Genomic DNA, 115343 nt, shown 5'->3' on the forward strand with positions numbered 1-115343 from the left:
AAAAAATAGAGCATTCCGTTAGCCGGAAGCGGCGATGATTCGTCATAATCGGTTACTTCTCTCAAATGGAGTTGAGCAAGAAATGTCATAGGGATGCCGTCGCTTGTCATCGGCCACTTCACTTGGCTCGGTAAATCAGGGTCTCCACCGACTCTGGACTCGCAAGAGCTAACATAGTCTGCAGCCCCGTCTTTCGTTAACCGGATGGTGGATCGGGTATTCTCGATGATATATTGGGAGGCATGGGCGAATCCGTGCTCCACAATTAAGCTCTCCAGTTGGATTCTCTGATGTTCATTCCAATTCACTGTTAACCTCCCACACGTTTCAATATCTTTATTTTAAAAGATTCTTCCATCTGCTTCCATAATTCCTTGTACCTAGGTCAAAGCAACCAATTGGACTAGGCCGGACATGCAATGCAATACCATGGGCATGGTTGGAATATTATAGTAAGTACAAAATCTATTTAGAAGTTGTTGATACTATCGGATATAATAGAATGTATTGCAACTTGTACATCCAAGTCCATTTTGCCTACTTTATTTCTAGGAGGGTAACCATGGTTAACTTTATAGCTCCTCCAGTAATGCCTTAACAGTAGAATCTGCTGTCAAGGTACTTACTGCAATTTGCTAGTCCTTTCCGTAGATTCTACTGTATGCATGCAAGCGGCCGAGAACATCTCATTGCCAGCACATCATATAAGTAGAAGGCGGGAATAACCCAATGAAAGAAAAATTGTATTTCATATTGTCGATGATCATCTTCGGTGCAGTCGGAGTGTTTGCTAAGTTTATTGATATGGCTTCAAGTGAAATAGCTTTATTCATGAGTCTTATCGGCGGCTTGCTATTGCTCATCATCAGCATCTGCACGAAGCATACATTCTCTTGGAATAGGATCAAATCCAATATCATTGCTCTCTTCTTGGCAAGTTTCGCATTATGCGGCAACTGGATCTTTCTTTTTCAATCCTACAAGGAAACGACCATAGCCAATGCTGCGTTAAGCTATTATTTTGCTCCTGTTGTGGTCATCATGCTGTCGCCTCTTGTACTGAAAGAAAAGCTTTCATTCCAAAAAGTGAGTTGTGTCGCAGCCGCTCTGTTCGGTTTGTATCTCATTTTGCCAAACGGCGAACTGGAAGCTGATGAGCATCATCTGCTCGGTATCTTCTATGGACTGATTGCTGCGGTCTTTTACGCCGTCCTAACCCTAGTTAACAAATTTATCCGTAACTTGCATGGGTTGGAGAACACTTTGATCCAGCTAGTATTATCACTTGTCCTGCTATTGCCTTATGTTATTTATACAGGGGGCTTTACGTTATTTCAGTTGGATGGAGATTCTGTTCTTTTGATGCTGCTTTTGGGGATTCTTCACGGGGGAATAGGATTCTACCTGTTTTTTACAGGAATGAGCGGTCTCAAAGGGCAAAGCATTGCCATCTTAAGCTATATCGATCCGCTAACTTCATTGTTTATTTCAGCCATAGTTTTGGATGAAAAGATGTCAGTACTGCAATTGATCGGCGCTGCCTTGTTGTTGGGCTCAACGTTTGTCGGTGAAGTCAGCATCAAAAGGAAAGATCGCAGCAGGTAAAAAAAGCTTTTGTTTAGAGCTGATCCGCAGCTCTAGGTCAGGCTCAGTAAGCTGGCGTCCGTTACTAACGGCGTCAGCTTTTTGTGCTGCAAGCATTACAAAATATTAACCTTTTTCCAGCCAAGGCCATGATACTATGACCTTATCTTGTTTAGCTAAGGAGGATCCCCTATGCTTACTTTACAGTCGCATATCCCCTATCTTGAATCCCGTTCCTACCCCGTGCGATACGGGAATGCCGTCCATCCGCTAGTAGACAGCGCTCCGACCTTTAGACGCATCTGTGAGGCTATTGAAAATGCGCAGCAACGTGTCTGGCTCTCGGTTACTTTCATGGCGCCGGATTTCCAGATGCCTGATGGCCGCGGTACCATACTGGATGTGCTGGATCGAGCGGCAGCGCGCGGACTGGACGTCCGGCTTCTCTCCTGGCGTCCTAACCCCGAGAGCAGCGGTTACGGACAAGCCTTTGCAGGCACCAAGGCAGACCGGGAAATGCTGGCGTCACGGGGATCGCGTTTTCGCGCTCGTTGGGATCGAGCACACGGTTACTATTGTCAGCATCAAAAAATTTGGCTTATCGATGCAGGCTTGCCATCCGAGACGGCCTTTGTCGGAGGAATTAATCCGACCTTCAAGACCTTCGAGCCCGGTCATATTGGAGAAAATCAACGCCACGACATTTATGTCGAAGTGACGGGACCGTCTGCGACGGATGTTCACCATAACTTCGTCCAAAGATGGAACGAATCCAGCGAGAGACATGAAGCCGATGGGGTCTGGGGCCATACCGGCGAGGATGAGCTGCCCTTTCCAACTCTAATATCCGCTCCTCGAGGAAGCACGCCGGTACAAATACAGCGGAATATTTATGCGGGTCGCTATCACAGCAGTCATCCTGCTCCCGGAGGGGACCCGTATCCTCTTGCTGAAGGCGAGCACTCGGTTTCTGAGCAGTATCTGAAGGCGATTGATGCCGCTCGCAGCACCATCTATATCGAGAACCAGGCGCTTCCCATTCCGGAGATCGCTGCCAGGCTGGAAGAAGCTCTGAAGCGAGGCGTCGACATAGTTCTGCTTGTTCCTGCCGATCCCGAGGAGCATGTTCGTGCAGCGCGCAGGAATCCGGAACGCAAAAGTTTTTTCGAGCCTATAGAGGCGCTCGGCCGCTATGAGAACTTTACTTTGGCAGGAATTGCCGGTCCGGACGGCCAAGGCGGACGAAGCAGCATTTACGTTCATGCCAAAGTTATGCTGATAGACGACGTGTGGATGACTATCGGCTCGTGCAACCTGCATTCGAACTCGTTCTTCGGCCACTCGGAAATGAACGCGGCGATATGGGATGAGGGAGCGGTGCGCAAATTCCGCCGGCAGCTTTTGACCGAGCATCTGGACCAGGATACCGGACATTTGGAAGATCGCGCTGCTCTGCAGCTTTACCGGAAAGTTGCAGAGGAAAACCGCCTAAAAGCAGAACGCGGAGACTTTCACTGGCAGGGACTAGCTTTTAGACTGGAACCGACAGCTTATGGTGAATAATTAATTGTACGGCATCTTGAACCATGATGGTTTAAGGTGCCGTATGAATTATCTTCTAAAAGCACGGACGATTGGGGTCAGGGAGATATCCGCAGAACGGAACGATTCTCTCTTGGAGGCGTCGCCAATACAGCCATTCCATACGTCTTCATACCCATCTTCTCCGTTCTTACTCATCAAAAGAAAAGAATATTTCTATATTTTCCCATTCTATCAGTTCAATTAATGGATTGCTACTTTTCCAGCTGCAGATTCCAAGGTGGGTAATAATCCCTCACTGCAGGCAGAAAAAAATAGGCAGCCTCCTTAACGGCTGCCTATAATAAGTATGAAGCGGGCACCAAGCTAATCCCGCCGCTGCGGCTGACCACTCTTCTCACTGCTTGATTTTACAGCCTCCGGATTTGTGTCGACACGCTGACCGGATATTTTCCTGGCAACCACGTCAGCAATAGCGCGGTACCCTGCCTCATTCGGATGGATGGTATCCTGCATGAACGGATGCTCCGGCCGTACCTGACGTCCGAATACAAGGCTCGGGATATCGAGTATATCCACGCGCGGATCATAATTCCGGAAGCTTTGGTATACGTTCCACAGCTGATCAGAGTACAGCTGGGCCTTTTCTTCTATTTTATCCAGCTGGATATAGCTCCACCGGTTCACGGACAGGAACGGATTCGGTATTCGAAGCAGTACCACGCCGCGAGTTTCCTTCAAGAGCCTGTCCACGGCGAGCTTCAGATCAGCTTGGATAAGCTCGGGACTGCTTTCCCTAATGTCGTTAATCCCATAGGATACGATATACAAGTCAGCCTGGTCTTGAATCACGCGATCAAGCGTGTTGCCGTGAGAAGCGATTTGGTTCACAAAATGATGCAGCGTGTTGCCGCTGGAGCCTCGATTGCGGATATGCGCCCCTTCCAATAGGCCTCCAGGCGCTCCATAGATGGTGGCCAGCTGGTCATAGAGTCCATCCGCCGCTTCGGTTGTGCTGTCGCCGACGAAATCGATCAGCTTGCCTGATTTGGGGATTTGATAAAACTTCTCAATCGACGCGGCAGGCTCCGCGGAGGACGAATAAGGAAGCAGCAATGTCAAGATTACGGTGAATGCCAAGCATCGTCTCCACATGCTATGAATCATCCTGAACTGTCCTTTCTTGGTAAAAGTTGCGATGTCATTTGTTTCCTCATGTACTAAGGTTCCCTGCTGGAGTCACTTCATACCAAGCATGATGTGTTTGTACAAATCCTATCTTTCCTAGCTGTAGCCGCAAAAAAAGCTGCCGGTTGCCGACAGCTTTTATCGAACCAATTTATTTTTTACGGATTCGCTGTACCTTTAGTCGGCACGGCCTGCAATGTGACCGGAACCGCAGCGTTCCCGGCAGCATCAACCGCCGTAATCGTAATGTCGTTCATCCCCGGATGAAGCTGGATCGGCGCAGACGTAAAGACCCGTTTGTCATCCACTTGCGCACGGATACTATTGACGCGTACCTCCGCCCTCTCGTTTACAGTCCCGCCAAGTATCCAAGGTGTTATGTCAATATTATAGTGATTGCCTGTCTTTTTGCCGATCGGCTGAAGCGAAATCTCCGGTGCCATTGCATCTTCGACTCTCTTCATATCTCCGACATTCAGCGATTGACCATCGGCTGTTTGCGAGCTGTTACCTACAACCTTCACATAGACACGATTCTCAAAATAGCCGATAGTATTTGCCGTCTTCAGCAAATTCAGCGGCCAGGAGCCTCCCCAGCTATAGCCGTTACGGCGCTCAGCCTCGATCTCCAAAATATTATGCTTGATGATACCGTCCCGTCCAGAGAAAATAGGCAGGTTCGTTCCAATTTCATAAAAGCGGTACCATGAGGTGCTCGCGGGGTCCGGAACGAAATACACATTGTTCTTATCGCCGGAAACATACTTGATCCCGCTAAGCTTATTAGCGTCAAACCATTGTAAAGCGCTCTGGATGGCTGCGCTCACTTCCGGAGTTTGATTAGGCTGCGCCATCAAATACTTGACGATCTCCACCGATTCGGACCCGGAAATCGACGGATGCTCGTAAGCTCGCGCCTCCCGCGGCTCGTAGGTGACCGGATCATGCTGTGCGCACCATGCAGTGAGCACGCCATTTGCCGAAATCTGTGATTTCAGAATATAATCCAATCCGCGGTCCAAACTTTCCTGCAGCTTGCTCACCGACTCATTCGCTACAATGTCGCTGTTAAACGGATAATCCCGTTTCTTCGCCATCGTAAGGACATTCATTACACGCATCATCGCATTATCGTTATATGTGACATAATCGGAGTAATTGCCACGCGCCGGATACACTTGCGGCCAGCCTCCGCTCGGATATTGCATCGTCAGAAGAAACTCCAGCCCTCTGTTCACAGCTTCCTTATAGCGGGCATCGCCTGTCTGCTTATACATGGCGGAGAGGAACAGAATTTCATTCGTAGTGGCATTATTGTCGATAGTGCCGATATCCTTGCCTTCTTTGGTCCGCCAATCGGACTTGGCTTCCTGACCGTCCCAAGCACGTCCGTATTTATCGTTCATACCGTACTTGTACCAGCCGCCTTCCGCCGTTTGCCACGTAAGCAGGAAATCCGCCTGCTGAATATCTTTGGCTGCGTCACCCGAGTAATAGGCTGCCTTCTGAAATGGCACGCTTTTCGGATTCTCCTTCACCGGTCTCGTGATGGTAGCGTCCGGATTCATGGCTTCTTGGGTTTCCAGAACAACTGTTGTTCTTCCCTGTGCATCCGTCTCCTCTGACGCATTCACAACTGTAAACGCTTTCGTAAAACTCGGATTTAAAGTGTACCAGTCTCCCATAGCCGCCTGCAGCTCTAGATCGGCTGGATTAAAGCTGCTCAGCTTGCCGTTTAAAGTCACTTTTACTTTCGTCGGCGCGATAGCTTCTGCCTTGACGATCTTCGGTGCTTCGGCTGCGAAAACGTTGGATCCCGTAGTAACCGGTTGGGCGGAAAGCATCAGCATTCCGAGCGAACACATCGCTGTAAGCAAAACTCGCTTCTTGATTGGTTTCGACAACATCATTAAACCTCCTAGACAATAGTATGAACCGCAGCAAAGAATTGGTTGCCTTGCCTTGTCAGCCGCTAAACCTGATAAGGCCGCCCTCTCATTGTAATGGATAATTCAGATGAAATTCTTGCCATAAATTTGTTCATTCCTGCCATTTATTTAATATATTTGTCCATTTATTCAAAATGAAAAGCCGCTCCGAGGAGCGACTTTATTCATTATTACATGCCTTCAGCCTGCGAAGCCGGATAGACTACAGGAAAATGCGGACCTTGCAGAACAGCTCCCGGTTCCACTTCAATATAATTGTTCATGACATGATTGCCGACCGGTTCGTATCGCGTATACCCGGGCATATAATGAACGGCTATCGCACGCCGCTTGCGTTCGGATCGGTTGTGCGGACTTCCATGCCAAGTCATGGAATGATGATAGCCGACCTGGCCTTTCTTTATTTCAAAAGGTACCGCGTTGATCTCCGCATCGGGCGGAAGCAGTTCAGGCCGCCGGTGGACCGGCATAAAATTGGCGTCGGCGGCCAAATAAGGCTGGTGGTTGCCCCAGCGATGGCTGCCCGGCACCATCCACATGCAGCCGTTCTCTATGGTGGCATCGTCCAAGGCTACCCAGGCGCTTACCAAATCCGGCGGCTGAATGATCGGCCACAACGGATGATCCTGGTGCCATCGGGTCGGCCCGCCGATAACCGGCGGCTTGTATTGGATCTGATCGTGCCAGATGCGCACGGTGTCGGTGTCGCACAGCTGAGCGATTTCCTCGCAGATGACGGAATTAGCGGCATGGCGGTAAAAAGCGTCGCTGGCCATCCAGATGTTAACAATTTGAATGACCGTACCGGTTGTGGACATTTTCATTCCATAATCCGGATTTTTGTCATTGAGCAGATCTCTTTGAAGCGCCGGCTTTTTCACGGACTTTCCGTCGATAACAGCGTCCAGCTCCTCGCGAAGCACCTCTACCTCATTTTCACTTAATACCACATCGCCTTTGATGAACCCGTTGATGCGAAACTGCTCGATCTGCTCTGACGTCAACATTCGATAATCCCACCTTTTCTTGATATTGGTTGTTGATTTATAATTGAATTATAAGCCCCGGCAGCTGCAAAATCGTTACAGTTTCCACGGCACAATTTGCACTTTTCACAGATTTCAATGCCTGTTATCCCACGAGGGGGTTCCATTAATGAGCAAACCGTTTATGCATTTGGGTGAGCTGTCTTTGCTTCAGCCGACAGTCCATTTCATACGCATCACCCGTTCGAAGCCCGGTCAATCATGGGGACCCCGGACGATATCCGATTGCCACTTGATCTATATGCTCTCAGGGGAAGCAACTGCAGTAGTTGGTGATCAAAAGTGGAGACTGCAACCGGAGCAATGTCTTTTCTACGGAACTGACAGTGTGTCGGAGATCGTGGCTTCGGAATCGGATCCTGCCGCTTTTTACAGCCTTCACTTCGACTGGAACGCACCGACCCCGGCGCCGATGTCCGAGCCGCAGCTGCTGGCGGGCATCAGCAAAAGCACGCACAACGACCTTGGGAGCCCTGCGCTCACCTACCAAGTTCATGTTCCTCCGCACGGCTTGATCACGATACCCCACTATTTCCGCTTTCCCGGTGCCGAGTCTATACTCGAGCTAATCAAGCGGGAATTCGATGCTCAGGAGCCGGGCTTTGAATTGGCGCTGCGCGGCTTGATGGGACGCCTCATTGCGGTGTGGGTCCGTCTGCAAATAATGCACTCCGAACTAAACGAAGAAAATAAAAAAATCGCCCCGGCGCTCAAAGCTGTGGAACAACAGCCTGAAGCGGATTGGACGATCGGTGCGTTGGCGGAGCTATGCGGTTACCATCCGCACTATTTTGCGGAAATCTTCAAGGAGGCAGTGGGAATGACACCTAAAGCTTATCTCATCGGCCTGCGAATGAAACGAGCGAAGCTGGTTCTTCTGGAGGAAGAAACGATCGAGCAGGCTGCTTTTAGAATGGGATACCGAAGCCTGCATTATTTTTGCCGCCACTTCAAGGAGGAAACCGGACTCACTCCGTCCGAGTTCAAGAAGCAGTTTCGCGACCTGTAGCTTCCGTCTAATTGACATGGCGCTCCCGGTACTCTTGCGGGGTCAGCAGCATCTCTTTCTTGAACACCTTCGAAAAGTAATACGACGTTTCAAAGCCGACCTGGACGGCAACCTCATGAATTTTTAGGTGGGTGTGAACGAGCAGCTCTTTAGCTTTATTTAAGCGAACAGTTTTGATGTAATCCGAGAGACGCATTCCCATCGATTGTTTATACAACCGGGATAAATAAGCGGGATGCAAGGCTACGAGATCGGCCAGCACGTCGAGGGACAAATTGTCCGCAAGATGCTGCTCGATGTACTGATTTACCGATGTGAGAATTCGGCCTGTTCGATTACGCTGCTCATGTCCCTTCACCGAAAACAGCAGGTCTGCAAGCTTGGTGAAATAGGTCTCCGCCTCTTCCCACGATTGAAAGCAGCGTTTGCCCAGCAGCGGCTCCATATTCATTCGCTCAGACAGGGTCTGCATCAGCTCCGATTGATTGATATGCGATAAATAGGCGGCAATTAGCGCATGCTGAAGCTCGATGACATAAGGGTGGTAATCGGAATTTGCCAAGCAGGAATGTGCGAGTTCGGTTATCTCTTTGTACAATTCTGCAAACGGTTCCTTATCCCCGCTCTCCAAGCAGGTTTGAAGCTGCTTCACTTTTCTCAAATGGAGGACGACTTCCTGCTTGATCCTCCCCATTCCGTGAGCGCCGCCGCCACCATGTAAGGACTGCGAATCTTGCTCCGACACGATGATTCCATCCCCCGGTCCGAGCCCCATCCACAACGACTGCTGCAGCTTAACATACTGCACGGGGACGTCCAGCCAATCTACAGGAGCGCTGCTGACTGATAATGAAATCGGCAGCTTCATCAGCTTCTCATAGGTCGACTGGATATCCGACATCGTTCCCTGAACGAAGGTCACGCACGCTCTCCACTCCGCCTCCCCGATTTCACCCTTATTGTTCTTCGGTTGAATAAACCATACAAAGTTGGATGTAGGAAAAGAGCAAATCATATGCTTCGTCGAATCCAGATACTCGACCGCGATATTTTCCAGCGCATAATGCAGCAGCGATTTGTCGGTCGGGCGCGTGCCGTCCGGCCACTGATCGATGCGTCCGGCGACCAGCATGACCTTGGCATGGCGGGTCAAGGGAAAATAAAGCTCCTGGAACCGTTCCGAAGTCACTTGGCTTCGCGGCATCTCCCCTTGCAGCAGGCTCCACAAATATTCCTTCTGGAGCATGGGTCTTGCCGCTTGCAGCTGCTGCTCCGCACGGTACATATATTGCTCCAGCACCATCTCGTTTTGCAAGCTGGTTAATGCTTTATTCACTGCAGCGATAATGGCGTCATCCTCTTCAATTTTCAGAATAAAATCAAACGCGCCGTTGCGCATCGCTTGCTGAATATAGTCAAAATCATTATAGCCTGTCAAAAAGATCACCTTGCAGCGGGGCCATAGCTTGTTAATTTTTGCTTGCAGCTCCAAGCCGGTGATGCCGGGCATATGAATATCCGTGAGCACGATATGGATCTTGGTCGACTCGATGATCGACAGAGCTTCCGGCGCGGAATAAGCGCGATACACCTCCAGCTCGACGAGACGCCAGTCCAGCAATTGCTCATACAGCATATTGACGATCCTGGGTTCGTCATCAACGATTAGAATATGATACATGGGCGTACCTCCTTAATCCATGGGAATGATCAGCTCCACCTTCAGTCCGCAGCCGGGAGCATTCGTCAGCTGAAGCGCGCTCAGGCCGCCGAACCGCAGCTTCAATCGGCGGTGCACGTTAACCAGGCCCGTCGTTTCCATGTCCTCGCCTAGCTTCGCCAGTTTCCGGTTCAGGTCGGCAAAGCCTTCTTCATTCAACCCTTCCCCGTTATCTTGAACGGTTATAACCAAGCAGCGGTCATCCCGGCAGCCGAAGCTCACGTTCAATAAGCCGTCTCTTACTTTATTGCGCATGCCGTGCTCGTATACATTTTCCACAACGGGCTGCAGGATGAGTCTGGGAACTCGGAGATGCTCGAACTGCGCAGGCAGCTCGTCGAACTCGGCACGGATTCTTTCTTCAAACCGGAAATTCTGGATCTGCACATAGGTTCGGGCATAATTGACCTCCTCTAGCAGGATCACCTCGTCAATATGCGTTTTCGTAATAAACCGGAAATAAGAGCCCAAATAGCCGGAAAGCCGGTTAATGTTGTCATATTCCTCATATTTGGCCATGCGGGACAGAACAAAAAAACTGTTATACAAAAAATGCGGGCTAATTTGCGATTGAAGCTGGCGAAGCTCCGATATGTTCGCGCGGTACTTCTGCTCGACGACCTCATGAATTAACTCGTTGATACGTTTTACCATAACGTTGAATTGCTTATATAAGTAGTGAAACTCATCGGAGCGGTCCTGTTTGATGCTCACGGACAGATTGCCGCTCTCCACGCTTTGAAACGCGCGGACGAGCTGTCTCATCGGCTGATGAATTTGCCGGAAGATCCAGTAAGAGAATACGAAGATGACGAGCAGCGAAATGCCGGAAAGCTTCCAGAACCATTCCCGGTACCGGTGCTGGGACCCGAGCATCTCGGCCTCCGGCATATACATAAGCAGCGTAATCCCCAAGCTCGGGGACGACTCGTAAGAGATCCAGTAGCGCTCACGGTTCAATTCGACGACACGGAAGCTTCCTTCGGCAGACTCGGTCGGAGTCAGCTCGATCAGCGGTTTAATGGATTCAGCCATCTCGGCGTCCGGATCGCTGGATACGGTCCAAGCGCCCCCTTTTCCGATGACCATAGCCCCGCCGCTCCCGTCGATCTTTAGCCTGCTCAGCACTTCGGTGAGCTCTGGCTGAGATAGCTCGGCGCTCAACAGAAAGATCGGATCGACCTTGTTAATCAGCGCCAAATCCGAATAAGGGAAGCTGATAAACAGTCGGTCCCGCCAATAGACAAACGGATTGCTCAGCTCCTTGCTCGCCGCCTTCAGCGCCTCGTACTGCTCGGCTGGAAGCTTATCATACAGGGTGAGCGAGGAAATCATCCTGTCCTCTGAGGGAAGGAACGCGGTAGTTTCTGCTATGTAGATGCTGGAATTCATCATCGCCTTCATTCTCGTGTTGACAGAATAGACGGCTTCCCGGAACTCGATGTCGCTAATGATCGACGCGGCTGTGCTCAGCTTCCGCAAATCCTTATCGTTGACGAATTCCTTTTGCATATGGACGATGCGGTTAAATTCATTCTCCAGCAGCCTTATATAGAAATGAACGCGCGATTGCATGGAATTTTCGACTTCTTTTCGGACCGTTTGCTCTCCGAATTCATTCATTTTCATGCTGATAATATAGATCGGCGCTATGACAATCAGAAAGGTGAATATCAGCTTCGGATAGATGCTCAACAGCTTGGTCCGCAACACCAACGCCTCCTTTATGCCATAGCGATTCGACAAAAAACAGGAATGTCCTTTTCCTTGGAAAGGACACTCCCGGACTTAACGAGAAATTTACATTGGCATGGGTCTCCTATGGGTATTTTGCTGCAGCTCAATTTGCTAACCGATCCGATGGATCTCAACGGTACCCTGCACCCCATCCGGCAGACGGGCTTCCACATCGACTTGCTCAGGAAGCCATATTTGGAGCTGCATATTCCCTTTGTCATCAAGCCTCCAAGCTACGTCAACCGTTCCTTCCCGAGGCAGCGGTACGCTTCCCCTTGCCCATGAAAGGCCGCAAACCTTCGGCTCAACGGCAATTTGATTCCAGCCCGAACGCTTAGCTTTGACCCCAAGAACATGGGCCCCCAAAAAATAGCCGGGCGCCGCAGACCAGGCGTGACAATGGCTGCGCGTAAGCTCTGTCGGAATGATCCGGCCGTCGCTTCGTTTCGGATACATCTCCCAGCAGGCGGTTGCCCCGTACTCAACCATAGTCCCATATTGTTCTCTTATATCGTCGATCATTTGCTTATGTAAGCCCGCATTCACAAGCGCCTCATAATAAAAGAACGACATGAAGGGGCTTCCGATCGGAACGAAGTGAGCCGGCGGCTCAAGAAGATACCGCTCCAGCCGCTCCTTGCGTCCTCCTTCCGCCAAACCGCATAAATAAGCGACTACCTGCGTTTGCATACTGAATACGGACGAGCGGCGGCCGTCCGCGTGAATGCAGTCCAGATAAGCTCCTTCCTGCTCCGACCACAAATGGGTTTGGATGGCCGCAGCAAGCGCTTCGGCTGATTTCGTATATACGTCTGCTTTTTCCGCGTCTTTTTTGCATAAGTCATGCGCCAATTGGGCTGCACAGCGCAATGCCTTGACGAGAAACATATTTTGATGCGACACGATGCCTTCCCTCGGCTGATCCATCGGCGCCCAGTCAAGGAAATTCCACGCATTCATATATAGCAGCCCTTGTTCATTCAGGTGCACCAAATAATGATCCAGCGTATATTCGATATGGGGCCATATCGTCTCGGCGAATATAAGATCACCCGTACGCTCCACATATTCTTGACAGGCTTGAATCCAGAAGAACGTCCAATTCGGGATAACGCTGCTCCAGCCGCTTGGAACTTGGTCTGCGTAGAGAGGAGTTTGGCTTTTGGAGCCGGGAACGAGCTCCAGGCATCGCTTGACCAGCTCCTCGGCTCCAAATAAATAGTAGCCGATCAATGCCTCATTGCGGCTGTCCCCCACCCAGAAGGTCTGCTCGTATGCGGGACAGTCGACAAACGTATCCTCCATACACAGCTTCGTCGTATGCCGGCTGATCTCCCAAATATCATTCAGCAGCGGATCAGAACATTGAAATTGTCCGATTTCCGCTACAGGGAAATGACTGAGCTCGGCTCTTACGCTATACAACTTCACAGGCGTGGTTGCCCCGCGAACCGTAACCATGAGATAACGAAAACCTCGTCTGACCGGTGAATTATACTGCTGGCGGCCTTGACGGCATACATAACGCAGCGAGTTCTCCAGATAGTAAGTATGCTGGATCCAGCCGTCCCGCATATGCTCAAACCCGTAAAAGTCGATAATCGTCCCCTCTTCGGCCTTCAGCTCGAACGTAATATAACCGCTTATTTGACGTCCGAAATCCATGATCAATTCGGTATCCGCATTAGCGTAGACGGGGATCTCGGCAGGAATCGAATGCGCCATTACGGCATTCTGCAGCTGTTTGGGCAGTGCAATCTGTTCGGATTGTTTCTTCATCATCGCGAGAGCCAAAACGGATTCCCTGCTCACGTAATCCAATGCAACCGGACGCAAGAAGGAGTTGCAGCGGCTAAGCTCACTGCAATCCGTAATCTGCCGGACTGCCCGAAACTCCTCAATGATCCTCCGATCCGAGATCGTCAGATCATCCGGGAGGTGTCCGTCGGCCCGGGCGCATAATTCAATCAGTCTTTGCTTGGACTTAGCCTCTTGATCATATTGGTGATCCAAATACTCGAAGCTCTCAAACGGCCCTATGGAAACAAAGGGAGACTCGTTATCTATCGGAATATCAATTGGAGAACGGAGAGCAAACGGTTGATCGCAATCTAGAGCCATAAAAAGTCCTCTTCCGTGGTCGCTGCCCGCCAATTCAATGATTAGAAGATTGTCACCCGGTTGAAGCTCCACGTCCAAATATTTTTCCGATTTATTGCTTCTAAAGGCTCCTTTAGGATAATGAACGCCATTCATAATGATACCGTTCCATAGCGGAGGCGCGTAAGGGAAGCCAAGTACCGCTTGGGCCGCCGCCCCTCCGAACAACACAATCCTTGTCGCCATAAATCCGGCGTAGACATAAGCATTGGCATGGTCCTCACAGCCGGGGAACATGTGATTACGCAGATCGAGGCAGGCCGTCCAAGGTACAGGAACGGTTCGGCTTAAGGACGCTACCCGTTTCGGATATACGGTCTCCTCCGTTAGCGGCGGAATATCCCGCGGTATTAAATCGTGCCAAGGCGCCATACCCGCAGGACCGATGATTCTGGCCCCCTTCCACTCCAAATCCTCATACCCGTGCTCAATCCACGATTCGTCCCATCTCCCGGCATCGATTCGTTCCGCGAACGCATGCTGACAGGACATACGCTGCGCTCTTGGATCTTGACCGAAGTGACGCGATGCCTTCCATGAATCGTCGGTTCCTACCGTTTGCAGCGAACCGTCCTCTGCCTTTAAGTCCAGTTGTGCCAGCAATCCCCCTCGTCCGCGGACATAATAGAAGGTCGACACGCCGAAATGCTGCACCATTACGGCAATCGTATTCAATTGCCCCGGCTTCATCAAATAGCCGACGTCATAAGTATCATAAGCAAGTTCAAAGGGCCAGCTCCGCACGGGTCCTCTGCCTACACGAACCCCGTTCACATACAGTACGTATCTGGAATCGGCCGTAATCGATAACCTGCCTTCGGGATTCTTATCCGGGCAAGTAAAGGTTTTGCGGAAGCACCACCATGCATTCCTCGGACTTTCCTCACCTTCACCCCAAATCCACTGCGCTTTCCACTTCGTCTCCTCATGCTCTCCCATCTCTTATCCCCTTCCCAACCCGATCGTCGGGCAGCCCTTATTCCTTGACACTGCCCAGTACGATCCCTTTCATAAAATACTTTTGCAAAAACGGATAGACGAGCAAAATCGGCAGCGAGCCAAGAAATATTTGCGCTGCACGGGTTGTTCTTTCCGAAATCGTCTCCGCTTCCCTAAGCGCATCCTCATTGCCCAGCGCGGTAAAGTCGAGTTTAATAATGATCGTCCGTAAAAATGTCTGCAAGGGATAATGCTCCGGAGACTTCATGAAAATCATGCCGTCAAACCAGGCGTTCCAGTGACCCACTGTGGAAAATAAAGTTATCGTTGCCAACGCCGGGAGCGAAAGCGGGATCATGATCCTGCTGAGCATAGTCCAATGTCCCGCTCCGTCCATAAATGCCGCCTCCTCCAGCTCTTTGGGCAGCTGTCGGAAAAAATTCAACATCAGCACGACATTAAATACCGGAACCGCTCCAGGTAAAATCAGAGCCCAAATCGTGTTCATAATGCCGGTCTCTCTAACCGTCATATATAACGGGATGAGCCCGCCATGGAATAGCATCGTGAACACGACAAACCACACATATGCCGTACGCCATGGAAATACCCGAGGGTCCTTGGACAGCGGATACGCCATAAGGATGGTAAGCAGCAAATTAATAGGTACCCCGAGCAGCACCCTTTGGACGGTAACTCCCAAAGACCGGATGAAATCCGGTTTATCAAGCACGAACCGATAAGCGTCCATAGTGAAATCGACGGGCCACAGAGTGACGAAGCCCGAGGAAGCGGCTTGGTTGGAGCTGAACGAAATCGCCCATATATGGATCAACGGTAAAATACAGAGTAATGAAAGCGCTATTAATATTACATAAATTGCTGTGCTAGCCGATCGGGACAGCCAGGTCCGGTCTTCTACCAAGGAAGCCCCTCCTCTCTAAAAGATGCGGTAATTCGCAAATCGGTATGCAAGGTAATACGAAACCGAAATGAGAACAAGCGAAACAACCGATTTGAATAACCCTACCGCCGTCGCCAGTGCATACTGTGCTTGCACTAGGCCGATGCGATATACCATCGTATCGATGATATCTCCTGTTTCGTAAACCGTCGGACTGTATAAATTGAATACCTGCTCGAAGCCGGCGTTAAGGATTTGCCCGAGACTGAGCGTAGCCATCAGAATGATAATTGGCGACATGCCGGGCAGCGTAATGTGCCAAGTTTGCTTCCATCGGCCTGCACCGTCCATTACGGCTGCTTCGTACAGATTGGGATTGATACTGGTCAGCGCGGCCAAATAGACGATGGTGCTGAAGCCGAAATCTTTCCACAGATCTGAACCTACGAGGACGTAAGGGAACAGCTTCGGCTCGCCCAGGAAATAAACCGGCTCCAGCCCGAGCATTGTTAGAAACTGGTTAACAATACCCTTGGTCGGCGAGAGGACATCGATCATAATCCCCCCGAGTATGACCCAAGACATAAAATGCGGCAAATAGATGAGTGTCTGCACACTTCGTTTAATAAAACGGATTCGCACCTCATTGAGCATGATCGCGATAACAATAGGAAACAATTGGCCCGCAATGACTTTCATCACCGAAATATATATCGTGTTCCAGATGACTTGGTAAAAGTTCGGCAGCGATAACAGGTAGCTGAAATTTTCCAGCCCAACCCATTTGGAATGAAACATCCCCTTGGCCGGAATAAAGTCTTGAAACGCGATGATAAATCCGACGAACGGCCAATAATGGTAAACCAGGAGCAGGATCGCTCCCGGCAGGAACATCAGGTGAAGCGGCCATCTGGAATACATGGATCCCCTGCGCCGGGGAGAAGCGGCACTGCTTTCGGCTTCTCCCGGCGGGGCGACAGCTGTTTTGATCGTCATGGGACGGTATTCACCTCGCTCATTACTTTTTCTGTTTGGCGTACCAATCGTTTACTTCCTTGGTGATTTCAGCACCACCCAGCTTATTCCAGTTGTCAACGAAAGAATCGAACGTATCGATCGGCGCGCCGAGAATAATTTTCATGAACGTTTGCTCCACCAAGTCCCCTATCGTACTGTTTCGCTTGACCATGGCACTGGTAGGGATGCCGTAATAAGCGTCGGGCAGCAGCAGTTTCTCGTTGACATATTTATTGACGATGCCGAGCGAGCCCTCCGGACCGAATATTTTGGCATAGTTCCACATCGATTTGTCTCCGTCCAAATATTGCTTCACTTGCGTGAAGTTGCCGACCTGCTCGGGGTTCAGGATGCTCTTGTCTCCCGTCTTTAAGGCCTGATTGATTTTTAAATAATTATCTAGGTTTTTTCTCGCGCCATAGGTCCGTACCGTGAAATATTTGTGAGTCGGGAAGTTGTTGTCGTAGGCATATTTGAATTCGGCTGTTTTGCCAAAATATTTCTCTACCCACAAATTCATCATTTTTACGATGGCTGCCGGATTTTTGGATTTTTTGTTCACGACGAAGTATACTGGTGGCGCCGACGATATTTGTGCCTTTGCCGGAGTGTTGTCGATGGATGGCAGCGGGTAGCATTCCCAGATCGCTTTAGGGTCGTTTTTCATCGATTTCGCCAGGTTGGATAAAGGATCGGCCATAGCTCCGTATACCATACCGACTCTTCCGGATGCCACATCTTCCTGCAGCTGCGGCGTTCCCTTCACAGAAAACTCTTTTTCAATCTCGCCGGCCTTATACATTTCCTGCAGCTTAGCCAGAGCCTTCTTCATCTCAGGCTGTACGATGCCTTGGACCAAGCCGCCTGTTTTCGGATCGACGACCCACTGATTTTTGTATGCATGGAATCCGTTGAAAAACCCGGTCATCCCGCCGAAAGCGCTGAACAGATCTTTGCGGAAGCCGATGCCGACCGTATCGTTCTTTCCGTTTTTGTCCGGATCGTTATTTTTGAAGGCGGCTGAGATTTTATAGACGTCATCCATCGTTCGCGGCTCGGGCAAGCCCAAATTATCGAGCCAATCCTTACGAACCCAGAGCATCGTCGCCCCGTCCATGGCAGCTGTGGTATAAGGAAGTGCCATCATTTTCCCGTCGAATGTCGCCGAGCGAAAACCCACATTGCCATCCTCTCGCAGCTTTTCATCCGCGAGCGGCGATATATGCTTTTTATACACCGTGGTTAAGTCGGCCAGCATATCGGCATCTACCAGCTGCTGCAGCTGGGTCGGGGTGACTTGGAATATGTCCGGCAGCTCGCCGGAGGCTATAGATACGTTCAGCTTCTCGTTATACTGCGTTTCATCCACCGTCCAGTCACTCTTGATCTGGATGCCGTACTCCTGCAGCAGTGTCCGCGTCCATAAATTGTTGCTCATCGAATCGCCTTCGGGAAACGTCGTATTAACCGCTTGCGACAGCACCATGGACACTTGAATTGGCGGGTCGTATTTGCCGACAGGTTCCGTATCGGCTTGTGTACTGGCGGTAGAGGGAGCTTTCGGGTCTTCTGCGGAACTGGAGCAAGCAGTCAGTATGGTCAATAGAGCCAGCGAAGAGGCGAGCATCGCCGAATAGGTTCTTATTTGTTTCAAAGAAATTCCTCCCACACATTATTGGTCCTTCCAGCCTGGAGTCCTTACACTACCTAAGTGTAGCGAATGCATGGCAGCGGAACTAGAGAAATATCTTTACAAACGATGTACTTTCTTAACCTGGCGTTTAGATTTATTGTAAATATGGGCTATGCTCCGATTTCGTTCTTGATTCATTGCATGCAAAAAAGCAGGCAGCCAATACGGCCGTCTGCTTAGCTTGTCGAGAACCCTGTGATATTGACAAATCTTTTTAAACCCTGAGCAAAGTCCCGAAGCTGCAAGGTCCTGTCCGACCTGGTATTATGGCAGCAGCTTACGGTAAATCCGCTCCAAATCCGGAATGCTGAGCTCCTTTCGATTGTTGCTCATGAGGCGTGTCACCTGGGACGCTGCAGCGGCCAGCGCGCTGATATCCGAATCGGTGACTCCGAACTCGCTTAAATTTTGCGGGATTTGCAGCTCCTTCGTCCAAGCTTCGATCTGTTGGACGACGCGCTCGGCCACCTCGCTTCGCGAATCGCCAGCCGATCCAAGCCCCATCGCTATACCAACTTCCATCAGCCGCTCTTCAATCGCATCCAAAATGTAATTCATCACATGCGGCAGCAGCATCGAATTGGCAACACCGTGAGGGATATGATATTTCCCGCCCAATGGATAGGCCATGGCGTGTACCGCAGCCGTGCCGGCCCCCGTCAATGCCATGCCGCCGAGCATGGACCCCATCAGCATGTCCCCGCGGGCGCGCACCGAGCCGCCTTCATGATACGCGGACGTGATGCTGCCCGATATCAGCCGGATGGATTGAAGGGCGAACGCATCGCTTAGCGGATTCGCTTTGTTGGAAATATAGGATTCCAACGAATGTGTGAATGCATCCATCCCCGTCGAAGCCGTAATGGCTTTGGGAAGCTCCAGCGTAACCAGAGGATCAAGCACGGCCAAATGTGGGAGCAGCCATTTGCTTACCGCGCCTATCTTCAGCTCTTCCTTAGGCAGCGTGACGATAGCGTTTGGCGTTACTTCCGAGCCGGTGCCTGAAGTCGTGGGAATCAGCATCATCGGAATGCCTCTGTTTGGAATCTTATCCACACCCAGCATTTCAGTAACCGGCATAGGATTGGTAAACAGGACCGATAACAGCTTGACCGCGTCCAGAACGCTACCGCCTCCAAATCCGATGAGGGCGTCCGGGATGTCCGATTGGATATCACTGAAGATTTCGGTCAGCTGCTCGGCCGTCGGCTCAGGTTTGATTTCCTTATTCACTTCCCAGCTGATGTTCAATTCATCCAGCTGCTTGGTAAGTAAAGCGACATACCCCAGTCTCTCGACGCTGGGTTGGGTAAAAATGAGAACTCTCCTCAGTGGTCCCAGCTCATGAATATATTCCTTCAACGACTGCAAAGACCCTGCACCGCTTATAATTCTACGGGCGGTTTGAAAGCTGTAATTTGGCATTACTATTCTCCCTTCAGGCAAAGATATCTACTTCACTTTGATATATGTTATATACAACATGTATTGCTCCCATTCAGTTTAGATGCAAGCTTCCTGACTGTCAATGCCCAATCAGGCATGTTTGCTCCTCCACTAGCTATTCGTATTCGCTGATGCCGCCTTCCTTCTGAATTTTGATGGTCTCCTCGATCCCTTTGTTCATCGAATCGTTGGTCATTCGGAGGGCGGTAAGACTATCTTTGGATTCTGTCGAGATGAGCTTCCACACCATGTCCGTATTTTCGTTGATAAAGGTAAGACCCGGCTTCCGTAACGGCGGCTTCGCACTGTTCAAAGCAAAGAGCGATTGGACTCGCTTGCCTCTCCACTCCGGCACGAGTTGTCCATAAGCTTGCTGAACGGCGGGATCCAGCAGCGGTGACATCACGCCTTGCTTGGACATTTCAATCTGCACCTCCGGAGATAACAGGTAAGCAATCACTTGAAACGCCAAGTCCTTCTTGGTCGATTGATTCGTAATGAACATTCCGTTCGTATTAGGCTGAAATTTGGACTTCGGAGCTTCCGGAAATACGGGCACGGAGGACATATCGAAGTTCAGTTTTTTATTACCATTGACGATTTTGGTCACATTTTCCATCGAATCGACGATCATCGCAATTTTTTCCTTGGCAAAATCATTCGTCTTCACCAGCTGATTGCCCGGGATATCATAGAACCGTCTAATATTGTCTGCAATTTTCTTCCAGTTATCCGTCACCATGGAAGCCTTATTCTCGTTAGGATCGAGTCCGGGCTCCGACAGCTGATTAAATCGCAGATAATGGGCTGGATTCATCTGAAATCCTTTGTAAGTGATGTCTCCGTCCTGCCTTGTCAGCTTTTTGGCCAATTCGTAAGCCTCATCCCAAGTCATACCGTCTTTGGGGTAATCGACTCCGAACTTGTCGAAAATATCCTTGTTGTACAGCAGGACCCACTCGTTAGAGTTAAAAGGAAGCGAATACAATTTGCCGTCCGACGTATTGATGGAATGCTGCATATCGGCCGGGTTCAGCTTGCTCGTATCAAAGTTGTATTTCTTAATCATCTCGGTCATGTCATATTCCATCTTGAACCTGCGAACTTGGCGGTACGTATTGCGGCGGACCTCATCGAAGACGATATCGGGAATCGTGCCTGCTGCAATCAGATCTTCATACCGTCTGCCGGGGTTATCCCAGGCTACATGCTTGATTTTAATATCCGGAAACTTCTTCTTAATAAATTGGCCGACCTGCTGTTCGAAGATCTCTTCCTTGACGAAATAAGCGGGCCAGGCGGTAAAAATGAACAATTCATTCTCTGCCGGAGGCAAATTGGTTTGTGTTGAAGCCGTTTCGGCCGTTCCTCCTGCCTGACCTCCTTCTCCGCCGTAGCACCCTGCCAAAAGGACGAGCGCAGAGCCTATCAAACAGCTATTCTTCCATACCTTTTTCATTAATCGATCCAACCTCCTGATTCTTAAATTCGCTGCCTATTAATACGATCTTACTCGTATGACGGCGGGATGGTAACGGTAACATTTTAAGAAAAGTGGACTGAATTAATCTCTTTCTCATGATTTCTTTTATAGGCAGCTGCCTCTCATGTCAGCTTACCGGTGAAGCCTCTGAAATTCTCCCGGCGTCGTTCCTGTCATTTCTTTGAACACGCGAGAGAAATATTTGGCATCCGAATACCCTACCCGCTCTGCGACTTCAAATGTTTTTAGCCCGCTTCCGATCAGCAGCTGCTTAGCTCTAGTAATTCTAGTATCTTTAAGAAACGCTGTAAAAGATATGCCCAGTTCCTTTTGGAACAAGGAGCTTAAATACTCGGGAGTAATGTGCAAGGAATGAGCCAATGCCTCCAGCGTGATGCCCGAATGATACCGGTCTTTAATAATCTTCAGGCATTTGTTGATAACAAGGCTATAGGATGATGGGGTCCGATCGAAGGCTGCGCCAATTCTATCGACAGTTTCTCTTAGGACGCAGCGAAGTTCGTTTGGGGTTTGAACTAGTGACAGCCGGTGGTAGATCTCCCCCGGTCCAAGCGCTTCGCCAAGTACCGCACCTGCTACATGAAGCATCGCCGAGACCAGACGAATGCCCGCGTCGATGACATCTTGCGGATCTACAGCCTCGCTCATGCATTGACTAACAAAGCAGTCCGCCTGCTGCATCAGCTTCTCTTGATCGCGATTGGAGACCGCTTCCTTAATGCTCCACTCCTTCTGTGCCGGATAGGCGAATGGTTTGTCAGGAAGCTTCTCAATGAATTCGCGGTTGTAACAACGGCAGTTCTGAACAAGTGACCATTTGCGAATGGCTCTCGCTTCCAAGAAGGCTTCTTTCAGCTGACGGAATTGGGGTACATGCGCCCACGTCACCACCAAATCATCTAATGACAAAGACCGAAGCTGCGCATGCAAGTGTTCCCACAATACATTCGGACGATACGATGCCGAGAATGGCGTACGTTGCAAATAGATCATGATTTCGCTATGCTCAGGAAAATTTTCCATCACAACCTCCTGCACACTTGGTTCTTGTTTCAAGGCGCTGCGCAACCTTTCTTTTACCACCGTCACAGACTGTTCGTACTCCTTGCCTAGATAGACGGATGCTGTATAACCGTCCACAGCCGCATCGTCTGCCAGCCACGGTTTGATGCTAGGAGGAACATGATCCCAATCCCACTCCGCTTCCGCAAGAAGCTGCTTGATCCAGTCTTCACGATCCGGCGAACGTCCGTCTATATACGATGACGAGCATTCTGCTTCCGCTCTCAATAGAGCCTGCTTTAAATCATCCGCTGTAACCGGCTTAAGCAAATATTCAATCACTGTACCGAATTGAAGCGCCTTGCGGGCATATTCAAAATCGGAATAGCCGCTCAAGATGATCGTCCTAGGAGGTGATCCCCCGCCCTCCTTCAGCTTCTCCAGCATCTCAATCCCGTTCATGACCGGCATCCGAATATCCGTAATGATCAAATCCGGCTTCAACCTCCGGATCGTGCCCAGTCCAACATCCCCGTTCTCGCACTCCCCGACTACCTGATAGGCATCGCTTACTTTATGGATGAAACGGACAATGCTATAGCGTATTTTCTCTTCATCCTCCACGATTACGATTCTCATTATCCATCACAGCCTCCTTCGGATTATCGAATTGTATGGGTAACAGCAGCGTTACTTTCGTGCCGCAGCCCTTTTGACTCATGATCCTGCACTCCGCCGCTTCCCCGTAATAGAGATGCAGCCGGTCCATAACATTGCGGACGCCGATACCGCTGCCTGCAGCATCCGACTTATCGGGATCAAGGCTGCCATGCTGCATGCTGCTTACCGAAGCTTCATCCATCCCGCAGCCGTTGTCTTCTATTTCAATACATAAACGCTGTATTTCTGTGATATAAAAACGGATATGGAGCTCTGCTCCTGTCTTCATTCCTGCAAAACCATGCACAAGCGAATTCTCCACAAAAGGCTGAAGCAGCAGTTTATATAGCTTGGCTTCATTCAGTTCAGGCTTCAGATGGACGTAATATTGAAAGGAATCGTTGAAACGATGCTTTTGCAAATACAAATAATGCTCGAGCCACTCCAGCTCCTTGGCCAGCGGGACCATCTTGTTGCTGTGACTGATACTGTATCGAAGAATGAGCGCAAGCCCTTTCAGCATACGGCTGATGTCATGCTCGTCTTTTTCAATAGCCATCCAGTTGATCGAGTCCAGCGTATTATACAAAAAATGCGGGTTGATCTGTGCCTCCAAGGAACGGATTTCCGATTCTTTCTGCTTTTGCACAGCACATTTCGTTTCTTCCATCAGTTCGTTGATCGTCTCCATCATTTTATTGTAGCTTGCAGCAATAATGGATATTTCGTCGCCGGTGCGCTCCTCGACCTTTACATTCAGATTGCCATGCTCCGTCTGCTTCATTGCGTTGACGATGGTATGGATCGATCGGGTCAGCAGTCCCGAGAAATAAACGATAAGCAGCGTGGAAAACAGAAAGACTACGCTCCCCGTCCAAATGTTAAGCTTCTGCATGGCGTACAGCTCTGCAAACATCTTCTTTTCACTGGTAACGTTTACAATAGTCCATCCGGTTTTCTCATTGGGATAATGGTTGAGAACGGAGGCCTGCCCTAGAATGACGGCTGCTTCAGGAAGACTGCTGTCCGAAAAACGCATCGTTGTGTCGTCCAGCAGATCATCAAATCGGGCTCCGATCTTACTTTTATCAGGAGAAGAGACGATGATGTTATTCGCGTCAATGAGGTAAATGGTACTATCGATGCCATTTGGCGATGAAGCTGCTGAAGTGTTGCTGATCGCGTTCGCCAAAACCGACTCCTCCAGCGTCATGACGATGTAGCCCATCCTCTCCAGCCGGCCGGATGAAATGCCGAACAGTTTCCGGGCAATATGAAAGCCGTATTGCGCATCCTTGCTGTCCGTTTTCAGTTTTTCCGCAGCGGTTATGAGAGGTTCCTCCTGCATGCCGTTAAGCTTCATGATCAAAAGAAACGGCGTGCCTTCCCGTTCCGGATTCCAGGTCATATCCGTGTCCTTATCGTACGATAACAGGATGTTCCCATTCTTATCGAAAAAGGTGAAGCCGCGAATCCCGGCTTTGGAATTCGTATATCCTTCGAATATTCGTTGCAGCGTATCGGAGTTAACCAACTGCTCAAAATCAGAGCCGTACAGCATTTTTTTAGTAGAATGGACAACCTCTTCGTTTAACATTAATTGGTATAGCGTATCCTCATACATGGATAAGGTAGCGTTCAAATGCTTGTTCGTTTGAATCAAATGATGGGTTACGAGATCGTTGATTTTCGTTTTCATCGTTTGCGTTGAATTCATGTAGGTGATGTAATGCATAACTATGGACGGCAAAAACACGACCAGAACAAAGGTAATGATAAGCTTATTACGATAGTTTAATTCAAGCCTATTGAATTTGAACATCAACTGCCTCATCAATTCATCTTTTTCTACAATAATAATACTTGCCGCTTAACTTACTATAGTGGATTTCGTTCATTTTAGTCTGCGATACTATCATTTTTTGACTTCAAAAAGCAGGACAGACAGTAAAGCGACCCTTCCTGATATCAGAAAGGATCGCTCTGTTTTAGATGCTATTAAAATATGCTGTCGGAAACGTAATAAATTTTCTGGGTATTTTGTTTATTTACCGGGTCTGTAACGATAGTAAAATATACATTTCCGTTCTTTGTCTGTACTCCCTCGATTTCGTGAGTTCCCACATTGGTGATGTTCGCCAGGGTTTTGTAAGCGCCGGTGTTGGACATCATCGCAATCTGCGGAGTATCGCCTTCCGCGCCGCCCGACGTATAGATTTCCGTATTGCTGAGCATATCCGCCCCCTGGAAAGAACCGTTCGGTCTGACAATAGCACTGCCGGTCTGCGAAAAGCTGGTAATGCATGCGCTGACAGCCGCTGCACTGTCCAATCGAATCTGTTCATTGCTGTCGAGAAGCTGGTTCAGCTTTACTGTGTCGTAGATCGACCAAGTTACTTTACCGTCGGTAGTTTGTACACGGAATACCGTATGCGTGCTGTTGCCGCCGCCATCGACACGGTAGGTTGTTCCCAAGCTTGTGCCGGTCTCATTGGCGTAGTTCATATACGTAAACCGATGAAGATCCGTATAATCATAGGTGGCTCCGGCCGAGTACTGAAGTCTTGCTACCTGGAGAGACCAGTAATATGATGTTGAAGGATCCGCTTTAGAGCTGAAATAAAAGTAATTGATTCCGTTATAAGTATACATGTCAAGCGTCTGGCAATGCCCGGCATTGGTGACTGTCATTTCATCCACGTAAGTAGCGTCGTTTCCGTTAATGAGCAATCTTGACAGATAGCACGTTCCTCCAGAGCGCTGTGTAACGTAAACATATGTCGAAGCGATATATGCTTTCTGAATGGCCACGTTGTGTTTAAGTCCCTTGAGGTTGTATGCGAGGGTTGCCGATGCGTTTACTGTTTTCCCGGGAGTTGCCGCAAAGACAGGCAAAACGGGCAGTGCCGAAATAAGAATCGCCAGGACAAACGACGCGACAAATTTGAACTGCTTTTTCATAAAGCGGAAAGCTTGAACATTAACCATACTGATACCTCCTAATGGACTCATATTATGGGACTCGGAGTTGTCTTCATGCTGTATCAAAAAGACATGTAGTCTCGCTTGTTCAGCCTCTCCTCCTTTCTGCAGGTAACAAGCCCGATGAAATAAAAAAACCGGACATTAGCACCCTCACCTCAAGGCGAGAATGTAACATCCGGGTTTTCTCATGGACTCTACCCGTTACCTGATACCAGCATATGGAAATCGCTTACACCCCATATTTTCCTTTAAACCGCCGGAAGTGTCAAGATATTAAATTGTAAAGAAGGAGAAAATGATGGTGACCTTCTAGGAAGTCATTTCCAAAAAAGCGACGACTTGATTTACTTTTTCTAAGTCATTAGGAGCCATCTTCAAAGTCGATGCCGGCTCCCCCGTACCGCCGTAAATAAACGGATAACGGAAAAGTCCTCTATCAACGATACAAGGCAATGAAAGGACTAAAGCAACACTCCCTACAGCATAGCCGGTTATCTGTTGAACTTCTTTCGGGGAAGCCATTTTCAGCTGGCTGCATCCAATTAGCCCCACGATATCTTCAAAATTCACTCGACCGCGATCGCCGGAAACAATCACTGCAAAGTAGCCTTTGTCTGACTTGAGAACTAAAGTTGGTGCGGTTTGGCCTAATTCAATACCAAAATAATCGGCACCTTCCTGTGCAATACGGATTGGTTTATCGTGATGAATGATTTCATATTGAACTTCTTTTTGTTGCAAAATGGTTTGTAATATTTCCATAAATAGGTGTACTCCTTATCGAATAGTTGAAGCCAATAACCATCATATGGAAATATAATAACGAATTTATTCTTGCTCTGGCAAGCTATTAAACGCTTTATATTTCCTTCATCCATTGAAAGGAAGGCTCCTACTGCTGGAAAAACAACAATAGCCCAGATGATAAAAGATCATCTGAGCTTCCCTTTAAGCAACCAAGCTCCAAAACTTCCAAAGCTTCTAACTTTGTTCTCGTTAAGGAATATTCCAGATAATGGATGTAATACCAGGTTATGTCGCGCATTAACAGTCGGAGTCATCATCTTGTTAACTGCCCTAAACTTGATTGACTCAGCAGCTCCCTGGCTGTCCCTGCGAGGCGGGCCAACTACGCGTTTGGCTGTTTCTGCCGCCCCCGGCTTGCTTTCCTTGCGAGCTGGGCCGACTACGCGTTTGACTGTTTCTGCCGCTCCCGGCTTGCTTTCCTTGCGAGCTGGGCCGACTACGCGTTTGACTGTTTCTGCCGCTCCCGGCTTGCTTTCCTTGCGAGCTGGGCCAACTACGCGTTTGGCTGTCTCTGCCCCTCCCGGCTTGCTCTCTTTGCGAGGCGGGCTTACGACGCGCTTAACTGTTTCTGCCCCTCCCGGCTTGCTCTCTTTGCGAACCGGGGTCACGACGCGCTTAACTGTTTCTGCTGCGCCCTGCTTGCTTTCCTTGCGAACCGGGCCGACTACGCGCTTAACTGTTTCTGCTGCGCCTGGCTTACTCTCTTTGCGAACCGGGGTCACGCTCACGACGCGCTTAACTGTTTCTGTTGCTCCCGGCTTGCTCTCTTTGCGAGCCGGGGTCACGTTCACAACGCGCTTAGCTGTTTCTGTTGCTCCCGGCTTGCTCTCTTTACGAACCGGGGTCACGACGCGCTTAACTGTTTCTGCTGCTCCTGGCTTACTCTCTTTGCGAGCCGGGGTCACGCTCACAACGCGTTTGACTATTTCTGCCGCTCCCTGCTTGCTCTCTTTGCGAACCGGGGTCACGCTCGCGACGCGCTTGAGCAATCCGGACTCTCCAAGAATGCTGCGCAAAATATCCAACTGGTATTTCACCCTATCCTGAATAGGCAGACTGATTCCGGTCTCCACCGTAATGGCCTTAGCTTTCAAAAAATGAAACGCGGCAGATCGTCCTGAACCTGGCAAATCATGTCTAAGCAGGTTAAAATGCCGCACATTTTGTTTGATGGACCGATTCACTTTCGCAATAACCTTGCCAGCGGCAGGCCCGGCTTTGCCGGACGGATTGATTATTAGTGTTTGCCCTAATGCACCGCGTTTTTTTTGCGATAATCCGGTTGCTTCATGAAGATCAATGTACCATGCCGGCTTGTTTTGCATGGCCAAACGAAATAACGCCGCCGATAACGGGTGTCTCGCTGTATTAGACCCGATCTTAGGGAACGTGCGGTTCAAATCGGGGTTCCCCCGTCTACGCTGCTTTGCTGCTATCTGATTAACGATAGGAACGATAATGATCCTGCCGCCGTGAATTTGGATGACCTTCTTTTGAAGCAGCTGAACGAAACGATTGGCTGCCAGCATGCCCGCCCGTTCCGATCCGTGAACACCTGCTGTTATCATGACGGTAGTTCCTTTGGAATCGCCGTTTATAAGATAATACGTTGTCCTGTATCTTGTATTTTGGGCTAACATACGCTTGGATATGGACATAGCCGCTCCACCTCCCCGGTACTACCAAAATACGTAGCGACATCCGTCATGGGAATAGCCGAATTCATCATAAATCAGCATTCCACCGAAAAAAATTGTGGGAAGCATAGCCCATTCCCTTTTATTGTCCCAACATACTATAACTCATAAAGCATAAGTTCGACACATTCGTGCCAGAAAGACAAGAGTATGATTATCAATTGGCCAAGGTGGTGAAGAGGTGAAGCCGTATCGTGTTGTATGGGTAGGACCCATAAACAAAGCTAGCGGTCTCGGAGTTGCGAGCAGGTCTTATGCGCGTGCACTCCGAAGACAAGGTGTTGCTGTGAAAACAGGCGGTTCCAAGCATCGCGCAACCGCATCCGGAGGTAAGAAGGTACTCATTTACCACCATAATCCCAGCCGTTTTCCTTGGAAGAAACGACTGGCCGCCTACGATAGAATTATTTTAAATACGGTATGGGAAACAAGCAGAACACCCAAAAACTGGCTATCCTCCATGAACAAATTTGATGCGATCTGCGTGCCGTCCCTCCATAATAAAAGAGCTTTGAGGAGAAGCGGCGTAAAGGTCCCGATCTTTATCGTTCCCCATGGGGTAAACACCAGAGCATTTCACCCGAAGAATAGAAAGATGCGTCTTGCGAGAGCAGGCAAGAGGTTTACTTTTGTATCCATTTTTACATTTCAACACCGAAAAAATCCGGAAGGCCTGTTAAGGGCGTATTGGCGAGAGTTTTCCGCAAAAGATAAAGTGGTTCTTGTGATAAAAACGAATGGATTTGCTCGATATGAGAATGAAAGGTGGGTTAAAAAGAAAATAAGCCGATACAAAAAGAGGCTAGGTATTAAAAAAGCAACGGCTCCCGTTGTCGTTATCGGCCGCCGGCTCAAGGAAAGACAACTGAAAGGCCTATATACGCTTGGAAATGCCTTCGTCCTCCCCTCTCGCGGCGAAGGTGTCGGTTTGCCTTACTTGGAATCCTTGGCAAGCGGTGTGCCCGTAATTGCTACAGGCTGGGGCGGGCAAATGGACTTTTTGACCAGGCGCAATTCGTTTCTGGTTCCATATCGGCTGCAGAACCCCTCCGTCAGCATGAGAAGCAAGCACAGCATCTCCAGAAAATTCAGCAGCCTGTTTGCACAGAAGGGACAACAATGGGCTGAACCCAATTTGAATAGTTTAAGAAAAATCATGAGGAAAGCATACAAAAATCCTAGGCTGTGCAAGCAGAAAGGCCGCCGGGGACGTAGAGACGTGACGCGCTTAAGCTGGAACCGGGCTGGCGTACTCATGAAGCGGACGATTGAGCGTGTGCTGCGATCCAAAAAGAACCGTCGTCGTCACAAATAAAAAGCTGGCGTATGCTTCTTCAGCTGTGCCAGCTTATCTTCATTCCAACTATCCTGCTCTATCTCCGAACGCGAAGCACTTTTCCCATTCAAAAGTAAAAGACCCGAGGGCAAGCCTTAGGTCACGGGTAATCGATCTATTTCTTCCAAATAAACAGGCCGGTTACTTTCCATCGAACGATAGGCGGCGAAGACGGTCTGCAATGTAATCAGATTGTCTGCAGCGTTGTTCACCGGTTCTCTGTTTTCTTCAATGGCACGCATCAGCTCCCCCATCGTTCCCATGAAAGCATGCGGAAACCATCGTCCCTCTAGATTCGGCGTATACAAGCATCCCTTCTCTAGACGTTCGCTGTAGAGACTGATCGTATCCTCCTTCCCCGTGGGATAGTTGTATAGCGCACCGTTCGTTCCTTTGACGATTCCTTCCGTTCCTTCGAATCGGAAGGTGGCATACCAATCTTCCTGCGGCATCCGATTGTTATGATTATCGTGGATTAGAGCCCGGACCTCTCCCGGGAATTTCAGATGAATCAAGGTACGCGTCTCTCCGCGATAAGGTTGTCCGGGAAATCGGGCGCCGTCGGCATATACATATTCCGGCTGAAGTCCGAGAACATAGCGGATTGAATCCAAATAATGAATGCTGTGATACATAACCTCCAGCGTTGAAATGTGTGTAAGCCAAGGCCAATTTTCCCACGGAGTATGAACATTGACTTGAATGGCTGCCTGCAAAGGCTCACCCAACCATCCTCGCTCCATGATCGAGCGGCTGGCCTGAATGCCCGGAGACCAGCGCATCTGCTGATTGACGGCGGCTTTAATCCCGTGCGCGGCGAATACTTCAACGAGCTCCTTTGCTTGTTCATAGGTCTCGGCAAGCGGCTTTTGACACAGCAGATGCTTTCCTTGCCGAGCCGCCTGCTTCGCTATTTCCGGCTGATGCCCTGCGGGAACGGCGATATCGACGATTTGAACGTCCGGGTGCTCAAGGAGCGCTTCCAAGGAAGCGAATACGAGCATTCCCGGATAGCCGCTCACCGCCGATTCCGCTTTGGCATGATCCTTATCATAGATGCCGATGACGTGAAACCCTGCCATTCGGTAGGCGGGAAGATGCGCGTGAATGACAATTTCCCCCGCTCCAACTATTCCTATCCCTTTGGTTAGATCTCGCGGCAGTTTAGGCTTATAGTCTATATCCAGGCGCCCAGCGGTTCCCTTATCGGCATACATTTTCTATTCCTCCTTGTTTTGACGATAACCGGACCGCCTCAATATATCATCTACCTGCCCGGCTGCCCTTGAGAGTGCCTCCGGCACTTCCAAGCGAAGCTGCAAAGCATCGTCAACCATCTGGGAGAGTACCTCGTTAATGGCCGGATATTCCGGAATCGGCAGCGGGCTCTTCACATTCTGATGTACCGCCTCAATCTGCTCATAATACGGGAATTGCTTCCTTACTTCCTCATCTCTCCACGTGGACAGACGCGTACCGTTGCCGCCCGACATCGAGGTCACCTTATCCATGGCTGCCGAAGCCGTCTCGTTCAAGAACCGGTAGGCCATCTCCGGTTGAGTGCTGCCTGCTGCAATACCAAGAATCCAATAAATATTCAGAGACATATGCCGTCCGCCAGGCCCATCGCCTTTTGGAATTAGACCGGTGCGAACTTTGCCGGCTATACGTGACATTCCCGGCATTTCCGCTACGGCGGCAAAGCCCGCCCAGTTCCACATCATCGCAATGCCGCCCTGGGCAAAATGATGCCCGCTTCGGACACTGTCCATCGTAAGAGCCGCCTTGGGTACTACTTCATATTTGTGGATCAAATCCACCAGAAATTGCAGCGCTTCCCGACCAGCAGCTTCGTGAAAGGCAGGCTGCCAATCCGCCGTGACCAGCTCGCCTCCGCGACTCCATAGATGGATCAAAAAATCATACACATTATTATGCCCATCGGGATACGATGCCGTTAATGCGCCATACATCTCCTTCTCGGGACGGGTAAAAAACTGCGCGACATGAACAAACTGCTTCCAGGTCACTGGCACGTCGAGCGGATACCCGAATCGGCTTGCAAAGCTTTCCTGCTCCGACGGGTCGGTGAACCAATCGCTCCGATAAATGAACATCTCGGGTCCATCATGGTAAGCAATACCGTAAACCTTGCCGTCATCTCCTGTTTGAAGGCCTCGCATACTGGGTGCCCACGCATCAGGCCAGCCTTCCGGCGGATTTTCGCGGATCAGGTCGTCAAGCGGAAGCAGCAGCCCTTGCTCTATCGCCTCCGGCAGCCAATCCGTGACGCACAGGAACAAATCGTGTCCGCCGTTTAACGCTTCTTTCCCCGCAATCATCCGGTCATAGAGCCTGTGGATTTCTTCGAATTCCCGCTCCACTACGCAGCCGGTCAGCTTCTCGAAATGGTCCGCCTGGACCCGAAACGATGCCTCGAAGCCTTCGAATTCCCTTGATATAAGCTTCAAGCGGGTGATAGTCAAGTGCGTCGTCCTCCTCTCTCTGTTACACAGCCCTCTTCCTGACCATTAACAAATGGTCGCAGACCAACACCGTCTCTCCGTGCTGATTGAACACCTCACAGCGCTCACTGACAATTCCGAAGCCGGAACGCTTAGGGTGATCCTTCTTCTCATGCACCGTCACGCGAACCTTGATCGTATCTCCGATAAAGACCGGTTTCACGAATCTTAGACGGTCATAGCCGTACGAGAACGCCTCCGGATTCATTTCAGTGGCTGTCATGCCAACCGCAACACTGAAAATAAGCGTTCCGTGAGCAATCCGCTGCCCGAAATCCTGCTGCTTGCACCACTCGGCATCCATATGATGCGGATAAAAGTCTCCGGTTTGTCCGGCGTGCATCACGATATCCGTTTCGGTAATCGTTCTGCCGAAGGAATCTCGCGAAGCACCAGGCTCATAGTCTTCGTACCATTGCGAACGGATCATCCGCTCAGCACCTCCGATATGATTTTGTCATTATGCTCGCCGATCTTGGGCGCACCTAGAGGAGACAGCAGTAGTTGGCCGTCTATGCGTATTGGACAGCGGGTCGTCGTGAGCGTGGCTCCGTTTCCGGTCACCGTTTGCTGCGTCATCTTCAGTTCCCGGAACGCTTCGTGTTCCAGCAGCTGCTTCCAGTTCAGCACATCCGCGCACCAATAATCCGCTGGCTCCAGCCGTGAAATCCAATAAGCGGTCGGTCGGCTTTTCAGATGGTTTCTTAGGATGGCTTTGATGCCGTCGCGGTGGGTAAACCAGCTGGACGGCTCATGAAATCGTTCCAGATCCTCGCACTCGAGCAGCTTGCCGAGCTGAACAACTGAACCCATCGCCAGCGCTAAGTACCCGTCTTCTGTCTCATAAATGCCATACGGTGCGCCCAAATATGCATTGGCATTATTCACGGAGCTTCGTTCGGGCAGCTTCCCGCCGTCGTTCATATGCGTAGTCAATACCTCAAACTGAAAATCCAGTATCGATTCCAGCAGGCTCACTTCCACGCGTCCGCCTTTGCCCGTCACGGAGCGGCGCACCAAACAAGCTAATAGGCCTTGTACCAGATGCGCTCCCGCAAACATGTCGGCTACGGACAAACCGAATGGCACCGGCGGCTGATCCGCATTGCCGTTAAGCCAGGCAAGTCCTGAGAGCGACTGCACCAGCAAATCCTGACCCGGCTTACTTCTCCACGGGCCGGTTGTACCATAGCCGGTTATTTCCCCGTATACGAGACGGGGGTTCCATTCGCTAACCGCTTCATAATGGAGCCCGATTCGTTCGATCACACCAGGCCGGAAGTTCTGGATCATGACATCCGCCTTTTCGATCAATGAACGGATGAGCCTTAAATCCTCAGGCTTCTTCAAATCAGCCGAAATACTCTCTTTATTCCGGTTAATCGAGTGAAATAACGTACTGTCTCCGTCCAGCTCCAAATTGGAGACATACAATCTTCGACACAAATCGCCACCGTCGGGACGTTCTACCTTGATAACCCTTGCGCCCAGATCGGCAAGCCGCAATGCTGCTGAAGGTCCAGATAAAAACTGGGCGAAATCCAGTACAAGCAGCCCGTCTAACGGTTTGAATCCGGATGTTGTGGTCGTCATACTTGCTTCTCCTTCGATATAGTCAACGATTCGTGGTACAATCGGTCCATTTGCTGCAAAATCCGCTTCGTATCGCCGCCCTGCATCATGTATTCCTGTACGAAATCTCCGGCATGATCCTGAAAATGCAAATATCCGTTGTATCGCGGTCTGACAAAAGCTCTGTCCAGAGCCGGAAGCGTTTGTGCAAAATATCCGCCTGTCCATCGATTCGTCTCTTCGTCCGTCCAGGCCCCCCTATGACCGGGTTGGCCTCCGGCTGCCGTATAAATCGTACGCTGTACAATGGGCGACGCTGCAAATTGCGCATATCGCAGCGCTTCTTCCCGATGTGCGCACGCCGATGACACGGCAAGTCCGGTTCCGCCAAGAGTGGAACGGAGAGGACCGTTGGCTCCGAATGCAACCAAATCGCCAAAGGCTAGTTTCGTACGGCTGAAGCCTTCCCGTGCATAATTGGAATAGCCATAGGCGAACGGGCAGTACGCGATATCATCGGATGCGGTCATGGATTCGTAGACCGCGATCGGGTTCATTTGAAAAATGGCCTTGCGGCACAAAGACGCAAGCTCCCTGAGCGTTTCCAGCGCCGCTTGCCCGATCTCACGCGATACGACCGTATCCTCGGTTGTGAAGGGCACTTCCCCATGAGCTTGGCAAAACATGTAAAAGTTCATTAAGCTGTCGATGGGAATGGCCGGGAATACGACTTGGTTGCTTTTTGCCAGCGACAGGACCCCCTCCCATCGCTCGGGGACCTGTGCACCCAGCCGTTCCAGAACATCGCTGCGCCAGGCTGCTACCGGGGTTGCCGCATCGATGGCCAGCGCCGTTTGGCGTCCGTCGAACTCGTAGCTGGCATGGGACGCTCCGACCGAATGCTTGGCTTGGTCCTGCATAAACGAAGCCGGCAAATGCTCGTTTAACGGCAATAAAGCACCAGAGTGAGCGGCATATCCTGCCCAAGGATGATCAATTACCAATAGATCGTAAGTTGCTACAAGAGCTTGAATCGGCGCATCGGCAAATTCCTGCAATGTCCGCTTCTCCCATTGGATCGTTACTTCCGGATAAAGCTCCGAATATCTCTGCGATGTTGCTGCCATGGGGAGATAGCCCCTGGTATGATTCCAAGTGATGCCTCGAAGTACGATGCTCATACGGCGTCTCCCTTCTTTTTCCCTCGTTTTATGTTACCCATTATTGCTGCTTTCCAGCTTCGACTTCGACTTGTTTAGGCTCGTGAGATACCAGCAGGTCATTTATACGGATCGGCTTCCCCGTTTGCACCGATTTCCAGATCGCCTCCCCGGTCAACACCGAATAGGCTCCCGCTTCAGCACCGGCCATAATCTCATATGGGCGAAGCGGATCCGCTCCCAGGAACAAATCCTCGAGAAGCAATGGGTCTCCGCCTCCATGCCCTCCGGAACGCGGAACGACATGAATCGTCTCTTTTCCTCCAAATAGAGGAAAGTATTCGATCGTCTGCTCCGGTATGGGATAGGAAGCGCGCTTGGACATTACTTCCTTTGTTTCGATCCTGCCCCTGGTTCCGTTGATAGCCAAACGATACCCTTCGTAAGGCAGTGAGAAGTTCACCGAATAGCTAAGCATCGCGCCTTTATCATATTTAACGACGGCTGCATAAGTGTCCTCGATATCAATCTCCGAGTCGAAAATACAGGCATCCGCTCTATATCCGTTGTAAGCACCTGGCTTCGTATCAAGCTGCGTCAAATGATCGTCCTCCGGCACGAGCTCTTTACTGCGCGTCGACCAGCGCATGAAGTACGTACATTCATGCTTGACACGGCACGTTCCGCAATATCTTCCATCCTCCTTGGCCGGGTTCAACTCGCCGTCGGGCCCAAAATAATTCAAACCTCCGTAGGCAAACGCCTCCATCGGCTTCTGATTGATCCACCAATTGACTAGATCCATATGGTGGGTACTTTTATGAACCGATAGTCCGCCGGAATTCAATCTCTTCCTGTTCCACCGTTTATAATAGCTTGCCCCATGATACGTATCAAGGTACCAATTCAAATCGATCGAGGTGACGGTACCGAGCTTTCCTTCCAGAATGAGCTCCTTGATTCTCGTATGAACCGGTGCATAGCGGTAATTGAAGGCAACGTACAATCTCCCTTTACTGTTGGCTTGTGCATCTAAGACCCGCTTGCAATCCGCGCCGGTCGTAACCATCGGTTTTTCCGAAATCACATCAAGATGATGTTCGAGACCCATTACGATGTAATCCGCATGAGTATGATCCGCCCCGGCTACAATGACGACGTCCGGCTGTGTTTCTTTGATCATGCGGTCGAATTGATCCGGTGCATAGACCGGAAGACCGTTCAACACTGGAAACTTGCGGAAGCAATTGGTGAAACGGCCAGGATCCGAATCGAGCAATCCGACAATCTCACAGTAAGGCTTAAAGGTATCCAGCATGGAGCGGATAAACATCCCGTTCGCCCTGGTGCTGACACCGCAAATGACGTATTTTTTGGTGTTCAATGCATTCTCCCTCCATTCTACTGTTAGTATACAAAGACGCTGACCGCAAACCAGTAGTGAATCCCATCCTGATTATAGGGGGATTATGCCGATAGTGTAGTTTTTGTCCGTAACATCCGCTGCAGCTGATAATTCATCGTTCAATCCGGTTCGCAGCATCGCCCCTTTTAGCTTAAATCCACCTATATTCATATATGTTAAATAATGGTACATATATATTAGCTGGCCAGCTGACGTTTGAAAACATTTTTCAGGAGGTTATTTGTTAATTATGAAAAAGATGAAAAAGTTCTTAATCATTTTTATGATGATTTGCGCTATGTTCACGTTTACTCAATCTGTTTTTGCAGAGGCGACTCCGATAACACAGTGGAATGTTACTTACTCTCCTGAAATACCTAACTATTATTGTGATTCCTTGGTTAGCGGACATGGCGGGGATTATTATGCAAATCTCTATATGACATCATCATGGAATTATTGTAGTGGGGCTATATCAGGAACTACTTATGTTTCAGACATTAACCAACTTTTAATTGATTGGGATTACGAAACGTGGGATTCTGGATCGGCGGAGATTGATCTGTATGTCGGTTATGATGGAGGCTCTGAATATATCGATCTTTCTGGAAGCTCCGGAACTGCAGCTATTGACCTACGCGGATATTCTGGCCCTGTAACTATCACACTGGAGGCATATTCTTATGGTTACAGAAGAATTGATGCAAATATATACATCTCGTATCAATAAAGTTACCCTAATCTAGTATCAAAAGACCTGCTATGTAGCGTACCCTTTAGAGACACGGATGAACCCTTTGGTTTATCCGATGTATGCTAAGGGGTCTTTTTTCGAAAAAAAAGACCCCTGTCGTATTCGACAGAGGCCAAATCTATATAGACTTTCGGAATTAGGGAGGCGATTCGAAGCGAAATGAACGAAGATTGCCTTAAAGGTCACTGGGAAAACAGGAATTGAAATCTTGTTTCAAAAATGCGAATGGCAAACAAACCAAACCAATCATTATTTTTGAAAATGAATGGATTGGTTAGGCGATGATGAGAAGGCTATCCTGCTGCTATACGAGTTCGTCCTTTCGGCTGGCGTACCAAGCGTCGATGTGCTGGCACATCATAATGCCGTAGATGCGAATGTACCACATCTTGGTTGAGCGATGACGACCGGCCTCGAGCTTGTAGTCAATCTTCTCCCGCTTGTTGGACCGCTCGACGGAGGTACGGCGTTTGTAGGTCAGTTTCCATGTCTCGGACTGTCGGCTTGTCTTTGGAAACAGCCTCGGATTATCCGCCTTGAAAGTATGGTGCGTTCGCCCGTACTTGGCGGTGGAACAAGGTTTCTCACAGGAGTTGGTCGCGCCACACGCTAATGGGCAACGCCATTTCTGGCGATTCTGGGTGTTGTCGTAGCCGTTGGGCTTCATCTCTTTGCCAATCGGGCAAATCGGTACGCCTGCTGGCGAGATCTGGATGTCGGAGTCGGTGGAGGCATTCTTCTTCGCCTGGACATTAAGATCAATAAACGGCTCGTTGTCGAGCCATTCGTAGATGGCTTCGGCATCATGAGCGGCATCGAGCAGAATTTTATCGACTGTGCCCAAGGTGAAACGTTGCGTAAATTCCATGGAGCTAAGGACCAGACTGACAACGTCGTGCCGGGAAGCCGGCTGTAGTCTGGGATAATGCGGCAAGTCATGCTGGCTGCTGGCCGCATTCAGCATGTACAGGTGATATCCATTGAAATACCTCTCTCGCGCGCTGTCCCAACCGGAGTCGCAATCTGGCTGGGAATACAAACGGCGATGGGGTACAATTCGCAAGGCCTTGGGCACTGCATTCACACGTTTTCTTGCTGCGGGGATAGGCGGAGGTCACGACCGGCGTTCCGTCACCGGCAACCGTCAGAGCGTTCATGTCCCCCAGTAATCCGAGTTTGGCCGAGACCGAGACGATTTGGGATTGGAAGAACGAATGAAGCCGGTCGAAGGGCTGGGGCTGCATGACGTTTGGACGACGAGACAAGAACTCGACCAACCGTTTGACTTTGCCGGGGGAAGTGGTTGGCGCCTTCTCTCCCTTCTTGCCGCGCTTGGGTTTTTGTTTACGGGGCTTGTTCTTGGGCTTTAAATGAACCGTTTGTGAAGCCCAAAAGCGGGAAAGGAAATCATAGAAGGCGCCGACTCCGGGAACATCGCCGGGCTCGAAACCGCTAAGAATGGCGTAAAACGGGACGCGATGCAACTCGTCAACCCAAGCCGTAAGGCCGATTTCAGGTCTGACGAGCAGAAAGAGCAGATAGGAACGAAGCATGGAAGCCGGATCCCGCGGCTGAGGTCCTTTATTGGAGTAGAAGTCGCTGAGGAAAGTGGACGTATGGGAAAGGTCCGAGATGTAGCACTTCCAGATGAGGGGCCAGTCTTTACGAACGAGAACCGCGAGGCCATTAGCGAAATACGCTTGGAGATGATCCAAGACAAACTGCTGGTAGTCTGAATGAGATACAAAAACGGGCTTCATGAGCAACACTCCGATCACGGGAAGATGGGGGTGAAAAGGAACACCCTTCTCGCGCGATTTTGGAGCGATTATTGAAAAGTCAAGTGTTTTTGCCGAATTTTCTCCACAATCAGGATGTTTTTTCCAATTCTGACTGCGGTTGAAATAAAAAATCCCCCTATAAATAGGAGGAAGGCAACGATTGTGGTTCAAGGAATCCCTTGTGCCACAAGCCTCGGCGAATGCCGAGAGGCTATCTATGTGATAGGAGGAGAACCGAACTTTGGGATGAAGATTACTTCAAATTGACCATAAGCGTTTTTGGCTTTCCGTCAGGGCCGGTTACATTGATATTAAAGCTTTGCAAATTCACTTTATCTTTGGAATACACTCCGCTTTTCGGCTTAAAGACAAGCTTATAGTTGTCGGTCATATAGAAGGTATCTCTGTCGGCTTCGCTTGTTCCCGGCTTGTAAGTCACATCGGTTAAAGTAATTGTTACCCCAAACGTACCTAATAATGGTGTCAGAATTTCGGTGGACGTATTTTTAGATTTATCCGCACTATTAACGAATGGATTATTAAGATCGTCGTTTACTGTAATTTTCTTAAGATACTTATTATCCCAAACATGATAACCGTCAATTTCAGTGGCGAATACATCCGTAGGCTTCGTGTTATCAACCTTCAATTCTTTGAAAGCCAAATTAGAAGTAAACACCGTTAAATTTACTCTGAGGATCTTTGTTCCTCCGGGAGTAGAGAAACCCACTATCGCGACCGTAGTTCCCGGATTTAAACCGACTATTCTCGTTGGACGGATCGGATTATCGACGGCAGCTATTTTCGGATCGGTAAAGGTAACGCTAGTAATTGGCGCTGATGGAATCTCCGTATCAATCCCGTCTTTATTTTTGGCTCTAATATTAATTTCCTTCGTAAAATCCTTCCTGTTTTTGAAAATATACGCCGCATCGTTCAAGTCCGCTTTTAATTCTTCTCTGCGGTTCTCGTTGCTCTTTTCAATAAATCCTTGATCGATCATATATTTCCCGACAGCAAACAAGCTCGTATCGGCGTTAAGATAGTAATTCAAATCATTTTTATCATATTCTTTCCATGTATAGCTTTGCGCCATTCCCGTTAAAGAGCCTAATTCCGTAATGATCGGCCATTTGGTTGAATCCGTTTCATCAGGATCCTTTTTCGTTCTCACCAAAGTGGCTGTCAGGGAGTACGATCCCAGCTTATTGGCAACCGGCGTTAAGGAGAAGTTATTTTTCCCTCCGGCAACATCCTTGGCCTTCATCCGTATACTCTGATTCGTATCGTTCAATACTATCTGCTTGTTAGCCGAGTAGACGCCTGTTAGAGCTCCATCGGCACCGTTTACTTTTTGTAAATGATATAATACCTGATATTCATCGCTGGTCGGTGTATACACTTCGTCATATTGGTCTTTAATATTGATTTTCACTGAAGTTGACTTTCCTGCCTCCGTAATCAGAGGATACAATTGACCGGGTTCGAATTCCAATTTCTCTATCGCTGTAGGCACCCGCTTATCCATGAGGGTATATTCAGCGGTGGCTTTCTTGTCAATATCCTGCAATTCAACTTCGATAGAGGCTTTACCCGTTCCTGTTACCTCTTTGATAACCACATTGCCTGCATTGCCTCCGGTTACCGGGATAGGCCCTCCGTCCTCGACCGATGCGAGTTTGATATCTCCTGTACTGCGAACTCTCACCTTCCCGGCCTTCACAAGCTCTGCTCTTTCCTGCGGTGAGAACGCATAACCCTCCGCATCTCTTATTTCCAGTTCGATGACTTTATCCGCATCCCCTTCCGCCAATACCGAGGTATATTCCTTAATCCCGATGCTAGCCGGCACTTTGAGCGTTACGAGACTCATGGGCTTGCTGACGGTTTGGCCCGAACCCAATGCAGTCAGGAACAGAGTTGAGGCTGCATCCTGCTTATAATCGGTTTCCGTTTCCAATTCCAGCTCGGGGTATCCGTCGTTGTTATAATCGACAAATGTATTTTCACCCTTATCAACAAACATTTGCTCCCCGTCGACCCGCATATAAATGCCGTCCTGCAGCTCCTCAAGATCGTCCATAAGGTTTCCGTATTGATCGTATGCGGTAAAAGCAAGGTAAGCTTTATTTCCGGGCTGCAAGGTGTCTTTATTATCCTTAATCGTAAGCTTGCCCAGATCAATCTTGGAAACAATCCCACGATCGCCAATAGTAAACGTTTTGCTTACCATCAAGCCGTTCGTTCTATCCCTTATGGAGATCATGACTCTCGATCCGCGTTTTTCCTGACTTAGGTCGAGCTTGAAAGCTTGCTTATCCGGAATGGTTTGCACCGGGCTCCCTGAGGCGCGAATATCGAACATGCCGGCAGGGGCCTGCGTTTGCTCGCCATATTGATTCACTTGTTTGAACTCGATAATGACTTTCGATCGTCCCAGCTGATCCGTTGGATTCGCAAATTGCAGCTCCTTGATCCGTTCATCCTCGGCCGTAAACTCCGCTGACTTCTTGTCGACCTCCGCATCTTCTAATCCGGACAGCTCTATGGAGTAGCTTCCTTTTTGCAGCTTCGATTCCAGTGTTATCGTTGCCGATTTCTTATCGCTCGCCCATTCCGCAGCTCCAGCTACCACACTACCTTCCTTTTTCACGGTGAGCACCATTTTTTCCGTTTTTGCCAAATCCACCGGATTATCGAAGCTTACCGTCACTTTCTTGGCGCCAATAGGCTTGGCTTCCGTGAGTGATATTTTGCCTGCAGCTGTTCCTGCCTGCTTGTAAGCTTCGTATACTCTTTTCGTCTCATAAGCAGCTTCTACCAGCATTCTCCGGGTGACGAGCCGATCGCCGTAGAAATAACCGTCATCCTGATTTTTCATAATATCCAGCTTCAAGGCAAGCGTAACAAAACGGCTTAAAGTGATATTTACTTTATCCAGGTTTGCAGAGCTCGTATCCGTAGTCGGAGTAATTTTTCTCGCTTCATCCACTCGGCCAAGACCGTAGATAAGGTATTTGGCAAGGTCTTGACGCGATATTGATTCAGCCCCGTCCACGACCATCCCGTCACTGGTAATAATCCCTATTTTCTCAAATTCTTCCTTGTATTTATTTGAAAGCGCTTCATCATCAGGGATTAAGAAAATTAGATTTGCTACCTTGACAAACTCATCGCGCGTAATCGTTTTATTGACGCCGAAATCATCGTCTGATTCCGCCTGAAAAGCACCTTGCTGAATAAAATAGTCGAATCGGTCTTTCATTTCCGGTGACAGCACCTTCAGGTCCTTATAGTCCTCCGATAATTTAATGGCTTGAATCTCAATGCCCGGAGTTTCTGCTATCTCATCAGCGTAGGAAGCGACAGGAAGCATGGACATCGACATAAGCGACAATGAGACGAGAGCGGATACATATTTCTTCTTCATTTGGCACCTTCTTTCAATGAATTTATATCGTTGTTGACTAGCCTTTCTTATAAAATAGTATGAAATCGCGAACGAATCATTGGGTTTTCCATTCATGTTTATAGGCATATTTCTCTCTAATTAATCTTCTCCCAGCTTGACCGCCTGATGGATTCGGATACGCGATACGATATGTCCCAGAATGGCCAGGCCCGTCGTTAACATCACGGCTACAACCCAATACAATCTCGCTTGGTCGTCAGGATCGAACGTCACTTTGAACGGCGGTACCTGAGTCTTCGGATCGAACGACATTTCGAACAAGGGCACGAACAATTGGCTCGTCAAGCTGCCGGTAGCTAATCCGATAACGATAGCGGCCCCCGATATAAGGAGCTGTTCGCTAATCAGAATGACAAGCAGCTGAAAGAACGAGATTCCCATCGCCCGCAAAATACCGAACTGAAGCGTCCGGGCGTTCAACGACAATACCCAATACAACAGAAAGCCGAAGAAGCATATGACAATGGAAATGAGGAACCCGAGCGTCATAACACCGTTAATCGCCATCTGAAACGGATCCTTGATAGCCTTGATCTGCTCCTGCTTCGCGTCCCTTAAAGATTCGATCTGATAACCGTGGTCCGCGACCGCTTTATACACCGCTTGACTGCTGGCGTCAGGCATCAGCTTCAGCCAAACCTCGTAAGGCTCCAGCGCCAGATTGTTCTGGATATAGGGCAAATGCCCGATAACTAGCATCGGTTTCTTAACCTTCGTCGTCGTTCCCTGCTTGGAATTGACCGTGACCGTATCGTTAGTACCCGGGTTTGGGTTCCATGACGGCCAATAATCGATAGTCCCATACACGGTGAACGGAGCGCCTTCGATGCCGTCCCAGCCTAATGTAATGGTGTCTCCCGGCTTGACCCCATATTCTTCTGCCATAGATTCCGATATGAGAACGGAGGACGGTTTGGCGGCAATCAGATTCAGATAATCGTTAAAATGGTGGTCCAGCAATCCGGAGCGCAGCCAGGCGGTCTGCCCGAACTCTTTGGTGTTGATACCCATGAGCTGTACGGTATCCTGGGATTTGCCTTTCGTGAATACCGCATCTTTTTTTATAAACACTTTGGCGGCATGTTCTACTCCAGGCAGCTGCGTGAACGGGAGAAAGGATGGCTCCGTATACTGTGTTTTTTGCGGAACGGCAGCAGCATCTTCTTCCCCGGACTCCTCTTCCTCTCCGCTCGATAATCCCATCAAAATAGCAGGAGGCGCGTCATTCTCCCAGCGGATTTTCATCGTTATATCCGCTCCGGCGGAGTAACGGATTTTATCGGTTGTATTTTTGTTGATCGTACGGGTAGCGCTCGCGCTGAACAATCCTGTGGCGATGGTAATGATCAGGAATACCATAATAAATTGATATTGGATGGTCGATCGGCTGACCTGAATTAACGTGAAATATAACGCAGGCGACCACCACCGTCTACCCGCTTTGTAAATGAGCTGCATGAACAATGGATACAAGCGCAGCACCAGCAGCCCCATCCCCAAAATGAACAGCGCAGGAATAAGAAACAGCAGCGGGTCGACGCGCAAATCCCCGGACTTCAGACCGAGCGACAGCAAATCCTTCATTCGGGTTTTGTAATTGTATAAGCCGTATAAGGATATCCCAATCAATATGACATCGATAAAATATTTGTGCCAGAAAGAGCTTGCTGCTTGTCTGGCCGACTGCTGCTTATGCCCGACGATCGTTGCTTTGGTGGCAATGAACACGGGAATCAGCGTCATGACTACGGAGCTGGATACGGCAATAAGCGCATAGGAGAAGGCATCTTGGCTTAAGGAAACATCGAGCTTGGCACGCTGCACGAACTCGAGAAAGCCGCTTGATGCGCCCAATACTTTGGTCAAATTCATGCCTACATACGGGCCCGACAGTAAGGCAATCGATCCGAGTACCAGACCTTCGGCAACATAACCGAAAATGATTTGCAGGCGGCTCGCCCCACGGCTGCGCAGTACGGCTATTTCCGTCTTTTGGCGCTCCGTGATCAGGTTGGCTACCATGTACAAATAAAATCCCAACATAAGCACTACAGGTACGTTCAAGGACCAAAGCATCGTTTTTAAGTTCGCTTCCTTGACATAATAGTTGCCCAAGGTTTTTAAGGCGGGAGCATTGTAATTATGATTTTCATAGCGCTCGTCCATATGTTTGTTTAAAGCGAAATGCGAAGCAATGAACGTATTGATCGTAGCCAGCGACATCTTGTTATAGTCGAGCGCCAGGTACCAATAGCTGAACTGGACATTCAGCTTTCCTCCTGAGGTAAACTCTTGTTCAAATAATGGGAAATCAATCACGAAGCTGTTCTTATAGCTGCTGGGAATGTTATACCAGTACACATCCGTGTAATCCTTGCGGTCGAATACGCCTACCGGCTTAATATAAATTTGCTGCTTCGAAATGTCGTCCTGGATTACGAAAACCGTGTTAAGCACCATGCCTAACTCGGTCAATGCCTCCGACACCACGAGTGCTTCATATACCCCGTCGACCGGTGCTTTGGCAGGCATACGGCCGTCGATGAGCTTCATATGCTCTTCCATCCCGTCAATGGCGGTAATATCAGCGGACCGCTGTCGTTTCGTATCCACTTTATCCGGCTCGGCTGGACTTAGATTGTATTTCTGGGTTGATCTCTCCCGAACCGAATATTGGACCGGAATGCCGAAACGGCTGCTCGTCTCGTTCATAAACGCGTCGGTTTGCGAAATTTTGGCGCTCTTCTCCTTCTCCTGCGCCGTCATGTTTACCGACAACCAATAAATGCCCGGATACTGGCTGCTGCTGGCTTGCAGCTGCTTCAGCTCCTGCAGCAGCAGTCTTTGCAGGATCGCGTTCGTATAAATAGGCATGCTGCTTGTCAAGGCAACGGATAAGACCAGCCCGAACAGCAAGCTAAGCTCCAGCCATTTATTATTGACCATCTTGCGCAGGATCATGATAAATATTGCCAATGTCTTACGCCTCCTCCTAGTTGGCCAAAATAATCTTTTGCCCTTCGCCTATCCCCTTGCGGATTTCCACTTCGGTTGCAGCTACAATGCCCTTTTCCACATCGATTTCTTTCCGGCTGTCGCCGTCCAGCACCTGCACATAGTCACGTCCCATGTAGCTGCGCAGTCCGGCTCTCGGAATGACGACCACATTGTCCCGCTGCTCCGTAACGACAGTAATGTCTGCCTGTGAGCCGATCGTTACCCCATCCGGAAGCGGATGGACAGCGATAACGATCGATTTGTTGTTCTTATCCTGAATCGTTTTATTATCGCTGGGAGGAACCGTCATCGGAGTTTGAACCACTTTCCCGGGGTATGTTTTATCCTTGATTTTGACGGTTACGTCCATATTGATTTCTACTGCGGCAATGTCGTTTTGGCTTGAGGCTGTATACACGAGCTGCATTTGGGTTGGGTCGGAAAGCGTAACCATTTGCTTGTTGGCTGCAACCTCCTCTCCCGGCTTGATCGGATCGACATAGGTTACGATGCCGTCGGCTGCTGCGATCAGCCTGGAGTTTTCCAGCTGGGTTTGCAGCGAGTTCAGTTGAATCTGAGCGCTTTCCATGTCCAGCTTCTTCAATTGAACCGAGGGATCGCCGTCTCCTTTGCTCGTGATTTCCTGAATCAGTGCTATTTTGGCCTTTTCGATAGCAATTTCCTGTATCCTTATTTTCGTCTCCAGCTCACCCGTATCCGTCATAGCTACAATGTCGCCGGCCTTAACCTTATCCCCGAGCTTGACATTCATCGAGATCAGTTTGCCGGCAGCCGTTTTATAATACAGGTAATGGGTCTTATCCGAAGCAAAAGTCGCTACTCCGGTAATTTGCTTCACGATCGTGGCCCGTTTGGCATCAACGACGTTCAATATTTCCTTCACCGGCTCTACCAACGGCGGCGCCAGCTCCTCTTCTTCCACCGGCAGCAAGGAGCATCCCGATAAGGAAGCCATTGCAACCACAGCCCCGATCAATAGAGGGATGTATGGCTTTCTCCACATTTTGACCTACCTCCAATTGATTTGCCTGTTCGACGGCTTGCATGCCGCACCCGACGATTAACTATCACCACATTACTATGAAACCATTTGCGTGGTTTGGGGGATTCAGTTCATTTTTATAGGTTCATTGCTTCATCTCCCTTCCCTATAAACAGGGAAAAACTCCAGCCCGCGAGCTGGAGCTGGAGTTACTTCATCCTATGGCTGACCGATAGCCCATAACGCTGCAGCATCAAAGAGCTTCCATGCTTCATCCGTAGCGTTATCTTTCATTAGGCTTGCATTTCCGCCAAACATCAGCGTACGTGCAGCAATCGCTTCGCCCAACACATTTTTGGAGCCTTTCTCGTACCCGATGACAATGGCCTTCTCGGGGTCCCCGGCAGCATGTGCTACTACGATAGCGTCACTGCTTGGAATGCCGTAAGAGAGGTCTCCGGCTTCATAATAAAATTGTACGTCACCCTTCAATCCTGCTGCAAGCGGATGATCGCTTGACTTGATCGTCACGTTCGTTTGCTTCTTAATCCCTGTATTCTCAGAAACCGTAGAGAAATCGGCGTCTCCGAACGAAATCGATTTATTGTAGATGATTGGTATCGGAAGGCCTTTCAGCTTTTTCTTCACATATTTCGAGTTGGTCGACGATCCGATGACGATAAGATCGAAGCCTTCCGTCGCTTCCACAGTCAGCTTGGTGCTGGCTAACCGAGTAACCTCGAAGCCGAGTGACTGCAGGCGGTTTACAAGCGGTTTCTCATCTTCACGGAATTGGGTTCCATTCAAATCACTGGTAATGAGAACCTTTTTCCCTTTGGCCGAGCCTTTATCGACTTTCGCCGGTTCCGGTGCAGCCGGCTTCTCAGGCTGTGTTGCAGGAGTTTGCGTTTCCGGCTTCGTAGGCTCCGGTGTGGCAGCCGGATCCGTCTTACCCGCTCCGAACAGCTTCTTCGCCTCGTAACTCGCTAGAGCCAGCATCTTGCGCGTTGCGGCTTCTTTGCCGCCAAACGTGCCGTTGTCGAGCTTCGTAAGAATATTTTTCTCCAGCGCGAGCGCGACATATCCTTTCGCCCAATCATCTACCGTGCTGTCCGCAACCGGGGCTGCTTTTTGCGCATCCTGGTCCAATCCAAGACCGCGTATCAGGAACGCCGCAAGCTCTTGTCTGGATACGGAGCCGGACGGATTGTACATTTTGCCTTCGGCGTCATAGCCGTTGGTCAGTCCTGCTTTTTTAAGTGCTTCAACGTAGGTTAGCGACCAGTGGTCGGAGCTAATGTCGCTAAAGGATGATACTGTAAGCGTTTTATCAATTGGCAGCGAAAAAATGAGGGCAGCTACTTTGGCGAACTGAGCACGGTCCATTTTATCGTTCAATCCGAACGTATTGTCCGTAAGACCGCTGAACACGCCTCCGCGAATCAGTTCATCAAATTTGGACTTTTGATCCTGCGGAAGATCCTTCAGGTCGGTAAAGTCGTCTACCGTCTTCACTGCGGGAGTCTGCTCTCCTGCTGCAAAGGCAAACGGAAGAACCGTTAACGACATCAGGAGGAAACATAATAGTGTTGTAACAATTTTTTTCATTCAGCGCACCTTCCTACTATTTAATGATGAAGCGGGCATGCAGGCTTTATGTGAATCGGTTGGTCAAAAGCTCATTCCACCTCCCCGGCTGTGATTCACAAAGGTCAAACATAGGTATCTTTGTACACTTTAAAAATAATACGAAACGGCGGAACCGTTATAGGGGCTTACTCGCATCATTATAGGTGTGTTGGATTATTTATTCGCAGGCGATTTCGCCTCCTATTTGGCTAAAAAGAGACACTCTTACTGAAGTAGATTCTACCTGAATAAGTGTGTCTCTTACGTTTCGGTTATGTTATTTCGATGCTGCTTTAGTAAGCTCGGCCTTGGCTGCCTTGGCCGTATCGATCGCCTTGGTGGATTGCTCCTCGATCATCCGCAGCGCCGTCACGGAGTCCTTGGACTCTTTGAAAATGAGCGGAGCGAACACGTTTTGCATAGGGACGTCGTACCAGAGCAAGCCGTTCGCGCGCGCTGCCGGCGGCATAGCCGTTTTGCCGTTGAAGACCGCTTTGGTGTTTTTGCCACGCATTTGCGGCAAATTTTGACCGAACGCTTCCTGAACCGCTTTGGATTCCATCGGAACAATGACGCCTTCTTTTGCCAGCTCGACCTGATGCTCTTCGGACAGTATCGCCGCTATAGCCTGGAAGGCCATATCTTTTTTCGTGGATTGCTTTGTAATGTACATCGAGTACACATTAGGCTGGTATCTTGTATTCGGTACATCACTGAACGATGGGACGGATACAACGTCGAAGTTCAGATTTTTGTTTTGCTCGTGAAACGACACGAGATGGTCCACTGTGGCAACCGCCATAGCGATATTCCCTCGGGTAGCGAACGTTTCGACCGTATCGAACTGATTCGCTGGAATATCATAAAATCTTCTCATGTTATCGACCAGCTTTTTCCACTCCGGCGTATTCAAGCTGGCTTTATCTTCTGTCAAGCTTAGAGGCGACAGCGACAGCTGGTTATAGTTCATATAGTGCCCGGGATTCTGCGAAAAGCCCTTGTAGGTTACTTCTCCGTCGACACGGGTCAGCTTCTTGGCCAGCTCATAAATTTCATCATAAGTCATCCCGTCCTTCGGGTAGTCGACGCCGAATTTATCAAAGATGTCCTTGTTGTAGAACAGAAGGAAATCATTATTGTTGTACGGGAGTCCGTACAGCTTCCCTTCGGGAGACAAGTTTTGCATTTGGGCAACGAGCGAGGGATTCAATTTCGTTACATCAAAGTTGAACTTTTTGATCAATTCCCTGATGTCATACTGAAGATCGTTATCAATAATATATCTCTGCACGTTCATGCGGGTGTTATCGAGCACAATGTCGGGAATCGTTCCGGCTGCGATCAAGTCTTTATACTCCCTTCCCTTGTCCCAATGCACGTGCTTAATGGTGATATCCGGAAATTTCTTCTTCAGGAATTGACCGATTTGTTTGTCGAACACCTCTTCCTTGGCAAAATATGCAGGATAGGTCGTATAAATAAACAGCTCATTAGCCGGCGACTCCGTTTTTTGAGGTGCTTGCGCCTCATCAACCGGATTAGATGGAGATGCTGTACAGCCGGCCGCCAGCACTGCTAGAGTTGATGCGAGTAAAGTTCCTGTCACTATTTTTTTCATTTTGGTAATATCCTCCCGGTTAACCGTTTTGCAAGGTCCATACTACGAGATTGTCCAGAAGCTTCCAGCCATTGTCCGTAGTGTTCTCATGCAGACCGTTGTTCAAATAGAAGAACGAGATGCGTGCCTTCGTTTCATACCCGTTGTCCGCTTTGGCGCCTTTATCGTAATAATAGATCGCAGCCTTCGCTGCATCCCCAGGTGCGGTGGCGATGATTTTCGCTTCCTTGCCGGGTACGCCGTAGCTGATTCCGATTTTGGAATTGGTTTCCTTGTAAATATCGACGCTGCCCGATAAACCGCCGGCTACCTTGTGGTTACCATCAACGATATCGATAGACTTGACGTCAAAAACGTTCGTATTCTCCTCGACGGACGACAAGCCAAGATAAAACATACCGTGGTTCTTCACATATACGGTGGGAATCGCAACATCTTTCATAATGCCTTCCTTCAGCACCTTGGAGTTGACCGTTTGACTAATATAAATCAGGTCGTATCCTTTCGTTTCTTCGGCGGTAAATTCCCTGTCAATCATATTGGTAACTTTAAATCCAAGTGCCTTCAGCCGAGTTGCAACAACCGCATCATCGGGAGCATTCTCCCGTCCGACCAGCAGCAGCTTCTTATCCTTCGGGGAAACTTCCTCCTTTTGCGGAGCCGGTGCTGCAGCTGGCGCAGGCGCAACCACAGGCGCCGGTGTTGATTCGGCGGGCTTAGGAGCTTCAACCGGGGTCTTGGCGTCCGCCGTTTTTGGTGCTTCTGCCGGCGCCGGTGTTGCAGTCGGCTTTGGAGCTTCCGTCGGAGCGGGAGTCTCTGTCGGCTTTGGCGTTTCGGATGGAGCCGGCGTTGCCGTCTGCTTCGGTGTCTCGGACGGTGCCGGTGTTGGGGTCGGCTTCGGTGTTTCCGTCGGTGACGGTGTTTTCGATGCCGCTGCAGTAGGTGCCGCCCCAGTATCCACGCTGCCTTTAGATGAGCATGCTGCAATGGAAAGGGTCATCAAAGCTACCATGAGCCAGATGAGATAACGTTTCATGAATCGATTCCTCCTGTGAATGCATGTTTCTTTGCTTAAGAAAGGAAACCCCCAGCAACCACCTGTTATAGTGCTTCTGGAGGTTTATATCCAATTTACTTGTTTGCCGCCTTTTCGGTCTGAATGCCTTTGGTCGTCTGCTCTTCAATCATTCGCAATGCCGTAACGGAATCTTTGGACTCGCCGAAGATCAGCGGAGAGAACACGTTATGAACCGGAACGTCGACATACGTCAACCCATTGGCGCGTGCTGCAGGCGGCATAGCATTTTTGCTGGCAAAAATCGCCTGCGTATGCTTGCCCTGCATTTGCGGCAAGTTTTTACCGAAGGCTTCCTGAACCTTCTTGCTCTCAAGCGGTCCGATAATGCCTTCCTTCGCGAACTCGATCTGCATTTCTTCCGACAGCAGATAGGCGATAACCTGGAACGCCAAATCCTTCTTAGTCGATTGCTTCGTAATATAGGCGGCATACATATTTGGTTGCGCTTTCGTATTTGGCACGTCCGAAAACGACGGCATGGCGGCGATGTCAAAGTTCAAGTTTTTATTTTGCTCATACCATTGAATGATTTTCTCCGAAACGTGGACCGACATGGCCATCTTCCCTTTAGGGAAATCGTCGACCGTAGTAAATTGATTAGCCGGAATTTCGTAGAACCTTCTCAAGTTATCCACCAGGCGCTTCCAGCCTTCCGTATTCAGCTCGGCTTTATCTTCCGTCAAGCTCAGCGGTGAAAGAGAGAGCTGATTGTAGTTCATATAAAGCCCCGGATGCTGCTGATAGCCTTTGTAGGTATTTTCCCCTTCTACACGGGTCAGTTTTTTGGCCAGCTCATAGATTTCATCATAAGTCATGCCATCCTTCGGGTAGTCAACACCGAATTTATCAAATATATCTTTGTTATAGAACAATACAAAATCGCTTAACTGGAACGGAAGACCGTACAGCTTTCCTTCCGGCGTCACATTTTTCATCTGCGCCATAGCCGCAGGGTTCAGCTTCGTCGTATCGAAATTAAACTTCTTGATAAGATCGGTCATATCGTATTGGAGATCATTCTTGATAATATATCGTTGCAAATTCATTCGCGCATTGTCGATAATAATGTCCGGTATGGTTCCGGCTGCAATTAAATCCTTGTACTCCCTGCCTTTATCCCAATGAACGTGCTTGATCGTAATGTCCGGGAACTTCTTTTTTAAATGCTGCCCGACCTGCTTTTCGAATATTTCTTCCTTTGCATAGAATGCAGGGTACGAGGTGTAAATGAAGATTTCGTTTGCCGGAGACTGCGGAGTATTTTGGGCTTCCGGCTGATCTACGGGATTAGCAGGAGAGCCGGTACAGCCGGCTATCAAGGATACGGCGGAAGCGATCACAAGCGAAGATTTCAGCATTTTTTTCATACTTGTACTTAAACCTCCCTTTTTATTTCCAATAGTTTAAGGAAGAATAGCCTGTTTATGCCGTGCGGCTTTTTCCAAATGAATACGTACCGACCTCCCTTTCCCCAGTCATTGACCATTGAATCTATCGTCCCCTGGCAAGACACGTTCAGCATGAAAACGCTTTGAAAGCTGTTCACCAAGGGCTAACATCGTTTCATTACTCTTACTTTATTACGAAAAGAGCCTGCTTTCATTGGGGAAGATTTCAATTTTATAGGTTATTTATTTCATTTTCCCGTTATCCAACGGACGGCTGCATCGAACAGCTTCCAGCTGTTGTCGGTTTGGTTAATTTCTTCGCCGCCGATCAAATAAAAGTACACTTGCCGTGCCGGGACCGGTTCATTATTCATGTTTTTGGCGCCCTTCTCAAACGTGCAGATGACCGCCCTTCTCTCATCGTCAGGAGCGGAAGCCACGATAACGCCTTCCTTACCCGGAACGACAAAACCGATCTTACCTTCGGTCTGATAGATGTCCACGCTGTCTTTCAAGCCCGCCGCCATAGGGTGATTAGGCTGCTTCACCTGAATCGATTTGCCGTTATAATTGCCGTGATCCACGTCTGTCTCTCTGCCCGCCAAATCGACATCGCCCATATTTTGACCTTCGGCATAGATGACAGGCACTGGAGAGCTTTTCAGTTTGTTGCCGACCTTGCCTGAGTTGACGGTTGAGCTGACGAAGACGAAGGCGTGATTCAGCGCTTGTTCTGCCGTAAGGTCTTTGTCTGCCGTTACGTACACCTCGTATCCAAGGCCCTTCAACCGCTTGACGACAAGCGCATCGCCCCCTCCTTCTCTGCCAACGAACAGCACCTTCTTGCTTGCAGCAGAATCCGCAGGTGAGGCCGTGGGGGAGCAAGCAGTCACACTAATGATCACGAGGAAGAGGATCCACCATTTCCTCAACTCTATCACTCCCTCCGTTACTTTTTCCCAAGCGTCCAGTTGACCGCTGCATCGAACAGCTTCCAGCCGTTGTCGGTTTGATTGATCTCTTCTCCGTTAAACAGATAGAAATACATCTCACGGGCAGCTACGGTATTGCCTCTGACGTTTTTGGCGCCTTTCTCGTAGGCGAAAATGGTTGCTTTCTGCTCTTCTCCCGGCACCGTAGCGATCACAGCAGCTTCTTTACCCGGAATGGCGAAGCCCATTTTGCCGTTGTCCTTGTATACGTCGACTTTATCCTGCATGCCTGCAGCCAGCTGGTGCTTGCTATCCTTGATCTGGATCGTTTTGATGGCATTCGATCCGGTCAACGATCCGTACGACTCCGTTTCGGACATTCCCGTATCACTGGTCGATTGAGGCTCGGCGTAAATGACCGGAACCGGGGTATTCACGAACTTATCCCCGATTTTACCCGAATTGACGGATTCACTGACAAAGATCAGCGATTGGCCTTTGGCGTGGTCCACCGTCAGCTCTTTATCGGCAACAATCGTGACCTCCAGCTTGTGCACCTCTTTCAACCGCTTAATGAGGATGGCGTCGCCCCCGCCGTCCTTTCCTACGAACAGCACCTTGTTCCCCGGAGCTTTGGCTGCATCCGTTGTTCCCGCCGGAGCTGCATTGCATGCCATAAGCCCCGCCGCCATCACAGCCGCCATAACCAATGTGAGTACTCGTTTCAAGTGTCATCCCTCCAACCATGATTTTTCACAAAACCCTATCTATTACTTAGCACCGTTTTGGGCAGCCCATTCGATTGCCGCATCAAACAGCTTCCAGCCGTTGTCGGTAAGCTTGGGCTCCTCGCCCGTAGGCATGGAGATGTAAACTTGCCGTGCCGGCACGGTTTCGTTGTTGATATTCTTCGTACCCTTCTCATACCCGAAAATAGCGGTCTTCCTGTTGTCCCCGCTGGTCGGCACCTCCGCTATTTTAACGGCACCCTGCCCCGGATGAAGTCCGTACGAAACCTTGCCGCCTTCCTTATAGATCGCTACCGTATCCTTTAATCCAGCTGCCAGCGGATGCTTGCTGTCTACGATCTGGATCGTTTGTACCCCGTCGTCCTGTCCGAACTTCTGCACTCCGATCAGCCCGGCGTCGCTCGCCGCCTGATTTTTAGCAAAAACGACGGGGACCGGGGAGCTTTTCAGCTTCGCATCAATCTTGGCGGAATTCACGGAATCGCTGACATAGATCACACCGTAGCCTTTGGCCTTCTCCACCGTGAAATCGACGTCAACGACATCCATAACCTGATACCCCAATTTCTTCAGGTGGCTCATAATAAATGGATCTCCCCCTCCTTCCTTTTTTCTGATCAGGAGCACTTTTTTCGCATTCGCCTCATTGGCGGATGCCTGAGTTGAATCGGTTGGTGAGGAACACGCCATTATGGAACCCAACATAAGCCCAACCACGAGTAAAGCTATGCATCTTTTCATCTTGCCATCCTCCTTCTCTTATTTCACCTGTAGTCCTATTCCAGTCCTATTCCACCAAGCCGGTTCTTTCCACGCCTTCGATAAACCAGCGCTGAGTGAACGTATACAAAATCATCGGCGGTATGATCATCAGGAACGTAGTAGCCATGCGAATCGCTTCGTCGGTAACCGAAGGGCCATACGCCTCTGCCTGCTGCCGAAGCGCCGAAGCTATACGGGAAATGCCCATGGACAGCGGGGCGGTCTCAATATCGGCCAAATACATGCTCGGCAAATAAAAGTCGTTCCATGTCCATATAAACGAGAACAAGAAGACGACCAATATGGCCGGCTTAGCAAGCGGCATCATCACTTTATAAAAGATTTTGTACACGCTGGCTCCGTCGATCCTCGCTGCCTCCTCCAGCTCTTTGGGCTGTGTGGAGAAAAACTGGCGGTAAATGATGACGAACAACGCCCCTTTTAACCCAAGCCCGAAGAAGGCCGGGACGATGATCGGATAGATCGTATTCAGCAGGCCGAGCTCTCTCGCGTAGATGATGTTCGGTAAAATAGTGACCTGCATCGGCACGATAAACGTCAGCAGCAGAAAGAAGAACATCAGGTTTTTGAACGGGACCTTCAGTCTCGCGAAGGCGTATCCGGTAACGGCGCAGGAAACCGTTTGCAGCAAAGCTACCGAAAGCGCAAGCGTCAAGCTGATGGCCAGAGCCTTCGGGTACTTAAGCCATTCCCACGCCTCCTGCAGGTTTCCAAGATAAATTACCCTCGGAAACCATTTGACGGCCGGATCGAGCAAGTCGTCCGCATTTTTGACCATGGTCGTGACCATGTGCAGAACTGGCTTCAAATAAATGTAAGCCGTATCCAGCAAAATCAAATAAATGAACAATTTGAACAGCAGTCCTTTATCCGCTTCCCTGCCTACAAGGGTATAGCGTACATTCGACAGCCAGGCAAGCAGCGAAGGCGTCTCCTGGCCTTTTTTCGTTCGTATCCCGAGCACAAAGCTTCACCCCTTAATAAGATATATCGTTATGCATCAGACGGTATCCCTCTGCGATTTGGTCGCTCTGCTGTAGACAAAAAAGATGATCGCCAGGAAAAAGCTGATGATCAGGAAATAAATCCAGATCAAAGCGCTGTATTGGCCGTACTCGCTGTCTCTGACCCTTTGCAGGATCGGATTGGTCGGAAAGGTGAACAAATCAACAACTGTATAAATCATATTGAGAAAAATGAACGGAGTCATGGCCGGCAGCGTAATTTTCCAAAACGTTTCCCAAGGGCCGGCGCCGTCTATACGGGCCGCTTCATAGGCCGAGTTGGAGATCGTCTGTCTTCCTCCGAGAAAGATCAGGATTTGCACCCCGGAATACCACAAAATCAGCACGAACGAGTCAAGCACACCGATAAGCGGCCCGGACCATGTAGCCGATAAATTCGCTTTTATCAGACCGGATACGTTGTATTTCGACATAAAGCCCAAGTCGCCTTCGCCCTGCGTCAGGAACTCTTTCACGACCTCGCCGGTCGACAAAATGACGGGAAGGAAGAAAATCGCGCGGAATAATGTTCTTCCCGCAAATTTCTGATTCAAGATGATGGCGATCAGCAAGGCGAAGATAACAATGATCGGGATCATGAACAGCGCCTGTCTTAAGAAAGGCAGCAGCTGATTATACAGCATGTCTCCGTTCTCGAACAAAATGTACCGGTAATGAGTCAGGCCGACGTACTGCGTTGTCGTTTTCGTTGCCGTGATCGTCACCTTCTGGAAGCTCATAAATAACGAATATCCTATCGGAAAGGCCATAAAGACCAAGAACCCCAGAAACCATGGAGCTATGAAAATCATGCCTTCCACATATTCGAGCAGAGAGGCGCGCATTCTCACCTTCGTTCTCATTTGCTCTCCCCTTCCCGAACCACGGTGAAGCTTTGTGCAGGAACTGCCGCAGCCCCCGCCTGATACGGCTCCAGACTATAATTGACAATAATCCGTTTGCCGTTAGCGTACGTGGTTTCCTTGACATTAGGCGCCAATGTTTTGTGCCCGGTAATAAACTGGCTTTGCACATCGCCAAGAGCTTCGTTATACCGTCGATACTGCTCCGCAGCCAATGCTTCCCAATCCTCGAAATGGGTGTTGTAATATCGGATACCGTACGCGTTCACGAACTCCTTCGTTTGAGCGCGGCTGAAGATGAAGGACGGAACGGCGCCGTATTCGATGTCCCGCAAGAAGTCGTTAGTGTCCTCCTGGCGGTTGTTGGCGTATTCCGATGAATACGTGATCAGGCCGTGTACCGCAATCTGGGCGAACGGAACCGCTTCATCCGTAAACAAATCGTATGAATGGTCATATACGAGCGTTTGGATATGATTGATTTGCGGCAGCGCGTAAAAGCTTGATTTATTGCCGATCACCCCGCCCAATGCATCCTTGATGCTCTTCAGCACGCGCTCCTGCACATCTCTTGCTTGATCCCGCGGTGATCCGTAAGACGTGTTATAATCGCTCAACAGCCTTTGGCCGACCCGGTTGACGGCAAGTCCGTCGACGCCCATGTCTTTGTATTTGCCCAAACTCTTCAAAATCGTTTCTTCCGCGAATTTGTCGCTGACTACCGGTACACGGGCGTTGTTATACAGCGTGTTCAGCATCACGTTGCGGCCGGCCAGGTTGACTACGGCGTGAAATTTCTCGTCGAAGCCTCCGGCGCCCGTATTGTTAAGCCCATACTCGGTGTCCAGATAAACCGGGAAGCCTTTGCTGTGGGCGTTATCGATGAACGCTTTCATCCCCTTATCGCCGCCGATCCGCTTATCGACAGGCAATGACTCTCCGAAAGCGCTGTAGCCGTCCGGCTGCCATCCCATATACGTAATTGCCATATTGCTTACGCCTTTATCGTACAAGGCATTAACCATTTGGGTAGCGTCATCCGTATTCGTCAAGTTAATATACCGGTCCGTGACGACGCCTTTTTCCCGGTCTCCACCGATGATGTCGACATGAAGCGGAAGATTCTTGCTTTTAGCCTCAGCCGGCTTAACCCCTTTATCGTTCATCAAATAGTCGCGGTATTTCTGTGCCATGCCGACATAATCCGACTTTTCGGTATCCAAAATGTAATAGCGTACACTTCTATCGCTGCCGAACAATTCATCCTTGTTATAATCGATAAAGCCCCATTCGTCGGGCGAGTTGCGGCTTGTAAACTGCAGGAAGCTCGAACGGAAATTCATCGTAGCGGTGATCCAGTTGTAGTTGCTTAATACACCGGACGGTGACGCCACGATATTCGCGTATTCTTCCCCGTCGTGCAGGACGGCCAGGAAGCCTTTGCCGCCCGACTTCATCCCGAAGACCGGCATAATGATCTTATTCCGGTTGTTGCTGAGTCCGGTGAACGTGTTATCGGGACCATATACGCTCTCGTCATAAACCTTGTTTACGTTGAGCTGATTGTCCTTGAATCGTATCAAAGCACCTGCGCCGTCCGGGATCAGCATATACCCGTCCTGCCCGGCCGAATATTCGGCACCGAAGAACGGGAACAACCGGACCCAGACAAGCCCCATGTTCGTCTCCTTGATGCCCTCTCTTATGATTTTCGTCTCGATGAAATCCTTTTCGATCTTTACCTGAACGGGTATGGTGAACCCGGTTTCGGGAAGCTCGAAGGTTACGGAGAACCCTCCCGGAATAGACCGGACCTCCTTCAGCTTTCCGTTCTCCGCAGCAATGTTCGTTTCTTTGGCCTGAAGAATGCTCTTGGAAAAATCCACGTACTGGACCATGATAGGAGAGCTCAAATGCTTCTTCCAGTTCTCCGAAATTTTCTCCTGCGCCCAATGCTCCGGATTCGGAAACGAACGGTATACGTTGTTGTTTCTTTTGTCTTCCACCATGAAATGCCCTGTCGATTCATCCAGCTTTAAACGCAGCAGTTCGGTCTCCGCAATCGCTTTAAAATCGCTTTCATTCGGCAGCCGGGAAGCGGCTCCTTTTTGCGGCGGAGCCGAGTTTTCCTGCGCTGCGTGGGCACTGCGGTCTACGGGCGCCGACCGGAATTCAAATTTCAGATTGGTTGCAAGGATCAGGACGGCGGCCGCCATCAGAACGGTGACAATTGCGGCAGTTTTGTTAAGCTTGCTGAGCGCTGTCATCTCAATATCGCCTCCTGAACCATTTCATAAATTAACGATCCCAGATCGTTCGTCAACCCGGCTGTAATGAAGATAAGTACACCAATGACGATCATCGTGCAAAGGGTAAGGAAAATATTCATTACCGTTTCTCCGACACTGTAGTTGTGCACCCATTGAATTTTCCAGAACATCAATATGCCGATCCATATCAGCATTCCGTTCTCGATAAAGCTGTAAATCGACGATTCGGACAACGTCATGACATTCGAGATAAGAGCCAAAGGGACGCCGATAATTATGTAAGGAACCAGTGCATAGGCGCTTCCGATCAATATATCCCTGAACCGTCCTTCTCCCCGATAGATGGAGCTGACGAGATAGTTTGCAATAATCCATGTAATCCAAACGATGAAAAATTGGGTGAAGATCGAGTACACATCGACCCGAACCGCCATATTAAACGAGAAGCTTGTGAAGAACTCCTTAAACAGCAAGGCGCCGTATACGACAGCCATAATGACTATCGCCGCTAAATAGCTGCCTTTGCCTTCATAGCGAACTGCGGTAAATCCGTCGACGGGATGCTTCAAAACGTATATCGCGTGCTTCAAATTTTGGATGAACGGACTGGAGGATCTCCTTCTGCCGCGCAGCTTCTCACGAAACTTGGCTTTGGCCGTCCATCTATCAGTGAGGATCAACAGGAGTGTACCGAAGAAAACAATGCTTGCTATCAAGGAAAAATGATTCTGGAACCATTTCATCCTGATTTGCCAAAAAGCATCCGAGAAGCCTTCGTGATCCCCCGCTTCCTTGAACAAATGCTTCGCTTCCTCGAAATTCCCCTTCTTGGAGGCGGCTTTGGCCAATCCCAATATCGCCGGCGTAAACTGGGCGTTCATGCGCAGCACATCCTGCCATGGCTTTTCGCTGGCCTCGTAATAGCCTGCAAGCGTTTGCTGATTGGCTTGATTCACCTTCTGGCCGAATTCCGACAGGCGAAATACCTGCACGATATTTTCCTGATCGTCCAGGACGTACAGCTCGTTTCTGGAGTTAACGTCGAGAGCCACGGGACTCTTCAGCAAGCCTACCTGCGACGACCCGACGGCGGATGGACCGCCCCAGAAGTACAGCAGATTGCCTGATGCGTCATAATGGCTTATATATTTAAATTGCTGATCGACTACGATCATATTGCCGATTTGATCGACCGCCACATCAATCAGCTGAGGCGTGTTCACGACGTTGGCCGGTAAAGAAGCCGCATCAAAGGCACGTGTTTCCCCAAAAGCCTTCGATGAGCTTCGAAGCAGGTTTTCGCCCTTAATGTTTAATTTTTTCAATTGATCCGACTTGACCGTACCTCCGGTCACCGTGTAGATATAGCCGTTTTTATCCGTTGCGACGCTGTTGATCGTTTCCGGCTTTTTGGCGATCTCGTTGGCATACATCTCCTTCGTGTACAGCATCCGTTTCAATGAATCCAAGGCGGAGAGAACCGTTTTGTTCGCTCCGAAGAAGCCTTGAAACTTGCCGTTGGCATCCAGCAGCATCAAGCCTTCATAGCCTCCATGCACCGCAATATACAAAAACCCGCGTTCATCCACCATCACCTTGGCCGGATCATAGACGAACGTTTCCGGAATATATCTGGATTCGGGGCGCTTGAATTCTTGCTTCAGCTTGCCGTTCTTATCCAGCTTGATAACCCGCTTGTTGCCCGTGTCTGCAACATAGATGTCCTCCTCCGGAGTGACGAAGACACCCTCAGGCTTGACCATCGGGCTTTCCGGAACGGTGAGATAACGCTGAAGCTGACCCTTTTCATTCATATGAACAATCCGGTTGTTGCCCGTATCGGCAATGTAAATATCATTCTTTGCATCGATAAAAATATCTTTAGGGGTTTGCATCGATGATTTGAGCTTCGCAGACGGGTTGCCCGGATCGGGTACGAACAGATCCTGTCCGATGACGCCGGTCGGATAATAAGCCGGCTGCAGCCAAATCAGATTCCCGTTGCTGTCCTTGGTATACGTCGAATATTTCACAGCTGCCTCCGCTGTCGCAGGCAGCAGCGCAGTGCACAAGATGAGCAAAGACAGAAACAGCTTCCACCTATTGCATCTCACGTTCATGCTTTTAAACCTCCAATTCCGTCTCTTCGTTCATTCTTGGTCTCCCTGCGACCGCGAGGGCAAGATGAGAATATCAATTCCAGCGGTTTAACCGCTGGACCGTAATGCCGGCTTTTTTTAACGTATGGTCTAAAGCTTGCATTGCTTTACCTGTGGTGCACTTGACGGTTCGAACAAGCCATAGGACCGGACATGATAATCCGGCGTGTAATCGCACCCTTCCTTGCAGAACGAGGTCCAGCTTGTCGCTGCCGTATCTCCTGATGTTAGGTGGAACGGGACCGGCTTATTGCACGGACTGTCCATATCCTCGCCCTATGTAAACGGTTTCGATTCCACGACGGGAATGGGTGAAGAATCCGCCCATTCCCTGTTCCTTCATCTGCTTGACTTGACGGGCAAGCTGCTCCGCATCCAGCTCGTCGTTCCACTCCCGGAACGGGATCGATCGATGCTCTCGACTGGCGATCTGTGAAACCGCCGATGACTTTCAGAAGCGCAGGGCCCAGCCGGAGTCGTATCCTTCATCCGCAGTTGGTATTTCACGTTCAACGGAATTTGTCTCCGCTATTAAGGATTTGCCGTGCGCGGCGCAACCGTTACCGTCGTGTTCGTCAATTACCTGGCGCCTACGGGCATTTCCAGTATCATGACCTGCTTCGGCTCCAATTGGATGCTGCCTCTGACAGTCGAACCGCTCAGAAGCTCCTTCCGGTCGTCTTCCCCAACGCTAATGAAGCTGTAACCATCACTGTGATTCATTACAAAAGTAAACTGTACGCCCTCTTTTTCGCGTATCGTAACTTCAACCTCCGGCTCCGTTTCACATAATGGAACGATTCCCCGGCTTTCACACAGCTGCTTCAGCCACTGCCTCATAAACTCGTTGCATGGGTCGGTCGCAGCATACCATGCTTCTCCTTTGCCATAACGATGCCGCGTGAGTGCTGGCGATCCCGCATAATAATCGCCTCCAAACACGGCGATCGTGTCCGCGCCTTCCGGATGAACCACTTCGCATACTAATCCGCACGAATAAGTGCCTTCCAGTGAGCCTAGCGGCTGCTCCATCACAACCGAGTTGCTTTGATCCGGGAACAAAGCGTCGATCTCCTCCACCCAGATCCCTAACAACGGGCGCAGCTCGCATGGATATCCTCCAGGTGTCACCAGATCGGTTTCATTGACAATGCCGCTGAAAAACGTCGTAACTAAGATGCCGCCGCTCTCTACGTACTGCTCCAGCTTACTCGCCAAACCAGGTTTTATCATGTACAGCAAGGGAGCCAGCACCAGATCGTACTGAGTAAAGTCCGAGCCTACATGGATGAAATCAACTTGATAGTGCTGATCGTACAGAGCATCGTAATATTTCTGGACTTGGTCCAAATATTTCAAATGAGTTGACGGTCCCCCGCCAAGCTCGACGGCCCACCAGTTATCCCAATCGAACAAAATAGCGATGCGGCTCTTTATCCGCGAATCGTTCAGCTTGCTTCCGAGCTGACGGAGCTCCTGCCCCAGCTGCGCGCATTCCTTGAAGACGCGGGTATGCTCATGACCTGCATGGTCGATAACCGCTCCGTGAAATTTCTCATAGGCGCCTAGCGAGCGCCGCAGCTGGAAGAACATGACCGAATCCGCTCCGCGGGCTACAGCCTGATAGCTGCGGAGTCGCATGACGCCGGGCCGCTTCTGCGGGTTCACCGGCTTCCAATTAATTACGCCGGGGCTTTGCTCCATCAGCATAAACGGCGCGCCGTCCTTGATCCCGCGCATGAGATCGTACCGCATGGCCATGTAGCTTTCCGGCGTATGGTTTTCCGGATAAATGTCCAGCGCCGCGATATCCAGATGAGGCGCCCATTTAAAATAGTCCAACGGCTTGTAAGTGCCGTTACCTTGAAAATTCGTTGTAACAATCGCATCAGGAATGAACTCTTTTATCGCGTTATATTCGATAAGATAGCACTCGAGCCAGCTGTCTGAATTGAAGCGGAAGAAATCGAGCGTAATGCCCTGAAACGCGGTTTGATCCGCATTCCCGCCCGATAACCCTTCGCTGAGCCCGCTCGGAAGAACGATTTCTTCCCAATCGTAGAACGTATGCCCCCAAAATCGGGTGTACCATGCCTGGTTAAGCTGCTCCAGCGTGCCGTATCGCCGCTTCAGCCAGACCCTGAACGCCTTCTCGCAATGTTCGCAATAGCAGCGGATGCCGATTTCATTGTTCACGTGCCACAGGAGCAGCGCGGGGTGATCCCTGTATCGTTCCGCCAGCTTGCCTGCCATAAGCTTGGCATAATGCCGGAACGTCGGGCTGTTCGGGCAGGAGTTATGTCTCCGCCCGTACTTTCTACGCTTCCCGTCGGCGGTTACCGTCAGGACATCCGGATACTTGCGGGCCATCCAGGCCGGATGAGCCGCCGTACTCGTGCCCAGGCAAACGGAAACTCCGTTGGCATGCAATTTGTCCATCATTTCATCCAGCCATTCGAACCGGTACGTTGCTTCATCCGGTTGATTCAACGACCACGAGAATACATTTAATGTTGCAATATCAATACCGGCTAATTGGAACAGCCGCATATCCTCATCCCATATTTCCTTGGGAAACTGCTCCGGGTTATAATCCCCGCCGTACATCACCTTCGGAAACTTTCGGCTGATCACGGGCTCACCTCCTGTTTCGCATCCGAGTCCTGTCCGTTCCGATCATGACTTCCAGCACAAGATAGCTGCTCCGGCTGATATTTGCTCAGCTTCATCGGTGAACGGTCTCTCGTGGAGAAAGGCTTCAGCCTTATCGAAAACTGCATTGGCTGCGCCTTTAGCAAATAGGTATCCAGCGGTGGCGCTTCCCCGCAGCTGTGATTGCCGATCGGGGCTTGTCGGTAATCCATGTGGACTACGGTTTCATTCAGCCTGATCAGATCGTAGGTATGCTCCGCCTCGCACAAGTTATCCACAGCATAATGACTGGCGCTGACATTTACTGTCGGCATTCCGCCGATGAACAACCCGATCCCCTGTATGCCGGTTATCGCGGCCCATCGCACATCCGCTTTATTGCCGTTCTCCTGCGGCTTGATGTACGGAACGAACTGATCCTGAACGGTACCGCTGTAGATGCCCAGCTTGCCGCTTTCCTTCCGGTCGATGTAGCATTCGTGCGGACCGGGTCCGAACCACGAGAATTGATCGAAGCCTTCCGGCATGATCATTTCCAATCCCAGCCTCGGAAGCGGCGGCAGCCCTTCCCGCGGCACGACTTCAGTGGAGATGACGACATCCCCGCTGCCATATATCTCATAGGTTGTCGATATCATGAAGCAAGTCGGTAATCCTGGAGCACCAAGTATGCTCTTCACCGTGATTTGCACGGCTCTGTCGTTATGCCGACGGAAGGATACTTCCTGTACCCTCTGCTGTAAGCCGTTGTAACCGAACTTCTTCCATTCCTTGGATTGGCGGGAATCGTTATCGATCGTCGCCCTCCATATTTGAACCTTCGGTCCCGAGAGCAGAAGAGGTACGCCATGATATTGGAACGCGGTAAGCTCCCCGCGGTGCTTGTCGAATTCGATTGCGAAATCGTTCCCTGCTATGGACACGGTCGCATTGGTTTCAACAGCCCGCAAAGCGGCCATCAAGGCAACTGGGATCACGGAAACGTCCCGCCGTTCCAGCGGAATCGGAAGATCGGCCCAGGCAACCTCGTGACCTTGACTCGCCCACCGCGTTGCTTCCCGCAGCGTGAAGCTCAAGTGAAGCCAGTATTCTCCTTTGGACGGATCACAATTGGATTGCCAAGGGATAAACAGCGTCGCTTCTTCGCCAGCCGGTATATCGAGCGGAGGCAGCTCACCCTGCTCTACTACGGCTCCGTCACAATAGAGCATCCAGGAGCCGATAAGATGGTCCAGCGATAAAAAGTCGTAACGGTTTTGTACCTTAACCATTCCCGACAGCATATCGACCGGCTCAACCTTCACCGGCTCGATCACTTTTTTCACTTCCAGAATAGAGGCTTTCAGCTTCCGGTCGGGAAACAGCAACCCGTCGATGCAAAAGTTACCGCTGTTCGGATGATCGTTGAAGTCGCCTCCATACGCGTACCAGGATTCGCCTGATTCGTTCTTTTGCAGAAGCCCATGGTCGGTCCATTCCCAGATCAAACCTCCCGCCAATCGGCGGTACTTGTATACGGCATCCCAATATTCCTTTAAATTACCTACCGAATTGCCCATCGCATGAGCGAATTCACACATGAGGTACGGTCTCGGGTCGGACTTCGCCCCTTCTTCGATCACTGCGTCCAGCGACGGATACATGCTGCTGACAATATCAACCACGGGAGCGTCCTTGGCGCGCTCGTAATGGATCGGCCTTGATGGATCGGCCTGCCTTACCCAATCGGCCATAGCGTCATGATTCCGGCCGTAGCCCGACTCGTTTCCAAGCGACCATACGATAATCGAAGGATGATTTTTATCCCTCTCCACCATGCGTACGGCACGATCGAGGAAAGGCTTTTCCCACAACGGATCTTGAGCCAAAAAGCTTTCATTGTCGATAAAGTGGCACCCGTGCGTTTCCAGATCCGCTTCATCTATAACATAGAGGCCGTACCGGTCGCACAAATCAAGCCAGCGAGAATCGTTCGGATAATGGGACAGCCGCACCGTGTTCATATTATGCTGCTTCATCAATCGGATATCTTCGATCATCGATTCCAGAGGGATAGTAAATCCTAGCTCCGGATGGAACTCGTTGCGGTTGACCCCTTTCAGGATGACCGGCTTGCCGTTGACTAACAGTTGCCCGTCATTTATCTTGATATCGCGGAATCCTACGGCAACGGTCCCCGCCTCCGCGATACGGCCCCGCTCATCTACCAGCTCCAAAATGAGCGAATATAAATTCGGCGTCTCCGCCGACCAGCGAAGCGGAGCGTGAACCGGTACGTCCAGCACCAGCACCTGTTCCTCGCCCGCCTGCAGCTTAATCGTACCTGCGATTCCGTCATAAACCGATTTCATAGCTTCGTCCAGTAAAGACAATTTCACTCGATGCGTTCCGGAGAACGCAGTATCGGCGAAATGCTTCACCTTCAGGCATACGCTTAACAGCGCGTCATCCGTCTGTTCCGCAAACTGTGTATGGACGGCGATATCCCGAATATGGACATCGGGGGTCGCTTTGAGATATACGTCGCGGAAGATGCCGCTTAACCGCCATTTATCCTGATCCTCCAAATAGCTGCCGTCGCACCATTGATACACTTGCAGGGCAATCGTATTTTCTCCAGGCTGCAGCAGCGGGGTAATGCGGAATTCCGACGGCAAGTGGGAGCCCTGCCCGTATCCTGCCAATTGCCCGTTGATCCATACATGGAATGCGGAGTCCACTCCTTCGAATACAAGAAACAACTGCCGTTCATCCCACGATGCCGGTATGGTGAAGCTTCTGCGATAGCACCCGACCGGATTGTCGTTCGGTACATAAGGCGGATCGATCGGAAACGGATAATAACAGCTCGAGTATAGTGGACGGCCATACCCGTGCAGCTGCCAGCAGCTTGGAACCGGGAGCGTATTCCACGCTTCTACTGAGTAGGACGGATCGAAGAAACCGTCAGGTACTTGGGAAGGAGCTCCGGTATACATAAACTTCCAGTTTCCGTTAAGCGATTGATAGAAGGGTGATGCCCCCGGCTCGTTGTCAAGAGCTGTCTTCGCATCCGCATAAGGAATGAAATCTGCATGGGGAGGCTCCGTATTTCTTCCGAGAACCTCGATATTTTGCCAATCAGGGATTGTATTATCGTTGACGCTCACTTGATTTCCCCCATTCTCTCTCCGTTCTTACTCGATCATTTCCACGTTCAATCGCCTGTTACGGCATCCTGAAAGCGCAGCGCATTTTGCAGCACTAACGCAATAACCCAGGAAGGATTCCATTTGTTGCTGTGGCCCCGATGATTCCAGTTCGTCTGGAAAAATCCTTCCGCCTGCTCGCCGATAACGGTAAACTTCCATTCGCCGGGCTGTGTGCATATCCCCTGGCCCATAGCGCCGAAGATCATTCGGCCCAGGCGCTCGTATACCGGATTGCCCGCTAGTTGCCCGAAACGGTAAAACTCAAACGTTGGAAAAAATACGTCGAGATGGTGGTTCTGCACACTGACTCCCGGCCACCCGACAGCGTTAAAGCCGGCATTCCGAAATGCCGATCCCTGATCGTAGGCAGGATTCCAGAGGAACACATAAGTAAGGAGCCAATCCGCCGATAGTTCGGCCCATTCCTTATAACGCGTTTGACCGGTAATAGCATACAGCTCATATGCGGCCATAAAGAAATACATACCGGCTTCCTTATCCTCACACTTCGCATCGAGGGTCGAGCGGGCAAACGGCCGTTCGAACGTTGCGGCATGAAATTCGTAATAACGCTGCATCATCATTTCCGCCGCCGACAAATACCGGTTATCCCCGGCTACTTGCGACGCTTTCGCCAATGCGATCAAACAGGGCAAGCCAGCCGCTGTAATCATCTCGTCAGCCGGAGTTCCGTCCATGAGCCATGCTGCCGGCATAATCCCTGACGCAAGACCGCCGGAGGTACAAAACTCTGCCGTCTCGATTAATGCATCCATCCAAGCCGGAGGAATGTCTCGGCTTTGTCCCGCGAACAGCTGTATGATGTCGGCCAAATCGGCGGCCGTCTCCCCATAAGCCCGGCTGGATAAGACGGGCTGGCCGTTCCAGCTAAAATCATCCCATTGCTCCTCCGCAAGCCGATAGGAGCTGTGTCTCACCCCGGGAATCCCGGTACGGCTTTCCTTCACGTAAAAGTCAACCGCCCTGATGCAGCGCTCAATCCGCTCCTCCTGTCCGAGATCGAAGCCCAGCTTGGCGTCGCACCACGCCAGCTTCAAGCATTGCCCCGTCCAGCCGTACATGTAATGGAGCGGATGCTTCGAAACGTTGCCGAACGGGTTGGAATCGGTAAATTTGATGTAGCCTGCCGCACCGCTCTTCCCCGTTCTCCATCTGTCGTCCAGTGCATGGCTCTTGAGCTGGACCATTTCCTCCGTGGTAAGAGGCTTCGCTCCTTCCGGCGCATACAGGTCTAAGCCTTTGTGTACGACTTCGCGGAAGCCGTATCCCGGCCGCTGCAGCGCTCCCCAATCCAGCGCATATTCTTTCGCTAGCGAGAAGCCCGGAGGAAAATCCATGTAGCCTCCGTTGTACGGCTGTATTTTGCTTTTGGCCACATAGACGGTGTCTTTCGTTCCGTTAAACATCAACACGCCGCTCATAGCTGTCATGACGAGCCGATGCTCCTCCTGAACTGCACCCAGCGAGCCGTATTGAACGGCTCCATCGGCTGATTCTACATAGGACGGGACGGAGTAAAGGGAAAAGTAACGCCCCCGTCCCTCCTCTGTCCAGCCCACATTCACGCATGGAATCGGCAGCCGGTGTTCTTCACAAACAAATCCTTTTCCCTCGCCTATTCCAAGTCTCGGAACCAAGCGGCTAGGATCGGAGGAGGGGTTGTTGTTGTAAATCATATGAGGGATCGTAATGATTTCTTCGCCGTTCCTAGGCAGCTCGAACAGAATTCCAACAGCGATGTCATTCAGCTGAGTCCCAGTCCGATTTTCCCAGGCAGCGTACAGCTTCAACAACTGATTCTCGTCGTAAGCAAGCTTCAGCTTGAAGCTTAACGATTCCAACTGTCCCTTAATGAGGACGGAATCGTGATCGGCGGTAATATGCGCCCCCTCCAGCCGCGTGCCTTCGAACCGCCATGGTCTGCCCGCGGAATAACTCAGCATGCTGTGCAAATCTCCCGCAAAATATGGAGTACGGTCGCCCGCAATATGCAATGTCAGCTTGATTTCGCCGTCATCGGCGGCAATTACCGCTTCTTTCCGCTTATCGGAGCTTGCAATGATATACCGTATCATGTCCTGGTCCCTCCTTTATGCAATAACGAGATGAATAAGCGGTCCAGCGTCGGATTATACCCCACTCTTCCGATAAGCGGGAGACAGATGAAGTAGATCCGCCCTTGGCCTACCGTTTTTGCCGCGACCACAGGAAGCTTTCTTTTGCCGTTAGCATCGCCCTGCATTTGATAGGTGAACACAATTGGCTCTATTCCTTCTCCTTGAAGGTAACAGTTCGCAATGCTGTCAATTCGGTCATTCTTCAGGTGATAGAAATAAGAGAAATCGTTGTCCTTCATCCATTGCAGCCGCTCATCTTCGGTCTGGACTGCCAAGGAATACATATCCTTCAGCTTAGCTGTCTTGACCTCGGTCCCTTCGATATCCCATCCCGGGTTATCGGATGAGGAAAGCGGCCGGCCCATGATGAACATCGCCGTCGTCCCGAGCTTTACTTTCTCCAGAATGGATGCCCGGTGACGAACAAACTGTTCCCGTGAAGATACGATGATTGATTCCTCACCTGTTCCGGCTGGATCATACGGCTTCCCGTCAAGCTCCAGCAGCGAGCAGAGCAGCTCCGACTCGGAATCGAGATAAACCATCTTGCCCTGCTGCGTCTGCATCGGTGTCAGCCTCGCAAACGCTTCAAAGGTGAACCTTTCCTCATTAAGCACAGCCCCGTTCTCATCTAATAGGCACGCATCCAGATGCAAGGTTTGCCTGTCTGGGACTTGCGGTACCGAAAAACGGATGGTGCCTGCATAACGGGACGATACCGCCGATATGCGGCTGGAAATTTCATAGCTTCCGTAATCCTTCTTGTCGTCACGCAGCGTAGCTATAACCCGGCAATGGCTCCATTCCTTCGCCGTATCGTTCAACAGCCAGGCCTCCATCTCGAGCGATTCTCCGGCATACGCCTTCCATCGGTCGGAGCGCAAGTGAACCCGTACCGGTTCCAGACACTGCTTATAAGTAAAATAGGCGGGCTTGGGAATCCGATCGGCACCGACAAGCGCTTTCATCCAACCGGCCGGCCATGCGTCGATCAGCAGGTGGATAGCCGTTGATACAACCAGATCCGTTCTTCTGCGCCATGCATCCGTCATCAGCTTCGTCGCCAGGCATTGATGCTCCTGACTCGCCTTGATCCATGTGGAGAGTGTATACTGCTCGGCGTACCAGTCGCCGTGCATCGCATAGGTCTGCGATCCCTTGATCCGGTTCGGCATCCACTGCTCCTCCCCGTCCTCCGGGAGCCATTCCTTCGGGTAACGGTTCGTCATCAGCCCGATGTTATCCAATCCTTCCGTTCCGTACTCGCCGCATCCGGCCTTCCATCCCTCCCGGATCGAGGGTAAAAATCCTTTATGCAGCTTCCCAAGCGGAATGCCATTGTTCGTATACCACATCGTATAGCAATGAAAATCGGGCAGCCCTTCACGCGTCGGCGGGTTGTAATCCCCGTCCGCATTTTTGACCACACGATCGGGATTTTCTACGAATATCGCCTGTCTGGCGGCTACGAAAAAGGCCTCAAGCTCGTTTCTGTGCAAATGCCGGTGTCCTTTGCGCCGTTTTTCCGTCCTTGACGGCTCGTTGATCAAAGAAACCATGATCGATGACGGATGGCTGCGAATCAGCCTCTCCATCTCTGCGGCCTGCCGGACCCCCTCGACAAATTGACTCCGGCGGATAAAACCAAAGGTCGGAAGATCGCATTGATGCATCATGCCGAGCATATCCAGATAGTCGTAGATTTCTTCCTGCACCGGCCGTTGCGTAATACGGTAAAAGTTCATATGCGCCGCCTTGGCGATTAATATATCGTCGATAAGCTGCTCATAGTTATTTTGCATGACACATTGCTGCAGGTGCCCCATCTCGTTGGCGCCGCGCAGAACGATCGGACGATTGTTCAAGTACAGCGTCCCCTTCGGCGTCTCCTGCTCATCCATATGAAACTTTCTCATGCCAAACGTACGGTCCCGGCTGTCGACACAATCCGTTCCTTCTTTAATGACAATTCTTGCTATATATAAAAAAGGGGTATCCGGTTCCCATAGACGGTACGATGGAAAATCCACCTTATAACGAAAGTAGTTCATTCCCGGGCCGGCGTAGGCCACTTGAAACGGAATCGGACCGATTCCTTCTCCGGTAAAATTTTTCGGTATGATTTCAAGCTGCAGCTCGAAATTTTCCATCAGCCGATTCGTCGTATTGTATGCATCAATCCATACTTCCACATTATTTTCATCAATATTGGGTCGAACAAATACATCGTGAACGAACAGCTCGGGACGCTGCTCCAAGTACACCGCATTGTAAATTCCGGCGCCCGGAGGGCAGTGGTTCCAGCCGCTGTACGGATCGTCCCAGCCCGGCCCCGTTGCCGCATACATTTTGTCGCCGTCGAGCTTCGTGCCTCCTACCCCCATCATCGGATAATCGTTATGCACCTCAACGACGAGTGTGTTTCGTTCCTGCAGCACATCGGTAACATCAAACTCGAACGGGGCAAAAAAACCTTCATGGCTACCGATGCACTTGCGATTGAGATATACCGTCGCTTTGTAATCGACCCCTTTGAACACAAGATAGACCCGCTTCCCTGCCTGAGCTTGGTCGTAAGTAAATTCGCTGCGGTAAAATCCCGTCCATTTGCCGTTCTCGCCGCTTGGTCCGCGAAAATCGGGCACGGAAACCTGATCCCACTCTCCCAGTCCTTCCAGCACACGAGAAAAATTGGCGTCTTCTGCCTTTTGATAACGGAACTGAAATTCGGTGAACTGCTGCCGGTGGCGGACCAGGTCGGGGGCAGAAGCCAGATTTCTCATAAAGGGCCGGTATTTCATGCGCAATAGCTTCAATTCATGCTGAAACACAGTAACGAGCGTCTCATAAGAGGCTGCGGATACTTCCCTGGCTGCTTGCGATCCTGGAGCAAAATAAGTTTTCTCGTAGGCAATAGGAGGAATTTCACGCACTTCGTCTTTATTTCCCGGATGCTCGCGAAACGCGATTTCGGCATACGGATCCAGATGCTTGGTCTGCTCCATATGAATTCCCTCCTTATCCGATCATCGATGTAAGCTATGTATTTCAAAATCCAGCGCAAATCCGCCGCTGCCGTTCGGCGTCATGCGGATTTCCGTCGTTCCGAACCGCTGCATCCAGCAGTTCTCTTCGCCCAAGTACGGCTCGACTTCTTCTTTGACCCGCGAGTCTAAAAAATCGCCGGTGACGATCCACCGGCCGAAGCCCATCGGTCCGCTCTTCTTCCAATCTGCCGGACCATCATCAGGTATCAGCCACTCGCCAATGACAACGACTCCCCCATTCTCCGCTCTCTTGGTAACGGCCTTTAACGTCTCTGCCGAGAGGCTGGAGCCTCCAACCAATGTGAGCTTGGGCTTTCCAAGCTGTTCCGCTGTAACATGATGGTCATAAGCAACCACATTATGAACCGGGTAAAAGAGAGGATGCACCGGCTGTCGTTCGCCGCCTGTGTAGCCGCCCTCTAATGGAAAGCGGTCCAGCGGCACATTGCGCTTCAATTCGTGTCTCGGAAAGCTGTAGCCAGGGATATGCATGCAGCTTCCGTGGGCGGGTATGGCGCCCCGGCTGAGCAGATGCCAAATGGCAAACACGCTTTCGCTTAAGGTAACGTCCGCCGTGTCCATCGTCCGGTTGCCGAACAGCCACTTGTTTTGCCCGTAATTACTGTCATCGGAATGAATGACCACGATATCGGCTTCCGCTTGCGAGTGGTGCCAGTGAAGCGGATGCTCTGGAATGAACCGGCGCACAAACTCCTGCCAAACGTCGCCGAACTCGGTTGTCACGAATCCGCCTGACGTATGCTTCATCAGCACGTCGACATTTTCCACAAACAGATGGGATGGCCCCATCAAATAGCCCATTCTCAAGGCGGAGGCAAACTCCTCAGGCGAATGACCCGGAAATCCGGGAAACCTCGTAAACCATGCACCCGTATCCGGTCCCCAAAGATCGGCGCAGATCCACATCGATCTGCCATACTGCTTTGCCGCTCCCAAAGCCGTTGACAGCTGCAGCGATTGGAACGATTCCTTCATAATTTTAGGGCAAATATCCATCCCTGCCCGTGCATATGTATGGTAGCTCGTCGGAAACACGTGCTCGGATAATAACGGCATCGAATTCCGGGCATATCCTGATCGCTCCAGCAGGTTTTGTACATGCCGTACTCTCTCCTCCACTGACCGCTCTACCGCCTCACGCGATTGCTGCAAATCGAGGCCGTCCGTGCTTCCCCAATGCGGAAACCATCCATCCTTACGGTACTGCCCCGCATTAATCTGTAAGTGCTCCGGCTCGTCGTACAGCAGGCCGATACAGCGGCCCGATCGCGCAGCCTCCAGCATATCCTCGTCGGAAACATCGTACCGGTTGGTTCCCTCCACCCAAGGACCATTAATGTTGCCGTATTCATTACCTAAGCAAATGTCCATATCCGCTTCGGCAATATCCGTAATTAGCTCCGAATAGCCCTGCCCGCCGGGAAGCATATGGTGCACATAAAAGTCCGCTTCCAATCCGCGCAGCATGCTCAGAAAAGCCTTCGGCGCGGGCTTGCTGTCCTGGGACGGAACTATGCTGCCGGTTCCCGTCCGCATAATACGATCCGATGCGTCCCCGTCCCACGGATCCTGCCAAGCTACGACGGGGCCTTGAATGCCTAACTTCGGTTTATGTATCATACTCTATCCCCTCGAACGACTGCCGGATGAGGCACAAGCATTCCGCCACTTCCTCCGGCTTCGCATGCTCCAGTATTAAAGGAACGTCGGGAAGCCGATCTCGGAGCAGCCTTGCGTATACGCCCCATTCCGACTGTCCGGCTCCTACCCGAGGCGTTGTAAATCCTTCCTCGCTGTAGAGCGTATCTTTGGCATGCGCTATAGGGCTATACTTGCCGATATGGTCAAAAATGGCCGTGAACGCTTCTTTTTGCCGGCCCAGTTCGTCCTGCTTCAAATAATTGAACGGATCCATAATCAGCCCGAGACCGTCAGTGCCGAGCCGTTCCATAAGAGCCTCTGCCTGCTCAGGTGCTGCCAGAACATTCAGCGCGAATCCTTCGACCAATAACACCGCATTGTTCTCAACAGCCCGGCTCCGCAAGCGGTCAACGATGTCCACCAGCTGCTCCCACGCTTCTTGGGAACGGTTTCCTTCGTAATCGCGCCATGCGTTCGTCGGATGCAGGCTTCCCGTTTCCGTCGCAATATACCGGGTACCGTATGCTGCACATAGGTCTATCATTGTTTCCAGCTGTGCCAGCTTCTCTTCCCGCTTGGAGAGATTCGGGTTGAGCAAGTTCGTGTAGCCCGACAATCCCACGACCGAAATCCCGTAATTTTCAAAGATGGTTCGTATTTTTTCCGCGCGGACCAGGGAGAACGGCTCATCGTCCATGATATGCAGCTTCTGCTTCGGGTCTACCTGTACATACATCAATCCGTGCTTGCTTGCCTCCTCGGCCATAGCCTCTGCGGACCATCCCATATAGACGTAACTCATGAAACCCAGCTGATTCATCATACGCTACCGCTTCCTTTCAGCACGTCCGTCCGTTCCACCACACAGCCTTCCTGGCTGGAGATAACCATAGCCGAGGTCATGGCGATCGTCTGTAAATTATCCTCCGTAGTCACCGGCGGACGCTGGCCTTGCTCCAATGCCGTTATGAAAGCAAGCATCGATCCGGCGAACGCGTCGGGAAACCAGGTTCCTTTCAGCTTGATTTCATGCACCACGTTCTTATGCTTGTTCAGCGCCATGTAGAGCGTATCCTGAGTGCACCACAAGCTTCCTTCCGTACCGTCCACCCACCAAGTATTGCTGTGAGAACGGTTGGCTTTGGCTATGTTGTTAAAATGCAGCGTGGCCATAAGAGGATTTCTTCCGCCTTTCGGTCCGAACTCGACGTTCGCGGAGTAGATCAGCGGATCGATTGCATTTTGCTGCTTCAGCTGCGCAGTCGTGCAATGCACGCGTGACCACTCTTCCGCCGGATAAGGGTTGAAGTAACGGCACAAGTCGACGTAGTGCACTCCGTGATCGACGATATTGAAATTGTTCATCTTCGTCCACCACCAGCCGGCTTGATCCTGATATGAGCGCATATGGTGATGAATGCTGTAAATTTCGCCGATGAGATCCTGCTCGATCACCGTCTTCAACGCTTTATGCGCCGGAGCCCAGCGCGCCTGCTGATTGACGCCGAGGACGATGCCGAGACGGTCCGACTCCTCCTTCAGCCGCTTCGCATGCTCCATATCGAGCGCCAGCGGCTTTTGGCATAATACGGGGCGAGGCGCCCTGCCGATTTGCCTCAGAACGTCCAATCTAGGCTCTGGATGAAGCGCCAGATCTATGACTGCCACGTCCTCCATTTCCAGGAGCTCGTTTACATTGGTCGTCCAGCGCGGGATATCGAATTTTTGCGCCGTTGCGCGCGCCGCTTCCTCGCTGACGTCGCAGCAGGCGGCAATATGCAAGCCGTATTTGCGGTATGCGGGCAGATGAGCCGTATTGGCGATGTTCCCGCAGCCGATCAGGCCAATTCCGTATTTCTTAAGATCCGCTATATGCGATTTTCTCGGCAAATAATCATCCGGTCTAATAAATTCCATAGGTTTCACCTCTCGAATTTAACTTTACACCAGTTCAAAAAAACATATATAGGTTGTTCCTGCTTACTTTTGGGGCGAATCGGAGCAAGCAGGCTGAAATAGAGATGGCTGGGGCAGGTTAGGATGCGGGTTGGTGAACAGACATTGTGCGTTTTTCTGTTACTGGAGCATTACCAGGTGTGGTGATGATGCCTGACTCCCTAGTGGGAGAGTGCTTGAGTGACATATGCGAAACGCTGTGGGTTCGAGCATGTCGCGTGCATGAGAGCGATGGCGCGATTGAGACGGTTTTTGGAGCGAGGTTGGCGGATGATTCTTGTGTTGGAACGAGTTGTGCAGATACTGCTCGTGTTGGTGTGATGTTTGCGGACGCTGCTCGAGTTGATGTGATGTGTGCGCACGCTGCTCGTGTTGGTGTGATGTGTGCCCACGCTGCTCGGGTTGGTGTGATGTGTGCCCACGCTGTTCGTGTTGGCGTGATGTGTGCAGACGCTGCTCGGGTTGGTGTGATGTGTGCCCACGCTGCTCGTGTTGGTGTGACGTGTGCGCACGCTGCTCGGGTTGGTGTGATGTGTGCCTACGCTGTTCGTGTTTATATAGTGTGTGCACATTGCTCGTGTTGATGTGACGTGTACCCACGCTGCTCGTGTTGGCGTGATGTGTGCGCACGCTGCTCGTGTTGGTGTGATGTGTTCGGATGCTGCTCATGTTTGTGTGATGCCCACGCTGCTCGGGTTGGTGTGATATGTGCGGACGCTGCTCGTTTTGGTGTGACGTGTGCAAATGCTTTGCATGTTAAAGCGAAGTGTACAGATACGTTGCATATTTGGGAGATTGATAATAGGGTGACAGCTTCATGACGTCCCTCAGATCGATCGGACACTGGTTCCGTTATTACGCCAAAAATGCCGCAAAATAAAGGGGATGTGGACCGTAGATCCGTTATTTGCCTAAAATCCGGTCAATTTGGAGCAAAAAATGGCCAATAACGGATTCCATGTCCGATAACCTCGTAGAAACATCATTTTTCGCGAAATAACGGATCTCCTGTCCGATCCATCGGAAAAGGTCCTTTTCAGGCTGTAGCTTTTCAGCGTTCAAACTGTTTCAGAAATTCATATACAGTGGCGCTCATATTACTTCTATATAGAAATAATACGAAGTGTCGCCAGCCGACCATATCGATTTGATCCATATCAAATATTTACCTGCTTCTTTGGGTACAGTTAGTCTTTGGTCAACAAGAGTCAGTGGTACTGTTTGATAGCTTGTTTCTTCCTCTATGAGTATAGAGGCATTCAATATGTCGGGTTTCATCTCCTGAGGATAACTTATTATGATGTTGGATTCTGGTTTTACCCGAGTAGGATCAACATCAAAATATTCCAAAAAACTGGATATTCTGCTAGTATCAATACAACTTAACCAGCATGCGCTGCCCTGAATTAAAGGAATTTCTTGCATCCATTTCAATCCTGTCTCAGATTGGTTATCGTAATAAACAAAGGGGACAGGTGCCTTTGTATAATCATCAAACTTCACGTTAGACTGCTTAATATGTATTTCCTTCGACCGACCATCATATTCAATATCCGCTGCCATGTTCTCCGCGACAAATCGAATAGGTACATACACGTGACCGTTATAATTGATGGTTGAATATTCACTGTCGTGCGGTACGGGGATGTGATTAAAAATAAATTTTGCAGAAAAAAGATAATCTTGAAATGTGCTTGACGCATACGCTGCGGTACAAAAGGAAAGCGCTAATCCAACTAATAATCCTGAAACAAATTTTTTCACAGTTCACACCACCTATCCCATTTATAAAATTAAACGCCTTATCACTTCCATTTGTTTCAATATTATGGTATAAATGCCCTCCCTATATGTCTTCAATCGCCAGACTATCCACCGGGTCCACATATCCGCTTCTTTTCCGTACACACTCCCCAACATCTTCCTTTCATCGAATTTGATCCTTTCAACCTCCCACCCATCCAGAACAACAACAAAAACAGGCCATCCCAATGAGACGGCCTGTTCACGAAGCTTACTTTTACAACGATACTTGCGTAGTCTCCGCCAGATGAGCGTGATTCCGCATAGTGAGGACATAGGAGGTTCCTTCTACGGCGTCGAATTCCGTTAGGTGCTCCGATACGCGGGTAGAAACCGGCTTACCGGCTGTTTCCACCAGGTAGGAAGCTTCAGGACGAGTGCTCACTACACGGCAGAGATTGTTCTTGGTTGCTTTAATCACACAGTGGGTCAACTCCCCGTTTTCCCATTCCATATCGATTTCAAAACCGCCCCTGGCACGAAATCCGGATACTTTTCCGTTGCTCCATGCTTTTGGCAGCGCCGGCAGCAAAGCAATTTCCCCGCGATGGGACTGCAGCAGCATCTCGGCAATACCTGCCGTGCCGCCGAAATTGCCGTCGATTTGAAACGGCGGATGGTTGTCGAACAAGTTCGGCAGCGTGGAGATGGCGAGCAGCAGACGGAGGTGCTCGTAGGACTCCTCTGCATCCAGAAGGCGCGCATAGAAATTGATGATCCAAGCCCGGCTCCAGCCAGTATGCCCTCCACCGTGCTCCAGCCGGCGTTCCAGAGTCCGTCTGGCCGCCTGCGCCCACTCCGGAGTATGGCGGGCATGAATGATCTCGCCCGGATGCAGCGCAAACAAGTGGGAAATGTGGCGGTGGCCGGGATGCACCTCATCCCAATCCTCCACCCATTCCATCAGCTGGCCGTGCTTGCCGATTTGCGGCTTGGGCAGCTTGCGCAATGCAGCTTGCCATTGGGATCGGATGGCTTCATCCATTTGAAGCTCGGACGATGCATCTACACAAGCCTGCAGCAGCGTATACACGATTTGCGAGTCCATCGAAGGCCCTATGCACAGGCATCCCACACTTCCGTCGGAGCCGATATATTTGTTCTCGGGCGAGGTGGAAGGCCCTGTGACGAGACGTCCTTGCTTATCCTCAAACATATAATCGAGGAAGAAATCGGCCGCCTCTCTCATCACTGGATAGGCTCTTTCGCGCAGAAACTTCGGGTCCATACTGTACCGGTAATGCTCCCACAGATGCAGCGATAACCAGGCTGCGCCCATCGGCCAAATCGATCCGGGCATAAAGTTGCCTTCAATATGCGTGGCTCCCCACATGTCCGTATTGTGATGCGCCACAAATCCTTTGCAGCCGTACACCTTTTGCGCCGTAATTCTTCCATTCGGACGCATGCGGTCGATCAGATCGAACAACGGCTCGTGGCATTCCGCCAGATTGCATACTTCGGCAGGCCAATAGTTCATTTCGGTATTGATATTGATCGTATATTTGCTTTCCCATGGGGGCGTGAAGCTTTCGTTCCATATCCCCTGCAAATTGGCGGGATTCGAACCGGGACGGGAGCTCGCCATCAACAAATACCGTCCGAATTGGAAGTACAGCGAAACTAATGCAGGATCGTCCCCGCCGTCTTTGAACCGCTGAAGCCGCACATCTGTAGGAAGCAAGACGGTTTCACTCCGGCTTTCCGGCATCCCCAGCTCGAGATGAACTCTTTGCATTTTCGCAACATGATCTGCCAAATGATCCTGCTTCACCTGCTCATAGCCTTTGCCTGCCGCATGCTCCAGCTGTTGGATGCATTCGCCGAGCGGATCTTCACAGCGGAACGTCGTTGCTGCAGCCAAATAGATTGTCACGGATTTGGCATTGCGGACCGACAAGAAATCGCCGATGATACTGACGGAGCCTCCATCGGCAACGGCCTTCACCGCTGTACACAAAGTAACGCCATCACGGCCGCACTCCCCGCGCATTACCAACGTATCCTTGCCGAACCGGTGCGAGCCTTCGTCGAACGGCCTGCGGCTTAAGTTCATCCGCAAATTCAGCACGGCCGGACGATCGCACGAAACCCTTACAACCAGCACCTGATCGATTGCGCTGCTGAACATTTCCCTGACATGACGTACATCATTTAAGCTGTAACGTACCTGCGCCACACCCTGCTCGATATCCAGCCCTCTGTAGTAATTGGAGATCATTTTCTTCTCGCCGTCATGGTACAGATGCAGTTCACCAAGAGGCTGATAAGGATGAAGCGATTTCGGAATGGACATCATCCCCATTTGGGCAATTTCTTCCGCTTCCACATGATTTCCATGCATCAAAAGCCGGCGCACTTCCGGCAAATACTTTCGTCCGTCGGGGTTGTTGCCGTTAACCGGCCCTCCATACCACACGGAATCCTCGTTCAGCTGCAGCCGTTCCTGATTCACTTTGCCGAATATCATCGCGCCCAGCCGTCCGTTGCCGATAGGCAGCGCTTCCGTCCAGGCTCTTGCCGGTTTTTCATACCATAACTTCGTATCTCTTGGTACTTCGCGCTTTTGTCCCATGAAATCTCTCCTTAAACGGTTTTCGTGGCATAAGGTGCCTTCCTTGTATTATCTCCGGTCAGGGGTCAGTCCGGCCTATTTTGAATGTGCCATCGCCAGTTGGATGCTATTTGATTCCGGAATGAGCCATCGTGGCAATGACTTTGCTCTGGAATAAAAGGAAAATGATTAAGTTCGGCAAAAACATGAGCAGCGCCGCAGCTGCAGCAGCCCCTTGACGGGCAACGTTGTTGGCCATCCCGCTTGTAAGCGTCGAAATATAGAATGGAAATGTCTTCATCTCCTCCTGCTGCATAAACAGGGTCGACGTTTCTGTATTGCCCCATGCCGCATTGAAGGCAATGATTCCGATTGTCGCAACCGCCGGCATAATGACCGGAAGGACGATTTTCATAAAAATCGTATATTCCCTAGCTCCGTCCATTTTCGCAGAATCCAGCAGCTCGTTTGGAAGCTGGTCGATAAATTGCTTCATCAAAAACACGCCTGTCGGCACGGCCACCATCGGCATGATATGCCCCAAATACGTATTCATAATGCCGAGCTTGCTGACCACCAAATATCTGGGAATAGCAACGGTTTCCGGCGCAAACAACAAGGTAAGCAGAATCATCCCGAAAACAACCTTATGTCCCGGAAATTTATGCTTCGATATCGGATAAGCGCACATCGCGCTGACTATGGTTACGATAATAACGCAAAGAATCGCGACCACTACGCTGTTAAAAATGTATCTTGTTATCGGGATAGCCGTTCCTTTCGTAATCGCCAGCAGCTCGACAAAGTTCTGGAACGACGGATCCCGGGCAAAAATATTCGGCGGGTATATAAAAAGCTCCTGATACGGCTTCAGCGCATGATTGAATATATAAATGAGCGGCATCAGCATGAACAGGCTTAATACAACGAGCAGGAATACGGCAACCTTCTCGGATGTTCCAAAACGATTCAGCTTCGAGCGCCCTCCGAAACTCCTGAATTTTCCGAGCAGCTCTGAGCCCACCAACTTCATCTATTCGTCCTCCTTCGTGCCGAACAATCTCCAACAGAGCTTATTGGCCAGGTAAATAACAATGAGCAGGAACACGGAGAGCGCGGACGCGTAACCAAGCTCAAACCGGGTGAAGCCGTAGTCGTCGATTTGGCTGATAATCAAGTGGCCCGAGTATTGCGGCGTCGGATTCGTTCCCGACAGCTGCGTGCCTATTCCGCCCGCTTTGAACGCGCCGACGATAGCCATTACCGCTCCGAATAACATTTGCGGCTTGGTTGACGGGATCGTAATATACCATATCTCTTCCAATTTGCTCTTGATGCCGTCCAGTCTTCCTGCTTCGTACAGCTCCGAGTTCACGTTCAAGATGCCTGCGAGCATTGCCAGAAAGCCTATACCCATACTGGACCATAGCGTAACGACGATCATGGAAGTCATCAAATACTCTTTGCTCGTAACCCACAATATCGGTTCGCTGATGAAGCCCAGTTTAATAAGAAAGCTGTTCAGGTAGCCGATCCGGTCGCCGGACAACAGCGGCAGCCAGATGATGCTCATCGCAACCCCGCCCGCAAGGGACGGGGTATACAGCGCGAGCGTAAACCATTTGCGGTAAACGCCAGGCAGAATCGAGATGAGCCATGCCAGCAAAAAGGCGGCGATATAGCCTCCCGGCCCGACGATAGTAGCGAATTTAAACGTATTCGGAATGGCATACTTGATCAGAATCAAGTCCTGCGACAGCATGTACTTGAAATTGTCCCAGCCGACGAAGCGCGGTGGCTCGAGCGAGTTGTAATACGTGAAGCTGAGACCGAAGGCAGCGATAACCGGGATCATGATGAAGATGATGAAGCATATCATGAAGGGCAAGATGAATACATAAGATGCCCGGTAATCCCACATCTGCTGCAAATAGGACACTTTAGTCTGCTTGAAGCGTTTCGTGGAAGTATGCGCGGCCGGCAGAGTTTGCGTTTCACTTTTTAACATACTTATCCACTCCTTCCCACGGCTTCGTTATTCTCGGTAATTGTAGTGACTTCAAGACTTGGCCGTTAGTATCGATGAAATGAAACTCCTGCATTTTCCTTTGAATTTCCCTATCAATGTCGACGATGGCGGTTTCCAGCGACGTCCTGTAATTGATGCCGTCCACCACAGTACGGTTCCATGCGTTCTGAAGCTCGCGCTCCATGAAATAGCTTCCCGGAACGTTAGGAATTTCTCTGAACCATCTCCACTGCTCCATAATCGCTTTGAGATCGTCATCCTTCCATGGAAGCTTCACGAACGCATCGATATTGGACGTATTCCAGCGGAAGCTGACGCCGTTCAGCGTCTCCAGATCGGTCCCGTACCTTTCCTGCACTTCGGGCGAAGTCCACCATTTCAAGAACTCCCAGCTTTCCTGCGGCTTCTTCGTCTGTTTGAATATAGCCGAGGACTGCATGCCTCCGCCCATCCAACGGGCGACCGTTCCATCGTCCTGACGCACTCCGGGGATCGGGGCGACGCCCCACCAGCCGTTCAGCTCGGGAGCCGCTACCGTCAATTCGATGTACATGCCGAGATCCGCTATGCCTAGTGGAATCGTTCCGTCACGGAAATGCTGGTAAAAGCTCGACAACGAGCGGTCCACCGCATATTTATTGTACAAATCGGTCCACTTCTTGAACGAATCGAAGCCTTTTTCCGAGCCGAGGGTTGTCTTCGAGCCGTCCTCCGCGAAATAATCCGCCCCGTTTTGCAGAAAGAAAGGAATGTGGCCCACAGGGGTAATATTCATCCCGTTTTGCTGCAGTACGGGCAGCATTTTGTACAATTCGTCCCAAGTATCGGGTAGGTTCAAGCCCATATTTTGCAAAATGTCTTTGCGGTAATACATCATTTGGAACGTTTGCGTCTCGGGCATGCCGAAGTATCCTCCATTATAATAGAAAGGAGTCCAAGAACCCGGGGCAAAACGCTGATAGATCGTATCAAAGTCCGGGAACTGCTTCAGATCGTAAATCCCATTTCGCAGCGCGTATTCGAAGGGCAGATCCTGCGACAAGCCTAACGCAACGTCCGGTGCAATCCCGGCCGCATTCATTAAAACAAGCAATCCGGCATCGGGGAGCAGATTGACTTTAACCTTGATTCCAGTCTGCGGAGTAAACGATTCGTTGGCCAGATCCTGAAGCAAATTCACGTAATCTCTTCCCCGCAGTACCCATACGTTAAGCACGTCGTCCTGGATTTTATTCAAATCCTCCTTCGGCATGAAGGAGTAGAAGAAGTTGACGAACGCTCCCTGGATTTTCTGGGTAAAGGTCGCTTCCATTCTCGGAAAGTCCTGACCGACCGGCACGACGAACAGCCGATCCAGCTGCAGCGGCTGCGAGCTAAGCTGCTTGATCAAGTCTCCGACTTTCCCCTGCAGCGTTACGAACCTGCCCGCTTCATATGGAATTTCATTTTTATCTTTAAGAAGTGACTGGATATCCTGCACAATCGTAACAATACCTTGGGAAACAGCATCCGGACGTCCGTTTACCGTTTCCAGCCGGATACGGACCGCATCCAGGTTATCGCCGAGACCCGTCATCTCCTCCAGGAATCCCGGGAGATCCTTTTCCATATTCCATGTGCGGTCCTTATCGTCCACTCCGCCTGTCAGCGCTTTTAAATCGGCTGCAAGCTTTTTCAGCTCGGCGATGCTTTTCTCCAGCTCGATAATAACCGCCTTCAGCGGAGCTTGGGTGACCCGCATGGAAATGGTATTCGTACCTTTTTGCAAATAAAATTCGTACGGCTTGCCTTCCTCGTCTCCGAGTGTAATGCCTTTCCAGCCGGATGCGTATAAGAAACGGTATGCCTTCAGCTCTGAAAAGGGAACCTTGCCGTTGACGGTAATAGACCGGAAAGACGAGCGGTTCGACAGGAATGACTGCTGCGCGCGCATGCCGATTTTATAATAGCCGGTCTCCGGAACCTCAAAGCTCCAGCTGACCTCCTGATTTCCGGTAGACCACCGTTGACCGTCGATGGTGTTATAAGTAATCTTCCCTCGAACATAAGGGACAGAGGCGATATCGTTGTCATATGTGAGCGGTATGGACGAATCGTTCTTCCATTGCACCTGCTCCGCTTCAATTACAATGGGACCCGCATATACTGGGGGCGCATCTGAAGGGAGTCCGCTTCGCACCGTTTTATAGTTTTGCGTTTCAACCGGTGCCTTGAAGGAGATCGATTCAATGGCAACCGGGTCGCTTCCGGCTAACCGGATCTTGTGCTTGCCCGGCGTTAAATACCATAGCAATGGATCTTCATAAGCGCCGCCCAAATCGCGGAACGAATCGGTAATCCAGCCGGAGATGTCTTCGGCCATCGGCCTGATTTCATCCCCGTTGTCGTCCTTTCTTGCAGGAAGCTTATCCTTCCAATGCCGGAACAGCTGTACCGACTTGGATTCGAGAAACGGATTCGAGCCGTCCAGCGAAACGTTCCAGGCTATCGGCTTGCGGTGCTTCGAATCCACGAACGGATGGTAGGCTAGCTCTATCTGGTACAGTCCGCCATTCTCGACGGCGAGCTCGTACTCGATCCATTCGTTTCCTTGCGCGTTCCAAATCATAATCCCGTTTTTCCCGTTATAGGCACCGACCGTAATATCGGCATTCCCGGATTTGGCGGCTAGCTGGGAGCCCGGTATAGTTATGCTCCCGCTATGCTGGGTTGTCGCCCCGCTTTGCTTCCACCTCTCCAGCACTTCAAAATAGTATGGATCTGCGGATCTAGTCTCACCCGCTTCATTATTTGTCCCGATGGTCTTTGCGCTCTTCTCGCCTGTTCCCTTAGAATTTGCGTTGTCCGCCAATCCGGGAAGCGTCGGCCCCAGTACAAAGACGAGCGCCGTAAGGGTCGCTATCCATGCCCGAGTTCGCAACAACGTCTTCAACTCCATCCCTCCGCTGATTCTTTAGCTTTATGTATCGCTTCAAAAAGTGAAACATGCAAATTTAACGTTAATACGCCAAATTATCCATTGTATCTTTATCGAAAAAGAGCGCTTTACGCATATTGAGAGTCAAGGTCAGCTTCTCATCCTCCATATATGGATGATCCGGCCGGGTCCGGACGATGAACAAGCTCGGAGCTCCGATATCCATGTACAAGTACATGTCTGCCCCCATCAACTCGTTAATTTTCTGCACTCCCGGAATTTGAGCTCCCGGATTGGCATCCCGCAGATCCGCTTCAAGATGAACATTTTCACAGCGGATGCCCATAATCACATTCCGGTTGATTTTGTTTTTATTGCGGAGCAAATCGGACTGCTCTTGCGGAATTCGCAAGTAGTACCTGCTCGTATGGAATTCCAGCAGGCCGTCGGAAGCCTCCACAATTTGCCCTTCGACCAGGTTGATGGGAGGAGTTCCAATGAAGCCGGCAACGAACATATTGCGCGGATGGTTATAAATCCGCTGCGGCGTATCCACCTGCTGGATGACACCGTCTTTCATAACAACGATACGGTGTCCCATCGTCATGGCCTCCACCTGATCATGAGTCACGTAGACCATCGTTACCCCCAATTGCTTATGAAGCCGAATGATCTCGGTTCTCATTTGGACTCTTAGCTTCGCATCCAGGTTGGACAAAGGCTCATCCATCAGGAACACTTGAGGATTGCGCACGATAGCCCGGCCTAACGCTACGCGCTGACGCTGACCTCCGGATAGCTGCCTCGGCTTTCTGTTCAAAAACTGCTCGATTTCCAGTATTCTCGCCGTTTTTTTGACCGCCAAATCGATCTCATGCTTAGGTGCTTTGCGCAGCCGCAGGCCGAAGGCGATATTCTCATAAACGCTCATATTCGGGTACAAAGCATAGTTCTGAAACACCATCGCAATGTCCCTATCTTTCGGCGGCAAATCGTTAACCAGCTGCTCGCCGATGTACAGCTCGCCTGAAGAAATCTCCTCAAGCCCCGCAATCATCCGGAGTGTCGTCGACTTGCCGCACCCGGAAGGGCCTACCATAACGAGAAACTCTCCATCGTGAATTTCCAGATGAAAATCTCTTACCGCATATCCCTTATCCTTACCGTATTTCTTTTCGATGTGATTCAATAGAATGCGCCCCACTGCGGCACCTCCGCTAATCATTTTATTCCCTCTATTTGAGAACGGTTTCATTTGTTGCCCGCAAACGGCTTATGCTTGTATATGCAGCTTCCTTAACATGGCCTGGGCCCAGCATCCTTTGGTTCACTGAGGTGCCTGCACGGCCAATTCTCCTTCAGTTTTTACCATTATACCTCCGCCGATTTACATGATTATAGGTGATGATTACTTACTCTATAGGGTAATCATGCTCTCAGCCTGCGAGCCAGCCAATCATAGCCTTGGCGCCCCGAAATCTCGTGTTTGCCGGGAAAAAGATCCGCCCCCAGCCTCTCGGCTGCGTCCTCTTCCTTGTAGATCCGCTCAAGAACGGACAGGGCATCAAGTACGGAGGATACGGGAAATAACGGGTCTTCCTGGCCTGATTCTACAAATAAGGCTCTGGGCGCAATCAGCCCAATAAGCTCCGGAAGGTCCGCATAACGTAGGATGGACGGCAAATAATTGTCTATGCAATGATTCATCGCGAGCAGACTGCCTCTGCTTGTGCTGGTAAATGCACAAAGGACGACCGCCTTGATTCGTTCATCCAATGCAGCCGATAAGGACGCGATCAGCCCCCCGCCGGAAAAGCCCATGCAGCCGATACGCTCCGGGTCTACCTCCTCCCTGCTTAGCAGGTAATCCAAGGAACGCATGGCTTCGGCAATGCGAAGCCCCGCTAAGGTTTGCCCATGCAGCAGCAGCCGGGACGCAAGCGCAAAGCAGGAGCTCGATTTCCTCGGGTCCTTCCCCCGGTCCGCCGCAAGCCGCCGGTCGCCGAAGCCTATGATTTCGGGAGCTAGAACCACCATCCCCCTCCGTACCAGCTGTACGGCAAAATGCTTATGAATACCCGGCTCACCCTCGTCCGCGGTTCCATCCGGATTTAAGCCGACGATCTCCTTGCTTCCATACCCGTGTCCGTGCCAGGCGATCACGGCAGGCGCTTTATGCTCGAGCCTCTTCGGAATGAGCACATAAGAAGGGATTCTCAAATCCTCTGTCGTTGTGAAAGCAACGCGTTCCATAATGTAATCTTTCATTTCCACTGATTCCAGTACAACCGGTTTCAAGTCGGCCCCGGCCATCGCATCCGTTGCGCCCCCCATCGCCTCCAGCAGTCTTACCCTCACTTCGGTTTTCCTTTCCTGCCAAGGCTGCTTATAGGCAATGCTCCGTACTTCATCATACCGGTCATACAACCGGTTCATATACTCATCAGGTGACCACATTGTCGATCCCTCCTATTCACTCTGCATTATGAACAACAAAAAGAGCTGCTCCATCATCATGGCCAGCCCCGAAAGGTTAAAACGATATCGCTTTGTCCTCAAACTCCTGAAAGTTTTGCCTATACTGACGGGGAGTTACTCCGGTTTTTTTACGAAACAACGCATGGAAAAACTTCATATCCAAATAGCCGACTTGATTGGCGATCTGATAAATCGGGATGTCCGTTGACTTCAGCAGCTCGCAGCACTTTTGAATCCGTACGTTTTGCAAATATTGAGTAAAGGTCAGCCCCGTCGTCTTCTTAAACAGCCTTTGAAAATGGCTGGCGCTCAAGTAGAAATAATCGGCCACATCCTGCACCGTAATATTTTGCGTGTAGTTGCATTTGATGAAATGGACCACTTCCTCCAGCTTGCTGAAGGATGCGGGCTCCGCTTCATTCATCAATTCAAATCGCTTCAGCATGACGAGAATCTGAATTAATAAAGCGGTCAGTACGGTTTCGAAACCGGTGTTTCTCTTCAAATATTCCGAATACATCGTTTGAATGATCGACGAAAAGGTGTCGTGCTTGTCTTGAAAGTGCAGCCACCGCTCGGAGCATTCGTGAGGATAATAAAAAATATTGTATGTATAGCATTCCTTTTGAAGAATATGCTCCCAATCCTCCAGCAGCTTCGACCGGAAAATGCAGTTGTAAATGACCAGCGTCTTATCCTGCTTGGGAGACGACGGACGAAATACATGCGACGTCCCTACCGGGATGACGAACAAGTCGCCCTGCTTGGTTGGGATCACCTGATCTTCTATGTAGTGATAGCCGCTTCCTTCACCCACAAAGCTGATTTCCATAAAATCATGGGTATGCTGCTCGGTTGTAAACGATTCCAATTCGCGATTTATGAATATGTCCATATTTTCGTCGAAAAAGAGGTCACCGCTCAGATGACCGATTCTTCCGCTCATGACCATCACCTCAGGTACATGATTTTTTTTACCACAATAAAATTTGTAAGATTCCGAGGTCATCGGATGTAAAAATTCTATATAGCGATAAAAACAACCTCGCTTACGAAGCGAGTTTTGCTAAAGCAAAACTTAAGGTCGCTCCTCTGAGAAAGGACGCCGATAGACGTTTTTCTCACATCCGCGTAAGATGAATGCCTTGAATGCGTTTCCAAGTCATACATTACTGCTCCTGTTACTTTATCCCCCACTGTCTGTGCTTGTAAACTGCAAGGGGAGTTCAACTTGTTGAAGCAAGCTATTAGCTGCTCTCCCCTCAGCGCTTCTTTCCATTAGCATTCTGTATTATAAACACCCCCTTTGACAATGTAAACATTTCCCATTGATGCAACTTCATACTAGCATTATATATAAGTCCGATGATGGTTGCGTGGTGGTTATCTGCTCAATCTATAGGGGGATTACACTCAATCCGGCAGCTTCAGCATACAAAAAACGACCGTTTCCGCCCTTATCTACTGTATTTCATCTCTCATCTTGGGTGATGATCTCGTAACGGCAGCCCGCTTCGGTCTGAAAGCAGACATCCGTGCCACAGCTCTCCAATGGAACTGCCCGGCCTTCCAGCCTAACTTGGACAGGCCAATGTGTCACGAGACGGCACGTTTTCCCTGCATGGGAGTAAAGGGTCGCGCGTGTAAGCTGGCCTTCCTTCCATTCCATATCGACCGTGAATCCCTCACGTGCCTTAAGTCCCCGTACGCTGCCCTGCTTCCACTGCGGAGGGAGCGCCGGAAGCAGCCGGATCCTGCCCCTGTGGCTTTGAAGCAGCAGCTCGGTGATGCCGGACATGCCGGCAAAATTGCCGTCGATTTGAAAAATGTCCATCTTCACCTTCGGATGCCGATGGGCGTTCATCATATTCGGGTGCAGCCCCGCCAGCAGTTCGTTAACAAAACGGTACGCTTCCATGGGTTCGCCTAAGCGCGCCCAGAAGCTGACCGTCCACGCGCAGCTCCATCCTGTGTGCGCTCCGCCATTGGCAAGCCTGCGTTCGAGCGAAGCCCGGCATGCTTCAGTCAGCTCAGGCTCATCCTCGCGAGTAATCAAATCCAACGGGTGCAGCGCTACAAGATGAGCGATATGGCGGTGGCCCGGCTCGTGCTCATCGTAATCCTCGTTCCACTCCTGCAGCTGACCGTATTGTCCGATCCGGAACGGCGGCAGCCGCTTAAGCGCACGCTCCCACTCTCCGCGAAGCGTAGGGTCCTTCTTCAGCAGCAGGCTTGCCTCTATGCAGCTTCCGAACAAATCGCGAATGAGCGCCAAGTCCATTGTCGCCGCATGAGTCACACTGCTTACTTGCCCGTCAGGAGCAATAAACCGGTTCTCGGGTGAAGTGGACGGGCATGTAACCAAATTACCGTCAGGCCCCTCGACTAACCAATCCAGACAAAACATCGCTGCCTCTTTCATTGCAGGATACGCTCGCTCGAGGAATGCCTCATCCTGGCTAAATGCATAATGGTCCCATAGATGCCTGCACAGCCACGCTCCCGCCATCGGCCAGAAAGCCCAGCTGGGTGACCCGTCTAAGGGTGTGGCCGTACGCCATAAATCGATGTTGTGGTGAGCGGTCCAGCCCCTGCAGCCGTAGTGGATTGCGGCCACTTTGCTTCCCGTAACCCGTAACCCTTCAATCAGCTCGAATAACGGCAGATGACATTCCGCCAAGTTACTGACCTCTGCAGGCCAATAATTCATCTCCAGATTGATGTTGGTCGTCCAGCTGCTGCACCAGGGCGGCTGTATTTTATCGTTCCAGATTCCCTGCAAATTGGCAGGCTGTGTTCCGGCCCTGGAGCTGGATATCAGCAAATATTTCCCATATTGGAAAAATAGAGCGGCCAAATCGGGATCGTCCGCCCCCTGCTTGACGGCCCATATCCGCTCGTCCGTTGGAAGGCCGCTCTTATCTTCCCCTCCAAGATCAAGGGACGTTCTGTTGAAAAGAGAAGTATAATCGCGCGAATGCCGCTCCTTCAAGCGCTCATAGCCTAATTCAGCGGCATTCGCGAGCCATTGCTCGCACTGGCGCGACGGGGCTTTGTACAACGCAGCCGGGTCTTGATCGTGGCCGCTGAAGCTTGTCGCTGCGGACAACAGCAAAGTGATCGTACCGGTGCCGGTGACGCGAATACGTCCACCGCTTACTTCCACTTTGCCTTGCTCGGTATGAGCTTGAAGCTGCAGCTCGAAGCCGATGCCTTTGCCTTCCGCATACAACACCGGATCGTCCGTCTTGACCGTATTCGGACGCACGTGATACGGGCAGCGTCCGGATAGTGCGATCCGGTTGGAGGAGGCTTTGCTCACGGAGTACATTAGCGGGCTGTGCAGAACAACGCTGAAAGATGTCTTACCCTCGCTATGAAGACGAACCGCCATGACTTGGTCGGCAGCGGAGACGAACACCTCCCGCCGGTAAAGAACTCCGTTACTCCGGTAGTGGACTCGCACGATCCCTTCGTCCAGGTCAAGCTCCCGGCGGTAGTCCGTTATCATTCCCTGCTCGTCGAATAGGAGCTCCACATCTCCCAGCGGCAAATACGACTCTATTTCCTGCCCCTCCATATACTGCTCGATCATCTCCTCCGCTTCCTCATACTTCTTCGAGAAGATCAGATCCCGCACCGTGTCCAAATACAGCCTAGTTCCGTGACGGACCGTATCCCGGGGTTCCCCCGACCATAAAGTATCCTCGTTTAGCGCAATTCGTTCCCGGTCCGTCCCGCCGTATATCATGCCTCCGAAACGGCCGTTTCCGACAGGAAGCGCCTCGAACCAACGTTTGGCCGGCCTTGTATACCAGAGCACGGAACGTTTCTTATTCATCGATAATTCCCCCTTTTTGAGCAAAGGAAGGGAACCGTTCAGCCATCCGCTTCCAACGCCCGCAGGACGACCCGCACGATTCCCTCCCTTGTCCTTCAACTACTCGTACAACCAATCCAAGGTATCCACACCGTCATTTTTGTGCTCGACATCCCGCTGCCGGATTTCCTGATCGGCGGGAACGATGCCTAATATCAGATAGGCCCCTCTTCCGAAATCAAGAGTATGCCGCCCTGCATCGAACTGAAACGCATGTACGTTAACCGACGGGTATGCATACAGCCGCAGCCCTTTGCGCAGCAGCGGCGCATAGCCGCCTTTATCGTCCGCATGCGTATTCTCCTCCAGGCTCGGTGCCTGAAGCCACTGCTGGTCCGTGGAATTAAAGTAGCCGATTAGCACCCGTGACGGCTGCGACAGTTCTAGTTCCAGGGACACGCCGCGCAGCCCCGCCTCTCTCTGGCCGAACCGTATCCCCGTCAGTCCGTTAAGCTCTTCCGCACAGCCGATGATATGGACGTCTCCGTCTGTGAACACCTGAGCGCCTTTCTCCACACGGAACGTTTCCGCAGGACCGGAGTGCAGTAAGAACGGAGCTTCCTTGCAAGGAGCAATCGGCTCCTTCATGTTTCTTACCGCTTCAGGAGTCGTCCCCGACTTCAATTCGTCGATATGGATCCGGAATCGCTCCAGCTCCTGCTCATAAACCGGCAAGCAATCCCGCCAATGCTTGAATTCCAAGCCGTTACGGATTGGCACCTTGCGCTGCGGCGTCTGCATGCTGTTCGCGGCCAGGTAGGTCCTCTCCGTTAAAGCCGTCAATTTCCGGTAGCTGTCCACGCTTGCCGCAAGCCGCGCATAGGCTTGCTCCAGCAGGTCGACGCGCTGAAAATAATCGCCTTTCACTGTATGCTTATAGGTCAATACCAGCATGGCGGCCCGGACTTTATCGGCATAAACGGCCACCATAAGGCCGATGGCGCGGATATCGCTGTACAGCCGCTCGAACTCCTTCTCGTTGCGGGTGACAAGACCACGTGCCGCTTCGATAGCACGCAGGGCATCCGCCGCATGCCGCTCCGCATCGGCAATAATATCCGGCGGCGTCTCACCGACGTGAGGCTCGCCATTCAGCTCCTTGCCGATGTAGTCCTCCAGCCGTTCGCCCTGCGGCGACTGCGATTCCCACAAATCCGGCCATGGCATATGCCGCTCCGGATTCGTGAGCTGGCTCATCGTCATCCCGAGGCTCATCGTCTGACGGTTCCCCTCAGTTATGCCGAACCTTCGCAGCAGCTTCGGCGCGCATTCGCCCGCAGCCTCATAGGCCTGAAGAACGGCCGCCCCCGCTTCCATTCCACCGTATCGCTCCCCAAGCGTTCCGGCCCAATAGTGCCTCTCGGCCTCCGGATCCCGATCCGGGTTCCAGGCGTAGCGGAACCACGCGGCGAACCATACCCAATCGCGGTCGATCTGTCTAAGCCGCGGCTGTCCCGCCTCGGGAGCATCCGGAGAATACGGCCAATCCCAGAAAAATAACGGATATAGATGAAGTCCGTTCGACTTCAGCCGGTATTTGGCCGCCTGCATACATTTTTGGATGAACGAAGGCGCCCCATACCGGAAAGGCTCCAGATTGGCCAATATGTGCACGTTGACGATATGAATCGTCTGGAGCGATCCGAGACGTTCGTGAATGCCCTGCCATTTGCCTCTCGGCGTGTACGTGGTTAACGATTCGCCGTTATATTTGGCTTCCGTGTACAGATTCGGATACAGAGGCAGTGCAGCCTCGATGACCTTCTGCGGCTCAATGGCATGCGATCGCAGGATGATCGGCGGCTTTTCCTTAACATCCAGATCCTTAAGTCCTTCCAGAAGACCGGCCAAAATGGTTTCGTTAAACCATTCCACCCCGTAGATGTGACCTTGCAGCGCTTCTCCGAGGCATACCATCAGCCCTACATTCGGGAACGTGCGTACAAACGCAGCTATCGATTTCTTGTAGTAATCGCTCGTAACCGGGAGCGGTTTCGGCTGATGCAGCTTCAGCCCGTGCTTCTCAGCAAACGGCAGCGGAATATGAATGTTGTAAAATTTCAGGACAAGCCAAATGCCTCTGCGATCCGCTTCCTCCGTCAGCCATCGGAACGTCTCCACATTGAGCCTGTATTCTTCTTCCGTAACCTCCAGCGCCTCCGGGTAATCATCCAGCTTCAGCAACGAGGAGAACGGATGCCCGCTCCACAAATAGATGATATTGCAGCGCTGCTCCAACAGCATGTTCAAAAAATCAACCCATAACGCACGGTCGTAAAACCATGGAAACCGCTCTGGTGTTATCGGATATTCATAGGTTTGCCTTGGAGGCTCAACCGTCGTTTTTTGCAAGCCGATGGCCGGTCCCCTTAGCGCAAAGCTCGGAGCATCGCCGTAGGCGAGGTCCTCCTCCAGCTTCCCTGCCTTGCGGATCCGCCGGGCCAGCTCCTGACATCCGTACAGCACGCCCGAGTCGTTTCCTCCGGATACCGTAACGAGGCTTCCTGGGCATGACGCCAGGTAAAAGCCTTCCTTCTCCGGTTCTTCCGTATGATATAGCAGCACGTCACGCTCTTCCAGCTGCCCAAGAAATCCGGACTCTGTGCGATTGCCTACATAAATCTTAGGCCCGTCCACAGACCGGTAGCGGTCCCATCTCCAAACGGTAACCTCCTCAGTCACTTCATACCCGCATTCCCGCAGGGCCTCTCTTATCAGTTGTATCCCGTATTCTACCCGCGGTGCGGGACTGGGCTCAAACCCTAGAGTTACGATCTTCATTTAGGCGTTCCCTCCCTTCCATTGCGTTGCTTATTTCAAGAACAGCTCAATAACCGGCACAGCAACATTCGGCTGCTTCACCGGAAGCGACAAGGTAAGCGTGGTGTCGTCTCTTCCTTCCCTGAAAGCCCCTTCCTCGATGCCGCTTGAGACGAAGCCTTCCTTAAAGCGGATTTCCGATGCGTCGTTCAGCAGCTGGGCATATTCCACCTTGCCGGCAAATCCGCGAAGATGGATATTTTTGAACGGCCAGCTGTATACATGAAGATACATCCGGTTCGTCTGCTCATTGTAGGTCAGCCGGCAATCGGGAGGGCACTCGAACGACTCCGGAGCTTGTGTGCAGCCGTAGATCGATCTGCTGTGGCGCTTCATCCACTCACCGATTCCTTTCAGCCGGTCGATCGCACGCTCGTCGAATTCACCACGGCCGGTCGGACCTACATTCAGCAGCAGATTACCACCCTTGCTTACAACGTCGATCAGCATTTTCACCAGCACATCTACGCTCTTCCACGTATCCTCTTCACGGTGATATCCCCATGAACCGCTGAACGTATGGCAGGTTTCCCATACGACGCGTTTGCCCCCTACCTGGACCCATTTCGAGGGGATATACTGCTCCGGCGTCGTAATGTCGCCTCCGATTTGAAGGCGATCATTCAGTAAAATGTGCGACTGTAAGCCCCGAATCATCCGGACCAGCTCCTCGCTGCCCCAATCCGCCTTGCCTTTGCCAGGCAAATCGTTTTCCGCAGGGAACGAAAAATCATAGAACATCATGTCCACCTTGCCGAATTCCGTCAACAGCTCCTTCGTTTGTCCGAACAAATACTCACGATAAAGCGAGAAGTCCCGCTGCGCGCTTTCGGCAATAAAATTCGGTTCGAAGCGAAGCGGATGCTTCGGGTCGACCGTATAATGCGGGTGATGCCAGTCGATCAAGGAATGGTAGAAGCCGACCTTCATATTGCGATGGCGAAACGCATCCACCATCGGCCTCAGAAGATCGCGTCCTGCAGGGGTATTCGTCGCTTTGTAATCCGTCAGCTTGCTGTCCCACAAGCAAAAGCCTTCGTGATGCTTCGTCGTCACCACAAAATATTTCATGCCTGCATCGGACGCCAGCTTGGCCCACAGCTCCGGATCGTACAAATCCGGCTCGAAGCGCTTGAAATATTTGCTGTATGCCTCCGGGCTCATTCTTTCTCTGGATTGCAGCCATTCGTGTCTTGCTCCTAACGAATATAACCCCCAATGGATAAACAAACCGAACCGGTCGTTCGTAAACCATTCGCTGTCGCCTGTTGTACGTACCACTTCATAACTCATTGTTTGTCCTCCTCAACTTGGTCGGATTCAAGCGGTTGTGAGGCTGCCATAACTTGAAAGCCGTTTGTACCAGTTTACAAGAATGTCAAGTTGCCATTATAGGGCGAAAAAGTCTTTATTATAGGTGCCGCCTAGCACCGATAATGGTTTTTATTCATTTAAAGATAAAAACGAGAAAAACCTCTATCGAGGTTCCCGCAGAGGAATGACCGCGTTAAGAGGCTGTTTTTATCATTTAAAGAGATCTATGGTGAGGGCTTATTAACGTCGATACGGACTTCCGCATACTGCCTTTAGCCATGTTGTGGCCATCAGCGTATCACCCAGACTGTTCATATGGACGCCGTCCGAAGTTAGCTCCTTCCCTGTATCGCATTGGAGAACATGAAGGAATGCTTGATGCGTCGGGACAAGCACAGCGTCATATTCGTCGGCCAACCTGTTGACAATTCCTACATAAGGCTTCAGCAGTGTGTTCCCGGTCGATTCCGGGTATTCCTTAATGATCGTCGGCTGCATCAGAATAAGACGGCAATCCGGCAGCGACCTTGTCTGCTCCAGCAATCCTCGATATACCGACTCGAATCGTTCAGGATACACCTGCTCGCCATCCGGCGAATCCAGCTGCCGCCATACGTCATTGATCCCGATTGAAATGGACAGCCATTGCGGGCGGTGATCCATAACGTCCAGTGTCCACCTTTTTGCCAGATCGATCACCCGGTTGCCGGATACTCCTTCGTTAATGATTTTTAACGACAGCTCCGGATAGAGAGACGTAAGAGAATCGCGCAGCATTCGCACATAACCCGAACCGAGCTTCTCGGGATCCTTCTTTCGCCCCTTGTCCGTTATACTGTCACCGATGAATACGATTCTGTCTTTTGCTTTGAACGGCATTGTCTACAAGCTCCCTTCAATAGTTGGACGATAACACCGGCTTACTTGGTGCAGCAGTTGCATTTTGTGATGACAACGGACACCGATAACCACGTTATAACAGCTGCATTATGTGTTAATAAAAAGCTGCTCCTTCACTAATCGGTAAACCTCGTCCAGCTGCTCCACTTCCAACTGTTGATTTCCTCTGAACGCGTTGGCATCCTTGGAGCGGCAATGCAGTGTCAAAGGAATGCCTCTATGCTGCAGATGATACTTGGCGTTAACCGGATACATCTGAAGCTCTATCAGAGACGCGGCCCCAACGAAGGACTGAATCGTACCCGCTGCAGCCGGCTCCATGCTCCATCTCTCCGTTAAGCGGACGTACAGATCGGGATGAAAATTCGCCATTACGCCGCTGAATCCGGCCGCCCCTATTTTCAACGACTCCAGCAGCGTCGCCGAATTTGCATTGAAAATTTGCAAACGGCTTCCTTTGACCGCATCAAGCTTGTCAGCCATTTGGTTCAAGTCGCAGCAAGTATCCTTGAGGAACAAAAACCTGCCCGTATCTGCGCACCATTTCAGCATCTGGGGTGAAAGCAGCCTTTTGTATGGATACGGGCATTCGTAAATGCCGAACGGCACATCCGGAATTCGATCAAGCAATTGCTGCGCCCGTTCAACCCATATCTCATCCGGCTCCTCAGGACTTGCCAATCTATTGCTCACCCAAACGACCGCATCGACTCCCGTTTCGGCCATACGACGCAGCTCCTCCGCCTGCTCTTCGATTCCATCCGATATATGTCCCGAAGCGATGACTGGTACCCGGCCGGCAGCCGTTTCCTTGACGAACCGTGCGATTCGTACTCTTTCCTCCAAAGATAAATAAAACATTTCACTCGATTGGCATACGGCAAACAGCCCATGAACACCCTGGGCAATATACCACTCGACCAATTGTTGAAGCGCCTCATAATCGACTTCGTTAGAAGCCGTGAAAGGAGTGATCATCGTCGGCCACACCCCGTTCGGAATATGCTTCTCCATTGCCGTCCATCCTTTCCAGAATCCTTTCTCCTTACTATAAGCGTAATTAGATACATCGAAAATGGGGGATTCTGATCATCCAGCCGCCCGTACGAACACGGAAAAGTCGCATCAACCTATAGTTCGGACGCTATAACCCCCTCAGCTGCAACATACAATATAGTAATCTTATTCATAATCTTACAATAATAGAAATGAAGGTGAATCGGCTATGAATATCGAGCCTTATTTGACCCCTTACAAGCTGGGAAAGCCTGTTTTGACCGGATCCGGTATCCCGGGACATTTTGACGAGCGTGCTGTCGATTGTCCCTTTGTTTTTCAGCATAACGAGAAGTTTTATATGATGTATGTCGGGTTTGACGGAATCGGCTACCAAACCGCCTTGGCGACAAGCCAAGATCTGTTGAATTGGGAGCACCTCGCCGTTATTTTGCGCCGCAGCGAAGGCAACGGCTGGGATTCCTCCAACATAGCCGGAACTTGGATTATGAAGGAAAACCATATGGATGCTCCCCCGCTATTGAAAAAATGGAACAATAAATATTGGCTCGTGTACCACGCCTACCCGGAAACCGGGTACGAGGAAGGCTCCGCCAAGATCGGCATTGCCTGGACCGAAGACGAAGAGCTGCTCCATTGGAACCGGTGTCCGGAACCGATTCTGACTCCCGAGGAAGGCGCGGATTGGGAGAAAGGCGGATTGTACAAAGAATGCCTGGTTGAGCATGAAGGCCGATTTTATTTATTTTACAACGCCAAGAACACGAACAAAGGAAGATGGATCGAGCAGACCGGCGTCGCGTTCTCGGACGATTTGCTGCATTGGCGGAGATATGAGCATAATCCCGTGCTCCGCGTTTCTCCGGAACGATGGGATTCCGGCTTCGCCAGCGATCCGTGCGTACTGCTTAACGGAGACCAATGGGTCATGTTCTACTTCGGCTACAACTACAAGCAAGCTCAGGAAGGGCTGGCGTTGTCACAGGATTTGCTGCACTGGACTAAACATCCTGAGCCGATTATCACTATCGGAGAAGAAGGCGAGATCGATTCCATCTTCGCACATAAACCGTCCGTCATCACCCGTAACGGTGTGCTGTACCACTTCTACTGCTCTTGCAGACCGTATAAAGATGGCGATCCGACCCGCAATTTCGGCAAAGAATTCCGAACGATTTCTGTGGCCACCTCACGCCCGTTGGATTTGATCAGTTCCGCCAAGGAGACGGGAAGCCATGCAAATTGATCAAATGACGGTGGAAGGAAAACGCTGCCCGCTTGGCATCGACGTCTCGACTCCCGCATTCGGCTGGAGCTACATAACAGGCACGATTCGTTCGCAACAGCAAACGGCTTATCGTATCGTTGTATCCATGTCTGAGCAATGTGCTGCGAATGGAACGGGTGATCTATGGGACAGCGGCAAAACCGTTAGCCGAAACCAAGTGCATGTATTATTTAAAGGTCCTCGTCTTCAGTCCCGCCATCGATATTATTGGAAGGTCCAGGTGTGGGATCAAGCGGACCGGATGACGGAAAGTGCTGTTTCCTGGTGGGAAATGGGACTTTTGCATCCTGAGGATTGGTCCGCCAGCTGGATAGGCGAACCCGACCAGGAGCGGAATGAGCGCTCTGCGCTTCCTATATTCCGGCACGAATTCGCCCTCGACAAGCCTGTTGCCCGTGCACGTGCTTATGTGTGCGGATTGGGACATTTCGAGCTTCGCCTGAATGGAAGCAAGATTAGCGATAATGTGCTGGAGCCCGGTTGGACCAACTATCGCCGGACCTGCCTTTATTGCGTTTACGATGTGACGGACCAACTGCTCCAGGGGGCTAATGCCGTCGGCCTGATGCTCGGAAACGGATTTTATAATGTTACCGGCGGACGTTACCGCAAATTTAAAGGCTCGTTCGGCAAACCGAAGTGTCTGGTTCAGCTGGAAGTTACCTACGCCGATGGCACAGCGATTACCATTGCCAGCAGTCCGGAATGGACGGCTGCCGCCGGGCCCATCACCTTCTCCTGCATATATGGCGGCGAGGATTACGATGCCCGGCTCCTGCAGCCAGGCTGGGATCAACCCGGATTCGCCGATAAAGCGGGATGGAATCCCGCTGCCACAGCGGAACTGCCTTCCGGGGTGCTGAAAGCTCAGGCAACCGCTCCGTTGAAGGTGATGGGAATGTTCCGGCCGATGAACGTAACCGAGCCTGTCCCCGGCATCTATGTCGCCGATTTCGGACAAAACTTCTCCGGGTGGGTCGAGCTGACAGTTGCCGGTCCCCGTGGTGCTCTGATTACTCTCACTCCGGCAGAACTGCTGAAGGAAGACGGCACGGCAAATCAGAAGTGGACGGGATCACCGACGCAATTCCGCTACATTCTTAGCGGCGACGGCGAAGAGATATGGGCTCCCCGCTTCAGCTATACCGGCCTGAGATATGTTCAAATCGAAGGAGCCGTTCCGGCCGATTGGGTTCAAGACAGCGCGTCCCTATCCCAAGCCGGTGTTCGGCTGCTCCGCCTCGAAGGCCAAATGATTTACCCCGACATGCAAACTGCCGGAAGCTTCGAGTGCTCGGATCCTATGCTTAACAAGATCCACGAAATCATCAGCTGGGCTATTCTCAGCAATACGAAAAGCATATTCACGGATTGCCCCCATCGCGAGAAGCTCGGCTGGTTGGAACAGATTCACCTGATGGGACCGTCCGTGGCTTATAATTATGATGTGCATGCGCTGCTGACCAAAACGATGGAAGACATTCGCGACGCCCAGCAGCCGAATGGAATGGTGCCTACTACCGCGCCGGAGTATGTCGTATTCTCCGAGCAATGGCGCTGCTTCCGTGATTCCGTATCATGGGGCGCCACATACGTGTTATGCGGCTGGAACCTGTACAGGATGTACGGCAATACCCGCATTTTGGCGGAGCACTATGAAGGGATGCGGGCTTATGTCGACTACGTGACGGCATGCTCCGATCAGTATATCGTCCAGAACGGTCTGGGCGATTGGTACGATGTCTGCGACGGAGATCCCGGCTTCGCACAGAACACGCCGGTCCCTCACACCGAGACGGCAATGTACTTTCATATGACGGATGTGTTTGCCCAAATTGCCGAATTGCTAGGCAACCATCATGATGCCGGGAAATATACAGAGCTTCGGGAACAAATTAAACTGGCGTTCAACCGGACTTTTTTCAATCCCGAGACAGGCGGTTATGCTACAGGCAGCCAAACATCGAATGCTATGCCCTTGGTGCTGGGGCTTGTCGACGATAGCCGCAAGGGCCCCGTTCTTCACCGTCTTATCGATGACATTCGGCGGCGCGGCTATCATACGACGGCAGGGGATGTCGGTCACCGGTATGTCCTGCTCGCCTTAGCTCTCAACAACCGCTCGGACATCATTTATGAGATGACGCGGCAAACGGGCCACCCGAGCTACGGCTACCAGCTCGCTCATGGCGCCACGACGTTAACGGAAGCGTGGGACGGTCCCACTGTCGGCAAATCGCAAAACCATTTTATGCTGGGGCATCTGGAAGAGTGGTTATACGGAGGGTTAGCCGGTATTCGTTACCATTACGATGCAGAACTCGAGTCGTATCAGCTGGCGATACAACCGTTCGTGCCGGCGGACCTTGATGCCGTCGAGGCTGCGCTTCGATTGCCTGCCGGCAATGTCCGCGCCGAATGGCGTCGTGACTGCGGGAATCAGCTTACGATGAAGGTTAGCATTCCCGTAAACTGTGATGCGGAGGTTTACATCCCCTCTTCATCGGCGGCTGCAATTCATGAGAGCGGCATTCCTGTGAATCATTGCCCGGACACGGAGCTGGTCCGCATGGAACATGGATGCGCCGTTGTCCGTCTAGGTTCGGGACACTATGTTTTTACGAGTGTGATGCAGCCGACGGCGCCAACATATTTTTAATTCATGATAAGTACCTTCGGGCTGTGTAAAGGCTTACGAAGGTTCTTTTATTTTTCGATGGAGCATGTTACTCTGGAGACGAGATGTACGCGAGCACATGGAATAATGACTAATACCCATTATCAAAGGAGAGCTCACTATGAAATATCCAGCATTAACTCAAGAGCAATTGCTGCAGAGGCTTGCGCCTCCAAAAGGAAAGGTGCGGATGGTGCTCGACACGGATACTTTCAACGAAATCGACGACCAGTTCGCTGTCATCTATGCATTGCAATCTGAGGATAAGCTTCAAGTAGAAGCGTTGTATGCAGCTCCGTTTTATAATGAATTGTCTTCAGGACCCAGAGACGGGATGGAAAAAAGCTACCAAGAGATTCTAAAGATCCTGGAGCTTATGGACAGAGCCGGACATTATCCAGTCCACCGGGGCTCCGAGGATTATTTGTCTGACAAGGACCAGCCTCAGGAGAGTGAAGCCGCTCGAGATCTGGTGAAGCGTGCGATGGCTGCAAGTGATGATGATCCTCTCTATGTAGTCGCTATCGGAGCAATTACGAATGTAGCCTCCGCCATTCTTATGGAGCCGAAAATTATTGAAAAAATCGTCGTTGTATGGCTGGGAGGTCACGCACTTCATTGGCCGAATACCGAAGAATTTAATTTGCGGCAGGATCTGCACGCTTCGAGAATCGTATTGGACTCCGGAGTGCCGCTAGTATTGATCCCATGTATGGGGGTCACCTCACATTTGAGAACGTCCTTGTCGGAAATCCGGGATTATGTGAAGGATGCGGGAGAGATCGGAAGCTATTTGTACGAAACTTATCTAAACTGCCATAAAGATCACTACGGCTACACCCGGGTCATATGGGATATATCCACCATCGCTTATTTGAACAATGAAGCCTGGACGCCAAGCTCTATCGTCCCTAGTCCTCTGCTCTCCGAGGATTTCCGCTGGAGCTTCGATTCATCCCGGCATTTCATCCGATATGTATGGAATATTCACCGCGATCCGATCTTTCAGGATGTATTCCGTAAGCTGTCACCGGTATGATATACGACTTGTTCATGTTAAAAAGACAGCGGGTTCATAAAGAGCCCGTTGTCTTTTTTTATATGGCAAACTGTTGCAAGCCGTTCCTTACTTACTCAGCCTTGTCGCCTGCCAGCTGTTCTAGGATTTTATCCAGCTTTCGGCCGATCTCCACATCGTGTTTCTTCTTCCACTTTACATATTGCAGCACATTTAGCAAAACGCCTACCAACAACAAAAACATCAATAACGAAATGAGCTGAACAAGTCCTGACATGAATGAGAATCCCATAATTCCTCCAAAAGAGTTATTAAATTTCTCCATCTGCTGAAGTTCCCCGGGAACGTATTCATTCCGTTGGGGTTAGAAAAATTCGTAAAGTCCTTCCGCAAAGTAGCTATATTCCTGCTCCGTTAACGACTTCTTTCCATAGCCTTCGAAGAACGCATCGATTTCCGATTGGACCTCAAATGCGCTAGGCTTCGGTCGAATGGCCAAAGACAGGTCGTATCTCGGATCACCGTACCCTCCGCCGCTCCAGTCGATGATGCTTGTGATTTTCCCGTTATTCACCAAAACGTTATCAATAGTGAAATCTCCGTGGATTAGGGTTTGGCAAGTGGGCAGCGGCTTTTTCATCTTCAGCATTACCAGCAGCTCTGCCGTTCCATCGACCGAATAATGAGTAAGGTTATATTCCGCCTTGCTTAACATATCCTCCAACCAAACGGAATCGCTGCTGATGAGTGCATCAGGACAAGGAGTGGAGTGAACGGTTGAGAGCACAGCTCCGAAATGATAAATGATTTCATGCTTTTTATCGGTATTCCGCTCTTTCATCAGCGTTTGCCTTAAAGTTTCCCCTTCGAAAAATGGCAGCAGCGCCCATACCTGCTTTTCATTCTTTTGCTCAGCAAACCGGTAAACCTCTGGAATTGGCAGCTCTGTGCTGCGCAAGCCGTTTAATACATGAACTTCTTGGGATAACCAGGAGCTGTAGGGCTCGACTTTTGATCTTTTTACAACGAATCGGCCTCTTGAGCCTTCAATAATCGCTACATCCGATGTATAGCCTTGCCTAGGAAATGTTAGGCTTGTAATAGTACCTGCGTACTCGATAATTTCGGAGGGCAGTTCATCCAGACGGATCGGATCCACAGGTCACACCTCAACAGTTATTTTCCTAATAGTAACATATTTTGAATCTATTAACTTCAATAATTGAACAAACGGACCATATCAATCTTAAATTCATATGAATATAGATAAAGTATACTCGAATTCCTAATTGAAGGAGTGATGCTCCATGCGCTTGCTTGGAATAGATACCAGCAGCAGTAATACGGCCGGGGCCGCCTTCCTGCCTTCCGGCAAAACAAAAGCGGTCTGGCTATGGGATACGACGAAAATCAGCACCAACACCGGCCGTAATGAGATCATTCAATTCGCACGTAAGAAGCAGATTACTCTCATTTATCTACAGGTAATATCATCCGTTCCCAAGAATGCCTATCGTGCTTTCATCAGGTCGTCAGCTTCCTCCGGTATTCAAATCCATGCGTTGGATGGAGCGCCGGACTGGATTCTGCCCAATCAGCTCATAAGAATCAGCAGTCTGGTCAATTGGGTAAAGACCTACAACAATTCCGTCACTGTCAATGAACAGTTTGCCGGCATCCAGGTCGATATCGAGCCCTATCTGCTGCCGGAGTGGTATCAGGACCAGGAAACAGCCATAACCAATTGGCTGGAAGCCTTAACTTTGCTTGCTCAGGGTACACAAGATACCACACTAATTATTAGTTCCGCCCTCCCGTTCTGGGTGGACCAAATCATAGTCCCTGCAACACAGAGCACATTCATAGAATCCGTCTTTCAGCTGATGAATAACGTTACCCTTATGTCGTATCGCGATCAAGCTCAGGCTGTAGTGGATATCTCGGACAACAAGCTCGTTTTGGCGGACAGTCTGGGCAAAAGAGTCTTTGTCGCCCTGGAAACGAATCCGACTTCGGAGGGACTTTATTTAACCTTCTACGACGACGGACAAGCCATTATGGATAACCATATGGCCGAGATCGACCATTTGTTAAGCATCCATCCTTCCTATGCCGGTATCGCAGTTCATGACTATAACGGCTGGCGAAATTTAAAACCATAATGTTAGTCCACACCCTATCAAGTTATCTCGAATAAGCTATTTATTATTGATAGTGGAGGTGAAGCGCCATGTCTAAGTTTCTGAACTACCTCGGCGGCGTCATAGGTGGATTTAGCCTCATTTATGTCCCTGTTTCGGGAATGCTCCTAAGCTTGGAACCTTTGTTTGATACGGTAGGCATCCTAGTCATGATTGTTTTCGCCGTCGCCTTAATCATCAATGGTGTGCGTTCCCTATTAAGCAAGAATTAATTGCATATTTCTTAAATAACTCCCGGCACCGGGAGTTATTTTGTCTGGCTCGTAATATATTGGCTCATCTCTTCCTGTACTTTGCGCAAAGCGGTGTTCACGTCGGTTTTCCCCCCCAACATCGTATGCTGCCGTATTCAGCCGTTTTCTTGCCTCCCCGTCGAACGGAGTAGGCTTATGCATCGGAGGGGCTGAGCGCCGAAAATCGCCTGAACGAAACAGCCCAGCGCGTAGGCTATCGCGATACGAGCTATTTTTGCTCCGCATTCAAGCAGCTGGAGGGAGTGCCTCCTCTGGAATTCAGACGATCCGGACAATAGTCCGACATGCAGGCAGGAGATGCTTACATCCCCTGCTTCTCTCCATTTAAAGCGGAATCCAACTGACCTGAAGGTGAAGACTTTAGTTCCTTTTCCCTCCCAGCCATTTATCCATACCAAAAACAGACATAGTTTTAAACTAAAACTAATTATGTATTTTAGTTAATTTTAGTTTTAATTTAATAAATTTAACGTTTGACAACAAATTCATCGTGGTGTTATCATAAAATCAACACAAATAATAGCGCTTACAAATAATCATTTCCTAATTCTTATTTCTGGATTGGTATAAATTTTACTAAATATTTTACATATTTCATCAAGCTTATGTAGGAATAAATCCAGGGGGGACGTTGTATGGCGAAAAGGAGAAAAGGAAACACCACAACGATTTTGTTATCATCCGTATTACTTATTACCTCCATCAGTGGCTGCAGCACTGCGGGAACCAAGGAAGACACCACAGGGAAGGGAGACACCCAGAACACACCTGCGCCAACTCCGGCATCGATCAACAAACCGGTCGAGCTCACCGTGTACTCCGCTCCCGGAGATTCGGAAGAGTCATGGAACGAAAGATTCGGCGATCCTATTCGCAAGAAATATCCCAATATCTCATTCAAGTTTATCAATCCCAGAAATAACGATGCGCAGAAGCTTCAAAATTTGCTAGTTGCCGGCACTACGATAGATATTTATTACGAGTCGATCGGCGGATTTTTCGTCAATGTGCCTCAATACAATCTGCAGCAGGATTTATCTCCACTTATTAAAAAATACAATGTAGATTTGAACGCATTCGAGCCTACATTAATCGATGCCATGAAGACGAATTCCAGCGGACAAATCTGGGGACTTCCCGTCAATAATAACAATATGGTCATGTACTACAATAAAGATATTTTCGATCGTTTCGGTGTGCCTTATCCTAAGGACGGCATGACATGGGACGAAGCCATAGACATGTCGCAGCAATTTAATAAGTCGGTAGAAGGGAGTAAATACGCCGGATTGGCGGTATCTCCAAACCATATACTGCGGATGAACCAATTCTCACTGCCGCTCGTTGACTCCAAGACTACTAAGACGACATTTGCTGATGAAAAGTGGAAAACGCTGCTTCAGACGATGTTCGTACGTCCTGCTGCGAGCGAAGGCTATAAGGATAAAATCCGCAGCTTAAGCAATAAGCTGCCGTACGCGACGGAGTTCACCCGAACGCAGGACTTGGCGATGTATGTACATCAATCCAATCTGCCTTTTATCGATTCTACCTACAAAACAACGAACTTTAATATCGTCTCGCTTCCGACATTCAAAGACATGCCGGGTATAGGATCGCAGGCGTATCCTACGTTCTTTACAGTACCCGCCAACAGCCAGTTCAAAGAAGAAGCATTCCAGGCCATTCAATATTTGGTCTCCGGCGAGTACCAAATGGCCTATTCGAAGAAAGGCGTCATGCCGGTATTAAAGGACGATAGTTACAAAAAAGTGTTCGCAACGGAGACGGAGTACAAAGATGTTAATTTCAGCGCAGTGTTCCGGAACCAATTCGCTCCGATTCCTAGTAAAACCGCTTATGATGGGCTGGCCGAAGGAGCGCTGACCTCTCAATTCATTGACTTGTCTTTGGGTAATGTAGACGTCAATTCGGTGTTAAGAAAAGCGGAGGAAGACGGCAATCTGAAAATAGAGTCCGAGAAGCTGAAAAAATAGAAAAACAAGCAGTCTAAGACCCGATTTGGCGTCTTCGGCTGCTTGTTTTTGTAAACATCGCCTATTCTCTATTCAATGAGCATGCTTAGCAATCTCCTGCGCGAAGACGCTCGAGCTCGATGCTTGCGAGCAGTAGAGGCGCTACGCCCATCAGCACATCGCTGACCACCGCTTCGCTCAAGTAGTAGGCATAAGAACCATCGCGGTATTTGCGTCCTCCGAGTCCTGCGCCATGGCATATGCCGTGAAGATGCACTCCCTGTTCATCCTCTGTGACGAATCGGGTAAGAATGCCTTCGTAAGCACGTTCGACGACACTTCGGTCTATTTCGGCCAAGTAGTTGAGCCGGATCCCCTTAGCCAGAGCATACGTGAGCATGCATGACCCGGATGCCTCCAAATAGTTGCCCGACCGGCCGTTGCAATCCATCACCTGATACCACACGCCGCTTTCTTGTTCTTGAGCCCGGACGACGGCGTTCGCCATACGCTCAAAGATGCCCAGCAGCTGTCCGCGCTTCGGATGACGGACAGGGAAATGCTCCAGCGCATCGACCAGCGCCATGGCATACCACCCCATCGCTCTCCCCCATACATGGCGGGAGCGCCCGGTGGCTCCGTCGCACCAACGCTGCTCTTTGCTCTCATCCCAGGCGTGATGGAGGAGGCCCGTCTGCGGGTTGCGCGTGTGCTTCTCAACGAGCAGCAGCTGGCGTGCCGCTTCGTCAAACCAGTCGTTCTCGCCAAACGTGCCGGCGAACTCCGCCATGAATGGCGAAGACATGTATAAACCGTCCAGCCACATTTGATAAGGGTATATTTTCTTATGCCAGAATCCGCCCTCTTCCGTCCGTGGCTGACCAATCAATTGCGATTCCAGCAGCCGTGCCGCCTGTGCGTACTTGTCTTCTCCGGTTTCCCGCCACAGCCTCATCAAATGCTTGCCTTTGTTAATATGATCCAGATTATAGTCTTCCAGCGTGTACCCTTGAATCGCTCCGTCCTCCTGGATGAACACATCCATTTGGCGCTTGACGAAATCATGATACCGCGACTCTTGCGTCCAATCTCCAAGCTGGCGGATGGCCGTCAACGCCATGCCGGCAACATAGCCCCATTTATTGCTTATATTGGGATGGTATCCGTCTACAGCGCGTGACAAGATCGTTTCGGCGATTTTGACGGACATCCGTTGTTCATTCTGTATATTAACAGTAGCCTGCATATTCCGTTTCCTCCTGTCTATGGTGTAAATAACGGCAAGCTGTCGAATTGCTCGGGGACCTGAACCAAATAAAGATTGCCGTACCCGTTCTTATCGCTCGTAAACAATACTTGCTTGCCATCGGCGCTAAAGCGCGGATGTGCGTGTACCTTTTGCGAATGAAAGCTGCAGCGCAGCTCGCAAAGCGTTCGGGGATCGTCGTAGACGCCGCCGATTTTTCTCCATACCGTAAGCGACTTTACATCGCCTTTCCCGTCAACGATCGCTTGGCCAAGCCCGTCTGCATAAGCATGCCACGTATTGAATGGGAACTCCGTCTCTTCCATCCCTGTATTATCGTAACGGATTGAACCGAAAAAGTTGGTTCCGTTCGCACGAAAGCCGTGATAGCCGATGGTGTGGCCGTCTGGGTAAAAAAACTCATGACCCACCTTCTCTCCAGGTTCGAGCCTTGCCCTGATCTGCCACGCTTCCCCGGAACGGAGATCCAATCCCCATATGCGGTGGTCTACAAGATGCCATGGTCCCTCATGACAAAAGGTCATTAGCCAAGGCTCGACGGGAGAAGCATTAATATGGGTAATAAATCGTTTGGCCTCATATACCTTCTCCGCGCCGCCTTTTTCTGCGTCAATACGAATGATCATGCTGTGCGGGGCTGCTTCCATAAGCTCGCGGTGACCGACGTACCCGTTGCCGAGATCCAACCGGATGCTTGAGGATAAATCCTCCTGCACGCACGTCAGGACATAGCTGCCGCACGCGGTAGCACTGGCGTTCCCGAGACGATAGCCATCAGGCGCTTCATACAAGAGGACCTCTTCCAAAGTCGATAAATCCAAACGGAACAAGCTTCGGTCTTTCTTGATAAAAGCGGCGCTTCCATCCGGCAGCAAAGATGCATCCAATTGGTCGTTATCCGGGTAAACCGTAAGCTGAGTGATTTCACCGCTTTCCACGTGCAAGCTGTACAAATTCGCGCTGTTTCCCCGGTCCGAGACGAACAAAAGGCGCTGTCCCCTGTCATACCAACCGCTTTCAGTAAAATACAAATGATGACTGTGCGCTTTATAGTCCGTCAACTGCGTCACTTCAAGTCCTGTCAGCCGGTCCGTGTAGGTCTTCCGCTCCGAAGGCCAGATGGTTCCTTTTCTCATCTGCATATCCTCCTTCTCCAATTGGCATTTTTTACAAAAACGGCTTAAGCCCTTCCCACTTCACGTTCCAGCTTCCGTCCTTCGGAAAGCCCGGGTTCATCGCCTGCTCATTGCCTCTCCAGCCGCAGGCCATCATGGCAACCGCTGTCAACAAGCCGCCGTTCCCCGGCAAATAGGCCGTCAGCCCCGGACGCTGGTAATTGTGGCCGTTGGCCAAATACGAATTTTTGGTCGCATCCATAAGCAGGAAATCAACCGCCAGCTCCGTTTCTCCCAGTCTGGCAGCGGTCATCGCGCACATCGGGAAATCCCAGCCCCAGGCGGAATCCCACTTCCATACCTCCTTCACCTTCATCAGTGTGTTCCTCATAACCTCATGGTCAACCAGAGTTCCCGGCAATATGCCAAGAGCACCTAGCATGGAAGGATGGTCCCGATTTTTTTCGGTGAATGTATCCGGACAATTCTCATGAGCGAGATAGACACCTTCCGCTTGCGGCGGTGGAGCCATGGAAGCTGCTACCTCAACCCACCTTGGATTGACTTCCTCCTTCAGCCTTTCTGCCCACTGTACCGCAATTTCCAATCCTTGCTTCCAGTATTCCAGCTCATAAGGCGGATTCTTGCTGCTGTGCAAATGATGGCATTCCTGCGCAGGAATCAATGGAGGCCCGAGATCGAACACACGCTTTTCCTCATCTAAGTGAGCGTACGATACCATGAAATCCGCTGCCTCGAATACGATATTGCGGTATTGCTCCAGTAATTCGCGCGAAGGATTCGCTTGGTAGCACATCTCCGCCAGGACCATAGGATGAGGCTGCTGCCAGATTAGGCCGGGAGCGACCGGGGATGGGCATGGCTTGCCGTCGAAGCCGACCATTTTGGGCCAGCGGGCGCCTTCATACCCTTGTGAGGCCGCCAAATCACGAGCGATCGGTAGAATCTCGCGATACCAATTCATGCTCTTCAGCAAGTAATCTTCCCTGCCCCATAATGGAAAATGCGACGCGTGCCACCAATGCATCTCCAAGTGAGCCTTGCCGAACCAGCTGTTGTACATGAGTCCCGTCTCCTGAGGAGGAATGGTGCCTCCGCTATGCATGGCGCACAGGAACTGAGATAGTACGACCCGGCGTTCCAGCTCGAAAGCTCTCGGGTCGGAGCTGCCGGAAAAATCGATGGCCGCTCCGTTCATCCAGAATGCCTCCCAGCCTCTCTCGCTGGATTCCACAATATCACGGATGGATACCGTCTGTGGTGATTCCGGAGCAAAGGAAACAGAAAATTCAAACAATTCTCCATGTACCTCAGGCACTAATGTGAACTCATGCGTTCCCGATCGCTCCAGACGTCCTGAGCTCCATTCCCAGCCGACCACATAACGGTCCTCGTCCATCGTTCTTTCTAGCAGCGCCCGGCTGGCTTCCAGCTTGGTAAGCAGTGTCCGGTGCCGTTCGTCATTGTCCCAATCCGGATACACAGCTTTGGCCCAAGCCGTATGAACCATATCGGGTGCGGGAAAGCGCATGAACACTTGAAGACGGCCTTGGGCGATCAGCGGAGATTCCACACGTACGCCGACCGTATCGGAATCAGCGTGGCATGCCGTAGTTACGCGAACAGGAATACCCTGTACGGTATATTCACTGGTTACGACTCCAGTCCACAAATTTAATTGCTGTTGTATGTTTGCCATATCTTCTGCCGCAGCTTCCTCGCCGGACTCCAGAAGAAACCGGAAGGAAATTCGGCCGAGCTGCAGCCGATGCGGATTTTGCCGCAGCCAATGATAGGCTTCCGGGTTGTTACCCGGCTTCATAGGATAGCCTACGAGCCGGCCGTGGGTATCGAACATCTGTTGATCGGCATCCTTATCCGTAAACCGGTTCGGGCCTCCTGTGAAATGCCAGCCCCAATTGGACTGCGTGCCGAGCGGCACCTCGTACTGCTCCGGGAACGACTGCAGCCCGGTAATGTCGCAGCTGAAGGCAAATTCCGAATTGCCCACGGAAAATGGGGACAGCGGATCCAATTTGTTCAGCTCGGGATTATGTCTTTCTACGATTCGTCGTCTATCCATATGATTTCCTCCTTGGACCTTATGCCGGAGGACCCGTCCTTATTCGATCGGAAAGTCCATCCGGGTTCTCATCATATCCCGATACTTGCCGGGGGTAATATCTTTAAATTTGCGAAAGATACGGATAAAGCTGTTCTCGTGCTGGTAGCCTACCATTAACGCGATGTCCGATATGCGGGAATCGGTTTTGATCAGCAGCTCAGCCGCGCGATCTACACGCAGTTGGGTTAAGTAGTTGTATATGGTCTCGCCCGTCTCCTGCTTGAACACCTGGCTGGCAAGACTACTGCTGATTCCAATAGAATCGGCGATTTCGGGAATGCCGATCGGCTCTCCGAGATGCTCCTTCATATAGTCGATCATGCGCTGGCACATCATGAAATCTTTGCTTTCAACAAGCTGCCGATATCGCTGAATCAATGGAACCATCCTGCGGTTCAGCTCCAGTCTTATGTCGTCCAGATGCAGCGTCTCGAATTGCTCGTAAGCAGGACCCGTCTCCTGCTCCTCCGCAGGATGGAGCTGTTCAATCCGTTCAGCCACCTCCTGAAGGAAGGACACTACAGCAGAAGGATATTCGTATTGTGTGCGCAAATGGCTGAAAATTTGATCCATCGCGTCGTTAGCCGTAGGCTCATCTCCCGCTTGAATGGCATGAATCAACTCTTCAAGCGCGCGTCCGACAGGAAGCGGATCTTTCACTTCATGCTCCGACACCTTATGGAATGGAATCACTTGGCCATAGCCTTGATATACGCGGTACGCCAGGGCATTCTCCGCTTCAAGCATAGCTTGCTTTAATCGCGTGACATCCGTCTGCGGGGTGCTGATGCCCGCGGATACTCCGAACTTCAATAAATCGAAGATGACGCCGATCGCTTCGGACAGCTTTTTTTCCGCAGATTCCCCTTGCTCACGAGGCTGCAGCAGAACAGCGGTCTTGTCTCTGCCAAAATCGGTGCAGACGATTCGCCACTGCGGCTCGAACAGCTCGGCAATAATGTTCGCAAACGCGAATTTTAACAGCGACCGGTCCGAATCCGAATATCGCCTCAACCACTCTTCGAACTTGTCGATCGACAAAATGGCTACGTATACCGGAGCCTTCTGCCAATCGCTAAAGTACCGGTCCCACTTCTCCTGAATATCCCGTTTGCCGGTCAAATTGCCGGTATACATATCGTGGAGCAGCTTGGAGGACGCCTCCGATATCGTCTCTCGGACCAGCCTGGACAGATGCGCATGGTTACTGATCAGCTCATCGGTCAGCTTCTCGAGGTCGATGCCTCCCATTCCGTCCTCTCTTCGCTCATAGGCACTGAACAGCTGCCGCAACCGCCGCACCGGCCGAAACGCCTCGGCATTAATATAGAAGATCGTCACCCCGCCGAGCGCCAATGCGGCAATGGATACTAGCAATACGGTATCGCGGACCTTTTTGGACTTGGCCAGCAGGCTGTCCTGCACAACAATGGAAACATACTTCCACCCTGTTACGGGGGATTCCAATTGATTCACCAGCAGCTTACGGTCCCGGTAAGTGATATCGCCGTTATGCTCTTCTTTCAGCTTGGCAAGCACCTGTCCCATCGCTTCCTGATCGAACTCAAAATTCGATACGGAGTATAAGATTTCTCCACGCTCGTCAATGATGTAACGCATCCGGTTAATATCGTTAAGGCTTGTGTTCAGCTTGGAAAACAGCTCTTCATCCTTCAGATTGACGGCGACAATGCCCCTAAACTCGCCCTGCAGCTTGATCTTTCGGAACAACGTCAGCTCCGAACCGTTTTTGCTCGCACCTGCGGGAACCTGCCTCTTCTTGATGACCGTCATCTTATCCCCAAACTCGTCTGCTACGCGAATCCACGCGGAGTCGTCAAACGTCAGCTTGCTGGAGCTGTAGCCTTGAGGGATGGCGACGAAGCTGCCCCTTTTCAGATCATAAATATAAATACTCTTCACATACTTCGAGTTGCTGACCAAGGTGGACAGCAGCTGATACAGCTCCGAGATGTTGCTGTACGAATTTTGAACCTCGCTTGTCAAAAATTGATACACATTGGCATTCAACGCCACCTGAATCGCTACCTGATCGCTCTCTTTGATCGAATCGTCGATCACGTTCATGTTGAACTGAAGCATTTGGCGCTGGGGCTCGCTTAGCTCCTCTTGCAGCACCGATTTGGATGTATAATAGGAAGTCAGGCTTACGGCCAGAATGATGAGGAAAACCGATACGGTCAAAATCAATACAAGCCGGATTTGTGTATGAGCCCAATTGTACTTTAGCCATTTCTTGAGGGATTGCATCACGAATTCGTTCCCACCTTATGCCGAATATTGTTCAATTATATCGCGATTCGGCCCCCAAGACACGCATAACCTGGTTTTCCCCTTCGCTTCAGCCTTACAAGCCCAGATGTTCTTTCATTCGCTCCGTTTCAATCCCTGCCAGCAGTACTATGCCGATACCGTGAGTATCATTAAGATTCCAACCCAAATCATGCTTGTAATACGCGTTGTGATAGGACCAGCTGGACCCCTTGCACACTCCGTACAGATTGCCGCGCTTGTCGATAGCACGATCACACAAGCCTTCCCATCCCTGCAATACCGCACGAACATACGGATCCTGATATTCCAGCCAGCCATGTCGAACTCCTAAAGCGAAGCCGTACATGAACATCGAGGTGCAAGAAGCCTCCTCGTAGGATTCAGGATCGGTTAATACCTGATGCCATAAACCATGTATCCCCTGAAGTTTGCGGTACCCCTCGGCCAGCTCGCGGTAGAAGGAAAGAATCTCCGCATAGCGCTCATTCTCTCTAGGAAGGACGGCAAGCAGCACAGCCAGTGAAAAGAAGACCCAGCCGTTGCCCCGGCCCCAGGTCGTTCGGGACTGTTTGCCAAGATTCACGTCATACACATGGGACATAATGCTTTGCTCCGGCATGAACAAATACTTCTTATATAGCAAAAGCTGCCGGGCCGCTTCATCGATATAGCGAAGATCGCCGGTAAGCTCAGCGTACCTGCATAAAAAAGGAACGCTCATATACATATCGTCGCACCACATCGTGTTGTGCATGCTTGGAGATACGCCGATATGGCGGTACAAAGCTCCATCCTCCATGCGGTCCTGCTCGTTCATAATATAATGTGCTATATCGTCAAAAATAGGCTGTGCCCCTTTCAAAGGGCGGATACGATCCGCAAGGATCGCCAGTGCCCCGAACGACCCGCAGTCATCCAGGCTGTCGATATGAGACAGCTGATTATTCAGCCCTGCTGCGCCATAGCGTTCGCGGTCCCATAGAGAATAAGCGTACGTTGATGTTGCAAACTCGACATGGCGGCTCACATAGTCCAATAGATCATCCCTGCGCAGCACGCTGCCTGTTTCAAGAAGTCCGAACAGCGTAACGCCGAGCGGGTAGTTCCATCTTCCGAACAGCTCGTTCTCGAGAAACGGCCGAATATTGGCGCCGGGCTCGTCCGTCGTCCAGAAGATCGAGCCTCCATCGCCATCTGCTATCGTATCCAACATGAGATATTCGGCAGCATCTACTTGGGTATCTGCTGGAAACGGGCCCAAATACAGCCATTGGCCTTCGTAGCCGTGAATGCGGCGCGGACAAGCCAGCTCTACCTTCGAGGATGTAAGCTCCGCCTGAAATCCCCAGCCGTCTTCTCTCGCAATACATTGCACGAGAAGCTCCTGTTTGCCGGGTTTTGCATCCACTTGCAGGGAAAAGTCTCCGCGGCGGGACACGCTATAGATTTCACTGCCTTCAAGCACGAACGAGATTGGGCCATAGGCCGTTCCTTCGATCGTTACCCGTTCCACGGCTGCAGAATTGTTCACAATCGTCGTCCATGCATAGGCGGATGCTCCGGGACGATGTCCGTAAAGCGCCTGCAGCCCGCCGGATTCCTCAAGAGCATCCCCTCGGGAAGGAAGCCATTCCGCACCGGTGCTCGCTTCCGCTTGGGAAGCTCCGGGAATCGACTTGAG

Annotated in this window: 79 protein-coding genes (2 of these 79 cut by a window edge); 13 read left to right on the forward strand and 66 right to left on the reverse strand. The window is 50.6% G+C overall.

The genetic code is table 11. The annotated features are described in order from the left end of the window. Positions 1–308, reverse strand: the beginning of a protein-coding gene (locus tag DVH26_RS23085; protein WP_239625861.1) for a YwqG family protein. It extends 580 nt beyond the left edge of the window; only the first 308 of its 888 coding nucleotides appear in the window; the start codon lies at positions 306–308; its stop codon lies beyond the left edge, outside the window. A gap of 421 nt (positions 309–729) precedes the next feature. Between DVH26_RS23085 and DVH26_RS23090 the strand changes: the two genes are divergently transcribed. Continuing rightward, entirely contained in the window at positions 730–1605 is an 876-nt protein-coding gene (locus DVH26_RS23090) for a DMT family transporter (protein WP_239625863.1), read from the forward strand. 171 nt (positions 1606–1776) lie between these two features. Then, positions 1777–3147, forward strand: a complete 1371-nt coding sequence (locus DVH26_RS23095) for a phospholipase D-like domain-containing protein (protein WP_239625865.1) — start codon at positions 1777–1779, stop codon at positions 3145–3147. A 345-nt stretch (positions 3148–3492) separates the two neighbouring features. Here the strand turns inward: DVH26_RS23095 and DVH26_RS23100 are convergent, their stop codons facing one another. The 3 genes from DVH26_RS23100 to DVH26_RS23110 all read right to left on the reverse strand — a co-directional run bounded on the left by DVH26_RS23100 (position 3493) and on the right by DVH26_RS23110 (position 7270). After that, positions 3493–4281 carry an SGNH/GDSL hydrolase family protein gene (locus DVH26_RS23100; protein ID WP_239625867.1) on the reverse strand — a complete coding sequence of 263 codons (789 nt, stop codon included), beginning with the start codon at positions 4279–4281 and terminating at the stop codon, positions 3493–3495. 191 nt (positions 4282–4472) lie between these two features. After that, positions 4473–6224, reverse strand: coding sequence for a pectate lyase (gene pelA / locus DVH26_RS23105; RefSeq protein ID WP_239625868.1), 1752 nt, complete (start codon positions 6222–6224; stop codon positions 4473–4475). Between the two features lie 209 nt (positions 6225–6433). Then, complete coding sequence (locus DVH26_RS23110) at positions 6434–7270, reverse strand: phytanoyl-CoA dioxygenase family protein (RefSeq protein WP_239625870.1); 837 nt, start codon at positions 7268–7270, stop codon at positions 6434–6436. A gap of 148 nt (positions 7271–7418) precedes the next feature. Here DVH26_RS23110 and DVH26_RS23115 point away from each other — a divergent pair, with 148 nt between their 5' ends. After that, positions 7419–8318: an AraC family transcriptional regulator gene (locus DVH26_RS23115; protein ID WP_239625872.1), complete on the forward strand. Its 900-nt coding sequence runs from the start codon at positions 7419–7421 to the stop codon at positions 8316–8318. A 7-nt stretch (positions 8319–8325) separates the two neighbouring features. Here the strand turns inward: DVH26_RS23115 and DVH26_RS23120 are convergent, their stop codons facing one another. The 13 genes from DVH26_RS23120 to DVH26_RS23180 form a co-directional block, all read right to left on the reverse strand. Beyond that, the gene (locus DVH26_RS23120) at positions 8326–9999 is read right to left on the reverse strand and encodes a response regulator transcription factor (protein ID WP_239625874.1); all 1674 of its coding nucleotides are present in this window, start codon (positions 9997–9999) and stop codon (positions 8326–8328) included. Between the two features lie 12 nt (positions 10000–10011). Then, entirely contained in the window at positions 10012–11748 is a 1737-nt protein-coding gene (locus DVH26_RS23125; RefSeq protein WP_239625876.1) for a sensor histidine kinase, read from the reverse strand. A 138-nt stretch (positions 11749–11886) separates the two neighbouring features. Then, positions 11887–14874, reverse strand: coding sequence for a family 78 glycoside hydrolase catalytic domain (locus tag DVH26_RS23130; protein ID WP_239625878.1), 2988 nt, complete (start codon positions 14872–14874; stop codon positions 11887–11889). A gap of 37 nt (positions 14875–14911) precedes the next feature. Further along, positions 14912–15799 (reverse strand): carbohydrate ABC transporter permease, encoded by an 888-nt coding sequence (locus tag DVH26_RS23135; RefSeq protein ID WP_239625880.1) that lies wholly within the window; start codon positions 15797–15799, stop codon positions 14912–14914. 15 nt (positions 15800–15814) lie between these two features. Then, positions 15815–16699 (reverse strand): ABC transporter permease, encoded by an 885-nt coding sequence (locus tag DVH26_RS23140; protein WP_239635464.1) that lies wholly within the window; start codon positions 16697–16699, stop codon positions 15815–15817. A 97-nt stretch (positions 16700–16796) separates the two neighbouring features. Next, a complete protein-coding gene (locus DVH26_RS23145; RefSeq protein ID WP_239625882.1) occupies positions 16797–18449 on the reverse strand; it encodes an extracellular solute-binding protein in 1653 nt (550 codons plus the stop codon). 303 nt (positions 18450–18752) lie between these two features. After that, on the reverse strand, positions 18753–19913 hold the full coding sequence (locus DVH26_RS23150) for an iron-containing alcohol dehydrogenase (protein WP_239625884.1): 1161 nt from the start codon (positions 19911–19913) through the stop codon (positions 18753–18755). A gap of 136 nt (positions 19914–20049) precedes the next feature. After that, a complete protein-coding gene (locus DVH26_RS23155) occupies positions 20050–21393 on the reverse strand; it encodes an ABC transporter substrate-binding protein (protein WP_239625886.1) in 1344 nt (447 codons plus the stop codon). A gap of 156 nt (positions 21394–21549) precedes the next feature. Beyond that, complete coding sequence (locus tag DVH26_RS23160; RefSeq protein ID WP_239625888.1) at positions 21550–23079, reverse strand: response regulator transcription factor; 1530 nt, start codon at positions 23077–23079, stop codon at positions 21550–21552. Next, positions 23054–24922, reverse strand: coding sequence for a cache domain-containing sensor histidine kinase (locus DVH26_RS23165; RefSeq protein WP_239625890.1), 1869 nt, complete (start codon positions 24920–24922; stop codon positions 23054–23056). Before DVH26_RS23165 ends, DVH26_RS23160 begins: the two co-directional genes overlap by 26 nt. Positions 24923–25098: 176 nt before the next feature. After that, on the reverse strand, positions 25099–26088 hold the full coding sequence (locus tag DVH26_RS23170; protein WP_239625892.1) for a helveticin J family class III bacteriocin: 990 nt from the start codon (positions 26086–26088) through the stop codon (positions 25099–25101). A 306-nt stretch (positions 26089–26394) separates the two neighbouring features. Continuing rightward, a complete protein-coding gene (locus DVH26_RS23175; protein ID WP_239625894.1) occupies positions 26395–26847 on the reverse strand; it encodes an aminoacyl-tRNA deacylase in 453 nt (150 codons plus the stop codon). 170 nt (positions 26848–27017) lie between these two features. Further along, positions 27018–28550 carry a succinylglutamate desuccinylase/aspartoacylase family protein gene (locus DVH26_RS23180; protein ID WP_239625897.1) on the reverse strand — a complete coding sequence of 511 codons (1533 nt, stop codon included), beginning with the start codon at positions 28548–28550 and terminating at the stop codon, positions 27018–27020. A 634-nt stretch (positions 28551–29184) separates the two neighbouring features. On the opposite strand from DVH26_RS23180, the gene DVH26_RS23185 reads away from it, so the two are divergent. After that, entirely contained in the window at positions 29185–29904 is a 720-nt protein-coding gene (locus DVH26_RS23185; protein ID WP_239635465.1) for a glycosyltransferase, read from the forward strand. Between the two features lie 116 nt (positions 29905–30020). On the opposite strand, the gene DVH26_RS23190 is transcribed toward DVH26_RS23185, so the two are convergent. The 6 genes from DVH26_RS23190 to DVH26_RS23215 form a co-directional block, all read right to left on the reverse strand. Beyond that, positions 30021–31142, reverse strand: a complete 1122-nt coding sequence (locus DVH26_RS23190; protein ID WP_239625899.1) for a Gfo/Idh/MocA family protein — start codon at positions 31140–31142, stop codon at positions 30021–30023. A 3-nt stretch (positions 31143–31145) separates the two neighbouring features. Next, positions 31146–32411, reverse strand: coding sequence for an extracellular solute-binding protein (locus DVH26_RS23195; RefSeq protein WP_239625901.1), 1266 nt, complete (start codon positions 32409–32411; stop codon positions 31146–31148). 22 nt (positions 32412–32433) lie between these two features. Then, positions 32434–32880: a MaoC family dehydratase gene (locus DVH26_RS23200; protein WP_239625904.1), complete on the reverse strand. Its 447-nt coding sequence runs from the start codon at positions 32878–32880 to the stop codon at positions 32434–32436. Then, entirely contained in the window at positions 32877–34043 is a 1167-nt protein-coding gene (locus DVH26_RS23205) for a CaiB/BaiF CoA transferase family protein (protein ID WP_239625906.1), read from the reverse strand. The genes DVH26_RS23200 and DVH26_RS23205 overlap by 4 nt, the downstream gene beginning before the upstream one ends. Next, the gene (locus tag DVH26_RS23210) at positions 34040–35149 is read right to left on the reverse strand and encodes an ABC transporter substrate-binding protein (RefSeq protein ID WP_239625908.1); all 1110 of its coding nucleotides are present in this window, start codon (positions 35147–35149) and stop codon (positions 34040–34042) included. Before DVH26_RS23210 ends, DVH26_RS23205 begins: the two co-directional genes overlap by 4 nt. 94 nt (positions 35150–35243) lie before the next feature. Beyond that, the gene (locus tag DVH26_RS23215) at positions 35244–36566 is read right to left on the reverse strand and encodes a Gfo/Idh/MocA family protein (RefSeq protein ID WP_239625910.1); all 1323 of its coding nucleotides are present in this window, start codon (positions 36564–36566) and stop codon (positions 35244–35246) included. Positions 36567–36837: 271 nt separating this feature from the next. On the opposite strand from DVH26_RS23215, the gene DVH26_RS23220 reads away from it, so the two are divergent. Further along, the gene (locus tag DVH26_RS23220; protein WP_239625912.1) at positions 36838–37317 is read left to right on the forward strand and encodes a hypothetical protein; all 480 of its coding nucleotides are present in this window, start codon (positions 36838–36840) and stop codon (positions 37315–37317) included. Between the two features lie 328 nt (positions 37318–37645). Here DVH26_RS23220 and DVH26_RS23225 read toward each other — a convergent pair whose 3' ends face one another. From DVH26_RS23225 to DVH26_RS23300, 16 genes are all read right to left on the reverse strand, one after another. Further along, positions 37646–38305 (reverse strand): transposase, encoded by a 660-nt coding sequence (locus DVH26_RS23225; protein ID WP_239625914.1) that lies wholly within the window; start codon positions 38303–38305, stop codon positions 37646–37648. Beyond that, positions 38277–39101, reverse strand: coding sequence for a hypothetical protein (locus DVH26_RS23230; RefSeq protein ID WP_239625916.1), 825 nt, complete (start codon positions 39099–39101; stop codon positions 38277–38279). The genes DVH26_RS23225 and DVH26_RS23230 overlap by 29 nt, the downstream gene beginning before the upstream one ends. A gap of 274 nt (positions 39102–39375) precedes the next feature. Next, on the reverse strand, positions 39376–42552 hold the full coding sequence (locus DVH26_RS23235; protein WP_239625918.1) for a hypothetical protein: 3177 nt from the start codon (positions 42550–42552) through the stop codon (positions 39376–39378). Positions 42553–42672: 120 nt separating this feature from the next. Continuing rightward, positions 42673–45570 carry an ABC transporter permease gene (locus DVH26_RS23240; protein ID WP_239625920.1) on the reverse strand — a complete coding sequence of 966 codons (2898 nt, stop codon included), beginning with the start codon at positions 45568–45570 and terminating at the stop codon, positions 42673–42675. 16 nt (positions 45571–45586) lie between these two features. Beyond that, the gene (locus tag DVH26_RS23245) at positions 45587–46615 is read right to left on the reverse strand and encodes an efflux RND transporter periplasmic adaptor subunit (protein WP_239625923.1); all 1029 of its coding nucleotides are present in this window, start codon (positions 46613–46615) and stop codon (positions 45587–45589) included. Positions 46616–46813: 198 nt separating this feature from the next. Then, positions 46814–48202 carry an S-layer homology domain-containing protein gene (locus tag DVH26_RS23250; RefSeq protein WP_239625926.1) on the reverse strand — a complete coding sequence of 463 codons (1389 nt, stop codon included), beginning with the start codon at positions 48200–48202 and terminating at the stop codon, positions 46814–46816. 298 nt (positions 48203–48500) lie between these two features. Further along, positions 48501–49841, reverse strand: a complete 1341-nt coding sequence (locus DVH26_RS23255) for an ABC transporter substrate-binding protein (protein ID WP_239625928.1) — start codon at positions 49839–49841, stop codon at positions 48501–48503. A gap of 19 nt (positions 49842–49860) precedes the next feature. Then, positions 49861–50877 (reverse strand): hypothetical protein, encoded by a 1017-nt coding sequence (locus tag DVH26_RS23260; protein ID WP_239635622.1) that lies wholly within the window; start codon positions 50875–50877, stop codon positions 49861–49863. 95 nt (positions 50878–50972) lie between these two features. Then, a complete protein-coding gene (locus DVH26_RS23265; protein ID WP_239625929.1) occupies positions 50973–52286 on the reverse strand; it encodes an ABC transporter substrate-binding protein in 1314 nt (437 codons plus the stop codon). A gap of 269 nt (positions 52287–52555) precedes the next feature. Then, entirely contained in the window at positions 52556–53239 is a 684-nt protein-coding gene (locus tag DVH26_RS23270) for a hypothetical protein (RefSeq protein WP_239625931.1), read from the reverse strand. A 17-nt stretch (positions 53240–53256) separates the two neighbouring features. Next, entirely contained in the window at positions 53257–53967 is a 711-nt protein-coding gene (locus DVH26_RS23275; RefSeq protein WP_239625933.1) for a hypothetical protein, read from the reverse strand. A gap of 42 nt (positions 53968–54009) precedes the next feature. Further along, the gene (locus tag DVH26_RS23280) at positions 54010–54570 is read right to left on the reverse strand and encodes a hypothetical protein (protein WP_239625935.1); all 561 of its coding nucleotides are present in this window, start codon (positions 54568–54570) and stop codon (positions 54010–54012) included. Positions 54571–54775: 205 nt separating this feature from the next. Further along, positions 54776–55693 carry a carbohydrate ABC transporter permease gene (locus DVH26_RS23285; RefSeq protein WP_379455856.1) on the reverse strand — a complete coding sequence of 306 codons (918 nt, stop codon included), beginning with the start codon at positions 55691–55693 and terminating at the stop codon, positions 54776–54778. Positions 55694–55771: 78 nt separating this feature from the next. Beyond that, positions 55772–56638, reverse strand: coding sequence for a carbohydrate ABC transporter permease (locus tag DVH26_RS23290; protein WP_239625939.1), 867 nt, complete (start codon positions 56636–56638; stop codon positions 55772–55774). Further along, positions 56635–58905 carry a DUF5696 domain-containing protein gene (locus DVH26_RS23295; RefSeq protein WP_239625941.1) on the reverse strand — a complete coding sequence of 757 codons (2271 nt, stop codon included), beginning with the start codon at positions 58903–58905 and terminating at the stop codon, positions 56635–56637. The genes DVH26_RS23290 and DVH26_RS23295 overlap by 4 nt, the downstream gene beginning before the upstream one ends. Next, the gene (locus tag DVH26_RS23300; protein ID WP_239625944.1) at positions 58902–61028 is read right to left on the reverse strand and encodes a YIP1 family protein; all 2127 of its coding nucleotides are present in this window, start codon (positions 61026–61028) and stop codon (positions 58902–58904) included. Before DVH26_RS23300 ends, DVH26_RS23295 begins: the two co-directional genes overlap by 4 nt. A 223-nt stretch (positions 61029–61251) precedes the next feature. Here DVH26_RS23300 and DVH26_RS23305 point away from each other — a divergent pair, with 223 nt between their 5' ends. After that, a complete protein-coding gene (locus tag DVH26_RS23305; RefSeq protein ID WP_239625947.1) occupies positions 61252–61503 on the forward strand; it encodes a hypothetical protein in 252 nt (83 codons plus the stop codon). A 143-nt stretch (positions 61504–61646) separates the two neighbouring features. On the opposite strand, the gene DVH26_RS23310 is transcribed toward DVH26_RS23305, so the two are convergent. The 20 genes from DVH26_RS23310 to DVH26_RS23405 form a co-directional block, all read right to left on the reverse strand. Beyond that, entirely contained in the window at positions 61647–63701 is a 2055-nt protein-coding gene (locus DVH26_RS23310) for a beta-galactosidase (RefSeq protein ID WP_239625949.1), read from the reverse strand. Next, positions 63698–66868: a beta-galactosidase, LacZ type gene (gene lacZ, locus DVH26_RS23315; RefSeq protein ID WP_239625951.1), complete on the reverse strand. Its 3171-nt coding sequence runs from the start codon at positions 66866–66868 to the stop codon at positions 63698–63700. The genes DVH26_RS23310 and lacZ overlap by 4 nt, the downstream gene beginning before the upstream one ends. Positions 66869–66915: 47 nt before the next feature. Further along, complete coding sequence (locus DVH26_RS23320) at positions 66916–69006, reverse strand: glycoside hydrolase family protein (RefSeq protein ID WP_239625954.1); 2091 nt, start codon at positions 69004–69006, stop codon at positions 66916–66918. Continuing rightward, positions 69003–72053 (reverse strand): glycoside hydrolase family 2 protein, encoded by a 3051-nt coding sequence (locus DVH26_RS23325; protein WP_239625956.1) that lies wholly within the window; start codon positions 72051–72053, stop codon positions 69003–69005. The genes DVH26_RS23320 and DVH26_RS23325 overlap by 4 nt, the downstream gene beginning before the upstream one ends. Before the next feature lie 21 nt (positions 72054–72074). Next, positions 72075–73736: a hypothetical protein gene (locus DVH26_RS23330; RefSeq protein ID WP_239625958.1), complete on the reverse strand. Its 1662-nt coding sequence runs from the start codon at positions 73734–73736 to the stop codon at positions 72075–72077. Further along, positions 73726–74580 (reverse strand): sugar phosphate isomerase/epimerase family protein, encoded by an 855-nt coding sequence (locus tag DVH26_RS23335; RefSeq protein WP_239625961.1) that lies wholly within the window; start codon positions 74578–74580, stop codon positions 73726–73728. Before DVH26_RS23335 ends, DVH26_RS23330 begins: the two co-directional genes overlap by 11 nt. Further along, positions 74577–75674, reverse strand: coding sequence for a Gfo/Idh/MocA family protein (locus tag DVH26_RS23340; protein WP_239625963.1), 1098 nt, complete (start codon positions 75672–75674; stop codon positions 74577–74579). Before DVH26_RS23340 ends, DVH26_RS23335 begins: the two co-directional genes overlap by 4 nt. A gap of 1131 nt (positions 75675–76805) precedes the next feature. Next, entirely contained in the window at positions 76806–77477 is a 672-nt protein-coding gene (locus DVH26_RS23345) for a stalk domain-containing protein (protein ID WP_239625966.1), read from the reverse strand. A gap of 256 nt (positions 77478–77733) precedes the next feature. Next, the gene (locus DVH26_RS23350; protein ID WP_239625969.1) at positions 77734–80091 is read right to left on the reverse strand and encodes a glycoside hydrolase family 95 protein; all 2358 of its coding nucleotides are present in this window, start codon (positions 80089–80091) and stop codon (positions 77734–77736) included. A gap of 106 nt (positions 80092–80197) precedes the next feature. Then, the gene (locus DVH26_RS23355; RefSeq protein WP_239625972.1) at positions 80198–81103 is read right to left on the reverse strand and encodes a carbohydrate ABC transporter permease; all 906 of its coding nucleotides are present in this window, start codon (positions 81101–81103) and stop codon (positions 80198–80200) included. After that, positions 81104–82078, reverse strand: a complete 975-nt coding sequence (locus DVH26_RS23360; RefSeq protein ID WP_239625974.1) for a carbohydrate ABC transporter permease — start codon at positions 82076–82078, stop codon at positions 81104–81106. Continuing rightward, a complete protein-coding gene (locus DVH26_RS23365; RefSeq protein WP_239625976.1) occupies positions 82065–85037 on the reverse strand; it encodes an extracellular solute-binding protein in 2973 nt (990 codons plus the stop codon). The genes DVH26_RS23360 and DVH26_RS23365 overlap by 14 nt, the downstream gene beginning before the upstream one ends. A 61-nt stretch (positions 85038–85098) precedes the next feature. Further along, complete coding sequence (locus tag DVH26_RS23370) at positions 85099–86220, reverse strand: ABC transporter ATP-binding protein (protein WP_239635466.1); 1122 nt, start codon at positions 86218–86220, stop codon at positions 85099–85101. Between the two features lie 224 nt (positions 86221–86444). Beyond that, complete coding sequence (locus tag DVH26_RS23375) at positions 86445–87473, reverse strand: dienelactone hydrolase family protein (protein WP_239625978.1); 1029 nt, start codon at positions 87471–87473, stop codon at positions 86445–86447. A gap of 76 nt (positions 87474–87549) precedes the next feature. Further along, the gene (locus DVH26_RS23380) at positions 87550–88440 is read right to left on the reverse strand and encodes an AraC family transcriptional regulator (RefSeq protein ID WP_239625981.1); all 891 of its coding nucleotides are present in this window, start codon (positions 88438–88440) and stop codon (positions 87550–87552) included. 525 nt (positions 88441–88965) lie between these two features. Beyond that, the gene (locus DVH26_RS23385; protein WP_239625983.1) at positions 88966–91335 is read right to left on the reverse strand and encodes a glycoside hydrolase family 95 protein; all 2370 of its coding nucleotides are present in this window, start codon (positions 91333–91335) and stop codon (positions 88966–88968) included. A 99-nt stretch (positions 91336–91434) separates the two neighbouring features. Further along, the gene (locus DVH26_RS23390) at positions 91435–94155 is read right to left on the reverse strand and encodes a hypothetical protein (RefSeq protein ID WP_239625985.1); all 2721 of its coding nucleotides are present in this window, start codon (positions 94153–94155) and stop codon (positions 91435–91437) included. 30 nt (positions 94156–94185) lie between these two features. Beyond that, positions 94186–95487 (reverse strand): alpha-L-fucosidase, encoded by a 1302-nt coding sequence (locus tag DVH26_RS23395; protein WP_239625987.1) that lies wholly within the window; start codon positions 95485–95487, stop codon positions 94186–94188. 261 nt (positions 95488–95748) lie between these two features. Beyond that, positions 95749–96387: an SGNH/GDSL hydrolase family protein gene (locus tag DVH26_RS23400; RefSeq protein WP_239625990.1), complete on the reverse strand. Its 639-nt coding sequence runs from the start codon at positions 96385–96387 to the stop codon at positions 95749–95751. A 108-nt stretch (positions 96388–96495) separates the two neighbouring features. Continuing rightward, the gene (locus DVH26_RS23405) at positions 96496–97422 is read right to left on the reverse strand and encodes a dihydrodipicolinate synthase family protein (protein ID WP_239625992.1); all 927 of its coding nucleotides are present in this window, start codon (positions 97420–97422) and stop codon (positions 96496–96498) included. A 211-nt stretch (positions 97423–97633) separates the two neighbouring features. On the opposite strand from DVH26_RS23405, the gene DVH26_RS23410 reads away from it, so the two are divergent. From DVH26_RS23410 to DVH26_RS23420, 3 genes are all read left to right on the forward strand, one after another. Beyond that, positions 97634–98671, forward strand: coding sequence for a hypothetical protein (locus tag DVH26_RS23410; protein ID WP_239625994.1), 1038 nt, complete (start codon positions 97634–97636; stop codon positions 98669–98671). After that, a complete protein-coding gene (locus DVH26_RS23415; protein WP_239625996.1) occupies positions 98661–101372 on the forward strand; it encodes an alpha-L-rhamnosidase in 2712 nt (903 codons plus the stop codon). The genes DVH26_RS23410 and DVH26_RS23415 overlap by 11 nt, the downstream gene beginning before the upstream one ends. A 139-nt stretch (positions 101373–101511) precedes the next feature. After that, the gene (locus DVH26_RS23420) at positions 101512–102429 is read left to right on the forward strand and encodes a nucleoside hydrolase (RefSeq protein WP_239625998.1); all 918 of its coding nucleotides are present in this window, start codon (positions 101512–101514) and stop codon (positions 102427–102429) included. Positions 102430–102520: 91 nt separating this feature from the next. Here the strand turns inward: DVH26_RS23420 and DVH26_RS23425 are convergent, their stop codons facing one another. Both DVH26_RS23425 and DVH26_RS23430 read right to left on the reverse strand, forming a co-directional pair. Continuing rightward, on the reverse strand, positions 102521–102685 hold the full coding sequence (locus tag DVH26_RS23425; RefSeq protein ID WP_239626001.1) for a hypothetical protein: 165 nt from the start codon (positions 102683–102685) through the stop codon (positions 102521–102523). Positions 102686–102772: 87 nt separating this feature from the next. Then, the gene (locus DVH26_RS23430; protein WP_239626003.1) at positions 102773–103567 is read right to left on the reverse strand and encodes a phosphotransferase family protein; all 795 of its coding nucleotides are present in this window, start codon (positions 103565–103567) and stop codon (positions 102773–102775) included. A gap of 148 nt (positions 103568–103715) precedes the next feature. On the opposite strand from DVH26_RS23430, the gene DVH26_RS23435 reads away from it, so the two are divergent. From DVH26_RS23435 to DVH26_RS23445, 4 genes are all read left to right on the forward strand, one after another. Beyond that, the gene (locus DVH26_RS23435) at positions 103716–104570 is read left to right on the forward strand and encodes a hypothetical protein (RefSeq protein WP_239626005.1); all 855 of its coding nucleotides are present in this window, start codon (positions 103716–103718) and stop codon (positions 104568–104570) included. Between the two features lie 68 nt (positions 104571–104638). After that, entirely contained in the window at positions 104639–104821 is a 183-nt protein-coding gene (locus tag DVH26_RS23440) for a hypothetical protein (RefSeq protein ID WP_239626007.1), read from the forward strand. Positions 104822–105030: 209 nt separating this feature from the next. Then, positions 105031–105141, forward strand: a complete 111-nt coding sequence (locus DVH26_RS37385) for a helix-turn-helix transcriptional regulator (protein ID WP_481857617.1) — start codon at positions 105031–105033, stop codon at positions 105139–105141. A gap of 357 nt (positions 105142–105498) precedes the next feature. Then, entirely contained in the window at positions 105499–106860 is a 1362-nt protein-coding gene (locus DVH26_RS23445; protein WP_239626010.1) for an ABC transporter substrate-binding protein, read from the forward strand. An 85-nt stretch (positions 106861–106945) separates the two neighbouring features. Here the strand turns inward: DVH26_RS23445 and DVH26_RS23450 are convergent, their stop codons facing one another. From DVH26_RS23450 to DVH26_RS23470, 5 genes are all read right to left on the reverse strand, one after another. Continuing rightward, entirely contained in the window at positions 106946–108085 is a 1140-nt protein-coding gene (locus DVH26_RS23450) for a glycoside hydrolase family 88/105 protein (RefSeq protein WP_239626012.1), read from the reverse strand. 17 nt (positions 108086–108102) lie between these two features. Then, positions 108103–109242: an oligogalacturonate lyase family protein gene (locus DVH26_RS23455; protein ID WP_239626014.1), complete on the reverse strand. Its 1140-nt coding sequence runs from the start codon at positions 109240–109242 to the stop codon at positions 108103–108105. A gap of 31 nt (positions 109243–109273) precedes the next feature. Then, positions 109274–111325 carry a glycoside hydrolase family 65 gene (locus tag DVH26_RS23460; RefSeq protein ID WP_239626017.1) on the reverse strand — a complete coding sequence of 684 codons (2052 nt, stop codon included), beginning with the start codon at positions 111323–111325 and terminating at the stop codon, positions 109274–109276. Positions 111326–111364: 39 nt separating this feature from the next. Further along, complete coding sequence (locus DVH26_RS23465) at positions 111365–113638, reverse strand: AraC family transcriptional regulator (protein WP_239635467.1); 2274 nt, start codon at positions 113636–113638, stop codon at positions 111365–111367. A gap of 97 nt (positions 113639–113735) precedes the next feature. After that, positions 113736–115343, reverse strand: partial view of a glycoside hydrolase family 88/105 protein gene (locus DVH26_RS23470; protein WP_239626019.1) — the 3' portion only. It continues 558 nt past the right edge of the window; only the last 1608 of its 2166 coding nucleotides appear in the window; the start codon falls outside the window, past its right edge — the gene reads right to left on this strand; it ends in the stop codon at positions 113736–113738.

The sequence above is a fragment of the Paenibacillus sp. H1-7 genome (assembly GCF_022354825.1).
Taxonomy (GTDB): domain Bacteria; phylum Bacillota; class Bacilli; order Paenibacillales; family NBRC-103111; genus Paenibacillus_S.

What these genes read in the sequence shown, in the direction of transcription:
- DVH26_RS23090 (WP_239625863.1), top strand. Translation starts at nt 730, where the DNA reads ATGAAAGAAAAATTGTATTTCATATTGTCGATGATCATCTTCGGTGCA.
- DVH26_RS23095 (WP_239625865.1), top strand. Translation starts at nt 1,777, where the DNA reads ATGCTTACTTTACAGTCGCATATCCCCTATCTTGAATCCCGTTCCTAC.
- DVH26_RS23100 (WP_239625867.1), bottom strand. Translation starts at nt 4,281, where the DNA reads ATGTGGAGACGATGCTTGGCATTCACCGTAATCTTGACATTGCTGCTT.
- pelA (WP_239625868.1), bottom strand. Translation starts at nt 6,224, where the DNA reads ATGATGTTGTCGAAACCAATCAAGAAGCGAGTTTTGCTTACAGCGATG.
- DVH26_RS23110 (WP_239625870.1), bottom strand. Translation starts at nt 7,270, where the DNA reads ATGTTGACGTCAGAGCAGATCGAGCAGTTTCGCATCAACGGGTTCATC.
- DVH26_RS23115 (WP_239625872.1), top strand. Translation starts at nt 7,419, where the DNA reads ATGAGCAAACCGTTTATGCATTTGGGTGAGCTGTCTTTGCTTCAGCCG.
- DVH26_RS23120 (WP_239625874.1), bottom strand. Translation starts at nt 9,999, where the DNA reads ATGTATCATATTCTAATCGTTGATGACGAACCCAGGATCGTCAATATG.
- DVH26_RS23130 (WP_239625878.1), bottom strand. Translation starts at nt 14,874, where the DNA reads ATGGGAGAGCATGAGGAGACGAAGTGGAAAGCGCAGTGGATTTGGGGT.
- DVH26_RS23140 (WP_239635464.1), bottom strand. Translation starts at nt 16,699, where the DNA reads ATGTATTCCAGATGGCCGCTTCACCTGATGTTCCTGCCGGGAGCGATC.
- DVH26_RS23150 (WP_239625884.1), bottom strand. Translation starts at nt 19,913, where the DNA reads ATGCCAAATTACAGCTTTCAAACCGCCCGTAGAATTATAAGCGGTGCA.
- DVH26_RS23155 (WP_239625886.1), bottom strand. Translation starts at nt 21,393, where the DNA reads ATGAAAAAGGTATGGAAGAATAGCTGTTTGATAGGCTCTGCGCTCGTC.
- DVH26_RS23160 (WP_239625888.1), bottom strand. Translation starts at nt 23,079, where the DNA reads ATGAGAATCGTAATCGTGGAGGATGAAGAGAAAATACGCTATAGCATT.
- DVH26_RS23165 (WP_239625890.1), bottom strand. Translation starts at nt 24,922, where the DNA reads ATGTTCAAATTCAATAGGCTTGAATTAAACTATCGTAATAAGCTTATC.
- DVH26_RS23170 (WP_239625892.1), bottom strand. Translation starts at nt 26,088, where the DNA reads ATGGTTAATGTTCAAGCTTTCCGCTTTATGAAAAAGCAGTTCAAATTT.
- DVH26_RS23175 (WP_239625894.1), bottom strand. Translation starts at nt 26,847, where the DNA reads ATGGAAATATTACAAACCATTTTGCAACAAAAAGAAGTTCAATATGAA.
- DVH26_RS23180 (WP_239625897.1), bottom strand. Translation starts at nt 28,550, where the DNA reads ATGTCCATATCCAAGCGTATGTTAGCCCAAAATACAAGATACAGGACA.
- DVH26_RS23185 (WP_239635465.1), top strand. Translation starts at nt 29,185, where the DNA reads ATGCGTCTTGCGAGAGCAGGCAAGAGGTTTACTTTTGTATCCATTTTT.
- DVH26_RS23190 (WP_239625899.1), bottom strand. Translation starts at nt 31,142, where the DNA reads ATGTATGCCGATAAGGGAACCGCTGGGCGCCTGGATATAGACTATAAG.
- DVH26_RS23200 (WP_239625904.1), bottom strand. Translation starts at nt 32,880, where the DNA reads ATGATCCGTTCGCAATGGTACGAAGACTATGAGCCTGGTGCTTCGCGA.
- DVH26_RS23205 (WP_239625906.1), bottom strand. Translation starts at nt 34,043, where the DNA reads ATGACGACCACAACATCCGGATTCAAACCGTTAGACGGGCTGCTTGTA.
- DVH26_RS23210 (WP_239625908.1), bottom strand. Translation starts at nt 35,149, where the DNA reads ATGGCAGCAACATCGCAGAGATATTCGGAGCTTTATCCGGAAGTAACG.
- DVH26_RS23220 (WP_239625912.1), top strand. Translation starts at nt 36,838, where the DNA reads ATGAAAAAGATGAAAAAGTTCTTAATCATTTTTATGATGATTTGCGCT.
- DVH26_RS23225 (WP_239625914.1), bottom strand. Translation starts at nt 38,305, where the DNA reads ATGCTGAATGCGGCCAGCAGCCAGCATGACTTGCCGCATTATCCCAGA.
- DVH26_RS23230 (WP_239625916.1), bottom strand. Translation starts at nt 39,101, where the DNA reads ATGAAGCCCGTTTTTGTATCTCATTCAGACTACCAGCAGTTTGTCTTG.
- DVH26_RS23235 (WP_239625918.1), bottom strand. Translation starts at nt 42,552, where the DNA reads ATGAAGAAGAAATATGTATCCGCTCTCGTCTCATTGTCGCTTATGTCG.
- DVH26_RS23245 (WP_239625923.1), bottom strand. Translation starts at nt 46,615, where the DNA reads ATGTGGAGAAAGCCATACATCCCTCTATTGATCGGGGCTGTGGTTGCA.
- DVH26_RS23250 (WP_239625926.1), bottom strand. Translation starts at nt 48,202, where the DNA reads ATGAAAAAAATTGTTACAACACTATTATGTTTCCTCCTGATGTCGTTA.
- DVH26_RS23255 (WP_239625928.1), bottom strand. Translation starts at nt 49,841, where the DNA reads ATGAAAAAAATAGTGACAGGAACTTTACTCGCATCAACTCTAGCAGTG.
- DVH26_RS23260 (WP_239635622.1), bottom strand. Translation starts at nt 50,877, where the DNA reads ATGAAACGTTATCTCATCTGGCTCATGGTAGCTTTGATGACCCTTTCC.
- DVH26_RS23265 (WP_239625929.1), bottom strand. Translation starts at nt 52,286, where the DNA reads ATGAAAAAAATGCTGAAATCTTCGCTTGTGATCGCTTCCGCCGTATCC.
- DVH26_RS23280 (WP_239625935.1), bottom strand. Translation starts at nt 54,570, where the DNA reads ATGAGCCACCTGAAGAAATTGGGGTATCAGGTTATGGATGTCGTTGAC.
- DVH26_RS23290 (WP_239625939.1), bottom strand. Translation starts at nt 56,638, where the DNA reads ATGAGAACGAAGGTGAGAATGCGCGCCTCTCTGCTCGAATATGTGGAA.
- DVH26_RS23295 (WP_239625941.1), bottom strand. Translation starts at nt 58,905, where the DNA reads ATGACAGCGCTCAGCAAGCTTAACAAAACTGCCGCAATTGTCACCGTT.
- DVH26_RS23300 (WP_239625944.1), bottom strand. Translation starts at nt 61,028, where the DNA reads ATGAACGTGAGATGCAATAGGTGGAAGCTGTTTCTGTCTTTGCTCATC.
- DVH26_RS23320 (WP_239625954.1), bottom strand. Translation starts at nt 69,006, where the DNA reads ATGATACGGTATATCATTGCAAGCTCCGATAAGCGGAAAGAAGCGGTA.
- DVH26_RS23325 (WP_239625956.1), bottom strand. Translation starts at nt 72,053, where the DNA reads ATGGAGCAGACCAAGCATCTGGATCCGTATGCCGAAATCGCGTTTCGC.
- DVH26_RS23330 (WP_239625958.1), bottom strand. Translation starts at nt 73,736, where the DNA reads ATGATACATAAACCGAAGTTAGGCATTCAAGGCCCCGTCGTAGCTTGG.
- DVH26_RS23335 (WP_239625961.1), bottom strand. Translation starts at nt 74,580, where the DNA reads ATGATGAATCAGCTGGGTTTCATGAGTTACGTCTATATGGGATGGTCC.
- DVH26_RS23340 (WP_239625963.1), bottom strand. Translation starts at nt 75,674, where the DNA reads ATGGAATTTATTAGACCGGATGATTATTTGCCGAGAAAATCGCATATA.
- DVH26_RS23350 (WP_239625969.1), bottom strand. Translation starts at nt 80,091, where the DNA reads ATGGGACAAAAGCGCGAAGTACCAAGAGATACGAAGTTATGGTATGAA.
- DVH26_RS23355 (WP_239625972.1), bottom strand. Translation starts at nt 81,103, where the DNA reads ATGAAGTTGGTGGGCTCAGAGCTGCTCGGAAAATTCAGGAGTTTCGGA.
- DVH26_RS23360 (WP_239625974.1), bottom strand. Translation starts at nt 82,078, where the DNA reads ATGTTAAAAAGTGAAACGCAAACTCTGCCGGCCGCGCATACTTCCACG.
- DVH26_RS23365 (WP_239625976.1), bottom strand. Translation starts at nt 85,037, where the DNA reads ATGGAGTTGAAGACGTTGTTGCGAACTCGGGCATGGATAGCGACCCTT.
- DVH26_RS23375 (WP_239625978.1), bottom strand. Translation starts at nt 87,473, where the DNA reads ATGTGGTCACCTGATGAGTATATGAACCGGTTGTATGACCGGTATGAT.
- DVH26_RS23380 (WP_239625981.1), bottom strand. Translation starts at nt 88,440, where the DNA reads ATGAGCGGAAGAATCGGTCATCTGAGCGGTGACCTCTTTTTCGACGAA.
- DVH26_RS23385 (WP_239625983.1), bottom strand. Translation starts at nt 91,335, where the DNA reads ATGAATAAGAAACGTTCCGTGCTCTGGTATACAAGGCCGGCCAAACGT.
- DVH26_RS23390 (WP_239625985.1), bottom strand. Translation starts at nt 94,155, where the DNA reads ATGAAGATCGTAACTCTAGGGTTTGAGCCCAGTCCCGCACCGCGGGTA.
- DVH26_RS23395 (WP_239625987.1), bottom strand. Translation starts at nt 95,487, where the DNA reads ATGAGTTATGAAGTGGTACGTACAACAGGCGACAGCGAATGGTTTACG.
- DVH26_RS23400 (WP_239625990.1), bottom strand. Translation starts at nt 96,387, where the DNA reads ATGCCGTTCAAAGCAAAAGACAGAATCGTATTCATCGGTGACAGTATA.
- DVH26_RS23405 (WP_239625992.1), bottom strand. Translation starts at nt 97,422, where the DNA reads ATGGAGAAGCATATTCCGAACGGGGTGTGGCCGACGATGATCACTCCT.
- DVH26_RS23410 (WP_239625994.1), top strand. Translation starts at nt 97,634, where the DNA reads ATGAATATCGAGCCTTATTTGACCCCTTACAAGCTGGGAAAGCCTGTT.
- DVH26_RS23415 (WP_239625996.1), top strand. Translation starts at nt 98,661, where the DNA reads ATGCAAATTGATCAAATGACGGTGGAAGGAAAACGCTGCCCGCTTGGC.
- DVH26_RS23420 (WP_239625998.1), top strand. Translation starts at nt 101,512, where the DNA reads ATGAAATATCCAGCATTAACTCAAGAGCAATTGCTGCAGAGGCTTGCG.
- DVH26_RS23425 (WP_239626001.1), bottom strand. Translation starts at nt 102,685, where the DNA reads ATGTCAGGACTTGTTCAGCTCATTTCGTTATTGATGTTTTTGTTGTTG.
- DVH26_RS23435 (WP_239626005.1), top strand. Translation starts at nt 103,716, where the DNA reads ATGCGCTTGCTTGGAATAGATACCAGCAGCAGTAATACGGCCGGGGCC.
- DVH26_RS23440 (WP_239626007.1), top strand. Translation starts at nt 104,639, where the DNA reads ATGTCTAAGTTTCTGAACTACCTCGGCGGCGTCATAGGTGGATTTAGC.
- DVH26_RS23445 (WP_239626010.1), top strand. Translation starts at nt 105,499, where the DNA reads ATGGCGAAAAGGAGAAAAGGAAACACCACAACGATTTTGTTATCATCC.
- DVH26_RS23450 (WP_239626012.1), bottom strand. Translation starts at nt 108,085, where the DNA reads ATGCAGGCTACTGTTAATATACAGAATGAACAACGGATGTCCGTCAAA.
- DVH26_RS23455 (WP_239626014.1), bottom strand. Translation starts at nt 109,242, where the DNA reads ATGAGAAAAGGAACCATCTGGCCTTCGGAGCGGAAGACCTACACGGAC.
- DVH26_RS23460 (WP_239626017.1), bottom strand. Translation starts at nt 111,325, where the DNA reads ATGGATAGACGACGAATCGTAGAAAGACATAATCCCGAGCTGAACAAA.
- DVH26_RS23465 (WP_239635467.1), bottom strand. Translation starts at nt 113,638, where the DNA reads ATGCAATCCCTCAAGAAATGGCTAAAGTACAATTGGGCTCATACACAA.